57 protein-coding genes and 5 tRNA genes (1 of these 62 only partly in view) are annotated in these 82342 nt (G+C 41.6%); 42 read left to right on the forward strand and 20 right to left on the reverse strand.

Translation table 11 applies throughout. From position 1 onward, the window contains the following. Both H8B06_RS15015 and H8B06_RS15020 read right to left on the reverse strand, forming a co-directional pair. Window positions 1-423: the start of a hypothetical protein gene (locus H8B06_RS15015; protein WP_190995065.1), read on the reverse strand. It extends 672 nt beyond the left edge of the window; 423 of the gene's 1095 nt are visible here — the first part of the coding sequence; it begins with the start codon at window positions 421-423; its stop codon lies beyond the left edge, outside the window. 11 nt (window positions 424-434) lie between these two features. Continuing rightward, window positions 435-1247, reverse strand: coding sequence for an RNA polymerase sigma factor (locus tag H8B06_RS15020; protein WP_190995066.1), 813 nt, complete (start codon window positions 1245-1247; stop codon window positions 435-437). A 2201-nt stretch (window positions 1248-3448) separates the two neighbouring features. On the opposite strand from H8B06_RS15020, the gene H8B06_RS15025 reads away from it, so the two are divergent. The 3 genes from H8B06_RS15025 to H8B06_RS15035 all read left to right on the forward strand — a co-directional run bounded on the left by H8B06_RS15025 (window position 3449) and on the right by H8B06_RS15035 (window position 4730). After that, complete coding sequence (locus H8B06_RS15025) at window positions 3449-4057, forward strand: fibronectin type III domain-containing protein (protein WP_190995067.1); 609 nt, start codon at window positions 3449-3451, stop codon at window positions 4055-4057. An 81-nt stretch (window positions 4058-4138) separates the two neighbouring features. Beyond that, window positions 4139-4348, forward strand: a complete 210-nt coding sequence (locus H8B06_RS15030; protein WP_223857698.1) for a type II toxin-antitoxin system VapB family antitoxin — start codon at window positions 4139-4141, stop codon at window positions 4346-4348. Continuing rightward, entirely contained in the window at window positions 4335-4730 is a 396-nt protein-coding gene (locus tag H8B06_RS15035) for a PIN domain-containing protein (protein ID WP_190995068.1), read from the forward strand. The genes H8B06_RS15030 and H8B06_RS15035 overlap by 14 nt, the downstream gene beginning before the upstream one ends. Window positions 4731-4861: 131 nt before the next feature. Here H8B06_RS15035 and H8B06_RS15040 read toward each other — a convergent pair whose 3' ends face one another. The 10 genes from H8B06_RS15040 to H8B06_RS15085 all read right to left on the reverse strand — a co-directional run bounded on the left by H8B06_RS15040 (window position 4862) and on the right by H8B06_RS15085 (window position 25153). Further along, the gene (locus tag H8B06_RS15040; protein WP_190995069.1) at window positions 4862-6058 is read right to left on the reverse strand and encodes an ATP-binding protein; all 1197 of its coding nucleotides are present in this window, start codon (window positions 6056-6058) and stop codon (window positions 4862-4864) included. Window positions 6059-6149: 91 nt separating this feature from the next. Then, window positions 6150-8564: an FtsX-like permease family protein gene (locus tag H8B06_RS15045; RefSeq protein WP_190995070.1), complete on the reverse strand. Its 2415-nt coding sequence runs from the start codon at window positions 8562-8564 to the stop codon at window positions 6150-6152. Between the two features lie 129 nt (window positions 8565-8693). Next, window positions 8694-11108, reverse strand: coding sequence for an ABC transporter permease (locus H8B06_RS15050; RefSeq protein WP_190995071.1), 2415 nt, complete (start codon window positions 11106-11108; stop codon window positions 8694-8696). Window positions 11109-11142: 34 nt separating this feature from the next. Next, the gene (locus H8B06_RS15055; protein ID WP_190995072.1) at window positions 11143-13527 is read right to left on the reverse strand and encodes an ABC transporter permease; all 2385 of its coding nucleotides are present in this window, start codon (window positions 13525-13527) and stop codon (window positions 11143-11145) included. Between the two features lie 34 nt (window positions 13528-13561). Further along, on the reverse strand, window positions 13562-15916 hold the full coding sequence (locus H8B06_RS15060; protein ID WP_190995073.1) for an ABC transporter permease: 2355 nt from the start codon (window positions 15914-15916) through the stop codon (window positions 13562-13564). 11 nt (window positions 15917-15927) lie between these two features. Continuing rightward, window positions 15928-18327, reverse strand: a complete 2400-nt coding sequence (locus H8B06_RS15065; protein ID WP_190995074.1) for an ABC transporter permease — start codon at window positions 18325-18327, stop codon at window positions 15928-15930. 11 nt (window positions 18328-18338) lie between these two features. Next, the gene (locus H8B06_RS15070) at window positions 18339-20720 is read right to left on the reverse strand and encodes an FtsX-like permease family protein (RefSeq protein WP_190995075.1); all 2382 of its coding nucleotides are present in this window, start codon (window positions 20718-20720) and stop codon (window positions 18339-18341) included. A 22-nt stretch (window positions 20721-20742) separates the two neighbouring features. Then, on the reverse strand, window positions 20743-23151 hold the full coding sequence (locus H8B06_RS15075) for an ABC transporter permease (RefSeq protein WP_190995076.1): 2409 nt from the start codon (window positions 23149-23151) through the stop codon (window positions 20743-20745). Window positions 23152-23163: 12 nt separating this feature from the next. Beyond that, complete coding sequence (locus H8B06_RS15080) at window positions 23164-23844, reverse strand: ABC transporter ATP-binding protein (RefSeq protein WP_190995077.1); 681 nt, start codon at window positions 23842-23844, stop codon at window positions 23164-23166. Between the two features lie 58 nt (window positions 23845-23902). Beyond that, window positions 23903-25153: an efflux RND transporter periplasmic adaptor subunit gene (locus tag H8B06_RS15085; protein WP_190995078.1), complete on the reverse strand. Its 1251-nt coding sequence runs from the start codon at window positions 25151-25153 to the stop codon at window positions 23903-23905. A gap of 590 nt (window positions 25154-25743) precedes the next feature. Here H8B06_RS15085 and H8B06_RS15090 point away from each other — a divergent pair. Genes H8B06_RS15090 through H8B06_RS15105 form a run of 4 tightly spaced genes read left to right on the forward strand, consistent with a single transcriptional unit; the run spans window position 25744 to window position 30304 of the window. Beyond that, window positions 25744-27069 (forward strand): TolC family protein, encoded by a 1326-nt coding sequence (locus tag H8B06_RS15090; RefSeq protein WP_190995079.1) that lies wholly within the window; start codon window positions 25744-25746, stop codon window positions 27067-27069. Window positions 27070-27099: 30 nt separating this feature from the next. Further along, the gene (locus tag H8B06_RS15095) at window positions 27100-28467 is read left to right on the forward strand and encodes a sigma-54-dependent transcriptional regulator (protein ID WP_190995123.1); all 1368 of its coding nucleotides are present in this window, start codon (window positions 27100-27102) and stop codon (window positions 28465-28467) included. Between the two features lie 4 nt (window positions 28468-28471). Continuing rightward, window positions 28472-29797, forward strand: coding sequence for a sensor histidine kinase (locus H8B06_RS15100; RefSeq protein ID WP_190995080.1), 1326 nt, complete (start codon window positions 28472-28474; stop codon window positions 29795-29797). 27 nt (window positions 29798-29824) lie between these two features. Beyond that, window positions 29825-30304 carry a hypothetical protein gene (locus H8B06_RS15105; protein ID WP_190995081.1) on the forward strand — a complete coding sequence of 160 codons (480 nt, stop codon included), beginning with the start codon at window positions 29825-29827 and terminating at the stop codon, window positions 30302-30304. Window positions 30305-30307: 3 nt separating this feature from the next. Here H8B06_RS15105 and H8B06_RS15110 read toward each other — a convergent pair whose 3' ends face one another. Continuing rightward, window positions 30308-31474 (reverse strand): BamA/TamA family outer membrane protein, encoded by a 1167-nt coding sequence (locus H8B06_RS15110; protein WP_223857699.1) that lies wholly within the window; start codon window positions 31472-31474, stop codon window positions 30308-30310. Window positions 31475-31769: 295 nt separating this feature from the next. Between H8B06_RS15110 and H8B06_RS15115 the strand changes: the two genes are divergently transcribed. The 14 genes from H8B06_RS15115 to rpoC all read left to right on the forward strand — a co-directional run bounded on the left by H8B06_RS15115 (window position 31770) and on the right by rpoC (window position 45199). Beyond that, window positions 31770-31842, forward strand: a tRNA-Thr gene (locus tag H8B06_RS15115). Between the two features lie 26 nt (window positions 31843-31868). Beyond that, window positions 31869-31952 (forward strand) — tRNA-Tyr (locus tag H8B06_RS15120). Between the two features lie 66 nt (window positions 31953-32018). After that, a tRNA-Gly gene (locus tag H8B06_RS15125) sits at window positions 32019-32091 on the forward strand. A gap of 88 nt (window positions 32092-32179) precedes the next feature. Further along, a tRNA-Thr gene (locus H8B06_RS15130) sits at window positions 32180-32251 on the forward strand. Between the two features lie 76 nt (window positions 32252-32327). Next, window positions 32328-33515 carry an elongation factor Tu gene (tuf, locus tag H8B06_RS15135; protein WP_130143188.1) on the forward strand — a complete coding sequence of 396 codons (1188 nt, stop codon included), beginning with the start codon at window positions 32328-32330 and terminating at the stop codon, window positions 33513-33515. A gap of 161 nt (window positions 33516-33676) precedes the next feature. Then, window positions 33677-33748, forward strand: a tRNA-Trp gene (locus H8B06_RS15140). Between the two features lie 25 nt (window positions 33749-33773). Further along, a complete protein-coding gene (gene secE / locus H8B06_RS15145) occupies window positions 33774-33968 on the forward strand; it encodes a preprotein translocase subunit SecE (protein ID WP_130143187.1) in 195 nt (64 codons plus the stop codon). Between the two features lie 19 nt (window positions 33969-33987). Beyond that, a complete protein-coding gene (gene nusG / locus H8B06_RS15150; protein ID WP_130143186.1) occupies window positions 33988-34533 on the forward strand; it encodes a transcription termination/antitermination protein NusG in 546 nt (181 codons plus the stop codon). A gap of 209 nt (window positions 34534-34742) precedes the next feature. Beyond that, the gene (gene rplK / locus H8B06_RS15155) at window positions 34743-35186 is read left to right on the forward strand and encodes a 50S ribosomal protein L11 (protein WP_130143185.1); all 444 of its coding nucleotides are present in this window, start codon (window positions 34743-34745) and stop codon (window positions 35184-35186) included. 22 nt (window positions 35187-35208) lie between these two features. Next, on the forward strand, window positions 35209-35907 hold the full coding sequence (gene rplA, locus H8B06_RS15160) for a 50S ribosomal protein L1 (protein WP_165295477.1): 699 nt from the start codon (window positions 35209-35211) through the stop codon (window positions 35905-35907). Between the two features lie 2 nt (window positions 35908-35909). Further along, on the forward strand, window positions 35910-36428 hold the full coding sequence (rplJ, locus tag H8B06_RS15165) for a 50S ribosomal protein L10 (protein ID WP_190995082.1): 519 nt from the start codon (window positions 35910-35912) through the stop codon (window positions 36426-36428). Between the two features lie 76 nt (window positions 36429-36504). Next, a complete protein-coding gene (gene rplL / locus H8B06_RS15170; RefSeq protein ID WP_172389184.1) occupies window positions 36505-36882 on the forward strand; it encodes a 50S ribosomal protein L7/L12 in 378 nt (125 codons plus the stop codon). Between the two features lie 163 nt (window positions 36883-37045). Then, window positions 37046-40855 carry a DNA-directed RNA polymerase subunit beta gene (gene rpoB / locus H8B06_RS15175; RefSeq protein ID WP_190995083.1) on the forward strand — a complete coding sequence of 1270 codons (3810 nt, stop codon included), beginning with the start codon at window positions 37046-37048 and terminating at the stop codon, window positions 40853-40855. 66 nt (window positions 40856-40921) lie between these two features. Further along, window positions 40922-45199, forward strand: a complete 4278-nt coding sequence (gene rpoC, locus H8B06_RS15180) for a DNA-directed RNA polymerase subunit beta' (RefSeq protein ID WP_190995084.1) — start codon at window positions 40922-40924, stop codon at window positions 45197-45199. A 68-nt stretch (window positions 45200-45267) separates the two neighbouring features. Here the strand turns inward: rpoC and H8B06_RS15185 are convergent, their stop codons facing one another. Then, on the reverse strand, window positions 45268-46260 hold the full coding sequence (locus H8B06_RS15185) for a sugar kinase (protein WP_190995085.1): 993 nt from the start codon (window positions 46258-46260) through the stop codon (window positions 45268-45270). Between the two features lie 202 nt (window positions 46261-46462). On the opposite strand from H8B06_RS15185, the gene H8B06_RS15190 reads away from it, so the two are divergent. Beyond that, window positions 46463-47284: an SDR family oxidoreductase gene (locus tag H8B06_RS15190; RefSeq protein WP_190995086.1), complete on the forward strand. Its 822-nt coding sequence runs from the start codon at window positions 46463-46465 to the stop codon at window positions 47282-47284. A gap of 12 nt (window positions 47285-47296) precedes the next feature. Next, window positions 47297-48463 (forward strand): mannonate dehydratase, encoded by a 1167-nt coding sequence (gene uxuA, locus H8B06_RS15195; RefSeq protein ID WP_190995087.1) that lies wholly within the window; start codon window positions 47297-47299, stop codon window positions 48461-48463. 13 nt (window positions 48464-48476) lie between these two features. On the opposite strand, the gene H8B06_RS15200 is transcribed toward uxuA, so the two are convergent. From H8B06_RS15200 to tyrS, 4 genes are all read right to left on the reverse strand, one after another. Further along, a complete protein-coding gene (locus H8B06_RS15200) occupies window positions 48477-49502 on the reverse strand; it encodes a LacI family DNA-binding transcriptional regulator (protein WP_190995088.1) in 1026 nt (341 codons plus the stop codon). Between the two features lie 7 nt (window positions 49503-49509). Continuing rightward, on the reverse strand, window positions 49510-50154 hold the full coding sequence (locus tag H8B06_RS15205) for a LolA family protein (protein ID WP_190995089.1): 645 nt from the start codon (window positions 50152-50154) through the stop codon (window positions 49510-49512). A 1-nt stretch (window position 50155) separates the two neighbouring features. Beyond that, complete coding sequence (locus tag H8B06_RS15210; protein WP_190995090.1) at window positions 50156-52738, reverse strand: FtsK/SpoIIIE family DNA translocase; 2583 nt, start codon at window positions 52736-52738, stop codon at window positions 50156-50158. Window positions 52739-52800: 62 nt separating this feature from the next. Continuing rightward, window positions 52801-54084 (reverse strand): tyrosine--tRNA ligase, encoded by a 1284-nt coding sequence (tyrS, locus tag H8B06_RS15215; protein ID WP_190995091.1) that lies wholly within the window; start codon window positions 54082-54084, stop codon window positions 52801-52803. A gap of 89 nt (window positions 54085-54173) precedes the next feature. On the opposite strand from tyrS, the gene H8B06_RS15220 reads away from it, so the two are divergent. The 11 genes from H8B06_RS15220 to H8B06_RS15270 all read left to right on the forward strand — a co-directional run bounded on the left by H8B06_RS15220 (window position 54174) and on the right by H8B06_RS15270 (window position 72392). Continuing rightward, a complete protein-coding gene (locus H8B06_RS15220; RefSeq protein WP_190995092.1) occupies window positions 54174-54848 on the forward strand; it encodes an ACP phosphodiesterase in 675 nt (224 codons plus the stop codon). Window positions 54849-54868: 20 nt separating this feature from the next. Next, on the forward strand, window positions 54869-56551 hold the full coding sequence (locus tag H8B06_RS15225; protein WP_190995093.1) for an amino acid permease: 1683 nt from the start codon (window positions 54869-54871) through the stop codon (window positions 56549-56551). A 119-nt stretch (window positions 56552-56670) separates the two neighbouring features. Then, window positions 56671-57108 (forward strand): hypothetical protein, encoded by a 438-nt coding sequence (locus tag H8B06_RS15230; RefSeq protein ID WP_190995094.1) that lies wholly within the window; start codon window positions 56671-56673, stop codon window positions 57106-57108. Between the two features lie 183 nt (window positions 57109-57291). Further along, entirely contained in the window at window positions 57292-59133 is a 1842-nt protein-coding gene (gene glmS, locus H8B06_RS15235; RefSeq protein ID WP_190995095.1) for a glutamine--fructose-6-phosphate transaminase (isomerizing), read from the forward strand. 6 nt (window positions 59134-59139) lie between these two features. Beyond that, window positions 59140-61329: a DUF4954 family protein gene (locus H8B06_RS15240; protein ID WP_190995096.1), complete on the forward strand. Its 2190-nt coding sequence runs from the start codon at window positions 59140-59142 to the stop codon at window positions 61327-61329. Window positions 61330-61528: 199 nt separating this feature from the next. Continuing rightward, a complete protein-coding gene (locus H8B06_RS15245; protein WP_190995097.1) occupies window positions 61529-62896 on the forward strand; it encodes an IPT/TIG domain-containing protein in 1368 nt (455 codons plus the stop codon). Window positions 62897-62913: 17 nt separating this feature from the next. After that, a complete protein-coding gene (locus tag H8B06_RS15250; protein WP_190995098.1) occupies window positions 62914-66039 on the forward strand; it encodes a SusC/RagA family TonB-linked outer membrane protein in 3126 nt (1041 codons plus the stop codon). A 19-nt stretch (window positions 66040-66058) separates the two neighbouring features. Continuing rightward, window positions 66059-68101, forward strand: a complete 2043-nt coding sequence (locus H8B06_RS15255) for a RagB/SusD family nutrient uptake outer membrane protein (protein ID WP_190995099.1) — start codon at window positions 66059-66061, stop codon at window positions 68099-68101. A 28-nt stretch (window positions 68102-68129) separates the two neighbouring features. Next, entirely contained in the window at window positions 68130-69026 is an 897-nt protein-coding gene (locus H8B06_RS15260) for a BT_3044 domain-containing protein (protein WP_190995100.1), read from the forward strand. Window positions 69027-69041: 15 nt separating this feature from the next. Further along, complete coding sequence (locus H8B06_RS15265; RefSeq protein ID WP_190995101.1) at window positions 69042-70310, forward strand: BACON domain-containing protein; 1269 nt, start codon at window positions 69042-69044, stop codon at window positions 70308-70310. 90 nt (window positions 70311-70400) lie between these two features. Beyond that, window positions 70401-72392 (forward strand): calcineurin-like phosphoesterase C-terminal domain-containing protein, encoded by a 1992-nt coding sequence (locus tag H8B06_RS15270; RefSeq protein ID WP_190995102.1) that lies wholly within the window; start codon window positions 70401-70403, stop codon window positions 72390-72392. Between the two features lie 25 nt (window positions 72393-72417). On the opposite strand, the gene H8B06_RS15275 is transcribed toward H8B06_RS15270, so the two are convergent. Next, the gene (locus H8B06_RS15275) at window positions 72418-73269 is read right to left on the reverse strand and encodes a DUF4886 domain-containing protein (RefSeq protein ID WP_190995103.1); all 852 of its coding nucleotides are present in this window, start codon (window positions 73267-73269) and stop codon (window positions 72418-72420) included. 122 nt (window positions 73270-73391) lie between these two features. On the opposite strand from H8B06_RS15275, the gene H8B06_RS15280 reads away from it, so the two are divergent. From H8B06_RS15280 to H8B06_RS15290, 3 genes are read left to right on the forward strand one after another with little or no spacing between them, the layout of a single operon-like run. Further along, a complete protein-coding gene (locus tag H8B06_RS15280) occupies window positions 73392-74048 on the forward strand; it encodes a protein-L-isoaspartate(D-aspartate) O-methyltransferase (protein ID WP_190995104.1) in 657 nt (218 codons plus the stop codon). A gap of 18 nt (window positions 74049-74066) precedes the next feature. Continuing rightward, window positions 74067-75872, forward strand: a complete 1806-nt coding sequence (locus tag H8B06_RS15285; RefSeq protein ID WP_223857700.1) for a MutS-related protein — start codon at window positions 74067-74069, stop codon at window positions 75870-75872. 51 nt (window positions 75873-75923) lie between these two features. After that, window positions 75924-76325 (forward strand): acyl-CoA thioesterase, encoded by a 402-nt coding sequence (locus H8B06_RS15290; RefSeq protein ID WP_190995106.1) that lies wholly within the window; start codon window positions 75924-75926, stop codon window positions 76323-76325. Between the two features lie 215 nt (window positions 76326-76540). Here the strand turns inward: H8B06_RS15290 and smpB are convergent, their stop codons facing one another. Further along, entirely contained in the window at window positions 76541-76996 is a 456-nt protein-coding gene (smpB, locus tag H8B06_RS15295; protein WP_190995107.1) for an SsrA-binding protein SmpB, read from the reverse strand. Between the two features lie 355 nt (window positions 76997-77351). Here smpB and spt point away from each other — a divergent pair, with 355 nt between their 5' ends. Genes spt through H8B06_RS15320 form a run of 5 tightly spaced genes read left to right on the forward strand, consistent with a single transcriptional unit; the run spans window position 77352 to window position 81838 of the window. After that, the gene (spt, locus tag H8B06_RS15300) at window positions 77352-78560 is read left to right on the forward strand and encodes a serine palmitoyltransferase (protein WP_190995108.1); all 1209 of its coding nucleotides are present in this window, start codon (window positions 77352-77354) and stop codon (window positions 78558-78560) included. Window positions 78561-78564: 4 nt separating this feature from the next. Continuing rightward, window positions 78565-79686, forward strand: a complete 1122-nt coding sequence (locus tag H8B06_RS15305) for a hypothetical protein (RefSeq protein ID WP_190995109.1) — start codon at window positions 78565-78567, stop codon at window positions 79684-79686. A 56-nt stretch (window positions 79687-79742) separates the two neighbouring features. After that, window positions 79743-80735: an NAD-dependent epimerase/dehydratase family protein gene (locus H8B06_RS15310; RefSeq protein ID WP_190995110.1), complete on the forward strand. Its 993-nt coding sequence runs from the start codon at window positions 79743-79745 to the stop codon at window positions 80733-80735. 10 nt (window positions 80736-80745) lie between these two features. Then, window positions 80746-81444, forward strand: a complete 699-nt coding sequence (locus tag H8B06_RS15315; protein WP_190995111.1) for a CDP-alcohol phosphatidyltransferase family protein — start codon at window positions 80746-80748, stop codon at window positions 81442-81444. Further along, the gene (locus tag H8B06_RS15320; protein ID WP_190995112.1) at window positions 81428-81838 is read left to right on the forward strand and encodes a GtrA family protein; all 411 of its coding nucleotides are present in this window, start codon (window positions 81428-81430) and stop codon (window positions 81836-81838) included. Before H8B06_RS15315 ends, H8B06_RS15320 begins: the two co-directional genes overlap by 17 nt. Window positions 81839-82342 lie beyond the last annotated feature (504 nt).

Below are 82342 nucleotides of genomic sequence, written 5' to 3' on the forward strand. Positions count from 1 at the left end.
AAAAGGAATGGGCATCGTCTTTTTGAAGTTACGTAGCGATTTTTCCCCTTTCCAGTATGCCGACCGGTCGGTATTGAACGTTTTGATAAGCGACATATTTATGTTGGATAGGATATCGGAAGGTATCTCTCCTTTAAAATAGCGAGACAACACTTTGTAGGTTGTATTCATACGGGATGTGTTCAATATTCCTTCGGGATCTTTATCGTTATCGGCCAGTTTAACTTTGATGTCTTCCTTTAAATAGAGCAGATCTTTTATGTTTTCCTGTATGTATTGGTGGGTCAATACCAGGTTGGACCCACGATACACGAGATTCTGCCAGGTAAAAAGCTGTTTGAAATATGCGATGCGTTTCTCTTTGTCGTCGCAATCAATAAAGATCTGTACTTTTCGTGTTAAGATGATGGTATCTGTAGCCATATTTTTGTCGTTTATGCTGTTTTTTTGGCTTGCTTTATTTTTGCATGTGCTTCTATAAAGAGCTTTTTTACGACAGCGGCGTTTAAATTCAAGGCTTCTGCAATCTGATCGAAGGAAAATTGTAAATCGTAACGCATGCGGAATATTTCTTCCTGCTGTTCATTGATTTCTCCTTGGACGACATACTTGGAAGAACGGATTAGTTGTTCTATTTTTTCCGCACTCTGGAAAATTTGGCGTAATGTTTCAATGGTTTTTTCGACCTGGAGGCTTACTTCATAATCCGAGATGCCGCCAAGATAATAGGCGATGCGCTCGTAATTAAAGCTATATTTCAGGCAGAGTTGCAGAAAGAGCTGTTGTTCTTTTCGCAGATGCGGTAGAAGGTTTTCGATCTTTTGTAGTTTCTCTTTTTTTTCTTCTTCTAGCTGTTCAAGATAGACGATATCCTCTTCCTCCTCGTCCTCCAATTCGTAGCCCAACAAGAACTCTTGATAGTCTTCGATACCGTCGAGCCTGAGGAGGCTGCGGTGAAAGCGATTTCTGGTTTTACTATAAAAGGCACGAACGGCCGATTTGATTTGTGTTTTCAGAAACTGGAAGAGTTCTTCTTCCGATTGAAGGTTTTCCCGAAACAACCATAACCGGAGGAATGCTTCTTGCGCAATGCTTTCTGCAGTACATTCGTCTTTCGTGGCTTTTTCGGTGCGAAAAATGAGATAGCCGTAATATTTTTTGTAAAAGAAAGCTAATCCCTTCTCCTGACCGTTTTGTAACATGGCCAAATGTCGTCCTGTTGTGTTTAATTTGTTTGGTTTATGCATCGTTATGTTGTTGATTAGTAATCTATCGTATAACAGCTTTCCGCAGTCCGGGTGGTCGTACACTAGTCGTTTTCAGGCGGGACTGCGTAGGCTGTTTTTATGTGTCGATGCGTATTGGTGTTTTTTTGTTCGAAACTGGCTTATATTGCTTTGTATATCTGTCAATATGTGGTCTGTAACAACCAGAAAAAAGTATAGGTTTCCCCTTTGCGGTTGTGTAAACCTTAAAATCTGATCTTTGGCACCTGAAAGGAATACGGTAAAACGGTTTTCAGTCGTGTATACCTTCCAAGTTGCGGTTAGTAACACCTCGGTGGCAACTATAATATTTTTGTAATAGTGTTGTGTATGCGTTTAAAAAAGCTGTTTACGGAGATTAACCACCATTCTTGAGTTAAGAAAAGGTATTTAGTGAGTGGCTATTTCGCCCTCACCCTATGGCGCCACAAGGAGCCTCGTTGTTGTTTAAGATCAAATCGAATGATCTGGTTTGTTTTTTAATATTTTATTGAAAATGTTAGTTTCGGCCCTGTAGCTTTTAATGCGTAACGTTTCTTTCAAAAATGGACTAAACGCATTTAGAGGTCGGTGGAGGTTGTATATACCTTTCGTAATATCAATCGTTGAAAAACTTCGACCTGCCTATTTTCACTTTCGGGTCGGTTGTGTATACCTTTCAAATAGTAGCCTATAACACTTTCTTGGTGAACAACATAATATGCCATGAGATTGTGTATACCTTTTACAATCGTATTTAGTTACACCGCCTAGTCGGCTGGCGAAATTAAATTTTTGGTTGTGTATCCCTTTCAAATTGTGATAATTACAGCTGAGAATAATCAAGGGGCGATTCACACTTGCTGTGTATACGCTTAAAAAACTGTTTGCCGAGATTCACCACTATACCCGAGTTAAGAAAAGGTATTTAGTGAGTGGCAAATTGCCCTCACCCTACGGCGCCACAAGGAGCCTCGTTGTTGTTTAATATAATATCCGATTGCTTGGTTTATTTTAATATTTTATTGAAAATATCGGTTTCTGTTGACCTGCTTGTAATGGCTACGAAGCATTTCAAAAGTGGAATCTGTAACATCTAATGATTAGTAATAACGTTGTGTATACCTTTTAAAATAAACTACGAATCGTGCAAAAAACACCAATATGTTAAAGAACAAATCGATTCCATGGCAAACCATTGCTTAAAATACAAATCAAACACACGATATTATACGTGTACTGGAATCGAATAAAATGTTTTGGAATCCTATATGTCTCTAACTGGTTTTCTACTTGCTATTATACGCTTATGTACGCATATAGGATTAAATGCTTAGACCGGCTGCTGTTAAACCGGCGACTTGATGATATTTCTATAACTAAACTTAGTTGTCATACAATGAAGCTAGTTGTTTCATTGTCAAATATGCAATATTTCCTGTTTAATAGCAAATTTATATTATATTTTTTTGTTGTTTATTTTGCGCAAATAGATTAAGCTATTATTTGTTGGTATCGCGGTATCGGCGTAACCAAATGGAATGGCCCTCTTCATCATCTCGCCCCTAAACAGAACCTGGCTGTGTGCTAATATAAGGCGCCTGCATGGGGCCGAACATCAACGTGTAGCAATTGGAGCAGCGGTGATCATGGCCTTGTCCTATTCACTTGCCGATATAAAGAAGATGATCGCGTATATGGATAACAAGTATGCCTTTGTTTTGGGCGTACTTGTAAGTGGGATAACGAGGTTTTCAAACACAACAGGGTTGTACTTCGGGATTTTTAGGATGCCTGTGCGCAGGAGGTAAGCCCAAACAGATATCGGAGGTATTCAAGCTATTTTTTTAAAGACGTCAACAGATTGTTCTAGAAGCGGGGCAAGGGGGGCTGCTGTGCCGGTAATTGATAGCGTGGGGTATGGGGGTACACTTATCTTGCATGCAGGTCTGTTTTTGCTGTTTTTCAAGGTTGTTTTTGCTGAAAACTGCGTTCACGATGCCAAAATGGCTGATTTTGATGATAGAAATTGAAGGGATATGTACTGTAAAGGTGTATATTTTCGCCAAAAACTTTTTTGGGGTACCCCCGAAATTGGCGAGAATACGCACCTTTTGTTTGTTTTTACAGCACATCTTTGTCATGGAATAAGATAGCAGATATAAGTCTGCTGTCTGCGAAACGAATATTTAACAAATAACAACATGGCAAAACCAGTATTTACAAGCAAGGATGCAACGCAATTGTTGGTCTATGCAGAACAGATTTTTTTAAAGATGACGGAGAATGCGGATCTATTTGTCGATCCGGTTCCGGATTTAACCACCTTGGAGACAAATTTGAGTGCTTACCGGGAGGCGTATGCAGAAGCTACTTTTCGGGATAAGCGTGCTGTCATCTTAAAGGCACAGCACGGCGAAAAACTTCAAGATGTTATTCGCCGTTTAGCGCACTATGTCGAGGGCGTTTCGGCTGGCGACGAGGCTGTTATCGTGGCAGCAGGATTTCGTCCTTCACGGTCCAGTCACGTTTCTTTAGGGCGTACACCGAAACCGGAAAACCTTCGTGTAGAGCATATACAGGTTGGTTCCGGGATCATCCGTTTACGCGTCAATTCTTGGCGACCGGCAAGGCTTTATCGGTATGAATATCGAAAAAAAGGAACGGAAGCTTGGGAATCAACGCTGCATACCAAGTCTACCTTAGCATTGAGGGGTCTCGATATGTTGGAACAATACGAATTTCGGGTATCCTATATTGGTAGCGATGTGACGCTGAATTATAGCGATGTGGTTACGGCATGGGTAATATGAGCTATAAGAGGCATTATCGGTTTTAGGAATTATATATTTTTCTTATATTGGCATGAATAATGATGTACTTGAGCATAAATAATGATGAGAACCACATTAGATATTCCAGATGATTTGTTGGAAGAGGCAATGGCTTTAACAAATGCGAAGACTAAGAATCAATTGATCAAAGAGGTGTTGGAAAGCTATATCGCGAGGATCAAAAGACAACGGTTGATTGCCTTGAAAGGTACGTTAGATTTGAACATTGATTTAGATACACTTCGGGGAAGGGGAGATGTCAAGATATAAAGTGTTAATTGATAGCTCGGCTTGGATTCAGTATTTCAATGTAGGTGATGTCCCTGTTATCGATCGATTGTTGGAAGAAGATTTTGCCTGTACAAATGATCTGATATTAACAGAATTGCAGCCGGTATTGGCACATCGGCAGAGATACGACGTATTGGAAGGGCTGTTAGCCTTGGAACGAATTCCGCTTTTGATAGATTGGGAAGCGATAAGGAAATATCAATTGATGAATTTTCAAAATGGCATAAACAAAGTCGGTATACCAGATTTAATTATCTTGCAACAGGTCATTGAAGAAAAAATAACATTATTCAGTTTCGATAAACATTTCAAATTAATGGGTAAATATTTGAATTTCGATCTTATTTCGACAACAGCGTAAACGAGAGATCACTCATCTTGCAAGCTATCCACCGGATTGGTTTTTGCCGTTCGTATACTGATGGTTATCAGTGTGATCAACAAGCCGATAAATCCCGCAAGCACAAACATCCACCATTCTAATTCAGGCGGTTAGTACAAAAAACCAAAAAGCCAAAGTGGAATTTTGTTTTCAACTCCTACCTCAAGATCATCTGCAGCAATGAAAGCATTTTCAACCTCCTCGATTTGCTTTCGGCCTTTGGCTTTACCTCCGACTTCGATTGTTATCTTGCGATCCACTAAAAAATCACCGGTAGCGGGTAGTGAAACTTCATGTTTGGCATTGCGAAGCTGATTGAGTAAAAACGATTCCCTACGACTACCTTGATTGGCTTCGCCGGAAGCGATAGCGCGGTGTAGATTCGGATTTTCTAAATACACCTTTTCCGGTTTTTGTAAGGTGCTTATGCTCGCACCTGCGGCATTCAACAGATTAATCAGCCGAGCTTTTTCCAAATAGTGTAAATATTGGGTCACCGTTTGACGGCTGATGCCTATCTTGTTACTTAATTTGCTGATGTTGGGCTTGAAAGGAACATTCTCGGCGAGTATGGCAAGCAATTGCATTACTTTATTGCTGTTGTTAATATCAAAACCGTCAACAAAACGTAGTTCCGTTTCGACGATCAATCGGATAACCTGCTCGATACGTAAGAAATAGGTTCGAAGGTTTTCCTTAAAAAACGGATAATAACCGTGGTCGAGGTAAGCCTCGAAATGTGGTATTGGTTTAAAGGCTTTGCCTAATTTTAATGCGATTTGCGTATGATGATCTAGTATGTCCGATAAACCGATTGTTTCTGCAGCATACACATCCGAAAAACGTAAATATTCCCGAAAGGAAAGCCCTGTTAACTCGTAGAAAACCGCCCGTCGGCTAAGATCGGCTTCTTGTTGGTAAATGTCAATGACAGAAGACCCCGTAAATACAATATAAATATCTTTATAAGTATCATAAATGTTCTTGATCTCCCTTGCCCAACCGTTGTACTTATGTACCTCATCGACAAATAGTATTTTACCTCCTCGTAACCTAAAAGTTTCTACTAACGCAATAAGGCTATTGCTGGCGAAGTAGATATCGTCCAGCGAGATATACAACGCAGTGTCATCGTCTGGAAAGTGCAACTTCAGCCGTTGAAGTAAAAGGGTTGTTTTTCCTGTTCCCCTTGCGCCTAATATCCCTACCAGTCGATCCGACCAATCAATTTGATAATAGAGATGGCGAATGTGTACAGTTTCCACTTCTTCGCGAAGAAAGATGGATTTTATCTTTATTTTTTCCATTTTGGAATCTGTTGTTTACAAAAATAACAATAAAATGTTAACTTTGGTTATCAAAAATGAACAAATATTGATAAATGGAGTTGGCATTTTTCTACTCATCTCGCAAGCTATCCACGGGATTATTCATCGCTGCTTTTATGGCCTGATAGCCTACTGTCGATAACGTGATGAAGAACGCTGTAGCGCCGGATAGAACAAAGATCCACCACGGAATTTCGATGCGGTAGGCAAAACCTTCCAACCATTTGTTCATGACCCACCAAGCTATCGGGCTGGCAATAATAATGGCTAAAAGTACCAGCTTTACAAAATCTTTGGATAGCATAGTGGTTATGTTTATAACAGAGGCTCCGAGTACTTTGCGGATACCTATTTCTTGAACGCGCAGACGAAGTGCATGGACGACAAGCCCTAATATGCCCATGATGGCAAGTAACATCGTCAATAGACTGAATATCCGGAAAAGATGATACAGTTTCTCCTCTGCTTCATATTGCTTTGCTAACGTTTCTTTGACGGGCTGTATGTCGAAATGCTTGTTTGGATACAATTCTTTCCAAACGGAAGCGATGTACGACATCGCGTTTCGTTCTTCTCCAGGTTGCGTACGGATGAGTAAGGCTCCGACGGATGGGTCACGATAGGCTCTGATTACTGTTGGGACAGTCTGTTTGTGGAGGGACTCGCTGTGGAAATCCTCGACGATACCTACGGGTATAATGCCCGCTTCGGGAAATGGTTGGTTCAGTGTGTCTATTTCTAATAAACGAGCTGTACTGGCTGTTATCAGGCAGGGGCGTAGGGAACTACTTCCAGGACTGACTTCATCCGCTTGGATAGCGTCCCCCAGTCGGTTTTCATCTAAAAAACGACCCTCCTTAAGCGTTAATCCCATTGTTTGTGCCATATTCGGCTCTCCGTCTATATACCATAATTCGGTTTCGTCATACGACTTTCCTGGTGTTCTCAATAACTTCATTTCCATTCCGGGGGCTGTTGGCAACCAATATGTGAAACTGGTGGACAGGATAGCTGTATTTTTTAAAAGTTCGGTGCGTAAGGCAGTGGACTTGTTATCCCACGATACATAATCAATGCTTAATAATCCTTCCGTGTCAAAGCCAGTATCTTTGCTCTTGAGGAATTGCACTTGATACTGTATGACTAGCATAGCTATGAGTACAGTGATAGAAATAGAAAGTTGCAATACGACAAGGCTATGCCTCAACCACCCCCGCCTGTTTTTTCCTTCACGGAGGATGCTTTGGATATTGCCTATCGAGCGAAAACCCGAAACTAACCATGCTGGATACAGGCCGCTAAAAAGGCAAATAAGAAGAAAAGCACCCATGGCGTAGGTAAAATATGTCCAATGCGCAAGGAAGCGAAACGCTAGTGGATGACCGATAAAATATTCTAATTTAGGGATGGCAAGCTGATACCCTATAAAGGCAAGGGCTCCTGCTATGCTAAAAATGAGTAGAGATTCCAATAGAGACTGTGTCAGGATATTTCTGCGAGATGCACCCAATATTTTCTTCATACCGGTTTCTTTTATACGGCTGCTTGCGCGAGCTGTGCTCAGATTGACGTAGTTGATGCAGGCGATCAGTAATAGGAGGATAGCGACCGCGGAAAACATGTAGCTATGTTGGATGTTCCCTTTAATGGGTTGATACGCGCTAAAATCCGTCTTTAGATAGATGTCTGCCATAGGCTGCAGGCCAAACCGGACTTTTTTGTCGATGTCGGTAAACTGATGGTACCAATCATTGATTTTCTGTTCAAACTGTTTGGGGTCAGTTCCTTTACGAAGCATAATATAATGCCTGGCGTATTGCATGCCGGGACCCTGCCTATTTTTAGTAAGCAGTTCTTCTTTTCTGTTCAAAAGCATTACCATATCGGAGCGGAGATGGGTGTTCGATGGGATGTCCTTCATGATGCCGGCTACAAGATAGGTGTTACTTTCATTGTCGTATTTTGGCATGTCATATATACGCTGGCCCAGGGGATTCTTGCTGCCAAAATGTGTCTTGCAAAAGGATTCAGATAAGATGATTTTCGGGATATCGCCGGTAGGCATCAGGTCTGCCTGATCGATGAGCTCGATGTCTAACAGTTTATATACCGCCGTATCAGCAAGAAGAATGGTCGCTTTTATCGGCAGTTCATCTGCCTCATTGATTTTGAGGGATATCGTGTTGGGAGATACGTCACTGTATTCTTCTACTTCGGGAAAATTTTGCTTTAAGGTGGGGGCGAGCCCGGCATATACGGTTCCTACTTTTTGAGAGTAGGCCCCCGCGTCTTCCCTAATGGTTAACAATCGATAGGTATCTGTCGAACGACTCCACTGCTTATCGTAGGATAGTTCATCGATGACCACGGTGCCAATCAGTAAGCAAGCGGTTATGCTCAAGGTAATGCCCATAATATGGATAAGGGTATATAGCTTCTCTTTACGAAGCGTTCGAACAGCAATCTTTATATAGTTCTTTATCATATTTTAGTCATCAGTGATCAGTAATTATTGATCAGTCCTTTCATTATGTCACATTTGGATCATTCGCCCCCGTTCTAGTCCTACTATCTCCTGTTTTTCCACTATATATTATTCACCCCTTAGGGGGAATCACTCATCCCTTAAACTGTCTACTGGATTGGCACTTGCCGCTCTAAAAGCTTGTGTACATATGGTAAGGATAGCAATAGTAAAAGCGATTCCGCCTGCTAATAAAAATATCCACCATGCTAAATCGATACGATACGCAAAATTCTCGAGCCAGCTATTCATAACCCACCACGCCACAGGAAATGCAATAAGTGATGCAATTAAGATCGGTTTCAGAAAATCGTTGGCCAACATTTGCGTAACCCGCATAGCAGAGGCCCCTAACACCTTTCTTATCCCGATTTCTTTGGTGCGTTGTTCTGCGGTATGGGTGGCTAGGCCGAATAGGCCAAGGCAGGCAACAAATATGGTAAGCACAGCGAAGATATGAAGGATAACGGATGTTTTTTGCTCTGCGGTATAAGCCTTGGTAAAAAGATCATCCATAAAGGCATATGTAAAGGGCTCCTCCGTTTGATAACTGTCCCAATGTTCTTTCATGGTTGATAGTAGACCTGCAACGTCTGTTGTTTTTATCTTAAATATTAGTCCACCTTCCGGGTGTAGGGTCATGTACAAAGGGCTGATCGTTTCATGTAACGATTTGAAATTAAAATTCTTTACAACGGCAATGACACGAAAAGGCACATGATCACCTTTAGCACTGTTTTGCCTGATAATCGTTTTACCTACTGCTGTCGATGCATTCCAACCAAATGCTCGAGCTGCCGTTTCGTTTAAAATAATAGCGGTGGAGTCCGTTGCAAAATCTTTCGAAAAGTTTCTGCCGCTAAGGATATGCATGCCCATGGTCGGTATATAATCCTCATCCACGTGGTAATCTACACCGTTTACAACATTTTTATCGTTGCCTTGCGCATAGGCTAGCGCATTGTTGTAGTGACTTGGTCCTGCCGGTTTATACCATGACGCCGTTGCATTTACGATTCTTGAATCTTGCAATAGTTGCTGCTTAAACACTTGCTCATTCCTACCTAATGCGTATGAATTTGGAATAGTGAGGAGTTGCTCCTTATCAAATCCAAGGTCTTTGTTTTGTATGTATTTCATCTGCTGATAGACGACAATCGTACCAATAATTAACACCACAGAAATGGTAAACTGGAAAACAACCAAACGGCTTCTTAAATTAAAATTTTTGAAACGGGTTGTGGGCTTTCCTTTTAGAACGGCGATTGGTTTGAAGGAGGATAAGTAAAAAGCCGGATATATACCGGCGACAATGCCGACCAACATGCCCAAACCGATAAAGGCAAAAATAGGTTTAGCATCAAAACTTAAATATTTTGCTGCGATATTGTTAAATATAGGTAAAGCCAGCTGTATCCAGACAAACGCAATGAACAGTGATAAACATGTAATGAAGATAGATTCTGATAAAAATTGTTTGACGAGCTGAAGTTTGTCTGAGCCTACGACTTTTCGTATGCCTATTTCTTTAGCCCTTTTAGATGCATTGGCGGTAGAAAGGTTAACAAAATTGACGCAGGCCACCACGACCATAAAAAGTGCAATCCCTCCAAAGATATACACATACATTTTATTGCCACCTGACTCAAATTCGGTCGTTGTGAAGGCGTTGAGATGAATATCGGTTAGGGGTTGCAAGGCGAATCCAAGCCTATTGCCTTTCGTCGTGAATTGTTCCAAGCTCAATCCCATCTGTTGTTGTATTTGTGGTCCCATGTATTTTCTTACCATTTCTGGGAATCGGGCTTCCATCTTTTTTATTTCACTGCCCGGTTTTAATAGGAGATAGGTGTGAAATCCACCATACATCCACGAATCGGATTTGGCATCTGCAAAACCCGTCATCGAGCCAAATAAGTCAAAATGAAAATGTGAATTGGAAGGTATGTCTTTTATAACACCAGTTACTTGATAGGGTTGGTCATAGCCTGCGGTCAATAAAATAGTTTTTCCTATCGCATTTTCCGCTCCAAAATATTTCTTCGCAGTCGATTGGGTGATAACGACGGTGTGCGGTTCGAGTAAAGCGGTTTCCGGATTTCCTTCTATCATGGGCAACGTGAAAATGTCAAAGATATTAGGATCAGCGAATGCAAGCCGAAGGTCTTTAAACACGATGTTTTTGTAAGATATTTTTGGATGACCATAGTCGAGTAGCCTCGTTGCATCGTTGACCTCAGGGAAATCATTCTTCAAGGTCTGCGCAACGGGTGCCATCGTTACGCTCTCGTTTATTTTGCCGCCATTTATATCTGCACGGAAGACTATTCTGACTATATTCGTTGCGTTCTCGTGAAACTTGTCGTAGCTCAGCTCGTCTTGCACATATAGCATAATGATGAAACATGTCGATATACCGAGAGATAAGCCCGAAATGTTAATCAATGAAAACAACTTGTTCCTTTTGAGGTTTCTCCAGGCGATTTTTATATAATTTCGTATCATCTTTTTAGTCTTAAGTATACATCGTTATATTATTTCACTCATCCCTTAAACTGTCTACTGGTTTAGTTCGGGCGGCTTTCCAAGCCTGATAACTTGTTGTTACCATTGCGGTTGTGGTGGCTACGCCAGCAGCTAGTATAAAGATACTCCAGTGGACGTCTATTCTGTAGGCAAAGGATGCCAACCACGTGTTGCCAGCATACCACGAAAGCGGTAGCGCAATACAGATTGCTATCGCCACTAAAGCCAAAAAGCTCTTAGATAATAAATAGAAAATGCTAACCGACGAAGAACCCATTATCTTTCGAATGCCAATTTCTTTAGCGCGTCGTTCGGCAATATAAGATGATAGGCCATATAGACCGAGACAGGAAACGAAAATCGCCAACATGGCAAAGAAATTGAACAAGTTGCTCAAGCGTTGTTCACCGAGATAGAGCCTTTCCAGATCCTGATCCACAAAGCCATAAGAGAATGGGAAGTTTGGATTTAACTTCGTGTTGATTTCTTCTAATGCGTTGCGTGTAGCCACTAGCTGTTGTGACGAGGTCTTCACGACCACCATTCCTCCCCAGTCGTTGTATTTGAGGACGATGGGCTCGATAACTTGACTCGCAGGTTTAAAATTAAAATCTTTCACCACCCCTATAATCATTCCTTTCTTGTCCCAAAGTGTAAAAGGTTTGCCTAAGGCTTCCTGAGGTGATAAGCCCATGATGTTTACCAAAGTTTCGTTAACCACATAATTGCTCGAATCGTTTCCAAATTGATGAGAAAAGCTGCGACCAGCTACTAATTTCATGTCGAAAACATCCAGAAAGTGCTCATCTACATCCATCGTTGGTAGAATAAGGGAAGAGTTAGGTTCTTTACCCTCAAAATGATAATCAATGGTGCCACTACGCAGATTGGTAGGCACATCGTCCGTCACGGAGAAATTTGCTGTTAGCGGATTATCGCGTAGTGCATTTCTGTAGGCTTGTTGCTGCCCCCAGATATTACCGACCATCGGAACATATAGCAGTCCCGATTTATCGAATCCAAGATTTCTGTTTTTGAGGTAATTTAATTGCTGATAAGCCAATATAGTACCCACTAGCAGCGTGATGGAAACGACGAACTGCACAACGACAAGTGTATTGCGAAATACTAGATTCCCGTTTCCTGTACCGGAGAATACGCCTTTTAGCGCTTTTGCAGGTACAAATCCTGATAAATATACGGCGGGATAAATGCCCGCTACTAAACCAGTAATTGTGGCAACGCTCACAGCATAAAAGAGGAATGTGGGATGAAAAAAAACAGCGTCAAGGGTGGTGTTTGCAAGTTCGTTAAATAGGGGAAGGGAGATCCATACCAAGCCGATAGCCAGGATAAAGGAAAAATAAACAATCATTAACGCTTCACCCAAGAACTGCAAAATAAGCTGCAGACGGTTCGCGCCGATGACTTTACGCAAGCCTACTTCTTTGGCGCGCCGGGCAGAACGGGCCGTCGCTAAATTCATGAAATTAATACAAGCTACGGCAAGTATGAAAATAGCGACAAAAAACAGGGTATTAACATATTGATAGTTTCCCCGTTCAGCCAATTCCACCTGCAAGTTTTGGGAATGAAGATGTATATCTTTTAAGGACTGTAATTGGTAGCTTGTTTTCAATAAAGAGCCCTCTACATGTTCCCGGTAAATTTCGGTAATACCCTGTTCTAAAACTGGAAGCCCGGTATCCATGGCGGAACGATGTGGCTGGAGCCGAAGATAACTATAGTATATGAAATGCCCCCAATCGTCATTAGGATAGAGATAATGGTCTTTGTTTAGAAAAGTTAACGGAAGAACATAATCAAATTGGAGATGAGAATGAGATGGGATGTCTGCCAATACACCTGTTACGGTGACTTGTTGTGTGTGATCAAATTTTAAGACTTTTCCAATAGGATTTTCCTTGTTGAAGTACTTTTTAGCAATACGTTCTGTAATGACAATCCCATCGGGGCGTTGCAAAGCAGCGGTTATATCGCCAGCAACAAACGGGAAAGTGAATACCTCAAAGAAATTGGTATCGGCGTAGATAACGGCTTTTTCTTCATATCGGTCATCGTTGTATTCGAAATAATGGGTTCGAGGCACGGTTATGCGTACGAAGTCCGCTACTTCGGATATTCTTTCTTTGAGTTCAGGCGCTAAAGGAGAAGGGGAGACAGCAGCCTTAAAATTTTCTTGATCCAGCTTTGCTGTTATACGGTATAGCTGATCTGCATGCACGTGGAAGCTGTCGTAACTGCGCTCATGCTGTACCCAAGATAATATGAGCATGCTCGCAGCGAGGCCGACAGCAAGACCCACAATGTTTAAGAAGGCAAAAGATCGTTGCCGTATTATATTTCGCCAAGCGATTCTTATATAATTTCGTATCATCTTTTTAGTCTTAAGTATACATCGTCATACTATTTTACTCATCCCGTAACGAATCCACGGGATTGGCACGTGCGGCTTTGATGGCTTGCGTACTGATAGTGAACAATGCGATTGCAATGGCTGCTCCTCCTGACCAGACAAATACCCACCATGAAATAGCTATTCGGTAGGAAAAATCTTCCAACCAATTGTTCATCGCCCACCAAGCGATAGGCGATGCCAGAACGATAGCCATAAACACTAGTTTTATAAAATCTTTGGATAGCATGCTGCTGATTCCCCAGACAGAAGCGCCGAGTACCTTTCGGATACCGATTTCCTTGATACGTGTCTCCGCGATATAAGAAGCAAGCCCGAATAGCCCTAAACAAGAAATGGCAATGGCCAATATGGAAAATACGAACGACAAGGACGCTATCTGCTGTTGATCGCGAAACTTTTTAGCATATTCTTCATCCACGAAACTGTAGCTAAACGGATAGGCAGGATTAAACTTCTTAATAATGGTCTCCATCCTCTGTAAATTCTGTTGCATGGATTGGTGCTCGTTTGTGCGTACAATCATATTGAGCATCCAATTTTTTGATGGAAAGATGGACATGGGGCCGACATCCCCATAAGGAGAATCGTTGATATAGTCTTTAAATACGCCTACAATGGTATAGGTGTCATCACCCCGTTTGAAATATTTTCCCACAGGGTCTTTCAGCCCCATGGTTTTGATGGCCGTTTCATTTAATAAAACTGAAGCACTATCGGCTGGTAATCTGGCGTAATCCAAATCACGGCCGTCGACGAGTGTCAAACCCACCGTTTTAATAAAATCGCTTTCTGCACGTCCCAATGCGAAGCTGGTGTTCTGCGTCTGTTCGGGGGTTGCGCCTTCCCAGGAAAAATTCCCGTTGGATACCGACGCATTTTTGGTAATGGACCATCCGGTACGTGTAACGCCTTTGACCGCACCGCTATTTAACAATTCGGCTTTAATAGCTTCATAGTTTTTGTTCATATCGCCTTCCACCGGTATTTCGATGAGCTGTGATGTATTGTAACCGGCATTTCGTTCACTGGCATAATTGATTTGTAAACGGACAATTAAAGTTGCTATAATGAGCACAACGGCAATACTAAATTGAAAGATGACCAATACTTCCCGTAAACTGAGATTATACCGACTTTTTTTTAGAAGTCCCTTTATAGTTTTAACAGGCTGGAAAGTGGAGAGTACAAATGCCGGATAGATGCCCGCTAGCAAACCGGTACAGAGCACTAAAACAAGCGTGGCCACCCAAATTAGCGGATTAGCTATCTCGAATGAAAGCGGTTTATCTAAGATTTGATTAAATAATGGGAGGGCGATAAAAGCTAACCCTATGGCAATAGTACCGGCAATCAACGAGAGTAAGACAGATTCCGTTAGGAATTGACCTACCAGATTGCTTTTTCGTGCACCGACGACCTTCCGCACACCGACTTCTTTCGCTCTTTTCTGACTTCGTGCTGTGCTAAGATTAATAAAATTGATACATGCAATACAGAGAATAAGTAAACCAATCCCGGCGACTAAACGTACTTGTTCAATCTTTCCACCCACAGGAACACCGTTCTCAAAACGGGAATACAAGTGCATGTTGGACATCGGGTAGAGAAATACCGAATTGAATTTTAAATCGGAAGCATTGTTGCGGACAATAGGCTCTATTTTCTGGTTGAAGGATGTTATATCCGTTCCAGAACGCACCCGTATAAAAGTATAATAGGTATTGGTATTCCAATCCGTACCGTATGTTTTATCCTCTAAAGGAATCAAATAACTGAAATCAAAATCGGTATAGCTGGGCAAATCCTGCAGCACAGCACTAACCTTATAAGGTTCTTCATTATCCAAGATTACGGTTTTCTCCAATGGATCTTCTTCCCCAAATAAGTTTTTTGCGAGCTGTGCCGTTAGCACAATATTTTTGTGTCCGGCTAACGCCTGTTTGGTGTTACCGCTGACGATAGGGAAATCAAAAATTTGAAGAAAATCCGGGTCCACTTCATTGCCCTGGCTTTTAAGGCTTTTCTCCCCGTAGGTTAACAGATTGTTGGACGACCAGTACATGCGTGCCGCGTATTCTACTTCGGGATGCGCCTCTCTTAGTGCATTGGCGGCGGCGCCAGAAGTTATATCTTGGATACGAACTTCTTCATCTTTGTAACGGTTCCAAACTTTATAAATGTCGTTTTTGTTGTTATAGAAGTTATCATACCGGAATTGGTTTTGTACCCATAAGGCGATAAGCAGCACGGCTCCCATGCCAATGGCCAATCCGATGATGTTAATGGCGGAATAGCCTTTATTCTTTAAGAGGCCACGCCAAGCTATTTTTATATGATTTTTTATCATGGTTTTAGTGATTAATCATCTCTTAAATTTTTAGCGCTATTTGTACGGGATACTTTTAGGACGTTGATAAATATGGTACATGCGGCGATAATAAGGACGCTGGTTGCAGCTAGCGTAAACAACCATCCGTTCAACGAGATCCGATAAGCGAAATTTTGCAACCATATATCGGCGGCCCACCAGCCAAGCGGAACAGCGACCAAGACGGAAATGGTAATCAATCGCATAAAATCTTTACCAAGAAGGAAATTAAGATCGACTGTGTTAGCACCTAATATTTTGCGGATACTAATTTCCTTTATACGTCGCCCGGTTAAAAATGCCGTAAGCGCAAACAATCCAATGACAGCGATAGCAACAGCTGTAAGTCCGAAGAAGAAGACGATACGTTGCAGACGGACATGATTTGCAAATAACTGTTGGAAATTTTCGTCTAAAAAGGCATACCGGATACCGAATCCAGGTTCTATGCTTTTCCAAAGTTGCTCGATAGCGCTTATCTGTTTCCCGATGTCACCTCCCGTCAGTTTGACGAGTATTGCACCACCTGACTGGAACATGCAGGCATCATTCCCGATGGTAAAAACGGTCGGTTGTATCTGCTGTTCTAGCCCAAGTACGTTAAAATCTTTTACGATACCTACTATTTCCATTGGGATACTATCACAATCGGGATAGGTAATATAAGCCCCCCCTGCGTATTGAAGGCCTAGTTTCTTTGCTGCAGTTTCATTGATAATGGCCGAACGCGTATGTTGATCAGGGTGGCTATCCGTGAATAGTCTGCCGTCGATCAAATTGATGTCCAGTGTTCCGAAATAATCTTTACTCACTTTGACCGATCCAAGGCGATGTAAATTACCCTTATATTTGAAGTTCATCGTTGATGTGTCAGAAAATTGGTCACCAGGAACCTTGGTTGTTTTTGCTACTGCCTGTACACCGGTTATACTTAAAAGGTTGTTCCGGACTTGTTCAAAATTGTCTTCTCTGGTCTTCATCATGAGGGCTTGTATGCGCAGGACCTGCTCTCCGGAAAATCCCTTGTCAAACTGCTGCATGTAATTTAATTGGCGAGTGACAATAATAATCCCGATAATAAAGAAAGTAGCGACTGAAAACTGTATTACAATTAACCCGTTACGAAGGGCCTGTCCCTGCTTCCCTCTTGAATAATCTCCTTTCAATACCTTCGTCGTGTTATAACGTGCAAGAAAAACCGCGGGATATAGCCCGGAAATTATAGTTACAGCAATCAAACATAATAGAACCTGTATAAGAAGACTCCATGAAAATGAAGGTCCAAAAAGATGCAATGGGATATGGAATTCCCGGTTAAAGTAAGGCAAAGCAATATGTAAAAGCAAAAAGGAAATATTTAGTGCGATAACACATTGTATGGCTATTTCGCCCATGAACTGCCAAAATAACCCCGCTTGGCTGGAGCCGAGTACTTTTTTTACACCGACTTCTTTAGCCCGTTTTAACGAGGAAGCGATAGACAGATTACTGAAATTGATAGCTCCCGCAAATAGCAGCAATGATGCCAGTACTAATAAAATCGAAATATTCGCCATATTGCTGTTCCCATACTTCGGGAAGTTGTGGATGTCGTGTACGGCATCTACAAAAAGCTTCTCGCGGATTTCTGATTTTCGAAATTCTTCGTACGTTATGTTTTTTTCTTTCATTAACCTGTCCGTATAGTAAATCCGGTCTATAGCAGATTCCACTTCTTCGCTGGATATGTGATTTTTGGTTTTAATGTATGTATAGAATGACCAATTCTGCCAATGGTAATTGTCGGTTTCATAAGGAGACCGATACACGATTTGGATATTAAGATGTGTTGGTCCATGGGGATGCTCCATAACAGCAGTTACCTCACGGTCGAAGGAGTTAAAAACTTTAACTGTCTTTCCAATAGGGCTTTCCTGCCCAAAAAGTTTGATGGCGATTTCTTCGCTGATGACCATAGCATTCGGTTTTTGCAGTGGATTTACGCCATCGCCATCGATGATTTTATAGGGGAATACGCTAAAGAATAAAGAGTCGGCAGATATTACCCCGCTTTGCGATATCACTTTTTCTTCTACAGATAGCGGCATTTCAAAGCTTACATCTGTCGATATTTTTGTGGCGGTCTCGATCTGAGAAACATTTTCCCGGAGTAAAGCTGCCAGAGGTGCTTGGGTATTCGGAGAAATATCATCTTCTGTATCGCGGAGAGAAACCTTAAATACATTTTCAAGACCGGGATCCCAACGGTCATAACTCAGTTCGTAATTAAGGTAAAGTAGGATGATCAAAAAACTGGTTAATCCTACAGATAGCCCAAGTATATTAATCACTGAGTACCCCTTGTTTTTCCATAGTGTACGGAAAGTGAATTTTATATAGTTCTTTATCATAATTTTATTTTTTACTCATCCCGTAAACTATTCACTGGGTTAGTCCTCGCGGCCTTAACGGCTAATGTACTGACCGTAAATAAGGCGATTAAAATAGCCAACACGCCCGCAAAGAAAAATGTCCACCATTGTATGTCTATCCGATAAACAAAATCCTGCAACCATCGATTCATAATCCACCAGGCAATAGGAGAGGCAATGATGATGGCCAGAACGACCAATTTTAAGAAGTCCTTCGACAGCATCGTGGCGATCGCGGCGACCGAAGCACCCAATACTTTTCGAATGCCAATTTCCTTTTGCCGCTGTATTGTAGCAAAGGAAACCAACCCGAACAATCCCAAGCAAGCAATAAAAATGGCCAATCCCGAAAATAACGCAGTTAATGTCGCGGTACGTTTTTGTTGTTTAAATTTCAGCGCATATGCTTCGTCGGCGAAATGGATGTCTACCGGATAATCCGGATTGTATTTTTTTAATATCGCTTGGAGCTGATCCATATTGGAAAGTAAACTGTTTGCCGTATTTAACCGGATATGTATATAGCTAAAGTAACTGGCGGGGCCTTTTACCATCATCGGCTCAATATCTTGATACGGTGATTGCAGTATAAAGTCTTCTATTACCCCGACAACATGCCAAGTTGTTTCGTATTCCGTTCCTTGAGCCTCTATAATTTGTGTGCCCAACGGATTTATAAGCCGCATACGTTCCACGGCCTTCTGGTTCAGTAATACGGCATTGGAATCCGATGGATGCGTATAAACATCAATATCTCTTCCCTTTACCAGTTTGATGCCCATCGTTTGCCCAAAATCCGTATCGGTACTCATAATATTGAACGTCACATCGAAATCTTCCGGTTGCGCATTGGGCCAGGAATACCCCCAACTGTTACTTGTATAGCCGGTAATACGGCCTAATGATTTTGTCACACTGCTGGCAACGCCGTGCTGTACCAGCTCGTTGCGTATTATTGTATAGTTCTTTCTTAAATCACCTTCCAGAGCTACGTAAACCAAGTTATTTTGATCATAACCGTTATCGCGGTTCTGTGCATGACGTATTTGTTGGCTGATAATAATGGTGCAAATGCCTAAACAGATGGAAATGGTAAACTGTAATGTTACCAATACTTTCCGCGGTCTGAAATTTCCCTTGGCCGACACCAGATTACCCTTTAGGGTTCTGATGGGTTCGAAAGCAGATAGTACAAAAGCAGGATATATACCCGCACCGAGGGTAGCGATAACGATGACGGCTACGAGAAGTCCCCAAAAAACAATAGGTTGGTCACTGATACGGATATCGCCGTTGATAAGGGTGTTGAAAAAAGGTAATCCTACCGCTGTAAGTAACAGTGCTATGCTACCCGCTAAGAGTGTTATCAGAAAGGATTCCAGTAGGAACTGCTGGATAAGCGTTTTCTTCGGTGCACCGACGACTTTTCGTACGCCGACCTCTTTTGCTCGTCTTTCGGCCCCTGCGGTGCTGAGATTGATGAAATTAATACATGCGATGAGGAGGATGAATAACCCGATCAAAGCGAACATGCGTAAGGTGATGATCGTGCCCGCCACCATTTTCCCATTCTCCGATTTATTATACAGATGCCAACGGTTTGCCGGATAGAGATAAATACTCGCTTTTACTTGATTGTTGGTGTGATTCTTGACAAGATTAGCGATATTTTGATTGGTGGAAGATAGCGAAACTCCCTCTTTCAATAGGGCATATGTCTCGTGATTATAGTTTGTCCAATTGTCGTTAACTATCCAGCCCGTGATCTTCAACAGATCCCATGAACAGAAAAATTCATTTCCCCGGAATATAGAATTATAAGGAATATCCTGAATAACACCTTGGACGGCCATGGAAGCTAAGGTGTCTATTTTTACTATTCTTCCTATTACATCGGTATGCCCGAACATCTTTTTTGCCAACGATTCCGTTATTATAATTGCATCTGGTTTTAGGAGAGCATTCTCCGGATTGCCTGCTAAAAAAGAAAAATCAAATATGGTGAAAAATCCAGGATCACTGACTATACCGGAGGCTTTAAAGCGTTTTTCATCGTTATGGAGAAGATGGTCGACCGTAGCCGTTCTAACGACTTCTTCGATCTCCGGATGTTCCTGTTTGAGGATTGGGCCTAACACCGCGGGTGTACCTCCCCAAGTATGGGATTTTCCCTCAAATGTATCGCGAGTGTATACTTGAGATATGCGATCCGTTTTCGAATAAAAGCGATCATATTGTACTTCCGAGCTGATCCATAAGCCTATAATGAGCGATATGCTCATACCCAATGCTAACCCGAGAATATTGATGGTTGAATTTCCCTTGTTTTTCAATAGGTTTCTCCAGGCAATTTTGAAATGATTCTTTATCATGATTTATATTTTCAGACCCCAATTATTCATCCCTTAAACTATCTACCGGATTTGTTCGTGCGGCTTTCCAAGCCTGATAACTGACCGATAGCAATGCAATAATCACGGTTACGATACCTGCTGATAATAGCATCCACCACCGTATATCTATGCGGTAGGCAAAGTCCTCCAGCCATTTATTCATTGTCCACCAGCCTAGAGGTGTCGCAATTATGATGGCAATCACAATAAGTTTGATATAGTCTTTGGAAAGCAGCATGATAATCCTTGCAATACTCGAACCTAGAACTTTACGTATACCGATTTCCTTGGTGCGTTGAAACGCCGTTAATGTTACCAAACCAATAAGTCCTAGACAGCTCAGAATGATTGTGACTATCGTGGAGAGGTTAATTATTTTTGCCTGACGCATATCAGACTCGTAGATACTTGCTAGTTTTTCGTCGTAGAATTTATAGTCGAACGGTGTATTTGGATAGACGGTTTTCCACTCTTTTCCCATTGTCGTCAAGGCCTTCTGCCATTGGGAGGGGTGATCTGGTAACTTGATGTTAAACGCCTCTAGACGTCTTGAATTGGCATCAATCTCTAATGCCATGGCGGCCTTTTCAGCACGCAGGGTATGCGTATGAAAGTCCTTAAAGACTCCTTGAATGCGTACATCGTCTTGGCGGGGCCCTTTCACGATCTGACCGATTGCAGATTCATTGGTTTTGAACCCAGACTTGATACGTGCACTTTCATTTAAAAAAATGCTACCGATACTGTCTGACAGTTGTGGTGCCCGGCCCGCCAAGGTCTCTATGTTGTACAGATCAAAATAATTTGCATCGGTCGATTTAAACATCAACTGCACATGCGTTTCACCGGTATCGGACGGTATAGTGATGCTCATGCCGAAGGTACGATCGCTTATCGGTGGGCTACCTAAGGATATCTTTTCAAATTCGGGATACTGTTCTAATGCGCGCTTATATAGCAAGGGGTCGGTTTTCGTATCGTGCTTAGCCTTATAAGGAAGCCCGAGCGTGACAATAGCATGCTTGTCGAAGCCGAGATCGGTATTCATCATGTAGTTGATTTGTGCGGAAACGATGAATGTCCCGATGACAAAAACCTGTGCGATGACAAACTGGAATACGATAAGTGTTTTGCGGAGGGATATATTACCAAAAGATAATTTTCCAATACCTTGAACTTTAATCGTGTCTACGACATTGACTTTGTTGCTTAGGTAGGCAGGATAAAGCCCCGCCAACAATGTCAACACACCGATTAGTATGATTAAGAACAAGGAAATGGCCTGCCAATCGTTATAATCCTGGATGTTTGGAGGTAAAAACTCTTTAAATTGCCATTCAAAATAGTGTACCAATGGCAATGACAATAATAAGGCTATCAAACAGATAAACAATGTTTCCCACAAGAATGTGGCAGTCAGTCGAAATCCTTTTTCGCCCAGTGTCTTGCGAATGCCTATTTCCTTTGCCTGAAAGGGAACCTGGGCGGTGCTTAAGTTGATATAATTGATACATGCCAATAATAGGAGGAAGATGCCTACGCCAATAAGTCCGTAGACAATTTCTTTCTTGACCACGTAACTGCCAAACCCTGGAGTGAAGTGTTTTTCGGTTAACGGAAGTAAACCGTAGGAAGTCTTAAAATTGTACGTTGCGAAAGCCTCTTTTCCTTCTTCACTATTCTTGACGTTAATATTATCCAAGAAGATATCTTTATGCTGTAGAGGAAGATTAATGAAAACCTGATGTGCACTATTCCGCTCAAGCCAGCCTCTACCTTTTTGCTTATCCTGAGGAATGAACATAAATTCTTTTCCTGTGAAACTACTTGGTTTATCCAAGTCGGCAACAATTCCTGTTACGGTAAACAGTATGGTGTCATATTTTAATGTTTTTCCTAGAATATCATCTAACGGGGTATTCGCGAAATATTGTTTCGCTCGGGATTGGGTAAGGACTACCTGATTGGGTTGCGAAATTGCTGTTTTGGGATTGCCGGCTATCCATTGATAAGGTACCATATCGAAATAGGCGGTTACGGTATGGTTAATTGCGGTAGGCTCTTCAAAGATTAGGGGAGCCTGATGATTTTTATCAACCATAACCTCTTGAAACCCGCCTTCATAAATCGGGACTATTTGTGCCAGATGACCAAAGGTCTCTACAGCATAAGGGTATAGTGACAGAGGAACACCACCGAAGCTGCTTTCCTTGCCTTCTGCCAGCGTATGGGAAACCACCTGATAGATATTTTCTTTATCGGGATGCGATTTATCAAAACTAAATTCATAATGGACAATACGGAAGATGATCCAGCAGGCGCTGATACCAATCGCCAACCCTAGAATATTTAAGGCTGTAAAGAGGCGATTACGCCATAACTTCCGAAAGGTTAGCTTAACTCCAATCATGTTTTGTTATTTTTATTTTACTTCCGTTGTTTCCATAATGACCTGCCCGTCCAACATCCGTATAACACGGTCGGCGAATTTAGCATCGTGTTCACTGTGTGTTACCATGACGATGGTTGTGCCAGCCTCGTTCAGTTCGGTCAATAGCTGCATGACCTCGTTGCCATTGTTTGAGTCCAGATTACCCGTCGGTTCATCCGCTAAGATGAGCTTCGGATTGTTCACAACCGCCCGCGCAACAGCGACACGTTGTTGTTGACCTCCTGATAGCTGCTGTGGAAAGTGGTTGCGCCGATGCATAATCTGTACTTTTTCCAATACCTCTTCTACACGGCGTTTGCGTTCCGCAGCTGGTACTTTCGTGTAAACTAAAGGAAGTTCTACATTTTCAAATACGGTCAGTTCATCGATCAGGTTAAAGCTTTGGAATACGAAGCCAATGTTATGTTTACGCAGGTTAGAACGATTACTCTCCTTGAATTTAGCGACCTCGGTACCGTTGAATAAATAACTTCCTTCGTCCAGATCATCTAATAACCCAACAATATTCAAGAGGGTTGATTTGCCACAACCCGAAGGCCCCATGACAGCCACAAATTCACCTTCTTTTACGTGAATGTTTACGTTATTCAACGCAACTGTTTCTACTTCTTCGGTGCGGTAATATTTTTGTAGGTTTGTTATTTTTATCATGATGTATATGATTTACTTTGTAGCCCGCTATGGGTTTATCTTCACAGTCTTTATAATCCTATTTAACATTCAATTCCTGTATCTTATCGTATGTTTCGTAACTCGATACAATAACTTTGTCGCCGGGTTGTAAACCTCCAATTATTTCGTAGTATTCTGGATTCTGTCTACCAAGTTGTATATCTGCCCGATAGGCAGTATTCCCGTTCTTATCCAGTTTGAAAATCCAGTTTCCACCTGTCTGTTGATAGAAACCTCCTTTTGTTAATAATAACGCTTTTGTTTCATCGCTCAAAGCCAACCGGATTTGCAAAGTCTGTCCGCGACGTACACTGGAAGGTGTTTCTCCATCAAACTCCATATCGACTTGAAAGCGTCCATTCGTAACTTGTGTGTACACTTTTTTGATTTTCAGCTTATAGACTTTCCCACTCAAGGTAAATTCACCTATTTGTTCGGTAAAGATACGATTGATGTAATGTTCATCAATGTCAGCACGTACTTTAAAACCCGTCAAAACATCCATCTGCCCAAGCCGCTCGCCAGCATTTTTATTTTGACCGATTTCAGCGTCAAAAGATGTTAGCTGTCCGTCTACCGGTGCGCGCACAATAAGATCGTCTACTTTTTTACGCATGAGGTCCAATGCGCTTTGCGTACGTTCATACGTCTTTTGGTCTTGAAGGGCTTTTTGGTTATTGGAAATGGAATCTTGGCGAAGGATTTGTTTGGTTAATACCACGCGTTGCTTCTGATAGTTGTATTCGTTAACCGATTTTTCGTATTCCTGCGAACCAATAGCTTTCTCCTTATATAATTTTTGGTTTAAATTATACATGCGTTCCGCTTCACGGAATGCCTGTTGCACATCCGCCATCTGGTTACGGTTATTAATGGACATTTGTTCCGCATTGGTACGGGCTATTTGTGCCTGCGTTAACAAATTAAGGACCTGCGTTTCCTGTTGGACCAAACTCAGTTCCTGGTCCGTATTCGCTAACCGCATAATGGGATCCCCTTTTTTTAATACGGCTCCGTCCTCCACATACTTTTCGTCTACACGCCCCCCGACCGAAGCATCTAAATAAATACTACTGATAGGAAGCACCGTTCCATTAATAGGAATAAATTCTTGAAAAGTACCCTCTTTGACCTCGACAATACTGATGCGGTCCGCATCAACATTTAAACGGCTGTTTCCACTTGTAAAATAGTAGCTTGCCCCGATTAACGTGATAATTCCAACAATACCAGCGAGCGTTAAAATTCGCTTGCTATTCCATTTCTTCTGTTGTATTGGCCTGTCCATTAAAAAATTAGAAATTTATGTTTGTATAGTTGTTACCTATACAACGCTATGCCAATATTATAAGGTATTTGTTTACAGTGTTTTAATTTGCCTATCTGATAAAATGTGTCCGTATTCGGACAGTCTGCTGTTCGGTGGTGAACAGGAAAATACAAGTGTACTTAAAAAGAAAATTTCTACGGCTCCCATGCTAATTGAGGAGAGCAGGGAAGCCAGTAGAAATAGAGAGAGAAATAGAAAAGTGTATTTTTGTTTATGACATTATTTAGAATGATTTTAAACTGCTGTAAAGATGAGGGTTATTTAGAAACATTCCAAACAAAATGTAACGCAAAAGGAAATTGTTACTTAATAATCGGAAATAAAGTTTTCTGTTTTCTTTTTCTCCGCGAAAAAGAACCGAGTCCTTCGTTTTTTTGTGTCAAGACAAAAAAATGAAGGCCATGCCGCGGCGAGCGGCACTTGTACGTTGGTGAACATCAACTGTTCGATAACGGACACGTGATTCCTTTTATCTTTCCTATTGTATTATATTATAGGTTGTTATGTTTTTGGCATGCGCTGTGGAAGGGATAAGGAAAATTTTGTGAATGAAGAATTGTGCTATCCTTATTGTTGTGTTTATAATCAGTTATAGTAGTGCCATTTCGGTGATGGGACAAACGCATAGCAATTTGTCTCTAGCCGAATGCGTGCGATTGGCAGTCGAGAATAACCCAACATTGAAACAAACGGAATTAAATGTATATCGACATCAGATAAATTATAAACAAGCGCGCTATAATCGATTACCTTCTTTGGAAGGAAATATAAACCATGGATACAATGAAGGAAGAAGCGTTAATGCTACGACCAATCAATTTGTGAACACGAGCTTTTTCTCAGGAGGGCAGTCGCTTTATCTTAGTGCACCCATATTCAATGGATTCCAAATTTTGCATGATATCCGGCGTAGGGCGAGTGCCCAGGAAGCCGGAAAATTTGAATTTGAAGGGGCGGTGAATGAATTGAAATTGGATGTAATAGAAGCGTACGTATTGGTGTTGACGGCACAGGATATGTTACGGCAGACGGAGGGACAATTGGCTGTAACGCAAGAAAATGTAGAGCGTATGGAGATTATGCATCGGGAGGGAGCTGCTGATCCCGGAGACTTCTATGACCTAAAAGGGCAATTGCGTACCGATCAAAATTTGTTGGAGACAAACAAACAAGCGTTGTACGATCGGCGATTGCGTTTAGCGGCTTTACTGAACCGGGCTGTTGATGAATTGCCAGAACTCGAACCATTATCATTCTCTATTGATCAGAAACGTTATTCCGACGCGGAGCTATATCGTACAGCGATGAATGTCTTACCACAATTTAAGGCGTTGGATTGGCGCATCACGGAAGCCCAACAACAAATAAACGTGATGAAATCTGATTATTACCCATCTCTATCATTGTCAGCTTCCATTCAGTCTCGTTTCTCCAGTATTGATGATTCTGGGTTTAATTATTGGCAACAGTTTAGAAACTACCCCGCAAAAGGTATTTCGTTGAGCTTACGTATTCCGATTTTTAGCAAAATGAGGGTAAGAACACAAGTGAAATTGGCAAAATTAGATTTGGATGAGGTAAAATGGGAACGGGAAATCCAAGAAAATGCTTTACGGGAACAAACGGCGAAAGCGGTGTTTAGTATGAAAACATTGCGAGAAAATGTGAATAACCTACGCGAACAAGCGCAAAGCTATCAAGAAGCTTTTCGCATCGCGCAAGTGCACTTTGATGCCGGAAATAGTAACTCTGTGGTATTTCTAACGGCAAAAAACAAGCTGGATAATACTAGAAATGCGTTAGTGATTAAGCAATACGAGTGGATAATGCAAAAATATATCAATGATTATTACGCAGGAACATTAGATTTGTAATATAAAAAAATAGGTTACCATAGGTTTGTGATGAAAAAAGCTTCCATTTTAGTCGTTGATGACGATCAGGATTTGCTAACGGCCGTTCGCATTTTACTAAGACCGAAAGTAAAACAAATCATAGTTGAGCCGAATCCTGAAAATATCTTTCGTACGTTGGAGAGGAACGTTATTGATTTGGTGTTGTTAGATATGAATTTTAAGAGCGCTATCAATACGGGTAACGAGGGGTTGTTTTGGTTGGGGAAAATCAAAAGCAGATATCCGCATATCAAGGTGGTGATGATTACAGCATATGGTGCGGTCGACCTTGCCGTGCGATCACTCAAACAGGGAGCCTCTGATTTTATTGTAAAGCCTTGGCAGAATGAACATTTGTTGCAGACATTGGAGACCGTTTTCGAGGAAACCAAGCAAATAAAAGGACGCGAGCAAACAATCTTGTCGGCGATTCGTCAAGACAACGACTTGATTGGCCGTTCGGCGATTATGGAAGATCTGCAGTATAAGATAGATAAAGTCGCGCCAACGGATGCCAATATCTTAATATTGGGTGAGAACGGAACAGGAAAAGACTTGATTGCGCAGGCTTTGCACCAACGTTCTTTACGAAAAAAACAATGCTATATTAAAGTGGATGTTGGTGCATTGACCGAAACACTTTTTGAAAGCGAGCTATTTGGTTACAAGAAAGGTGCTTTTACGGACGCTAGAGAAGACAGACAGGGACGTTTTGAGGCGGCAAACGGAGGTACGTTGTTTTTGGACGAAATAGGTAATATAAGTCTGCAGCAGCAAGCAAAACTATTGAGTGTTCTGCAAAATCGACAGGTCGTGCCGTTAGGTTCTTATCAGCCTGTCTCGGTAGACATCCGCTTGTTGAGCGCTACCAATGTTCCTTTAAAAGCATTGGCGGACGAAAGCAGATTTCGTAAAGATTTGATATACCGTATTAACACGGTCGAGATACAGGTGCCACCGTTAAGAGAACGTGGAGAGGATATTGTGTTATTAGCAAATCACTTTCTGGACTTCTATAACCGAAAATATCATAAGCATATGGAGGGGTTTGAGCGCAATGCTATCCAAAAGTTAAAAACCTACCATTTCCCGGGTAATGTCCGTGAACTTCAATACAGTATCGAGCGCGCGGTTATTATGGCGGAGCAACAAAGTATACAGGATAACGACATTTTATTTTCTCCAATTGAGCAGGCGGTCCAGGAAAGCAGTATGTTGCGTGAGCCTGCTTATGCTAATCAGAGTCTAGAGGAGATGGAGCGTCATGCCATTCAATCTGCAATCGAACGTTATAATGGCAATATCAGCAAAGCAGCGCGTGAGTTGGGATTGACGCGCGCGGCTTTGTATAGGCGTATGGAGAAATATAATATCTGATAGCATGCGGAGACTGCGGGATTTCTTCTTCTGGAAAATATTATTCTTGCTATTCATCGCAGTAGGAGTAGCTTACCTATTCTTTCAAAAATGGTATTGGCCTGCTACAGTAAGCTTTATCCTGTTTTTTTTGCTCGCGTATCGATGGTTAGGCAAGCAGCGGAAATTAGTCGAGGAAGTACTCGATTTCTCCGAAGCAGTTCGCTATCGGGATTTTACCCGACGGTTTGTCATCAGGCACCCGAAATCTACGGAGGGCAGATTGTTTGCGGCATTCAATGATATCAACGACGTGTATAAGCGTATTAGCATGGACAAGGAAATCCAGCACCAATACCTCAATAAAGTTCTTAATATGTTGGATTCCGCGATCATTTTTTATCAAGAGGATACGGGGAAGGTGATGTGGATTAATGATGCGTTTAAACAACTTTTTCGAACACCACACATCGGAAATATCCGCGGTTTAACGAAACGTCATCCCGATTTGTATGAAAAAACAATTCACATGAAACTTGGAAAGCAACAGGTGGAATCGGTGAGCTTCGCGATAGGAAAAATTAAATTGCTGATGCATGGCTCGACGTTTTCTACACAAGAAGGAACATTTCGGATTGTTGTTTACCAAAATATAAGTGAGGCTATAGATGAGACGGAAACGAGGGCTTGGCATAAATTACTTCGGGTATTGACACATGAGATTATGAATTCTATTGCGCCGATCAGCTCGTTGGCGGAAACGTTGCACGTTCGATTGGAACAGGGCTATGGGGAAGAAGATATAGAAGATCTTAAGCTTGGTATCTATACGATAAAGCGACGGAGTGAAGGGCTTCTACAGTTCGCCAAGAGTTATCGTATGATAAATAAAGTAGATCAGCCTAACTTTGTAGATATACAGTTAAAAGTACTTTTCGAGAGTATTTATCAGCTACTGGAACCCACACTACTACAGAAAAATATCGATTTGGATATCATTTTAAAAGACACGCGTCTGGTTCTCCGTGCAGATATTAATCTAGTAGAGCAGGCTTTAATTAATTTGCTGCTCAACGCCATGGAAGCGGTTAAAGATTGTGCTGAGCCCTATATCAGTATAGCAGGGTTGAAAAGAGATGAACATGTAATTATCAAAATCCAAGATAATGGAAAAGGAATGTCTTCCGATATTCAAGAGCAGATATTTACGCCATTTTTCACGACCAAGAAATCAGGTAGTGGGGTGGGGCTGACCCTCAGTAAACAGATTATGCTGCTGCACAAAGGAAATCTTTTCGTGGAAAGTGAAGAAGGAAAAGGGAGTACATTTTCGTTGCAGTTTGTATCGTAACTTCATACTAAATCCTACCTTTGTGGTATGCGCTACTGCTGGGAACTGATACGGCATTTTTTTGTCTCCAATAGCCGACATGGCACACATTCTCCATTCGTGTATGATTTGGCTTCCCGTGTTATTTATCACGTTTCACATGTGAGACCGCATACCGTGAAAATTCCGTTAGATTTTAAACCCAAATATAGAAGCTTGCTGTTAGATATATTGACCTATATGGATGTTGGGGAACTTGGTTATTTAGGGCAGCCCGATTGCGCTGAAGCGGTGCTTGTAGATTTACGGAACGTCCCTTCTGATGAGATAATACAAGCCGTTCGCGAAGGGAAAATAGTCGTGGTGCATGAACCCTTTCAGACCCGTAAAACAAAACGTGTATGGCAAGAACTCGTGAAAAGCACGGACATTGTGGTATCTATCAATCTATTCTACTTCGGTCTGTTAATGTACCGTAAAGAACAGCGGAAAGAAAATTTCTGCTTACGTTACCCGTTTTGGAAGTGAGCGTTAAAAAGCCTCGCTGATGCTCAAATAAAATCCTGTCTGTCTCTTTTCGCCGGGTCTCTTTTCGCCAAAGGCATAATCAAACCGAACGGTGCTGTTATGTTCTAAGCTAAAGAAATAACGGATGCCTCCACCGAAGCTTGGCACTAAACGTAAATCGTGCTGTTGGGAGAAGGTGCTACCCGTCCCGCCAAACCCGACAACGCCCAGCCGGGGTATAAACCGATATCGTAATTCAAGTTGTGCAGTAGCGTAATTCTTGTCTTTATATCGTCCCAGATAGTAACCACGCATGGTCATGTCGCCTCCAAGATCACGATAGGCATAAAATGGAACGTTTTCCCCGAAGGTACTGCGGTAAAGCATTTGCCCGGCAAGTGTTATCTCTGGCGAAAGGGCATGAAATCCTCTGATATCAGCTTCGACTTGACTTCCTACGAAATTGTCGGTACCCCACAAACTGGGGGCATACGCATATTTTATGCGGGAGTAGAAGCCATCGGTCGTATAAGTGGTGTTGTTTCGCGTGTCGTACAGAGACGATACGCCCAGGGCTAAATACTGGCCACCCTTTCTTCCTAATACTTCGGGTTGCTCAAAAACACCCCCAGGTTCACGATCGTTAAACCTAAAATTTTCATATTCCACATTTACACCGGCATACCATTTGGCGACAATTTTTTTTTCTACATCGACCTTCGCCCGCGTGAGTTGATGTTCCAAGAAATCCTCATCGGCCAACCAGGTATCTGACCCGAGGCCATAGAAATTAAAGGGCCAATCCCGATACCGTAGTTCGGTTAAAATATGGTAATTATTATCTTTGGTCCATATATCGGTCAGCAGTTTGATGTTTTTCTGTTTTTTAGTAGTAAGCGTTCCCATAAGTGTTATGTTAGACGTTCGGCTGTGTGGGTCAGCTTTATCTAAGTAGAAATTATATGTTCCAGCAATACCGTACTCCACGCCGGTTTCTTGGGCGTATCCCAAGGCAGGCAGAACAATCAAACTGGCGCCACGTGTAGAGTCACTTTCTGCAGAGAGGAATTTTTTTACCATTTTTTGGATAAGCGTCTGTTCTTGTGCATAAGCTGGTGAAAAAAAAGAAGTCATGAACAATAAAGTCCATAACAAGATATTTCCGAAATACGGATTTAGTTTTATCAACATAAGTAACAGTCTTGAAAATGCGGTGCAAGATGTAAATTATTTCCTTGCGTATCAAGTATATGGTGCAAACGCCGGTTTTTTTTTGTAAAATATTTTTGTAGTTTGGATGGAGTCGCTATCTTTGCCTCATCAAAATCAAATGGACTAAAGGTTGTTTGAGGTTGATGATTGACGTTCTTTAACACAGTAAAAAAGTTTTTAAAAAACTTGCAAATATCAAAATTAAGTTGGATTTTTGCACTCGCTATCTGAAAAGGTAGGTGTTCTTTGGAGAGTTTTTTAAAATTAAAATATTGCCTCTTTAGCTCAGCTGGTAGAGCAACTGACTTGTAATCAGTAGGTCATTGGTTCGATCCCGATAAGAGGCTCTAAATGCAAATTTATTTGCAGGTTTGGAGGGGTTCCAGAGCGGTCAAATGGGACGGACTGTAAATCCGTTGCTTCGGCTTCGAAGGTTCGAATCCTTCTCCCTCCACCACCCGATTTTAGCATGTTACATGCTGATTCAATCAAAGAATCAGTATGATTCATCTGGGATCAATCAGCGGAAGTAGCTCAATTGGTAGAGCGATAGCCTTCCAAGCTATAGGTTGCGGGTTCGAGGCCCGTCTTCCGCTCATTTTTAAAGTTTGATTTAAGTCTCTGTCTTTTTGATGAATTGTCCAAATAGGTAGAGGCTATCATCTGTAGATAGGCTTTTGATAAGCCGAAGTAGCTCAGGGGTAGAGCACTTCCTTGGTAAGGAAGAGGTCGTGGGTTCAAATCCCATCTTTGGCTCAAAAAATATGAAAGTTTATTACTTTTGTAAAGGATTTAATTAAGAAACATTTTATAATTACTAATTCGCATAAACATGGCAAAAGAGAAATTTGACCGGAGTAAACCGCACTTAAATATCGGTACAATCGGTCACGTTGACCACGGTAAAACAACTACCACAGCTGCTATCACTAAAGTATTGGCTGACAAAGGTTTTTCAGAGGCTCGTTCATTTGATTCAATTGACTCTGCTCCTGAAGAAAAAGAGCGTGGTATTACAATCAATACGGCACACGTAGAATACCAAACAGCGAACCGTCACTATGCGCACGTTGACTGTCCAGGTCACGCTGACTATGTGAAAAACATGGTTACCGGTGCTGCACAGATGGATGGTGCTATCATCGTAGTTGCTGCGACTGATGGTCCTATGCCTCAAACTCGTGAGCACATCTTGTTGGCTCGCCAGGTAGGTGTTCCTGCGTTAGTAGTATTCTTGAATAAAGTTGACTTAGTTGACGACGAAGAGTTGTTAGAGCTTGTTGAAATGGAAGTTCGTGAGCTATTGTCATTCTACGAATTCCCAGGTGATGATATCCCTGTAGTCAAAGGATCGGCTCTAGGTGCATTGAATGGTGAAACAGAGTGGGTTGATAAAATTATGGAATTAATGGATGCTGTAGATAACTATATTCCAATTCCTCCACGTTTGACCGACCTTCCTTTCTTGATGCCGATCGAGGACGTTTTCTCTATCACTGGTCGTGGTACAGTTGCTACTGGTCGTATCGAAAGAGGTGTAATCAACTCTGGTGATCCAGTTGAAATCTTAGGTATGGGTGCTGAGAACTTGAAATCTACAGTAACAGGAGTAGAGATGTTCCGTAAGATTTTGGATTATGGTGAAGCGGGTGATAACGTAGGTTTATTGTTGCGTGGTATTGAAAAAACAGACATCCGTCGTGGTATGGTAATCTGTAAACCAGGTACAGTAACTCCTCACACAGACTTCAAAGCTGAGGTTTACGTGTTGTCAAAAGCTGAAGGTGGACGTCACACGCCATTCTTCAACAAATACCGTCCTCAATTCTATTTCCGTACGACTGACGTAACAGGAGAAATCTCCTTGCCAGAAGGTACTGAAATGGTTATGCCAGGTGATAACGTTACAATCTCTGTAAAATTGATCAACGCTATTGCTATGGAAAAAGGTCTACGTTTCGCAATCCGTGAAGGTGGTCGTACCGTAGGTGCTGGTCAGGTAACTGAAATTGTTGCATAATCTTTTAAGATTATTTTAACATAATAAAACAAGCTAATTGGCTAAGGCTGGTTAGCTTGTTTTTTTCTACGTATACATAATGGTAATAAAGTAGAAAAAAAGGTAAATAATATTTGCGCTAATAGTGTTGAAACGCTATATTTGCGTCATCAAAAAAACCAAGGGGTATAGTATAATGGTTAGTATAGCGGTCTCCAAAACCGTTGGTCTGGGTTCGAATCCTGGTACCCCTGCTAAAATAATTTAGGTAAACTAAAAATGGCTAAAGTACTTGATTTTTTTAAAAGCTCCTATGTCGAGGTTACAGAGAAGGTAACTTGGCCTACTTGGGCGCAATTGCAAAACTCGGCTGTAGTGGTACTTGTAGCGTCTGTCATTATTGCGTTGTTGATATTTGTGATGGATAAAGCTTCAAGTAATCTATTGGAGTTATTGTACGGAATTACTTCCTAAATTTATCATTAAAAATTTTATGGCAGATCAATCGTTAAAATGGTATGTAGTTCGTGCCGTTAGTGGAAAAGAGAAGAAGGTAAAGCAGTACGTGGAGGCTGAGGTAAACCGCTTAGGTATTCAACACTTAGTGCCTCAGGTATTGATTCCAATGGAAAAATATTACCAAATGCGCGATGGGAAGAAAGTTGCAAAAGAACGTAACTATTACCCGGGATATGTTTTGATCGAAGCTGCATTGGACGGAGAGATTGAACATGCGATCAAGAACTTGAATAGCGTCATTGGGTTTTTGGGCGATAAAGCAGGGAATGCTATCCCTTTACGCCCAGCCGAAGTGAACCGAATCTTAGGTAAGGTAGACGAGATGGCGGAACAAGGTGAAAGTATGAACGTTCCGTATTATGTAGGGGAAACCGTGAAAGTAAACGATGGGCCATTTAATGGCTTTACCGGAGAAATCGAAGAGGTTCATGAAGATAAAAAGAAACTTACGGTTATGGTTAAAGTATTCGGGCGGAAAACACCACTGGAGCTTAACTATATGCAGGTAGAAAAAGAGTAATTGAAAAAATAATAACAGAACGGTAACCCAACAAGGTTACCTTTTTTTATTATATATATTTGATTTTTGGTTTTTTTATTCCAAAACTTCTTATTATCTTTGCACCTCGTTTGGTTATATAGTTTATATGTAACTATCGAAAACATAAATGTTACGTTATAATGCTTCCACCTTACTAACAAACATTTAACAATTAAATTCAAAACAAAATGGCAAAAGAAGTCAGTGCGTTAGTAAAATTACAAGTAAAGGGCGGTGCTGCGAATCCATCTCCTCCGGTAGGACCTGCATTGGGTGCTAAAGGAGTAAACATTATGGACTTCTGTAAGCAATTTAACGCTCGTACGCAAGACAAACCAGGTCAAGTATTACCTGTTGTCATTACAGTTTACAGCGACAAATCATTTGATTTTATCATCAAGACTCCTCCAGTAGCTGTTCAGTTAAAAGATGCAGCGAAACTGAAAAGTGGGTCGGGTGAGCCTAACCGTAAAAAAGTAGCTTCTATTACATGGGAGCAGGTTGAGGCGATCGCCAAAGATAAAATGCCTGATTTGAATGCATTTACTGTAGAGTCTGCTATGAAAATGGTGGCAGGGACAGCACGTAGTATGGGCATTACCGTTTCTGGTAGCGCTCCTTGGAACAATTAATTAACGAAATCAGTTTAAGAAAGTGGCTAGATTAACAAAAAATCAAAAAGCGGCACTATCCAAAATTGAAGCTGGTAAAGCGTATTCTTTAAAAGAAGCAGCAGCTTTGGTTAAAGAGATTACTGCGACGAAATTTGATGCTTCTGTGGATATCGACGTTCGTTTAGGCGTGGATCCCCGTAAAGCAAACCAAATGGTTCGTGGTATCGCTACATTACCTCACGGGACTGGTAAAACCGTGCGTGTTTTAGTATTGTGTACTCCTGATAAGGAAGAAGAAGCTAAGGCAGCAGGTGCGGATTACGTAGGTCTTGATGACTACATCAGCAAAATCGAAGGTGGTTGGACTGACGTTGATATCATTATTACTATGCCTAGCGTTATGGCGAAAGTGGGTAAATTAGGGCGTATTTTAGGTCCTAGAAACTTGATGCCTAACCCTAAAACTGGAACAGTGACTACGGAAGTAGGTAAAGCTGTAACGGAAGTTAAAGGTGGTAAAATTGATTTCAAAGTCGACAAGACAGGTATCATCCATACTTCAGTGGGTAAAGCGTCGTTCGAGGCAGACAAGATTTATGACAACGCATTAGAAGTATTACAAACTATTGCGCGTCTTAAACCTTCGGCTGCTAAGGGAACATACTTTAGAAGTATTCACATCTCTTCAACCATGAGCCCTAGTATTCATGTGGAGACTAAATCAGTAGCAGGAATTTAATCATGAGAAAAGAAGAAAAACAAGCAATTGTTCAAGCTTTGGCCGAACAGATTAAATCTTACGGTAATTTCTATATTACTGACACTGCTGATTTAACTGTTGAAAAAGTAAATAACATCCGCCGTAAGGGGTTTGAGCAGGGCATTACGATTCAAGTGGTGAAAAACTCCTTGATCGAGAAAGCTTTAATCGAAGCGGGCATCGATTCAGAAGAATTACGTAGTGTGCTTAAAGGCGCTTCTACAATGATGTTTTCTGAAACAGGTAATGGCCCAGCTAAATTGATCAAACAATTACGTAAGGACGGTGATAAGCCTGTTTTAAAAGCAGCTTATATCGAGGAAACTGCGTTCGTAGGGGATAACCAACTAGAAGCTCTAGTTAACCTTAAATCTAAAAACGAACTTATTGCAGACGTTATTGCTTTGCTTCAATCTCCTGCGAAGAATGTTATTTCCGCACTTCAATCAGGTGGAAATACAATTTCAGGTTTGGTAAAAGCTTTAGAAGAAAGAGGCTAACGAACGCCTCCTACAGAACGTTCGTGTATTTTTAATTAACAATTTTTATTAAGTACATTCAAAAATTCAAAATAAAATGGCAGATTTAAAACAACTTGCTGAACAGTTGGTTAACTTAACAGTAAAAGAAGTTAAAGAATTAGCTGATATCCTAAAAGATGAGTATGGTATCGAGCCTGCTGCTGCAGCTGTTGCAGTTGCTGGTCCTGCTGCTGGTGGCGAAACTGCTGCTGCTGAAGAGAAAACTTCATTTGACGTTATCTTGAAAGAAGCTGGTGGTCAAAAATTAGCAGTCGTTAAATTGGTAAAAGACTTAGCTGGTTTAGGCTTGAAAGAAGCTAAAGATTTAGTTGACGGTGCTCCTAAGGAATTGAAAACTGGTGTTTCAAAAGACGAAGCTGAAGCGTTGAAAAAACAATTAGAAGAAGCTGGAGCTGTTGTTGAGATCAAGTAATCTCACCATAAAAAAGCACCTTAAAGGTTTAGACTCTGCCAATATATTGGCAGAGTCTATTCCTATTTATATTATTACATGCATCAGATGGATGCTGACATCTGATAAATACATGATTACAGCATAATTGGCTCAGTTTTTTTAAACTAAAATACTTATTCCCTTGGCAAACAATAATATTCAAAACGAAAGAGTAAATTTTGCTACAAGTAAGAAGGTTATCGATTACCCGGATTTCTTGGATGTGCAATTGCAATCTTTCAAGGAGTTTTTTCAATTAGAAACTACTTCTGACAACCGCCATCAGGAAGGGCTGTTCAAGGTTTTCTCGGAAAACTTCCCTATTTCTGATTCAAGAAACATCTTTGTACTAGAGTTTTTAGATTATTTCATCGATCCTCCTCGTTACGATATACAAGAGTGTATTGAGCGTGGATTGACGTATAGTGTTCCACTCAAAGCAAAGTTGAAGTTATCTTGTAATGATGAAGAACACGAGGATTTCGAAACCATTGTACAGGATGTATATTTGGGAACGATTCCTTATATGACGCCTAAAGGTACCTTTGTTATCAATGGTGCTGAGCGTGTCATCGTGTCCCAATTGCACCGTTCTCCCGGCGTGTTCTTTGGTCAGAGTAGACACACAAATGGTACGAAACTTTATTCTGCAAGGGTAATTCCTTTTAAAGGATCTTGGATCGAATTTGCGACGGACGTAAACAACGTGATGTATGCTTATATCGATCGTAAAAAGAAATTCCCAGTTACTACTTTGTTACGCGCGATCGGCTATGATTCCGATAAGGATATCTTGGAGCTATTTGATCTTGCAGACGAAGTAAAAGTAAGTAAATCTGGTCTTAAGAAATATGTTGGCCGTCGCTTAGCGGCTAGGGTATTGAAAAAATGGATCGAGGATTTTGTGGACGAGGATACAGGTGAGGTGGTGTCTATCGATCGGAATGAAATTATCTTAGAACGTGAAACTGTTTTAGAGGAGGATCACATTGAAATGATCATCGATGCAGGGGTAAAATCTATTATTCTTGCCAAAGAAGATGGTGCTAACAATGCGGACTACTCGATTATATATAATACTTTACAGAAAGATACCTCAAACTCTGAAAAAGAGGCTGTAGAACACATCTATCGTCAGCTGCGTAACGCAGAACCACCAGATGAGGAAACAGCACGTGGTATTATTGATCGTTTGTTCTTTTCGGATAAACGTTATGATTTGGGCGATGTGGGACGTTACCGCATTAACCGTAAATTGGGATTAGATACAGCGGATGATACAAAAGTATTGACACGACAGGACATCATTGCCATCGTGAAGTATCTGATCAATTTAATTAACTCCAAAGCAGAAGTGGATGATATTGACCACTTGTCCAATCGTCGCGTTCGTACGGTAGGTGAGCAGTTATATGCACAATTTGGCGTTGGCCTTTCCCGTATGGCGCGTACCATCCGCGAGCGGATGAATATTCGTGACAATGAGGTGTTTACACCAACAGACTTGATTAATGCACGTACATTGTCGTCTGTTATCAACTCGTTCTTCGGAACGAACCAGTTGTCGCAATTTATGGATCAAACCAACCCATTGGCGGAGATTACGCATAAGCGTCGTTTGTCAGCTTTAGGTCCAGGTGGTCTATCGCGTGAACGTGCAGGTTTCGAAGTACGTGACGTTCACTATACACACTATGGTCGTTTGTGTACGATTGAAACCCCAGAAGGTCCGAACATTGGTTTGATTTCTTCTTTAGCTGTACATGCGAAAATCAACAACTTAGGTTTTATCGAAACCCCTTACCGTCAGGTAAGAGATGGTAAAGTCGTGGTTGATGAACCCGTAGTATACTTGTCTGCAGAAGATGAAGATGATAAAACGATTGCGCAGGCAAATGCACAATATGATGATCAAGGTAACTTTGAAGATCCTAAAGTAAAAGCGAGATACGAAGGTGACTTCCCGATTATCGAGCCGGAGAAATTGGATTATATGGACGTTGCACCAAACCAGATTACGTCGATCGCCGCCTCATTGATTCCATTCTTGGAGCATGATGATGCAAACCGTGCGTTGATGGGATCGAACATGCAGCGTCAAGCTGTTCCATTATTGAAACCGCAGGCACCTATCGTAGGTACTGGTTTGGAAGCTCGTGTGGCGTCCGATTCCCGTACGTTGATCAATGCAGAAGGCAATGGTGTAGTGGAGTATGTGGACGCAAATGAGATTAAAATCCGTTACGAACGGACAGATAACGACCGTTTGGTATCGTTTGATAATGATGTAAAAACATATACCCTTACGAAGTTTAAGAAAACCAACCAGAATACCTGTATCAACTTGAAACCAATCGTTACGAAAGGGCAGAAAGTAACCAAAGGTCAGGTACTATGTGAAGGTTATGCAACAGAAAATGGGGAATTGGCACTTGGTCGTAACTTGAAAGTGGCTTTCATGCCTTGGCAGGGATATAACTTTGAGGATGCGATCGTAATCTCTGAACGCGTTGTATCGCAAGACTTATTCACTTCCTTACATATTGAGGAGTTTGAGTTGGAGGTTCGTGATACGAAACGTGGTGAAGAGGAATTGACATCCGATATCCCAAATGTTTCGGAAGAGGCAACAAAAGATTTGGATGAAAATGGTATTATCCGTGTTGGTGCTGAGGTTAATGGGGGTGATATCTTAATTGGTAAAATTACACCGAAAGGCGAATCTGATCCTTCTCCGGAAGAGAAGTTATTACGTGCTATCTTTGGTGACAAAGCCGGTGACGTAAAAGATGCTTCATTGAAGGCATCACCGTCGTTGAAAGGTGTGGTTATCGATACGAAGCTATTCTCCCGGGCGAAAAAAATGTCTAAAGAAGCGGAAAGAAAAGCATTAGACAAATTAGAAGTCGCACACGACAAAGCGGTTAAAGCGTTGAAAGATCGTTTGGTAGAGAAGTTATTCACTGTTGTGAATGGCAAAACCAGCCAAGGGGTATACAATGTGTATAAAGAGTTGTTGGTACCGAAAGGGGCTAAATTCACACAGAAAATCTTAATGGATTTGGATTATGCGCATATTAATCCAACGGGATGGACGACGGATGAAGATAAGAACGAGTTGATCAAGTTAGCGCTTCACTTTTATAACATCAAGATCAATGAAGAACTTGGTGCTTTCAAAAGAGAGAAGTTTGCGATTTCTGTCGGAGATGAATTACCATCCGGTATCGTTCAAATGGCGAAAGTTTACGTGGCTAAGAAACGTAAATTGAAAGTGGGAGATAAGATGGCAGGGCGCCACGGTAACAAAGGTATCGTTGCCCGTATCGTTCGTGATGAGGATATGCCATTCTTAGAAGACGGTACACCCGTAGATATCGTGTTGAACCCATTAGGGGTACCTTCGCGGATGAACTTGGGACAGATTTACGAAACTGTTCTGGGATGGGCCGGTCAAAAACTCGGAACCAAATTCGCAACGCCAATTTTTGACGGAGCGGAAATGGATGAAGTGGAAGAGTGGATCGCTAAAGCTAAATTACCAATGTCTGGTAGAACATACCTATACAACGGTTTAACAGGCGAGCGTTTTGACCAACCAACTACCGTTGGGGTTATCTACATGTTGAAATTAGGTCACATGGTAGATGATAAAATGCACGCACGTTCTATCGGACCGTACTCGTTGATTACGCAACAACCATTAGGCGGTAAAGCACAATTTGGTGGTCAGCGTTTTGGTGAGATGGAGGTATGGGCATTGGAAGCATTTGGTGCGTCAAATATCCTACAAGAGATCTTAACCGTGAAATCAGATGATGTGGTTGGCCGTGCGAAAACTTACGAGGCTATCGTGAAAGGTAACAACCTTCCAACACCATCCGTACCGGAATCGTTCAACGTATTGGTACATGAATTACGTGGTTTAGGATTAGATATCACATTGGATTAATAAAATTTAGACCTATCTGTTTTTTAATGCGATAGGTCTTACATACATCTTTAAGTTATACAACGTATGTCTTATAAAAAAGATAATAAAATTAAAAGTAACTTCACATCGATCACGATCAGCTTGGCTTCTCCAGAAACGATTTTGGAGCGTTCTAGCGGTGAGGTTACCAAGCCAGAAACAATCAACTATCGTACCTACAAACCTGAGCGTGATGGTTTATTCTGTGAGCGTATTTTTGGTCCGGTAAAGGACTACGAATGTCACTGTGGTAAATACAAACGTATTCGTTATAAAGGTATCGTGTGTGACCGTTGTGGTGTGGAGGTAACGGAGAAAAAAGTACGTCGTGAACGCATGGGGCATATCAATTTGGTTGTTCCAGTAGCACACATTTGGTATTTCCGTTCTCTTCCTAACAAAATCGGCTATTTATTGGGACTTCCGACAAAGAAATTGGATATGATCATCTACTACGAAAGATATGTGGTTATTCAACCGGGTATCAAAGAAGAAGATGGGATTTCCTATATGGATTTCTTGACGGAGGAAGAGTATCTGGATATTTTGGATACCTTACCAAAAGAGAACCAATATTTGGATGATACCGACCCGCAGAAATTCATCGCGAAGATGGGCGCTGAGGCGATGGAGGAACTTTTGAAACGTATCGATCTAGATCAATTATCGTACGATTTACGTCACCAAGCTGCTAATGAAACTTCGCAACAACGTAAAAATGAAGCGTTGAAACGTCTTCATGTCGTAGAAGCTTTCCGTGGCGCGAACACCCGAATTGAAAACCGTCCGGAGTGGATGATCGTAAAAATTGTTCCGATTATTCCACCGGAATTACGTCCATTGGTACCGTTGGATGGTGGACGCTTTGCGACGTCTGATTTGAACGACTTGTATCGTCGTGTGATCATCCGTAACAACCGTTTAAAACGTTTGATTGAAATCAAAGCGCCGGAAGTAATCTTACGTAATGAAAAACGTATGCTTCAGGAGGCAGTAGACTCTTTGTTCGATAACTCGCGTAAAGTGAATGCTGTGAAAACGGAAGGTAACCGTGCATTAAAATCGTTATCCGATATTTTGAAAGGTAAACAAGGACGTTTCCGTCAAAACTTATTGGGTAAACGTGTGGATTACTCGGCTCGTTCGGTAATTGTCGTTGGTCCGCACTTGAAATTACACGAGTGTGGTCTTCCTAAAGATATGGCTGCGGAACTTTACAAACCATTCATCATTCGCAAGATGATTGAAAGAGGTATTGTAAAGACGGTTAAATCGGCGAAAAAAATCGTGGACCGCAAGGATCCGGTCGTATGGGATATTCTGGAAAATGTATTGAAAGGACACCCTGTATTGCTTAACCGTGCTCCTACACTTCACCGTTTGGGTATCCAAGCTTTCCAACCTACGTTGGTAGAAGGTAAAGCGATCCAATTACACCCCTTAGTGTGTACGGCGTTCAACGCCGACTTTGACGGTGACCAGATGGCGGTTCACTTGCCTTTAGGTAATGCAGCAATTTTGGAAGCCCAAATATTAATGCTGGCTTCGCATAACATCCTTAACCCAGCAAATGGTTCTCCCGTAACGGTACCATCTCAAGATATGGTATTGGGTCTTTATTATATTACAAAAGGCCGTAAGTCGACAGAAGATCAAAAAGTAAGAGGCGAGGGCATGACATTTTATTCTCCGGAAGAGGTGATTATTGCCTTGAATGAGAATCAAATTGACCTGCACGCTTTCATTAAAGTAAAAACAAAAACAAGAAATAAAGACGGACAAATCGTTGATGGTCTCATCGAGACTACGGTTGGCCGGGTTATCTTTAATCAGATCGTACCTGACGAGATGGGTTATGTCAACGAACTGTTGACCAAGAAGTCATTGCGTAATATCATTGGGGATATTGTGAAGAGTACGGGTATGGCTCGTGCAGCACAGTTCTTGGATGATATGAAAGAGTTAGGATTCCAAACGGCCTTCAAAGGTGGTTTGTCATTCAACTTGCAAGATTTGAATATCCCAGCTGCTAAAGCGGATTTGATTGGACAAGCGACCAATGAAGTTGAAGAGGTAATGAACAATTATAACATGGGTTTCATTACCAACAACGAACGCTACAATCAAATTATCGATATCTGGACACGTATCAACAATAGATTGACGGCATACGTAATGGATATTCTTTCTAACGATAACCAAGGATTTAACTCTGTTTATATGATGTTGGATTCAGGTGCCCGTGGTTCGAAAGAACAGATTCGTCAGTTGTGTGGTATGCGTGGTCTGATGGCAAAACCGCAGAAGTCTGGTACCTCGGGTGGGGAGATTATCGAAAACCCGATTTTATCGAACTTCAAAGAAGGTCTATCGGTATTGGAGTACTTTATTTCTACCCACGGTGCGCGTAAAGGTCTTGCCGATACGGCATTGAAAACAGCCGATGCGGGTTACTTGACTCGTCGTCTGCACGACGTTGCGCAAGATATGATCGTGGTGGAAGAAGATTGTAATACATTACGTGGTCTATACAAAACAGCACTTAAAGAAAATGATGATATTGTAGAGCCATTATACGATCGTATTCTTGGACGTACACCGTTAAATGACGTATATCATCCGGAAACGGGAGCATTGATTGTTGCGGCAAATGAAGATATTACCGAAGATATAGCTACAACAATTGAAGAGGCCGGTATCGAAGGTGTCGAGATTCGCTCCGTATTGACTTGTGAGGCTAAACGTGGCGTTTGTGCTGCTTGTTATGGACGGAACCTTGCTTCTGGCAAGCGTGTTCAAATGGGTGAGGCTGTAGGGGTTATCGCAGCACAGTCTGTAGGTGAGCCTGGTACACAGCTGACACTTCGTACATTCCACGTGGGTGGTACGGCGTCGAATATCGCGGCAGAATCTAGTATCGTTGCAAAATACGATGGTAAAATAGAGTTTGAAAATGTTCGCTCCGTAGCTAAAGAAGGTGAGGAAGGACCTTATCAAATTGCTATCGGTCGTTCTGGAGAGCTTCGCATAGTAAGCGACGATAGAAAAGTATTATACACCCAGATTATTCCTTACGGTGCTAATGTATATGTGAACGAAGGTGATAAGGTAGAAAAAGGTAAAGTATTGGCTGACTGGGATCCATATAACGCGGTAATTATCTCTGAATTCCCAGGTAAAATCGAGTTCGAAGCTATTATTGAAGGAGTTACATTCCGTGATGAATCGGATGAACAAACCGGACATAAGGAGAAGGTTATCATCGAGACACGTGATAAAACGAAAAACCCGACGATTAAGATTGCAGACTTGGCGGGTGACACCTTGCGCTCATACAATATTCCGGTAGGAGCGCACGTCTCTGTTCAAAATGGACAAAAAATCAAAGAAGGTACTATCTTAGCGAAGATTCCTCGTGCTACAGGTAAAACACGCGATATTACGGGAGGTCTTCCTCGTGTAACCGAATTGTTCGAAGCACGTAATCCTTCTAACCCAGCCGTTGTTACCGAAATTGATGGTGTTGTTACGCTAGGTGGTGTGAAACGTGGTAATCGTGAGATTTCGATTGAATCCAGAGATGGACAGATCAAGAAATACTTAGTGCCACTTTCTAAGCACATCTTGGTACAAGATAATGACTTTGTAAAAGCAGGTATGCCGTTGTCAGATGGTTCTATCTCCCCAGCGGATATTCTTTCCATCAAAGGTCCTGCAGCGGTTCAAGAATATATCGTAAACGGTATCCAAGAGGTTTACCGCCTGCAAGGGGTGAAAATCAACGATAAACACTTCGAAACCATCGTTCACCAGATGATGCAGAAAGTGAATATCGAGGATCCAGGCGATACACGCTTCTTGGAAAAAGAGGCTGCTAATAAATGGGATTTCATGGAAGAAAACGACTCGTTGTTTGATAAAAAAGTTGTCGTTGATGCGGGAGATTCGAAGGAGTTGAAAGCTGGTCAAATTGTAACCATGCGTAAACTTCGTGAGGAAAATTCAAGCTTACGTCGTCAAGATTTGAAAACAGTAGAAGTTCGTGATGCTATTTCGGCAACTTCAAGTCCATTATTGCAAGGTATTACCCGTGCTTCATTGGGAACGAAGTCATTCATTTCAGCTGCGTCGTTCCAGGAAACAACTAAAGTCTTGAACGAGGCTGCTATCGCCGGTAAACGTGATGACTTGTTAGGTTTGAAAGAAAACGTAATTGTAGGTCACTTGATTCCATCAGGAACTGGTTTACGCGAATATAGCAATATTATTGTTGGTTCACGTGAAGAATACGATCAGTTATTGGCCTCGAAAGAAGAGGACTAATCGTTCTGATATAAACAATAAAAAAAGGCAGCAAAAATTTTTGCTGCCTTTTTTTATTGTTTATCTTTTTACTTTATCTTTCCGTTACCAAAATCTCCTTTTACAAATAGCTTTTGAAAGCCTGCGCCCGTAGCTGTATCAATAACCTCTTGCGTTGTCATGTTGTTGACAAGGGCATGAATGTATCCACCCATAAATGCATCTCCACTACCAATGCGATCAATAACGTCAAAAGTTTCCATAACATTGGAGCTGACATCTTCCGTTGGCGTATGATACGTTCCGTAAAACAGGTTGTGATTCGGACTGTCCATAAAACGAAAGGTATAAGCGATGTGTTGACATTTAGGATATTTTTCAAAAATTTCCTTCGCAGATGCAGCAGCCGCCGCTAGATATGTTTCTCGTGATGTATTTCTATCAAAAGATTCGTCAACGGCTGTACCGAGCATCTTATTTGCCGCCCATATGTTACCCATAATCACATCACAGTACGCCACCAATTGCGGCATGATATCTATGGGTTCTTTCCCATATTGCCATAAACGATTTCTATAATTCAAGTCTACCGAGATAGTAATATTGCGGTTGGATGCTTCTTGAAGCAGACGAGCTATCAGATCCGCCATATTTTGGTTAAGGGCAGGGGTAAGTGCTGTCCAATGAAGCCAAGAAACGTTCTCAAACAACTTATCTATATCGACATCCTCTATAGTTAACTGGCTAAAACTGGAGTACTTTCGATCGTAGATAACCTCCCCCTTAGAAAGTCCATTTGCCGACATCAACATATAAGTACCTAATCGATCGCCTGTGCGAATGGCTTTCTCGGTATGCACGTCCAGATCCTTAAGAATTGCTAAAATTTCATCTGATAAAGCATTTTCTGGTAACGCACTGCAGTAAGCTACGTTATCGCCCATTTGTGCTAGTGAAGCGGCTACATTGGCTTCCGAGCCTCCTGGGAAAATTTCTAAACGATTGTTGTTTTTATCAAAAAATGTGTCGCCCAAACTTTGTTGCCGGATTAATATTTCGCCGAAGGATAATATAAGGTTCATGAATAATTTATTTTGGTCGTTAAATTAGGGTTATTTTTTTAAACTTTATAGTGTTGTTTGCGAAATCGTTGCCATTACATGGTCGTATTTATCTTTCAGAAGTACATACGAAATCGTTATCGTGAATAAACCTGCGGTAAATACTTGAGAATGACTAAAAAATAGCTATCATTGGATGTTATAAACTTAGGACTATAATAACATGAATATTTTAGAGAGATTCTCATTAAAAGGAAAAGTTATCGTGGTAACCGGCGGTACAGGTATTCTGGGAAAAGCGTTTGTCAAAGCTTTAGCAGAAGCAGGGGCTAAAGTCTGTATTATCGGAAGAAGCCAAGAGAAAGCAGACGAGCGGGTGAAAATGGTACAGACATTGGGTGCTGAAGCCTTAGCAGTGGTCGCAGATGTAATGGATGAAGATTCTGTCCGTAAAGCAAAAGAACAAATTTTGAACAAATGGGATACGATAGACGGGTTGGTAAATGCAGCGGGAGGAAATATTCCAGGTGCTACTATTGGGCCGAATGACAATCTGTTTGATAACAAAATAGCAGATACCATTAAGGCTATCGAATTGAATCTATATGGTACCATTATTCCAACACTTGTCTTTGGAGAGGTTATCGCAAAGCAGGGAAAAGGTTCCATTATTAATATATCGTCCTTAGCAGCGAGTTTACCTATTACACGTGTTTTAGGCTATACCGTGGCAAAGCATGGTGTAGATGGTTTTACCAAATGGATGGCCACAGAATTGGCGTTGCGATATGGAGATAAGGTACGTGTGAATGCTATAGCACCGGGTGTATTTCTTACCGAACAAAACCGTACATTGTTGACCAATCCTGATGGTAGTTATACAGAGCGAGCAGGTAGATTTGTACAAGGAACACCCTTCTCTCGGTTGGGAGATCCATCAGAATTGGAGGGTACGCTGGTGTATCTGTTAAGCGATGCTTCGGCCTTTGTTTCAGGCGAAACCATCTTTGTGGATGGAGGTTTTAATAGTTGGTGTGGAGTTTAGGTTTTTTATAATATGAATAAACGGTTTTTAGAACAGACGTGGCGTTGGTACGGACCCAATGACCCGGTATCTTTACAGGATGTAAAACAGGCAGGTGCAACAGGTATTGTGTCAGCATTGCACCATATTCCGCACGGTGATGTATGGCCTAAGGAGGATATTTTGGAGCGGAAGAGAATAATAGAGGAAGCAGGACTTGTGTGGTCGGTAGTGGAAAGTGTCACGGTGCACGAAGCCATAAAGACACGTTCGGAGCAAGTCGATTTTTATTTAGATAATTATCGTCAAACATTGACAAATTTAGCGGAATGTGGAATCAAAACGGTATGTTATAACTTTATGCCCGTATTGGATTGGACACGTACGCAATTAGATAAGGTAATGCATGATGGTTCTAAAGCGCTTTATTTTGATTGGATTGATTTAGCCATCTTTGATATTTTTATTTTGGAACGTCCTAATGCGAAGACGTCGTATTCTGCAGAAATTGTGGGGCAAGCGGAGAGCCGTTACGCTACTTTTGACGAAGAGGCAAAGAAATTCTTGCTTTCTAATGTATTAATGGGTATCCCGGGAGAGAAAGATCCATCACTCGAAGATTTACAACGCAGTATTGATATTTATGCAAAGATTGGCTTCGAAGGACTGCGGGAAAATTTAACTTATTTTCTTTCTTCTATTGCAGACGTTTGTGAGAAATATGGTATAAAAATGACCATTCATCCAGATGATCCCCCGTATCCTATTTTAGGACTCCCGAGAATTGCGGGAAATTTGGCGGATTTTGAATATATTATTAAAACGGTAGATAAACCGTTTAATGGTGTTTGTTTTTGTACGGGTTCATTAGGTGCAGGTCCTGATAACGATTTGGTACAAATATTTAAACAGGTACAGCATCGGGTGAATTTTGTACATTTACGTAATGTTAAGAAAGACGCCTTAGGAAGTTTTTATGAGGCGGATCATTTGGATGGCGATGTGGATATGTATGCCGTCATGAAGGAGTTGGTCGCCGAAAACCAGAAACGTGAAAAACCTATTCCGTTTAGACCAGACCACGGACATCAAATGTTAGATGATCTTAATAAAGTTACTAATCCGGGGTATTCTGCGATTGGTCGATTAAGAGGACTAGCAGAATTAAGAGGGCTAGAGTTAGGTATTATAGGTAGTTGATAGCTTGCCCTTGCTATCCTATTGTAGAGCGTCGAAGCTGAATGGAGGTGGGTAGTTTAATATCTTCCCACTCGATTTGGCTTCGATTCTTTTTTTGCATAATTTCGACTAATTTATTTACAGAAATCTCGCCTATTTCCGTCGTCGGTTGTCGAATGGTGCTTAAGGATGGGTTCAGCGAAAGAACCAAATCTGTGTTTGCAAAGCCGATGACTGCCAGAGTCTCCGGTACTTTTATTTCTAATTTAGCTAAAATACCCAATAAATGGGTTGTGATGGTGTCCGCAACACCGACAATAGCATTTGGAGGTTCGGGCAATTGCAATAAGCTTTTTACATGTTTTTCCATATCATCTTGTAAATCTGCTAGGCTTTTCACATTGCAATGTACGATATATTCTGGCGTTACGGGTATCTGGAAATCGTGATGAGCTTCCATGTATCCCGATAATCTTTTGGTCGTAATACCTTGACGTGCACCACAGAATATAGCGATCTTCCGTCGGCCTATATCCCAAAGGTGTTTGCATGCATTATACATCCCTTGTGTATTCAGCACACCGACTTTATGTGTTTCTATTGGATAGTGTGTTCGGTCAAAAATGACAATAGGTGTTGTTTTAAGGATTTGCTTAGCCAGATCGATATTCGATTCTTCATGAATGGGGCAGAAAAGAATCCCATCCACCGATTTGTCTAACATGGACTGAAGAGCTAACTTTTCCAGTTCTTCATTTTCCATGGTATTCATAATGATTGTTCTATAATGATGGGTAGTAGCCGCTTTTTGCATGCCTGCAATAATTTGTGCTTCGAAGGATCCGGTCATTTTCGGGAGAACAACACCAATCGTATTTGTTTTTCCTGTTTTAAGGAATTTAGCATGTACATTGGGTTGATAGTTGTGCTTTTTTGCAAACTCCTGTATCGTTCTTTTCGTTACCTCACTAATTTCGTAACTATCATTTAGCGCTTTTGATACCGTAGAAACAGACATATTTAATGCCTGGGCTAAACTTTTAAGTGTCGTCTTCGCCATTGTTATCTCATCTAAGGTCAACTATCTCATAATTGGGATAATCTGCGGTATGGAATGTAAACGTTGCTCTTGGAATTTGATGATTTACATATAGTGTGTTAATCGTATAGATGTATCGAGCTCCTGATTTATCGACTACTGCAACATCATGGATATGTTTGTTTTTATTTATCCGTAGGGTGATTTTAGCATAATTCGTTTTCGTGTCAGTAGGTGTTAATTCTATAACATTCAGCAGGTCCTTGCCTAGCACTTCGTCTTTTTTACTTTTATAAATAAATCCCTTTTTATAGAAGGTAAAAAGATTATTAGGGCCAATACTTTCTGTGTTATTGTCTGCGTCACTGACTTGTACCTCTTGATCTTCTTTCAGAATAGACCAAATACTTTTGCCGTCATTTATGATATCTTGCTCGCTTAACGCTATGCGGAACTGATTTTTTGGTTTGTTCAAGAACAGCGTGCCCTTATCCCCATGGTTTCCTCCTTGTGCTTGCTGTACGGAAAAACTAAAGTCCGACTGTATGGTCTGATACGCATCATATTTTGCAGATACTTCTTCCAATAACTTTTTTGCTTTGGTATCCGTTTGTGTGAATGCTATTAGTGATGTACAAATGAAAGCCATCAGAACTGTTATTTTCTTCTCCATCTTATTCGTTGTTTCTTAACGTTTCCAAATACTGTTCTAGCGAATATTCGTCGGGATAAAGTACTTCGCGTGCTTTACTTCCCTCAAAAGGGCCTACAATACCCGCAGCCTCCAATTGATCGATTATTCGTCCTGCTCTGTTGTAGCCTAGCTTTAATTTACGTTGAATCAATGACGTTGAACCTTGTTGATGCATGACAATCAGTCGTGCAGCCTCTTCGAAAAGTTGATCGCGATCGCTCGAATCAAATTCCATTCCGCCACTTCCTTCTCCATTTTCATCGACGTATTCGGGCAGCATAAAAGCAGATGGATAACCACGTTGACTTCCGATAAAATCCGATATTTGCTCTACTTCCGGTGTGTCCACAAAGGCACATTGGATACGTGTCAAATCACTTCCTGTCGCTAAAAGCATGTCCCCACGACCGATAAGCTGGTCGGCACCTCCAGCGTCTAGGATTGTACGGGAATCGACTTTAGACAAAACCCTAAATGCGAGACGTGCTGGGAAATTTGCTTTGATCGTACCGGTAATAATATTTACCGATGGTCGTTGCGTAGCAATAACTAAATGTATTCCTACAGCTCGTGCTAACTGAGCGAGACGTGCAATCGGCGTTTCCACTTCTTTACCTGCTGTCATCATCAAATCTGCAAACTCATCAACTACCAGAACGATATAAGGTAAGAATCGATGACCCTCTTCAGGGTTTAATCGACGGTTGACAAATTTTGCATTATATTCTTTTAAGTTACGTACTGCTGCATTCTTTAACAGATCGTAACGTTGGTCCATCTCGATACAAAGGGAATTCAGCGTGTTGATGACCTTTTTTGTGTCGGTAATGATCGCCTCATCTTCATTCGGTAGTTTTGCCAAGAAGTGACGCTCTATCGTTTTGAAAAGAGAAAGTTCTACCTTTTTAGGATCAACCATGACAAATTTCAGTTCGGCTGGGTGTTTCTTATATAGTAAAGAAGTTAGAATTGCGTTGATACCTACAGATTTACCTTGTCCTGTGGCACCGGCCACCAACAAGTGCGGCATTTTTGCCAAATCGGCTATATATACCTCATTTGATATCGTTTTACCAAGCGCAATAGGTAAATCCATATCCGTTTTTTGGAACTTCTCTGTTGCTAGAACAGAACGCATGGATACCATTTCTGGTGAACTGTTAGGTACCTCGATACCAATAGTTCCTTTGCCGGGCATGGGTGCGATGATGCGTATGCCTAGTGCTGCAAGGCTCAATGCAATGTCGTCTTCCAGATTTTTGATTTTGGAGATGCGTACACCTGGTTTGGGTATGATTTCATATAATGTTACCGTTGGGCCGATTGTGGCTTTAATGTGTTCAATCTCAATACTATAATTACGGAGCGTTTCGACAATACGGTTTTTATTGGCTTCCAACTCTTGTTGATTAATGGTGATTTTGCCGCTTCCATATTCTTTTAGCAAATCGAGCGTTGGATATTGATAGCCTGAAAGATCTAGTTTGGGATCATATTCGCCGAATTCGGCAACTAGATCATTTGCTGTAATAGCTTTTTCTTCCACCACTTTCTCTACACTGAGTGCAGGGCCTTCGGAAGAAGGCTCTCGTTCGTTATGTATGGGCTCATCTATAACCACTGGCGTATCTACGGTAAAAGTAATCTCCCCGTCATTATCCTTACGATTTTCTCCGGGTACGTTTAATGTTAAGGGAGTATGAGGAACAAATACCTCATCTAGCGGTTCTTCCTTTTCTTCAACCGCTAACGGGCGGGGAACGGTATTGCGAGAAACATTGGAAATAGGATCTGGTTTGTTTGCAAACGTATCAAAATTATCTTCCTCGTCTTCTTCTATATCTTCATCCGTCTTTTTGGGTGACCAGGTCCATTTCAAATCTAAATTGTAAATAAGAATGAGTATGGCTAAATAGGCAAAAGCCAAAAGGGCAGCGATCCCAGTACTACCTATCTGGATCTTTAACAGCTGGTTTGTCCAATAGCCGAACTTTCCTTCCAATATATGGGGGGAGTCCGTCAGAAAATCCTGTAAAAACCCGAGCGTTACGGATAGATAAATGATAGCCGTTGCTGAATAGATGATCGTTTTCCATACCGGTAAAAGGGATTTTCGATAGAGGAGTTTATACCCCACTACAAATAGAATAAATGCGAAAAGAAAAGAGGCAATTCCAAACCATTCATAAATAAATTGATTGGCGAGTAATGCCCCTAGTTTTCCCAGTTTATTTTCAACGACGGGAAGTTCTACAGCCTCATCTGCTATTTCATCGACACTCCTAAACAGCGTTGACCATCCGCCATTTGTTTCCGTTATATAACTTTGGTCTTGTTTCCATGTGAAAAGATAGGAAACAAACGAAACAGCCATGATGAAAGAAGCAAATAGTAAGAAGATGCCCAGTATTTTCAGTGCTTTGCGCTGTCCTTCTGAAAAATTGATATTCTCAAACGAGTTAAACCGTTTTTTCTTATTATATGAAACATTCCCTGTGGTACGCGGAGCACGTTTGTTGCTTGCATTGCCGGAATTTTTAAATGTATTTCCTTTGTTTGACATGAAAATCAGCTACCTTTCCTAGTTACAAACTTAGGAAAAATAAAGGAAATGCTATCTCCCTGTTACGCTACAATGACCAAAAAATAGTTTTTCTTGCCACGTTGAGCCACAATGTACCTGTCATTAATTAAGTATGTGGCATCGATCGTTAATTCAATATCATTGATTTTCTCTTTGTTGATTGCCACACCGCCTCCCTGCAACATTTTTCGGGCTTCGCCTTTTGATGGGAAAACTTGTGTATGACCTGCAAGAAAATCTAGCACGTTGATGCCCGTTATAAGTTGATCTCTGCTAATTTCAAATTTCGGGACGCCATCGAAAACTTCCAATACACTATTGTGCGCTAATTCCACCAAGAATTCTAAAGAACCGTTTCCAAATAAAAATTCGGATGTTTTGACTGCCGTTTCGTAATCTTTTTCGGAGTGCGTGCGTATCGTGATATCCTTCGCCAATGCTTTTTGCACAGCACGGGTATGTGGGGCGGCATCGTGTTCAGCTATGATGGTGTCAATTTCTTCTTTTGTTTTTAACGTGAAAATCTTGATCCAGTTTTTGGCATCGTCATCTGTGGTGTTCAACCAAAATTGATAAAATTTGTAGGGAGATGTTTTCTTAGGGTCTAACCAAACTGCTCCGGATTCCGTTTTGCCGAACTTTTGCCCATCTGCTTTTTTGATCAACTGTGTCGTGATCGCATATGCCGTTCCCTGATCTTGACGGCGGATGATTTCACTACCGGTTACGATATTTCCCCATTGGTCGGACCCACCCATTTGCACCTTACAATTGTGATGTTTCCATAAGTAATAAAAATCATAACCCTGTATCAGTTGATAGGTGAATTCCGTAAAGGAAAGACCGTTGTCACCCTCTAGTCGCTTTTTTACGGAGTCTTTTGCCATCATGTAATTTACGGTAATCAGCTTTCCGACGTCGCGAATAAAGTCCAAAAATTTAAAATCTTTGAACCAGTCATAATTATTAACCATTTTCGCATCTGCGTCACCATCTCCAAAAAGCAGGAATTTGGCGAGCTGCGTTTTTAAACTAGTAACATTGTACTGTAATGTGGCTTCATCTAACAGATTTCGTTCAGCAGACTTAAATGAGGGATCGCCAATCATACCAGTAGCCCCACCCACCAATGCAACAGGCTTGTGCCCGGCATTTTGAAAGTGGATGAGGGTCATAATCTGTGTTAAATGTCCCACATGCAGTGAATCTCCTGTTGGGTCGAAGCCGATATAGCCGGAAACTTTTTCTTTATTCAGTAATTCTTCCGTTCCGGGCATGATATCTTGTAACATCCCTCTCCAACGTAGTTCTTCTACAAAGCTCATCTTTTTTGTGGTTAAATTTTTTTAATTAAGATTGCAAAGATACGAGATTAAGCCGTATCTTACGATAAATAAATAAGAAGTTTGGGTTCGTGAATTTTTTGTCGCATTATTATTTTGAACGCTATAGCCCGCATTCCGAAAGGATATTAGGTGCGTTACTCCCGGATTTGCTTAAGAATGTGGATAAGGGATACAATTTTCATCCTCAGCGATTTGAAGATGTACTGTTTGCGTACCCAAAAACGATGTGGGTATCGGAAGGGTGGTATAGGCATGTAGAGGTCGATAAACTTTTTCATGCTTCCGGTTTCTTCCTCGACCATACACATGCATTGCGGCGTAAACTGGACCCTATCGTAGCACATCTTCCTGTGCGGGCGTCCTTCTTGGCCCATATCTCGCTTGAGCTTTTGCTAGACCATTTGCTCATAGATCATACACATGTCAATCCCAATAGGCTATATGAACATTTGGAGCAAGTCCAGAAAGCAACCATCGAAAAATATCTACGGACTATCGGAGAGGTAGATACCGTACGTTTTTTGGAGTTCTATGACCGGTTTGTGACTTCACGGTATGTTTTGGACTACGCAGACATAAGCAATCTTTCTTATGCACTTTTCAATATATGCAAACGTGTTTGGACTTTTGAAAATAACGCCGAGGATTATGATCGATTAACGGAATGCCTACGACTATATAAAGAACAGTCTCTCCTGAATTATATGGATATATTTCAGGAGATACAGGACAAAATAATCTAGTTTGGATTACTTTTGCAGATATGATGAATAAACTTTTCCGAAAGAAGAGTGTCGACCGGATAATCGCAGATGCTCAACAGGGGACAGGACTTGCCAAAGTATTGGGTGTTCGTGATTTAGTTTCGCTTGGAATTGCGGCTATTGTAGGCGCAGGAATATTTAGTACGATTGGATTGGCTAGTTATGAGGGAGGACCTGCAATTTCCTTACTTTTTATTTTTGTAGCCTTTGCCTGTGTATTTACAGCGCTTGCATATGCCCAATTTGCGAGTACGGTTCCAGTATCTGGTAGCGCTTATACCTATGCTTATGTCACCTTTGGAGAGCTCTTTGCTTGGATTATCGGTTGGGCATTGGTTTTAGAATACGCTGTTTCCAATACAGTGGTCGCCATTTCATGGTCTCAATATTTTGTGTCGATGTTGGAGGGATTCGGTATACATATTCCAAAGTGGTTGACGATGGCTCCGGGATATGCTACTGATGCGCATGAAAAGTTCATTTCCGTAGGGATGAATGCCCTTAGTGCTTCAGATAAAGTAGGGCTTCATGCATACCTGTCTGCACCCCGGTTGGGAAATATGCCGATTATTTTTGATTTGCCTGCTGGTTTGATAACTGTGCTGGTCACCTGGCTGGTATATATCGGTATTAAAGAATCGCAGCGGGCAAGTAATATTATGGTCGCCGTTAAAGTAGGGATTATTTTGTTGGTGATCGCGGGGGGAATTTTCTTTATTAAGCCAGAGAACTGGACACCCTTTATGCCTAACGGCGTTCCGGGTGTAATGGGATCGGTAGCGGCGGTGTTCTTTGCTTTCATTGGATTTGATTCGATATCTACAACGGCCGAAGAATGTAAAAATCCACAACGTGATTTGCCGCGGGCGATGATTCTATGTTTGGTAATATGTACGATATTGTATGTAGCTATTACCTTAGTTTTGACAGGGATGGTAAACTATACGGAACTGAATGTGAAAGATCCCCTTGCATTTGTGTTTAAATATGTAGGCTTTGACCACATGGCGGGTGTTGTGTCGGTTACCTCGGTTGTGGCTATTACAAGTGCGTTGGTCGTGTATCAGTTAGCACAGCCGAGAATATGGATGACGATGAGCCGTGATGGTTTGCTATGGAAAAAGTTTGCGCGTGTACATCCCAAGTATAAAACACCTTCTTTTGCGACAATCGTAACCGGTGTGGTGGTAGCGGTGCCTTCTTTGTTTTTTAAAATGGACTTTTTCGTTGATTTGACGAGTGTGGGTACATTCTTTGCTTTCATCCTCGTGTGCGCAGGTGTGCTGTATATGGATTATACCGGATTGTCGTCGAAATCGAAATTCAAAGTACCTTATATCAACGGTAAATATTTAATTGGGCTGGGGCTTGTTGTGGCTTGGATTATCCTTTGGCGCTACGGGCAGGATGCGCTGCAGGAATGGCGAGAAATGTCCTCGCAAGAGATAATAGAGCATAAATCATTGTTGGTCATTTTCTGGATAGTGTGGTTCATATTGGCCGTGATGGGGTTTAAGTATAGGTTTTCTTTGCTGCCCGTTACTGGAATTCTGATCAATCTTTATCTAATGAGCCAGCTCGGTGCGAGTAATTGGATTATATTTTTGATATGGTTAGTCGTGGGGCTGGTACTTTATTTCGTATATGGTTATAAACACTCGAAGTTGAATAAGGAAGTGTAGTAACCAGTTTTCGGAAAGTGCTAAGCATGAGGTGAGATGATTATAATCATGGTTTTCGTGGATTGATAGGATGTTCGTGATATACTAATTTTGAATATAAACATTTAATATGCATTGTTATGAAAAAGAATTTATTCGTTCTCGTTATTATTCTTCTAATATTACCCTATATAGGAGTTTCACAGTCATCGTTAACAACCCCAAAAAAAGGTAGCAAAATTTACGTAGCAGGTGTGTCGAAAAATGAAGATGCGATCCAAGCAACGGACAAACTCATCGAAGATCTAAAAGATTGGTCTTATTGGGAACTAAAATCGATTAAAGACGAAGCGGACTTTATATTGGAAGTCGATATTAAAACCTCGAAAGGGGTGACACTTACTTCATGGGGAGGAACATCTTATCGTTTGGTCGCTCAAATCATGGATAAAGGAGGGGATGTTTTATGGGAATCTTCCGAATATAAAGCAAGTCCGAATGGAACAAATGGTTTCAATGCCGCTAATGCCGTTGTGAAAAAATTTATGCGTGCGCTAAAGAAAAAAATTGAACAATAAACGGGTAACACAGAAGCAGGTATTCTAGGTTAAAAAATCGTTAATCAATCGATTGCATTAGTAATTTTTTTATATTTACGACCTATTTAAAATAAAACTATTGAAACCTGCAGGAATCGTTCATGTTTTTTATGAATGTGGCAATCATGCAAGTTTCACCATCTTTAAATAAAATGAAAAATTATGTGTGGAATCGTTGGTTACGTCGGTAGCAACTTGGCATATCCGGTACTTATAGACGGGTTAAAAAAATTAGAATACAGAGGCTACGACAGCGCAGGTGTGGCTCTACATACTGGAAATTCAATTGAAGTTTACAAAAAAGAAGGAAAAGTATCGGCGTTAGAGGGGGCTGTGTACGGAAAAAATATTCAGGCGACTATAGGAATTGGACACACACGGTGGGCAACGCACGGGGAACCGTCCGACAGAAATGCTCATCCGCATTCTTCCAATTCGGGAGATATTGCTATGATACACAATGGTATCATTGAGAACTATGCTCAGTTAAAAAGCGAACTTCTTCAAAAAGGATATACATTCAAAAGCGATACCGATTCGGAAGTTCTGGTCAATTTCATTGAAGATATTAAAATTAACAACGCCTGTTCATTGGAAGAGGCTGTACGAATCGCATTGAAGAGGGTCGTAGGGGCTTATGTGATTCTATTGTTAGATAAAGATTTGCCGGATACTATTATTGCTGCGCGCAAAGGAAGTCCATTAGTCATAGGGATAGGAGAGAATGCGCACTATCTAGGATCCGATGCTTCGCCGATGTTGGCCTATACAAAGGAGGTTGTCTATATTAATGATTACGAATTAGCCATTGTACGTCCGGATGAGTTGATTCTAAAAAATCTGGGGAACGAACACATTACACCTTTTGTACAGAAGTTGGATATTGAATTAGCTGCTATCGAAAAAGGTGGTTTCGACCATTTTATGCTGAAAGAAATATTTGAACAATCACAGACTATTTTTGATTCTTTGCGTGGTCGTATGGATGCTGAACAGCAGACTATTACATTAAGTGGCGTGGACAAGATTGCGGACAAACTATTAAAAGCAAACCGGATTATTATAGTTGCTTGCGGAACAAGTTGGCATGCGGGTTTATTAGCAGAATATGTGATTGAAGAACTATGCCGTATTAACGTAGAGGTGGAGTATGCTTCCGAGTTTCGGTACAGAAACCCTATTATCACCAATCAAGATGTCATCATCGCCATTTCCCAAAGTGGCGAAACAGCGGATACATTGGTCGCATTAGAGAATGCGAAAAAGCAGGGCGCTACCATTTTCGGGCTAGTCAACGTGGTAGGGTCGTCCATCGCTCGCATATCCGATGCAGGAGCTTATACACATGCCGGACCTGAAATAGGGGTGGCGAGCACTAAAGCATTTACCGCTCAATTGGCGGTGCTTTATTTAATCGCACTGAAAGTTGCGCAATTAAAGGGTACTATTGAGGCGACATTGTTCAGTCGATTGTTGGCGGATTTGGCGAAAGTTCCGGAACATGTAAAGGAAATTCTAGACGATCAGGATGCAGTTATTCAAGATATAGCAAGAAGGTATAGCGATGCGAGAGATTTCCTTTATCTAGGAAGGGGCTATAACTTCCCGATTGCATTGGAAGGTGCTTTAAAGCTGAAAGAAGTTTCTTACATCCATGCAGAGGGATACCCTGCAGCGGAGATGAAACATGGACCCATTGCATTGGTTGATGAACAACTGCCCGTTGTTTTTGTTGCCACGAAAGACAGTTATCACGAAAAGATTATTAGCAATATTCAGGAAATTAAAGCGAGGAAAGGAAAAGTCCTTGCTGTAGTGTCACAAGGTGATGAGGTCGCTGCAGGCATGGCGGATGATGTGATGTTTGTTCCACAAGTACATGAAATAATCGCACCTATTTTATCGGTTATTCCTTTACAACTATTGTCATACCATATCGGTATAAATAGAGGTTTAGATGTAGATAAACCAAGAAATTTGGCGAAATCGGTAACCGTTGAATAGGAAATTATGTCAAAGATAATAAAAGAAAAGCTGGCCGATCTCGGATACCATTTTATCCCCGAGGCCTACCTGCAACATAATGACGAATATTATTTTCGTAATCAGCAGTTCCCTGAGCAAGGGAAATTCCGTAATCTAACGCAAGAAGAGGTTAAAATTCTAGTCAGAAATGACAACTATTCCAATAATTGGGATCATGTTTTAGTTACCGATAAGTTTCTTCCCGAACAAATTCAGCATTCTAAATTTTACGGATTAGTGCGTATAGGTGACATGGACGACGTTTATCTTAATTTTCGAGATCTTCGTTTACCCTGTGGGATATACAATTCTACCATTATCAGCAGTGATTTTGGATGTACGGTAGCCGTTCATAATGTGCGTTATATGGCTCATTTTATTATTGGTGATGAAGTAATGTTAGCCAATATCAGTGAAATGGAAACCAGCAGTAGCGCGAAATTTGGGAATGGTATTCTGAAAACGGGCGATGTAGAAGAACGTCGGATTCGTTTAGAGCTTTGTAATGAGAATGGTGGACGGTCGGTATTGCCTTTTGATGGTATGCAGGCTGGTGATGTTTATCTATGGTCCCGCTATCGAGATGATCAGGAATTGCAACATCGTTTTCAGGAAATGATGGAGGCCCAATTCTTATCCCATCACGGTTTTTATAGTGAAATCGGCCATCATTCGGTGATCAAGAATACACATACCATTAAAGATATAAAAATGGGTTCACATGCTTATGTAAAAGGTGTGAATAAGCTGAAAAACCTCACGATTAACTCTTCTGCAGAATCGTATACCCAAATAGGCGAGGGCTGCGAACTGGTAAACGGGATTATTGGATACGGATGTCGTATTTTTTATGGTGTAAAGGCCGTTCGTTTTATCCTTTCCTCTAACTCCCAGCTGAAGTACGGTGCGCGATTAATTAATTCATTTTTAGGAGACAATTCCACTATTTCCTGTTGTGAGGTGTTAAATTCGTTGATTTTTCCAGCGCATGAACAACACCATAACAACTCTTTCCTTTGCGCAGCACTCGTCAAGGGGCAGAGTAATATGGCGGCGGGCGCTACGGTGGGATCTAACCATAATTCACGGGCAGCGGATGGCGAAATTATTGCCGGACGTGGATTTTGGCCAGGTTTATGCGTAAGTCTAAAACACAATTCATATTTTGCGTCCTATACGCTTATCGTAAAGGGAGATTTCTTGCATGAATTGAATGTCCGATTTCCTTTCTGTTTAGTAAGCAATGAAGCAGATACCAATCGGCTGATTGTTTTGCCGGCGTATTGGTTTTTGTATAATATGTATGCCATGATGCGCAACACTTCCAAATTCCAGTCGCGTGACAAACGGAAATTCAAAAATCAATATATTGAATATGACGTGTTGGCGCCAGACACGGTGAATGAGATGTTTGACGCGTTGACAGAAATCGAAAAAGCGGTAGGTAAAGCATATAGTAATGAAGACGCTGTGTCAGATATAGAAACCATTGGTAAAAGTATCTTACTATCTGATGAAAAGCTTACAGGAAAAGATATTTTACTAGATAATGTCGAATTCTCCAAACGAAAGGTGGTACTAGCTAAACCAAAAGAAGCGTATACGACGTATCGGCGCATGATTCGATATTATGCTGTTAAACAGCTTATTGAGTTGATGGAAAGTAGGTCGTTTGCCGATTTACACACGCTTGTTAGTTCCTTGCCTGCAACACGTAGCCAATTTGAGAACATTGGCGGGCAGTTGGTTCCAAAAACAAAATTAGATACCTTATTAGCGGACATTCGCCATAATAAAATTTTATCGTGGAAGGATGCGCATGCGCGCTATCATGCTTGGAGTAATCTGTATATAGAAGATAAGTTTAAACATGCAGTTGCTTCACTAGCGGAGGTAACAGGTAGAAGTCCATCGTCTTGGACTGCAAAATTTATGATGGATCTTATAGAGGAAGCTTTAGAAACACGCCGTTGGATTTTTGCGGAGATTGAAAGCTCGCGGTCTAAGGATTACCAAAATCCGTTTAAACAAATGGTCTATGATTCTTATGAAGAGATGGAAGAAGTCGTTGGCCGCTTGGAAGACAACGACTTTATCAATAAGGAGCGGAATGGGCTTTTTGAATTTGAAGAGTCCGTAAAAAAGGTTTTGGACTCCTTGTCTCTGGTGGATTGACCTACATTAGCCCTCACTAAAAGAGGGCTGCCACATAATTTCCTTTCGTTTCGGCCTCTGGAACATCTCCTTTATGTATCATCCCCCGGTGGTTTGTATTAAAAAAAGCTAACCAACTCTTTATACAGCGTTAATCTTGAGTTAATGTGTAGGGGGTACTTTTGCTGCAACAAAATTTAGTAACAAATCAATTTGATGTATGAAAAAGTACTCTTTGTTCAAGGTACCATTTTGGGCCTTGCTGGTTCCTCTTTTACTTTTTTCTTCGTGTAAAGATGACGGAGAAACGCTGAAAGGGAGTGAATACGATCCTTCTAAACCTGTGACGTTGACTTCTTTTTATCCGCTAGAAGGTGGTGCGCGCGATAAGATTCTATTGGACGGAGATAATTTTGGAACTGATCACAACCAGATTAAAGTTTATTTCAACAATAAAAAGGCGGCGATTGTGTCTTCCAGTGGCGATCGTATCTACGCTATTGTACCACGGCTTCCAGGTGAAAATCCACGCATATCTGTTGTCATTGGCGAAGATTCGGTCGTCTATGATCAACGTTTTAATTATACACCTCAAGCGCAGGTAACCACTGTTACGGGATCAGGAGACAGAGAATTTGTGCCGGGAACGCTTGACCAGGCCCATGTGTGTGCAAAATACTTGGAATTGGACGCTGAGGGAAACTTATTCATGACTTGGCGGGATGGTGTTGGTGATGAAAAATTTGGCGTAGGTCGGGTCAGTGAGGCGGAAAATTTAGTGACCTCCATGTATCTGGCTGCGAGTAGCCCATACCCGTATGCTAATGGTATAACGGTAGATCGTAAAACAGGTATGATGACCGTTTCCCACGAATCGGTTGTCGAAGTGTTTTTCTCCTTTGATCCGAGAGAAGGTTGGTATCCACGTCAGCGTAATGCTTTGTTCGCAAGTGCCCATGGAATTCCAACTGGCGATCAATATATGAATTTTATTTCGTTCTCTCCGTATGATGGCTATCTCTATACGCGGTCACGCGACGGTAGTGTGGTCAGAATACATCCGGATACTTATGAAGCAACTGTAGTACATACGGGGTCGAAGAATGCAGGTTCAAAATGGCCGTATGGCTCGCAATATGGGCAGGGTATTAACCCCAATAAGCCTTGGGAACTTTGGATGACGCTACATTCGAATGCCAGTCCGAATGAATTTAGACAAGGACTTATGGTGTTGGATCTGCGTCCGGAGCACATAAACAAAGGTTTCAAAAGGGTCAATGCAACGGGGGGTAGTGGCCATCGCGATGGGCCGCTTGAGGATGCGGTATTCAACTATCCAAAAGATATCAAGTTTGATAATGATGGAAACATGTTTGTGGCGGATTATGGTAATCATTGTATCCGGATGGTATCGGCGGACGGTATTGTTACGACAGTAGCGGGACAGCCGGGCGTAGCGGGATATAGAGACGGAGGACCCATTGAGTCTATGTTTAACAACCCTTGGGGTGTTGCTGTTAATGAACAAGGAGATATATATATAGCCGACTTTGGCAATTCACGGATTCGTAAACTAGTTATCGAATAATAAAGCCCTACTATATAATGAAAATCATTTATGTTTTGTGCATACTGCCGTTCCTATGGCTCACGGCGACGTTTGCACAGCAACCAAAAGAATTAACGATTGGCGGTACCGTTGTCGATGAAAACGGCGAACCGCTAGCCAATGTATCCATTTATCTTAAGGACAAATCCGCTGCGGGTACGTCGACCGATAACAATGGTAAGTTTAGTATTCAGGCCGTGTATGGTGATAGGATTGTATTCAGCTATGTAGGATATAATCCTGTAGAACACTTATCCACGGAATCGAATAATAATTTAACTATCTCGTTGTCCGAAAAAGGCGATGCCATCGAAGAAGTAGTTGTGGTCGGTCTGGGGGCGCAACAACGGAAAATCAGTTCAGTCGGCGCCATAACTACGGTTGATGTCAAAGATCTGCAATCTCCTGCGCCCTCTATTGCCAACTTGCTTGGCGGACGGGCAGCTGGTGTGATATCTATGCAAACCAGTGGAGAACCAGGACAGAATATTGCGGACTTCTGGGTACGGGGTATCGGTACCTTTGGTGCCAATAGCAGTGCGTTGGTTTTGATCGATGGACTGGAAGGTGACCTGAATACGATTGACCCAGCAGACGTTGAAAGCTTCTCTATACTCAAAGATGCATCAGCGACTGCGGTATACGGTGTACGGGGAGCAAACGGCGTGGTATTAGTCACCACCAAGAGGGGTACCGTCGACCGTATACAGATTACCGGGCGTGCCAACACGACCCTTTCTACTCTCAATCGGTTGCCACAGTACCTGCGTTCTTATGATTACGCACAATTGGCTAATGAAGCGGCTTTTGCACGGAACGAGTCACCCGTTTATACCGACACAGAGCTGGGTATTATCCAGGACGGCTTGGATCCAGATATGTATCCGGATGTCAGCTGGCAGGACGAAATCCTTAATAAAAGTTTCTGGCGCCAAAGCTATTATGTCAGCGGACGCGGCGGATCTGAGGTTGCCCGTTACTTTCTGAGTTTGGGTGGTAACAGCGAAACAGCCGCTTATAAGGTAGATAAAAGCAGCCCGTACAGCTCGAACGTAGGTTTCAATACCTACAACTACCGTATCAATTTGGATATTAATCTGACACCTACCACAAAAGTGTATCTGGGCTCGGATGGCTACCTGTCTAAATTGGATCAGCCAGGGGCCGCCAATACCGATTTTATATGGAGCGCACAATCTGCGCTCACTCCGTTAGCCGTTCCCACGCAATATACCAATGGCTTGCTACCGGCTATGGGAAGTAATGGTTTGTCCTCACCTTCTGTACTGATCAACCGGACGGGGAAAGCCAGCGAACAGTGGTATAAAGGTAAAACAACCCTCTCGTTGGATCAAAATCTTTCTAGCGTATTGGAGGGGCTCAAAGTTCGTGTACAAGGAGCTTATGATATCCATAGTCGATTTTTTGAGCGGAGATATATACAGCCGGCGCTTTATCAAGCGATGGGTCGAGATTATGATGGATCACTCATCATGAAAGAAACGGTGCAGGAAAGGGCCGCGATTTACGGCAAGGATACGCGGCAGTACCGAAAGTATCACTTCGAGTCTATGATTAATTACGATCAGCAATTTGGTGACGACCACCGTACATCCGCATTGATCTACTACTATATTAGTGATGCCAAAAATACCAACGATGCAACAAACAATTTGACGGCTATTCCTTTGCGATATCAAGGGGTTTCCAGTAGACTAACCTACGGCTTCCGGGATACATACTTATTGGATGTCAACTTTGGATACACGGGTTCCGAAAACTTTCAACCGGGCAGGCAGTACGGCTTTTTTCCGTCGGTTGCATTGGGTTGGGTGCCCACGAGTTACAAATTTATGCAAGAAAAGGCTCCTTGGTTAAATTATTTCAAGATCCGGGGGTCCTATGGTACAGTAGGTAACGACCGTATCATTAACGATGTCCGTTTCCCTTACCTGACCAAAGCCGATCAAGGTTTCAGTTCCGTATGGGGTGTCGGTGGTATAGAAACCATTACCGAAACTCGTATTGGAGCAGATAATCTCGCATGGGAAAGGGCGATTAAGTCCAACCTGGGGATTGAAGGTAAGCTCTTCAACAATAAAATAGATTTTGTCATTGATTTCTTTGAAGACCAGCGTAATGGTATCTTCCAGCAGCGGGTACAAGTTCCCAAATATGTGGGGGTTATAACCAATCCCTATGCCAATGTCGGTAGGATGAAAAGTACGGGTGCTGACGGAAATATCAGTTACAACATGCAGGTTTCCCAGAATTTCGGTTTTACGGTACGTGGGAATTTCACTTACTCTAAAAATGTTGTACAAAACTGGGAACAGTCCTATATGGAATATCCGTATCTGGAATACAACGGCTTTCCGTACGGTTCGATCCGTGGCTATCAGGCCTTGGGATTATTTAAGGATGAGAACGATGTCAAATATAGCCCCCAACAGACTTTTGGTACTGTTATGCCCGGCGATATCAAATATAAGGATGTCAATGGTGACGGTGTGATCAATACATTGGACAAAGTACCTTTGAGTCATAACGATTATCCATTGTTGATGTATGGGTTTGGCGGTGAGTTCCGTTACAAGAATCTGTCATTGGGTGTACTATTCAAAGGCACCGGAAGAACGCCATTCTATTATGTAGGCATGCCTAAAAAATATAAGGATGTGACAGAGATCAACGGTATGGGCTATATGCCATTCTACAATGGAACAGCGGGCAATGTAATTACGTTGGCAAACGACCCTGCAAATCGGTGGATTCCGCGTGAATACGCGTTGCAACAGGGCATAGATCTTTCGTTGGCGGAAAATCCAGACGCCCGTTTTCCACGCTTGCAATACGGTGAAAACAATAATAATACGCAACTGTCTTCATTCTGGCAAGACGATGCGCGTTACATACGACTACAAGAAATCACCGTAAGTTACCGTGTCAGCCCTGCATTGCTGCAGCGTATCGGGGTTACATCAATGGATTTGCAATTTATAGGAAACAATCTCTATATATGGGATAACGTGAAAATTTTTGACCCGGAACAAGCTGCTTGGAATGGACGTAAGTATCCGATACCGTCCACGTATTCACTACAAGCTTATATCAATTTTTAGTACAAATAGAATGAAGGATATGAGAAGATCAATCATAAAAAAGATAGCGAGAGCAGTTATTATCGTTCAGCTAATCGCCATGGCGACATCGTGTAAGGATTATCTGAATATCGATGATTACTTTGACGATGAATTTAATATTGACGAAGCATTCAATAATACCCGAAATATGGAAGCCTATATGTGGGGCGCCGCTGCAGAGTTCAATGACGAAGCGAAAACGATCCGCAGTAATTATACGCCGGGACCTATGGCAACGGATGAGGCCTTCAACGGGTTGACGGGGGGCGGATCCACCAATATATATTACGGGATGGACTTTGCTACTGGAAACATCACCCCGACTAAATTAGGAGGACTCAACCAATGGGGCAAATATTACATCATTATCCGAAAATGTAATCTCATTCTGCAGAATCTTGAACGACCGGCCGATATGACGACTATAGATCGCCAACGAATCGAGGGGTATACACGCTTCATACGAGCCTATGCCTATTACAATATTTTGGTAGATTATGGACCGCCGATATTGGTAGGTGATGAAGTGCTCAATACGAATGAATCAATGGAATACTATGACCGTCCGCGGGCGACCTACGATGAGGCGATGGATTATACCTGTGGAGAATTGGAAAAAGCGGCACAATTAATGCCGGCGGATGTGGGGCTTTTGAACTTTGGACGTCCGACCAAAGGCGCGGCACTGGCTCTGGTCGCCCGTTTGCGCTTGATACACGCTAGTCCATTGTATAATGGTGGCGCTGCGGCCCGTTCGTACTTTGGTAACTGGACGCGCAAGACCGACGGGGTTCACTATGTTTCCCAGCAATATGACGAAACCCGTTGGGCAGTAGCTGCCGCCGCCGCTAAACGGGTGATGGATATGGGGCAATATAGACTCTATACGGTGCCGGCAGATGAAAAAACACCTGTTTTGCCAGCAAACGTCACGTCGGACCTCGACTTTTATAAGCCTTATCCTAGTGGTGCGTCTGGTATCGACGCGTTTAGGTCCTATTCGGATATCTTTACCGGTGAATCTGTTGCCGCTATTAATCCAGAGATTATTTGGGGGAAAAGTGCGCCGTATATCAACTCGGATCTTAATCAGGGCGCTCTTCCGCCAACGCTTGGTGGCTGGGGACGCTTCTGTGTTACGCAAAAAGTGGTAGACGCCTACTTGATGGACGACGGTCGGACTATACAGGAAGCACGTGGAGATACTTATTTTGAGCAAGTCAGTGATCTACCTGTCGGAGGCACTTTTAATGACCTTTTTATCGAGCAGACTAAAAACTTCTCCGGATACCCACTCAATGCGGGCGTATTTAAAATGTATGCTAACCGGGAGATGCGCTTTTACGCATCTGTAGGATTCAACGAGGCTGTGTGGCAGGCCTTATCGTCGACAACACTCTACAATCATACTGCCAAGTACTATTTTCAGGATTTGGATGGACGTGGTGGCGTAAGTGCGAGTTCACCTAACTATCCGATCACCGGGTATGTGATCAAGAAATGGGTTCATCCCTACGATGCCAAAAATGGTACGGGAGCACGACAATTACCTAAATTCTACGCGATGATTCGGTATGCTGAAATCCTGTTGTCGTATGCAGAAGCAATCAATAATCTAACCGGCAGCCATACCGTCGAGTTGGATAAACCATACACCCTGAGCCGCGACATCGATGAGATTAAAAATGCTTTTAATGTGGTTCGTTATCGTGCTGGACTGCCAGGGCTATCTGCTAGCCAACTTGCCAGTCAAACGGAAGTGCAAAAGCAAATCGAACGCGAGCGGATGATCGAGTTTTTGTGGGAAAATAGACGTTTCTACGATGTACGTCGCTGGGGCATTTACGAGGAGACGGAACGGGAGCCTATCATGGGTATGAACCCGGATGGAGCCATCAAGGAGGCTTACTACAGACGTGTCATTCCGGGTACCTCCTCCTTCCTTACCAGGGAGGTCAATAAGCGGGCCAATTGGGTGCCGCTACCGCAAGACGAATTAAGAAACCTACCTTCGGTTGACCAAAATCCCGGCTATAATTAGGATATAGAATGATAAAACATAGAAAAAGATGAAACGAAGATATATAGCGATGCTTGCACTCGTTGCGGTGCTCGCATCTTGTAAGGACAACGAACTGTTTGAAAAGGAGATGTACAAAAATGAGGTCTCTTTGATCAGCAGTGACAATTACAATGTTTTTCAAGAGGTCGTACATTTGACCGGGGAAGAAATTATTGGGTATGTCGTTGCATCTGTCGGTGGTACACACGCCCCCCAACAGGATTTGGTCATTGGATTACAGGAAGATCCTGAGCCCTTGGAAGAATACAATTGGTCTAATTTCGATGCCGCTGCGGATTTATATGCCAAACTCGTGCCGGCGGACAAATATGAGCTTCTTGACGACAAGATTATGATCAAAGCAGGCGAACGTACAGGCCGAACCATGATTAAGTTACGCCCCGAAGGTTTGTCGCCGGATTCTACGTATTTTATCGGATTAAAAGTCTCCGATATCTCGGGTGTAGAAATCAACCCCAATAAAAATACCGTGCTTTATCAGGTATCTTTCGAGAATGATTATGCCTCTCAAGTGAGCAACTCCAGGTATACCATGACGGGGATAAAAGATGGAGAGATTCCAGTAGCAGCAAATAAGCAGCTTTTTCCGCTGACTTATAACAGTGTACGGATGATTGCAGGAAATGAACTGTACGAATCTAAAATATCTGAAATCAATAAAAAATCCGTCATATTGGAAGTGGACGAATTCAACAAGGTCACGATCAAGCCATATAAAGACATAGATATTGTTCAATTAGACAACGACCCGAAGTATCCGAATGTTTTTCTAGTCGAAGAAGCTTTTGGAAGAAAAACAAACGTGTTCCTGTTATCGTACGAGTATACCTTGGACGGTGTTACACAGGTTATGAAAGAACGGGTAGAAATGCAGTTAAAATAAAAATATATTCAACTCATGAGTTTATTAACTAACTATTACAACGCAGGGATCCTATCTAAGGTAATTTATGTCTTTTGTGCAGCTTTTATACTATTGTCATTGTCCTGTACGAAAGATGATGACAAAGGTGGCTCTTTTGAGGTGAAAGATAACCCCGAAACGCTTGAAGTTCCAGAACAAGGATCTTCCGAAACGTTTACTTTCATCGCCAATGGAAATTGGAAGATCGAGTCCTTGCGCAAAGAAAGATGGTTGAAGATTGACCCTGCGGAGGGGAACGGAGATGGCACGTTCACCGTCACGGTGTCCAAAAATACGACGCCGGAAGTACGGACTACAACGCTATTTTTTGCTGTCGATGGACAGTTGCAAAATGAGGTGCTCAAAATTCAGCAGGCTGCGGCTACTGGTGGAGATGGTGGAGGAGAACATCAGTTTATTTACATTGAAGGCGCTGAAACGGGGCTGCAAATTCCGGAAACTGGTCTTACAGAACGTCGTGTAATCCGTGCTACAGGGGCCTGGAGAGCAGAGTTGTCCGACGAAGATGCCGATTGGATTCAAATCGAACCAATGGAAGGAATAGGGGATACACCTATTCAATTGAGAGCGGATATAAATCCAGGTGATATTCGAACAGTCAACTTGAACTTTTACCTCGACGACGTATTACAAACCGAGCCGTTGCTTATCATGCAAGAAAATGTAATCGTGATTTTAGACGAGAATTTTGATTGGCTAACATATGGAAGTCCTATTTTTTATACTACAACCGGCGAGACACGAATAGACAACTGGACGGTGGAAGAAAAAGCAAGAGGCTGGACAACTTCACCATCCGCGGATAAGATTATGTCAACATATGCACGTCAAGGTTTTGTGAAGCTTGGCAAGACAAATTACGGATCCGATCTTATTTCACCTAAGTTAAATGAAGTGGAAGGCACGCAAAATTTGGAGGTTCGATTCAAAGCGGTGCCGTATATGACTGCAGGAGGTACAAAAGACGATACGCGCTTATATGTGAATGTCATTGGCCCGGGAACGGCCAATGTGGATGAATTTAACATCAACAACTGGCCAGATTATTCGGCAGATCCAAACTGTACCGAGATATGGAAAGCGGAGGGAACCGAGCGATCCTTTGTGGTTACCGGTGCTACTGCGGAAACGCAGATTCGTTTTTTGGGCGGCGCTTTAGATCTACGTGAAGATACCGGTGCGCCCATTAATAAAAATCGTATATTCTTAGATGACATCATCGTCACGGTCAAAAAAAGATAATCTAGTCTGAATATCATATAATCTCACTGCTCCTGGTTTAAATCAGGAGCAGTGAGATTATGTAATGATACACCTATTATAACCTTAAAAATGAAAAAAAACCGCCATTATACCCGCCGTACTTTTATCCAAAACTCCTTTATTACTGGTCTTGGATTAACATTTAGTTTATATAGTTGTTCAAAATCATCGCCGCAACCCGATCCCGATCCGACTCCTGATCCGGATGGAGAAAATGATGGCAAGCTGGCTATTATCGGTGCCGTTATACCTTCGCGTATTGATGCCAATAAGGGAGCAGATCTGATTATTCAGGGCAAGGGATTCGCGACAGGGGATCAGATCATATTCGAATATTTGACTAACAGATATACTGTTGATGCTAAGGCAGTCACGGATAATAACATTACCATTGTCTTGCCGGAAGATTTAATATCGGGCAGCACGTATAGGGTGACTGTAAAGCGTGGAGCACAGTCGTCCATGTTGGGCTCGACGGTGATCAATATATATTTCAATGCCCATATTCCCGACAGAGAAGGTATGACCATAAAAGGCTCTGTATATGCAGCTGGTGTCGGTCTTGCCAATGTCGTTGTGTCCGATGGTTTTGAAGTAACGAAAACCGACGAAAACGGTATTTATTATCTGCCTTCGGCAAAAAAAGGAAAATATGTTTTCGTGTCTATTCCGGGTAACTATGAAGTATCTACAACAGGAAAGGCACCACAATTTTTCCAGCGGCTCGGCCAAGCGGCGAATGTGGTAGAAATCAAAGATTTTGAGTTGACGGCCGTTAACAACGATAAGCACGTCGTTATGGTATTGGGCGATATGCACTTGGCAAATCGTAACGGTGATATTAATCAGTTTCAACAAGGTTTTCTAGCGGATGTCAACCAATCCATCCAAGCCTATAAAAATGCGGGTACAAAGGTATATGCCTTGACCTTAGGCGACATGACTTGGGAGACCTACTGGTATCAAAACAATTATGGTCTTCCACAATACCTTACGGAGATGAATAAGATTGACGCTATGGTATTCAATACCATGGGTAATCATGATAATGATCCCAACTTTGTCGCTGATTGGGGGGCCGAAGATAGATTCCGGGATGTCATCGGACCTACTTATTATTCGTTTAATATCGGAAAAGTACACTATATCGTGCTGGACAACATCGAATACCTCAACACCAATAACAGAAACTACAATGCGAAGATCGTTGCCGATCAAATTGCCTGGTTAAAAAAAGATTTAGCGACGATAACAGACAAGAATACACCACTGGTGATTTCTATGCATATACAGCTGCATACAAATCCGGGGTTGTCAGGTGGAAACGAAACAACTAACTACCGCCTTAGCAATGCGCAGGAATTTGTTGATGCACTGAACGGATTTACGAAAGTGCATCTACTGACTGGACACACGCACATCAATTATAATATCGAACGGGATGCCACACCTGCTATCATGGAACATAATACGGCTGCGGTCTGCGCGACTTGGTGGTGGACAGGACATCCTAGTTATACAGCCCAAAATCACATATGTAAAGACGGTGCGCCGGGAGGCTATGCTATATGGGAGATGAATGGAAACGATTTAAAATGGACATACAAAGGCATCGGCCATCCAACCGATTATCAATTCAGAGCGTATGACCTAAACAAGTGCCATATCACGAAAGAGACCTTTGCACCAAATTATATAGGATCCGCATGGAACACCTACGCCGCAGAATATGCTACGCCCAACACAAACAATGAGGTATTAATCAATGTCTGGAACTATGATAGGAACTGGCAAATAGAAGTGACGGAAAATGGGCAAGCATTGGGCGTTACGCGGGTGTCTGTTCTGGATCCGTTACATATTGTTTCCTATTCGGCGCAGCGACTCAACGTGAATGCTGTACCAACAGCCGATTTTGTGACGAGTAAGACAGCGCACATGTTTAAAGTAAAAGCATCTTCACCCAACAGTACGTTAGAAATAAAAGTCACCGACCGTTTCGGTAAGGTGTATCGGGAAACGATGGTCAGACCGAAAGCACTCGGGTATCAGATGACTTAGTTTTTGTTTTTTCGTTTGGCTTCTTTTACAATTTCACTTTAGAAACTTTATACGGTTTCTTAACCGCCTTATGGGCGGCTTCTTTCGCTATTTTTGCCTGGAGTTCCGTTACCTTCTCCGGCTTATAGGAGTTTTTGCGTACATCTTCGCCAAAGATCTTCTCATACCAAGCGCAAGCAGCGGTAAATCGACCGTAATCTAATTGGAGGTGATAGCCGTCACGGGTAAAAGTATCGCCCATGGAACTGGTACGCGCATTTTGGATAGCTGTACCCGCAGGAATGATATATTTAAACTCGTTGAGTTTGGATACTTTTTTAGAAACTTCAGCAATCGCTTTGTACATCGTTTGTTGATCGCGATTATAGTTTGCGAAACCTTGATGATCTGAATCATGTTGATAAGCCCATGTCTGATGATAAACAAATTGTGTTTCGGGATTTAACTCTTCACGCACATAGCGTACAAGCTCAGGTAAGCTTTCCATAATCACATCGTATTTTCCGGAAAGTGGGCTGGCCTGTTGGAAACTTATATAATCCCAGTTTTCATTGCTTAGTGCTTGGGAGATACTGACGTCCTTTGTCGTTGTCTTTTTACCGTCAAGTCCCGTTTTGCGGTATTGGTATTTCTCCGCATTTTCATTCGCGTTCTTTACATGCAAGGATAAAGGTGCTCCACCGATATAAAGATTACCAATAATCATTTTTTTACCGGTGTTTGATGCTAGATCATACAAGTAATTTTCAATACCATCTTCGGAGAAACTATTACCTATTGCTAAAATTTTGATAATGTCGTCATCTTTTGGCGATACTTGCGCGATAGTGACAAGCTGCAGGAAGATGCTGATGAGTAAGAGAACGGATTTCCGCATAATTTTTAATTTTAATGTGTTTGTCTTTTTTTATCAAAACTATATTTTTTTATTGTATTGACCTTAAACATTTTGCATTTTAATACCGGAATATCTATTAACAATGGTATTTTTGGGGTATAATGGCGTATAAGTTTGTAGATAACTACCGGGAAAGAGGTGCAAGAAAGCAACTCGTCAAACATCTAGAAAAACGGGGAATAGAGGATAAGCGTGTATTACAGGCTATCGGAAAAGTACCACGTCATTTTTTCTTTGATGAAACATTCTGGAATCAAGCCTATAGAGATATAGCATTTCCTATTGGTGATGGACAAACGATCTCGCAGCCGTATACCGTTGCTTATCAATCCGAGTTACTCCACGTAAGAAAAGGAGATAAAATATTAGAAATAGGGACCGGATCGGGCTATCAAACCTGTATTTTAATGGAATTGGGAGCAGATGTATATACTATTGAACGCCAAGAGAACTTATACCATCGGACGATACAGGTGCTGCCCTATATGGGATATAAGCCACATTTTTTCTTGGGGGATGGTTCCCGAGGTGTTGCGGAACATGCCCCCTATGATAAAATTATTGTGACTGCTGGAGCACCTTTTGTTCCTGAAGTTATGTTAAAGCAATTAAAATATGGCGGACTGTTGGTTATTCCGGTAGGCGATGAGAAATCGCAGAAAATGGTGACTATCTTGCGTGTCGGAGAAAATGACTTTGAACGTATTGAGTTGGATACCTTCCGTTTTGTTCCATTGGTTGGGGATCAGGCCTGGTAGGCCTAAAGAATGATAAGCATGATCTATAAAAAATATCAAGAGCGTATTCAACATACGAAAGATGAAATTCAGCGTCTGCATAAAGCTATAAACAAAAATAGTTTTGCCCGTCTATTTGTAATCATTGGAGGGGGCGCCTTATTGTTCTATCTGGTTCAAAAGGAAAATGTGTTGCTTTTAGCATTGGCTGTTTTAGCCATTGTATTGGGGTTTGCATATCTAATAAGGCGGCAGAGTAAGTTGGAAAAGCAACATGCGGATGCGGTGGCTTTTTTGCGGGTTAACGAAAATGAAATAACGCTACGGGACACGCGATTGACACTTTATGACGACGGCATAAAATTTGAAGACGGTAGACATCCTTATACATCTGATTTAGATGTCTTTGGTCAATTTTCCTTGTTTTCGCTGCTGAACCGTTGTGCAACAACATTGGGTGTAGCTAAATTAGCGGAGTGGCTGCAATGTGCGTCCAGCAAACAGGAGATAGAAGATCGGCAGGTAGCGGTAGCGGAGATAGCAACCGATTTGGATTGGAGTCAACATTTTCAGGCGCGTTTGTTGTTTAATACCCAACAAGAGATCGATATTAAATCATTTTTGGCAAGCTATTTTAAAGGGGCCGGCTTGACCTTTGGAAATGCATTTATGCGCTTTTATGTGCCCATTACGCCATTCCTACTACTTGCCGGGGTCCTGTTTTCTCTGTTTGTGATGCCGATATGGACAGGATTATTGTTGTGGGGATTGGTTCATTTGTTTTGGACATTAGGTATGGCTGGTAAAGTCAGCTTATTTTCCAGTAGGATAGACAAGGTAGGCCAGATATTGGCCGCTTATGCGGAAGGTTTGGTTTTGGTAGAAGAGAAAACGTTCAAAGCGGCGGCAAACCGGCATCTTCAGCAGCAATTGTGCCCAGAAGGTAAGCCTTTGTCTATGGCTTTTCAGGAATTGTCGAAGCTGATCAATAATTTAGATGCACGAAATAATATGTTGGTGGGCGCGGTACTCAACATTATTTTACTGTGGGACTTTAAATTTGTTATGAAGATTGTCTCATGGAAATCGAAATACGAAGCGAGTATTTTGGAGGCTTTTGATGTTGTTGCCGAATTTGAAGCGCTAAATTCATTGGCGATATTAAAGCGCAACCATTCTTCCTGGGCTACTCCTGAATTGCTGAGCAATACAACGGACGACAAAATTTTGGCCGTAGAAATGGCGCATCCGTTGATTCCCGTGTCACAATCTGTGGCGAATGACTATAGCAATGAGCATCATCGTATCGCCTTGATTACGGGATCTAATATGGCAGGTAAAAGTACTTTTCTTCGTACGGTGGGGATTAACGCCATTATGGCCTATGCCGGTGCTGTGGTATGTGCATCTGAATTTCGGTTACCGATTTATAATTTTATCTCTTATATGCGGATTAAAGATTCGTTAAACGAGAGTACATCTACCTTTAAGGCAGAGTTAGATAGGATGAAATTTATATTGGATACAGTGGAACAGGATAAAGACAGCTTCTTTTTGATTGATGAAATGTTGAGAGGAACGAACTCTGTCGATAAATATTTAGGTTCTCGTGCCATTATTCGTAAATTGACAGATAGGGAAGGTAAGGGGATGGTTGCCACCCATGATTTACAGTTGGCATCCCTTGAAGAAGAAAATAAGGGGAAGATAGAAAATTATCATTTTGATATTCGTGTAGAAGAGGGAGAAATGCTTTTTGATTATAAACTGAAACATGGACGATGTACAGTTTTCAATGCATCGTTATTGTTGAAAGGTATTGGAATTGATGTCGAATCGACCTAAGCCGTTTCTTAGGACTCTTTTCTCGTAACTAGCTACGAATCACTACTAAAAATGACATTAAAAGAAAGAATAGAAGAATCAGAAACACGCGTATGTACGACTGTGTTTCCTTTTTTGACAAATCATCACGATACATTATTTGGCGGGAAGGCCATGGCGATTATGGACGAAGTATCGTTTATGGCAGCAACGCGGTTTTGTCGCAAGCGTCTGGTAACGGTTTCCACGGATCGTATTGACTTTGAGAAAGCGATACCAAATGGAAGTATTATCGAGGCTATTGCACGTGTACATAGTGTCGGACGGACAAGTGTCAAAGTCAAAGTAGAAGTCTTTTTGGAAAAGATGTATGAAGAAGGAAGGGAACTGGCTATTCAAGGTATGTTTACCTTTGTCGCATTGGACGAGGACAAGCAGCCTATTCCCGTTATGCAAGGACTGGATTTGGAGTAGGTAGCAATTGTTTTGTAAGAAAGGGTAGCTGTCTTATTCAAAAGTCTAGCTGTTACTCCAAGAAGTTTAATGGTTCTATTAAAAAGTCTATACTTTTTGTTTCTATTTTTCTGGTAGTTTTTTCTGATTTTTAGTGCGAAAACCTACTTTAGGATGGATACGGTGGATTTTTGGAGCTAAAAAAATGGCCATATTTTACACCTTTTGTCAAATCATCACCTTTTCATTGCACGGTCTAATTCCCTTTTGCTTTCCCGTTCTTTGATAGTCTCCCGTTTATCGAAATCTTTTTTGCCTTGTGCCAAAGCAATTTCTACTTTCGCGTAGCCCCTTTCATTGATGAAAATACGTAAGGGGACTATGGTAAAACCTTTTTCCTCTCCCTTTTCCTTTAGTTTTTTCAGTTCCTTTTTGGTCAACAAAAGCTGACGGTCTCTTTTTGCCTCGTGGTTATAGAAAGAGCCAAACGAATACTCGGCAATATGCATGTTTCGAATGTATAGACCATCCTCGAAGAAAGAACAGAAACTGTCGTTAATATTAGCTTTGCCTTCCCGAATAGATTTAATTTCAGTACCCAATAAACATATTCCTGCCACATATTTATCTAATAAGTGGTACTCGAAAGACGCGCGTTTATTTTTGATATTTATATTTGCCGATATAGCCATTCCAGATTGATTTAAACGCAAAAATAATGATTTTATAAGTTTATAGAACTTTTCGCGATAAACTGTTGCTAATATCTTAACAATAATTTAATTTTATGATATTTATATGGTTTTTCCATGGTAGGGAATCGGGAGAATTTTGTATGTTTGCTCCGATTTTTTTGGACGGAAAGTATGCAAAAAAGATTCTGAACGGGGGTGCCAATTAGTAACATGGTGGTTAACAGCTTGATTGGAAAGGAAATTGTATATTTTCGTTTTTTTAATTTATTTTTGACGATTAAATATAAATAGTCAAAAGGTAAGTTAGGTTGGATTAAGAAATTATGTCACATACAATACAAACACCTACAACATGAGTAAGGGAAAGTTAAGTGAAAGAACATCTAAGTTCCTACAAAGTGAACTAGAGCCCATTAAGTCTAATAATCTTTACGCTTATTTTAGACCGATTCAGTCAAAACAAGATACAGAGGTTTTGATTGATGGCAAACGTGTGTTGATGTTCGGCTCGAACTCTTATTTAGGGTTGACAACAGATACGAGGATCATAAAGGCTGCGCAGGACGCGTTGGAAAAATACGGCACTGGTTGTGCTGGATCCCGTTTTTTAAATGGAACATTGGATATCCATGTGGAATTGGAGGAAAAACTGGCAGCCTATGTAGGTAAGGAGGCAGCTATATTATTTAGCACCGGCTTTCAATCTAATCTAGGGCCGCTCTCGTGTCTGACGGGACGGAATGACTATATATTATTGGATGACAGAAATCATGCATCTATTATTGATGGAAGTAGGTTGTCATTTTCTAAAGTTATTAAATATGCCCATAATGATATGGAGGATTTGCGTGGTAAGATCGCAAGACTTCCGGAAGACAGCTTCAAACTAATTGCGACAGACGGTATTTTCAGTATGGAGGGAGATATTGTAAAGTTACCCGAATTAGTTGCTGTGGCCGATGAGTTTGATGCGGCTATTTTATGTGATGATGCCCATAGTTTGGGTGTGATAGGAGAGAGAGGTGCAGGTACGGCGTCTCATTTCGGGTTGACAGACAAAGTCGATCTGATTATGGGAACATTCAGTAAATCGTTGGCGTCATTAGGTGGTTTTGTAGCGGCGGATGCGGATACTATTGAATATTTAAAGCACCGTGCGCGTTCGTTGATGTTCAGTGCCAGTATGACACCAGCTTCAGTAGCATCTACATTAAAAGCGTTGGAAATTATCGAGACAGAACCTGAACATATCGAAAGATTGTGGGCAAATACGGAGTATGCAAAGCAACTTTTGCTTGACGAAGGTTTCGATTTAGGACAGACGGAAAGTCCGATTTTGCCGATTTTTATCCGTAACAATGATAAAACATATTATGTGACTAAATTACTTCAGGATAATGGTGTCTTTGTTAATCCTGTTGTTGCACCGGCGGTACCTGCTGAAGAATCGCTTATACGCTTCTCACTAATGGCAACACATACTTTTGATCAAATTGACGAGGCTGTTGATAAAATGTCCAAAGTGTTCAAGACACTAGAAGTTGAGTCTTTCATAAACTAAGGAAATGATAGAGATAGTCCCTGTCCAATCGAAAAAGCAAATTGCGCAATTTATCGATTTACCGCATGATCTGTACATAAATGATCCAAATTATGTACCGGAGTTGTTTTTAGGGCAGCGGGACATACTCTCTCCAGATAAACATCCTTTTTATAAGCATTCTTCTGCGCAACCCTTTCTTGCCTATAAAAATGGCCGGATTGTAGGTCGTGTTTTGGCTATATGGAATGCCAACCACAATACATTCAATGACGTAACAGAAGGGCAGTTTGGTTTCTTTGAATCCATCAATGATCAAGAAGTGGCGAATAATTTGCTGGATACGGCTGCTGAATGGGTGAAATCCAAAGGAGGGACGCGTATCGTAGGACCCATTAATCTCACAACGAATGACACTTGTGGGCTTCTGGTGGACGGATTTGATAGACCGCCTATGGTCATGATGCCGTATAACCCTCCGTACTATTTAGAGCTGATTGAGCGTGCTGGTTACAGTAAGAAAGTAGATTTACGTGCTTACCTTGTGAGAACCGAAACCGCCAATCGACGTTCCGTGCTTCTATTAGAAAGATTAGAGGAAAGATTGCGGAGATCCGGCATTGTTTTACGCCAAATCAATTTAAAAGATTTCGCAAACGAGGCGAAGAAAATAAAAGCGGTGTATAATAAGGCTTGGGACAAAAATTTGGGCTTTGTTCCTATGACGGATGAAGAGTTTGATTATACCGCTAAAGAGTTGAAAATGATTGTGGACCCTAAATATTGTATTGTAGCAGAGCGCGGCGAGGAGATTGTCGGTTTTGCTTTGGGAATTCCGAATATTAATGAAATTTTGATTCGTATAAAAAAAGGTAGACTATTGCCATTTGGTATCTTCAAATTGCTTTTTGGTTTGAAACGAATCAAAATGATTCGAGTTTTGATGTTAGGCGTATTAGAGGGGTATAGAAAATTGGGAATAGAGGCTTGCTTGTATGGCCGTATTATAAAAAATGCAACCCCATCGGGGATAGAAGCTGCAGAATGTTCGTGGATGTTAGATGATAATTATATGATGAACCATGCCATTGAACAGATTAATGCCGAATTCTATAAGCGCTATCGCCTGTATGAAAAATCGATATGACGATGTTCGTTTCCACAGAACTGGACACGCATTAGCTGATAGAAGAAAATAGTGAAATGAGAAAGATTTTAGTAACCGGAGCAAGTGGTTTTGTTGGGTTTCATGTAGTATCGGCAGCATATGAAGCCGGTTATGAAGTTCACGCTGCGGTGCGAAAATCAAGTCAGATTACGGATATTACGCCTTTTGTTGGGAAATTCGTTTATCCCGATTTTAATCAAATAAATTCATGGGCAACATTATTCGCTTCTGAAAAATATGATTATGTTATTCATGCAGCAGCAATGACAAAGGCAAAATCAGAAGTCGAAATTATAGATGCGAATGTTGGTGTAACGGAACGGCTATTGCAAGCAGCCTTTCAATCTCCCAATCCTCCTCGACGGCTAGTTTATGTGAGCAGCCTGGCCGCTATTGGACCATTACCCTACTTAGACGGGCCGATAACCGAATCCACACCTTATCGCCCCGTGACGATGTATGGTCGTAGTAAACGGGAGGCAGAAAAGATGATCCTGGCAAAGTTTGCGGATAAACCGATTTCTATTATCCGTCCTACGGCGGTTTACGGTCCACGAGAAAAGGACCTGTTTATTCTATTCAATACCATGAACAAGGGCATCGATGCCTATGTTGGGAGAGCTCCGCAAAAGCTTTCTTTCGTGTACGTTAAAGATTTGGCAGAGATTCTGTTGCAAGCTTGCGTTTCTTCGCAAAAAATGCTAGATATTTTTAATATTTCGGATGGAAATGTTTATTCCCGTTACGACATGGCAGAAATATTTAAGCAGACATTTCGTAAAAAGCTTATCCGTGTCCATGTTCCTTATGCAATAGTCAAGAGTGTGGCATATGTTTCCCAGTGGTTATATAACAACTCTGCCAAAACGCCGGTTATTTATCCAGAGCGTCTCGGAGAATTGACGGCAGAGAATTGGGCGTGTGATATTAGTCATGCGGAGACAGTGTTAGGGTACCGACCGACATATGATTTGAATAGTGGATTGATGGATAGTTTACGATGGTATAAACAAAATAATTGGTTTTAAAGACTACGGCATGAGTCAAAAAATAAATAAAAAGCTTTTCCAAGATCGGAAGAGAACAAATGTTTTAAGCTCTTCAGAGCAAAAACTGATTTCTTATTTTGTTCCACGTGTTCCAAATTGCATTTCGTCAGATGGTTTAACAGCCATCGGACTCTTTGGATCGTTTATGATACTAGGAAGTTTTCTGTTGGCCGAATATGTTTCTCGTCCATGGTTGTTGTTGGGAATTGTGGGCTTTTTTGTACAATGGTTTGGAGACTCGTTGGATGGCCGTATTGCATACTATCGAAATAAATCACGCAAATGGTATGGTTTCGCATTAGATATCGTCATGGACTGGATCAGTACCGTCATGATAGGATTGGGATATGTGTTTTATGCTTCTGGCGATTTTAAGTATTCGGGTTTTGCTCTTGTCGCTTTATACGGCTGGGCAATGATTATTTCGCAGCTGCGGTATCGTATAACGGATAAATATACTATTGATGCTGGATTATTAGGGCCTACGGAGATTCGTGTTATTATATGCGCCGTATTATTAAGTGAAGTTCTCTTTGTCGGAAGCATCAATTATTTGGTGATCCTCATCTGTATTGCGCTGTTTGTTATTAATTGTGTAGATACCAAAAAATTGTTGAATATGGGGGATGAGCGAGATTGGGCGGAAAAAAAGAACAAGGAGGTTTCTCTAAATGAGGAAGAAGCGTAGCGCGAAAATACGTGACTTTTTTCTTTCCTTCGGGAAAGCGCAGGTATCTGCTTTTCTTGGAGGTCTATTCGACTTTTCGGTTTACACGTTTGGTATACAAATCTTAGGTGTTACACCTTATATATCGAACATTCTTAGTGGCTCTTTAGGGGCGGTGCTCAATTTTACAGTTAACAGGTATTGGACTTTTGAGAAAACCAATGCACCTGTTGGTAAGCAGTTGGCAAAATTTGTAGTAGTTGTTATAGGTAGTATATTTCTGAAATCAACAGGTATATTTTTTTTAGTGGATCATCTTTCTGCAAATCCCTATTACTCGAAAATTGCGGTGGAGATTTTTGTGTCGCTTGGCTTTAATTTTTTGATGCAAAAGTATTGGGTATTTAATAAGTAATTAACGAAGGATGTTGCAGTAATGTTTTAAAAAAAATATATTGCAGTTAATCAGTTAATTGTGCTTTTAAGGTTGTGAAAAATAGAAAGAACGTTTGGATGGAATACATAAAGTTTCTACCTTTGCACCACTCCGCGAGGGAGGGCAGGCAAACCGGTTACCGGGGGCGGAAATTTCGGAAAAAAAATATTTTTTGTTTTCGTGAAACTTCTTTACCTTTGCCAACCCGAAAGGGGTTAAAAAAAGAGATAATTTATACGGCTTTGAGCTGTATCGATATAGTGCCAAAGCGCGAAGCGGCGGCGAGATGAGTTCTTTAAGATATATGATCATGTAGCGCAGCAGGAGCCCTTAAGATGGGCGAGAGCTGTAATAGGATTACAATTTTTTCGGTCCGGGCCGTACAGTACACATACTGACGAACCGGTCAGATTAAGATGACCGGGGTCAATTTACATTTTTACAATGGAGAGTTTGATCCTGGCTCAGGATGAACGCTAGCGG

This window comes from Sphingobacterium micropteri, from assembly GCF_014692515.1.
Taxonomy (GTDB): domain Bacteria; phylum Bacteroidota; class Bacteroidia; order Sphingobacteriales; family Sphingobacteriaceae; genus Sphingobacterium; species Sphingobacterium micropteri.

Coding starts and splice junctions, on each gene's coding strand:
- H8B06_RS15245 (WP_190995097.1), top strand. CDS start 61,529: ATGAAAAAGTACTCTTTGTTCAAGGTACCATTTTGGGCCTTGCTGGTT.
- H8B06_RS15020 (WP_190995066.1), bottom strand. CDS start 1,247: ATGCATAAACCAAACAAATTAAACACAACAGGACGACATTTGGCCATG.
- H8B06_RS15065 (WP_190995074.1), bottom strand. CDS start 18,327: ATGATAAAGAACTATATAAAATTCACTTTCCGTACACTATGGAAAAAC.
- smpB (WP_190995107.1), bottom strand. CDS start 76,996: ATGGCTATATCGGCAAATATAAATATCAAAAATAAACGCGCGTCTTTC.
- H8B06_RS15290 (WP_190995106.1), top strand. CDS start 75,924: ATGACATTAAAAGAAAGAATAGAAGAATCAGAAACACGCGTATGTACG.
- H8B06_RS15270 (WP_190995102.1), top strand. CDS start 70,401: ATGAAAAAAAACCGCCATTATACCCGCCGTACTTTTATCCAAAACTCC.
- glmS (WP_190995095.1), top strand. CDS start 57,292: ATGTGTGGAATCGTTGGTTACGTCGGTAGCAACTTGGCATATCCGGTA.
- H8B06_RS15035 (WP_190995068.1), top strand. CDS start 4,335: ATGTCAAGATATAAAGTGTTAATTGATAGCTCGGCTTGGATTCAGTAT.
- H8B06_RS15225 (WP_190995093.1), top strand. CDS start 54,869: ATGATGAATAAACTTTTCCGAAAGAAGAGTGTCGACCGGATAATCGCA.
- rpoC (WP_190995084.1), top strand. CDS start 40,922: ATGTCTTATAAAAAAGATAATAAAATTAAAAGTAACTTCACATCGATC.
- tyrS (WP_190995091.1), bottom strand. CDS start 54,084: ATGAGCTTTGTAGAAGAACTACGTTGGAGAGGGATGTTACAAGATATC.
- H8B06_RS15090 (WP_190995079.1), top strand. CDS start 25,744: ATGAAGAATTGTGCTATCCTTATTGTTGTGTTTATAATCAGTTATAGT.
- H8B06_RS15275 (WP_190995103.1), bottom strand. CDS start 73,269: ATGCGGAAATCCGTTCTCTTACTCATCAGCATCTTCCTGCAGCTTGTC.
- H8B06_RS15190 (WP_190995086.1), top strand. CDS start 46,463: ATGAATATTTTAGAGAGATTCTCATTAAAAGGAAAAGTTATCGTGGTA.
- H8B06_RS15260 (WP_190995100.1), top strand. CDS start 68,130: ATGAAACGAAGATATATAGCGATGCTTGCACTCGTTGCGGTGCTCGCA.
- H8B06_RS15315 (WP_190995111.1), top strand. CDS start 80,746: ATGAGTCAAAAAATAAATAAAAAGCTTTTCCAAGATCGGAAGAGAACA.
- rplK (WP_130143185.1), top strand. CDS start 34,743: ATGGCAAAAGAAGTCAGTGCGTTAGTAAAATTACAAGTAAAGGGCGGT.
- H8B06_RS15285 (WP_223857700.1), top strand. CDS start 74,067: ATGATCTATAAAAAATATCAAGAGCGTATTCAACATACGAAAGATGAA.
- H8B06_RS15060 (WP_190995073.1), bottom strand. CDS start 15,916: ATGATAAAAAATCATATAAAAATAGCTTGGCGTGGCCTCTTAAAGAAT.
- rplL (WP_172389184.1), top strand. CDS start 36,505: ATGGCAGATTTAAAACAACTTGCTGAACAGTTGGTTAACTTAACAGTA.
- H8B06_RS15025 (WP_190995067.1), top strand. CDS start 3,449: ATGGCAAAACCAGTATTTACAAGCAAGGATGCAACGCAATTGTTGGTC.
- H8B06_RS15240 (WP_190995096.1), top strand. CDS start 59,140: ATGTCAAAGATAATAAAAGAAAAGCTGGCCGATCTCGGATACCATTTT.
- H8B06_RS15080 (WP_190995077.1), bottom strand. CDS start 23,844: ATGATAAAAATAACAAACCTACAAAAATATTACCGCACCGAAGAAGTA.
- H8B06_RS15250 (WP_190995098.1), top strand. CDS start 62,914: ATGAAAATCATTTATGTTTTGTGCATACTGCCGTTCCTATGGCTCACG.
- H8B06_RS15030 (WP_223857698.1), top strand. CDS start 4,139: ATGATGAGAACCACATTAGATATTCCAGATGATTTGTTGGAAGAGGCA.
- nusG (WP_130143186.1), top strand. CDS start 33,988: ATGGCAGATCAATCGTTAAAATGGTATGTAGTTCGTGCCGTTAGTGGA.
- H8B06_RS15050 (WP_190995071.1), bottom strand. CDS start 11,108: ATGATACGAAATTATATAAAAATCGCCTGGAGAAACCTCAAAAGGAAC.
- H8B06_RS15105 (WP_190995081.1), top strand. CDS start 29,825: ATGCGCTACTGCTGGGAACTGATACGGCATTTTTTTGTCTCCAATAGC.
- H8B06_RS15040 (WP_190995069.1), bottom strand. CDS start 6,058: ATGGAAAAAATAAAGATAAAATCCATCTTTCTTCGCGAAGAAGTGGAA.
- H8B06_RS15320 (WP_190995112.1), top strand. CDS start 81,428: ATGAGGAAGAAGCGTAGCGCGAAAATACGTGACTTTTTTCTTTCCTTC.
- H8B06_RS15055 (WP_190995072.1), bottom strand. CDS start 13,527: ATGATACGAAATTATATAAGAATCGCTTGGCGAAATATAATACGGCAA.
- H8B06_RS15305 (WP_190995109.1), top strand. CDS start 78,565: ATGATAGAGATAGTCCCTGTCCAATCGAAAAAGCAAATTGCGCAATTT.
- H8B06_RS15280 (WP_190995104.1), top strand. CDS start 73,392: ATGGCGTATAAGTTTGTAGATAACTACCGGGAAAGAGGTGCAAGAAAG.
- H8B06_RS15310 (WP_190995110.1), top strand. CDS start 79,743: ATGAGAAAGATTTTAGTAACCGGAGCAAGTGGTTTTGTTGGGTTTCAT.
- rplJ (WP_190995082.1), top strand. CDS start 35,910: ATGAGAAAAGAAGAAAAACAAGCAATTGTTCAAGCTTTGGCCGAACAG.
- H8B06_RS15200 (WP_190995088.1), bottom strand. CDS start 49,502: ATGGCGAAGACGACACTTAAAAGTTTAGCCCAGGCATTAAATATGTCT.
- spt (WP_190995108.1), top strand. CDS start 77,352: ATGAGTAAGGGAAAGTTAAGTGAAAGAACATCTAAGTTCCTACAAAGT.
- H8B06_RS15085 (WP_190995078.1), bottom strand. CDS start 25,153: ATGGACAGGCCAATACAACAGAAGAAATGGAATAGCAAGCGAATTTTA.
- tuf (WP_130143188.1), top strand. CDS start 32,328: ATGGCAAAAGAGAAATTTGACCGGAGTAAACCGCACTTAAATATCGGT.
- H8B06_RS15075 (WP_190995076.1), bottom strand. CDS start 23,151: ATGATTGGAGTTAAGCTAACCTTTCGGAAGTTATGGCGTAATCGCCTC.
- H8B06_RS15110 (WP_223857699.1), bottom strand. CDS start 31,474: ATGTTGATAAAACTAAATCCGTATTTCGGAAATATCTTGTTATGGACT.
- H8B06_RS15045 (WP_190995070.1), bottom strand. CDS start 8,564: ATGATAAAGAACTATATAAAGATTGCTGTTCGAACGCTTCGTAAAGAG.
- secE (WP_130143187.1), top strand. CDS start 33,774: ATGGCTAAAGTACTTGATTTTTTTAAAAGCTCCTATGTCGAGGTTACA.
- H8B06_RS15255 (WP_190995099.1), top strand. CDS start 66,059: ATGAGAAGATCAATCATAAAAAAGATAGCGAGAGCAGTTATTATCGTT.
- H8B06_RS15185 (WP_190995085.1), bottom strand. CDS start 46,260: ATGAACCTTATATTATCCTTCGGCGAAATATTAATCCGGCAACAAAGT.
- H8B06_RS15210 (WP_190995090.1), bottom strand. CDS start 52,738: ATGTCAAACAAAGGAAATACATTTAAAAATTCCGGCAATGCAAGCAAC.
- H8B06_RS15265 (WP_190995101.1), top strand. CDS start 69,042: ATGAGTTTATTAACTAACTATTACAACGCAGGGATCCTATCTAAGGTA.
- H8B06_RS15095 (WP_190995123.1), top strand. CDS start 27,100: ATGAAAAAAGCTTCCATTTTAGTCGTTGATGACGATCAGGATTTGCTA.
- H8B06_RS15070 (WP_190995075.1), bottom strand. CDS start 20,720: ATGATAAAGAATCATTTCAAAATTGCCTGGAGAAACCTATTGAAAAAC.
- uxuA (WP_190995087.1), top strand. CDS start 47,297: ATGAATAAACGGTTTTTAGAACAGACGTGGCGTTGGTACGGACCCAAT.
- H8B06_RS15230 (WP_190995094.1), top strand. CDS start 56,671: ATGAAAAAGAATTTATTCGTTCTCGTTATTATTCTTCTAATATTACCC.
- H8B06_RS15100 (WP_190995080.1), top strand. CDS start 28,472: ATGCGGAGACTGCGGGATTTCTTCTTCTGGAAAATATTATTCTTGCTA.
- H8B06_RS15205 (WP_190995089.1), bottom strand. CDS start 50,154: ATGGAGAAGAAAATAACAGTTCTGATGGCTTTCATTTGTACATCACTA.